The sequence below is a fragment of the Streptomyces sp. NPDC006207 genome (genome assembly GCF_040613835.1).
GTDB lineage: Bacteria > Actinomycetota > Actinomycetes > Streptomycetales > Streptomycetaceae > Actinacidiphila.
Genome location: NZ_JBEXSX010000025.1, coordinates 1 through 113,719, shown reverse-complemented (window position 1 = coordinate 113,719; position 113,719 = coordinate 1). Strand labels below are relative to the sequence as shown.

The window sequence follows — 113,719 nt, the reverse complement described above, 5'->3', positions numbered from 1 at the left end:
GCGGCGCCCCGGCAGACGCCCGCAGACCCCCTCCCGCCCGCTTTTCACCGTATCGAGTCGAATTCCCCCTCACGCGCGGCGTGGTGGTGCGACAACCCAGCCGGTCCGGGCAACCATTGACCATTCGTCAGATAATCGGTTTTCGGGCTGGAGCGACGTGACTCGACGACCCCGCCGGGTGCGCCTGGCGATCTCCGCGACGCTGGCGTGGAGCGCCGTGCTCGGCGGCGCCGGCGGGGCCGCCGCCGCGGTCGCCGGGGACGGGCTGCGCTACGGCGCGACCACCCGGCTCGCCTCGGGCGTGGACTACCGGACGTTCACCTACCGGGGAGCCCACGGCACGGCCCGCGGACACCTGCTGACGGTGGACCTGCGCACGCCGGGCGTCACGGTGGACCTGCTGCACCCCGGTGTCGTCGCCGGACGCGGCACGGTCTCGGGGCTCGCCGACGCCGCGGGCGCGGTGGGCGGCATCAACGCCGACTTCTTCAACATGAGCGAGGCCCAGCACGCCGGGGTGCCCGCGACCGGTGCCGCGGTCGGCCCGGCGGTCGCTGCGGGACGGGCCCTGAAGTCGGCGGTGCCGCCGGCCCAGCGCTTCGGCCCCAAGCTGCCGCCCGGCGCGACCACCGAGGACGTCCTCGCGGTCGGCACGGACCGGATCGCCCGGCTCGACCGGCTCCGGCTGTCCGGCTCGGTCAGCTTCGAGGAGGGCACGGTGCCGCTCGCCGGCCTGAACCAGTACGCGCTCCCGGTCGGCGGCGTCGGCCTGTACACCTCGGACTGGGGCAGCGCCTCCCGGCTCCGCGCCGGCTGCGGCGACGACACCAGGCGCGCGGCGCCCTGCAGCAACGACACCTACGAGGTCATGGTCAGCCAGGGCGAGGTGGTGGGCGTCGGCGAGGGCCCGGGAGAGGGCGAGATCCCGCCCGGCGCGGTGGTCCTCGTCGGCCGCGAGGCGGGGGCGGAGGCGCTGCGCCTGCTGGAGCCCGGCGACGCGGTCGACGTGCAGCAGCGACTGGTGGCCTCCGCGTACGGCGGCGGGTACAGCTTCGCCGTCGGGGGCTACCCGATCCTGCGCGACGGCTACCCCGTGGACGGCCTGGAGAACGGCGTCACGGCGACCCGCACCGCGGCGGGCTTCGGCGACGACGGGCACGTGATGTACCTCCTGGCGCTGGACGGGAAGGCCGAGTCGGGCGCCGGCCTCACGGTCCGCGAACTCGCCTCCCTGATGTCCGGCATCGGCGCCCAGGCCGCCGTCAACCTCGACGGCGGCGGCTCCTCCACCCTCGTCACCCGCGCCCCCGGCGCGTCCCGCGTCAAAGTCCGCAACCACCCGGCGGGCGGCACGGAACGCCTCGTCGCCAACGGCATCGGCGTCTTCACCACCGGCGGCCCACAGCGCCGCGGCCGGACCCTGGACCCGGCCCGACTCGGCATCGAGGAGTTCCCGCATGTGCAGGGGCCCCCGCCGGTCGAGGCCGTGGTGGACGTGCAGCCCTGGGGGTGAGGACCGCCGGACCGCCTGCCCTTCAGCCCCCCAGGCCCGGCGCGCCCCAGAGGGGGAACCAGCGGCCCAGGTCCTCCTCGAGGCGGAGGTCGTTCCCGAGCAGGGCCTTGACCTGGAGCTCCAGGGGGTTGTCGCGCTTCTCCCCCGGAAGCGGGACGAACGGGTAGAACGAGCCTCGTTTGTAGAGGTAGACCAGCGCCAGCGACCGCCCGGCGTCATCGCGGAAGGTGGCCAGGGAGCAGAGCAGCTGGGGGCCGAAGCCGTGCCCCTCCAGGGCCGAGTTGACCGCGTGGAGGTCGCCGACCAGGGCCGGCAGGTCCTCGGCCGGACGCCGGACGACCAGCCATGTGTACCCGTACGCGTCGCGGACGGACTCCACCGGCACGGCGCCCTGGCCGGTGTCCATGTCGAGGAGCGCCCGCACGTCCTGCTGGACCTCGGCGAACGCGCCGCCCTCCACGGCGGCGAAGCACACCGAGCCCACGCCGGTGGGCCGGAAGCCGGCTGCGGCCTCCAGGGTCACGGCCGCCGAGGGGAGCCCGAACAGCTGGTCCAGGTCGGGTCTGACGGGCTTGCTGCGGCCGAGCAGCGCGTCCAGGAACCCCATCAGCGCCGTCCCAGCTCGACGGAGATCCGGCCGAGCTGCGCCAGCCGCTGCTCCAGCGTGGGATGCGTGGACAGCAGCTGGGCCAGGCTCTGGCCGCCGGCGAGGGCGGGGACGAAGTAGAAGGCGTTGAAGGGCTCGGCCTTGCGCAGGTCCTCGGTGGGGATGCGGGCCATCTGCCCGGAGACCTTGGTCAGCGCCGAGGCCAGGACGGAGGGCCGCCCGGTGAGCAGCGCGGCGGAGCGGTCGGCGGACAGCTCGCGGTAGCGGGACAGCATCCGGGTCAGCAGGAAGCTGACGCAGTACACGAGCGCGCTGACCAGCGGGATCAGGATGACCACGATCGCGGTGCCCGGGTCGCGGCTGTTGCGGCCGAGGCCGCCCCACAGTCCGATGCGGGTGACCACCCCGGCGAGCACGCCCAGGAAGGAGGCGATCGTCATGACCGCCACGTCCCGGTGGGCGACGTGGGAGAGTTCGTGGGCGATGACGCCCTCCAGCTCCTCGGGCTCCAGCCGGCGCAGCAGGCCGGTGGTGGCGCACACCAGGGCCGCCTTCTCGTTGCGTCCGGTGGCGAACGCGTTGGGGACGTCGCTGTCGGCGATCGCGACGCGGGGTTTGGGCATGTCGGCCAGGGCGCAGATCCGGTCGACGACGCCGTGCAGTTCGGGGGCCTGCTCGGGCGTGACCTCGCGGGCGCCCATGCTGAAGGCGGCGATCCGGTCGCTGAACCAGAACTGGGCGATGAACAGCCCGCCCGCGACGATCAGGATCAGTGGCCAGGCACCGCGCAGCAGGGCCAGCAGGACGCCCACGAACACGACGTACAGCAGCCCGATCATGAACATGGTGACCACCATGCGGGTGGTCAGCCCCCGGTCGGGGGCGAAGCGGGTCCTGTCCATGGCCCCTCCCGTTCCTCCGGGCCGCCGGCCGCGGCTTCGTGCTCCGCTGTCGATTGTGCCTCCGCCGGCACGTGAACGGCGGGGGCGCAGGCGCGGCCGGCCCGGAGTGATCAGCCTGCCGGGTCGAGCGTGAGCTTGCCGTAAGTACGGCGGGCCCGCAGGTCCTCGTGGGCGCGGGTGACCTCGGAGAGCGGGTACCTGCCGCCCTCCTGCGGCTTCAGCCGTCCGTCGGCCGTCATGGCCAGCAGGTCGGCCATCGGCTCGCGGTACATGCCGGGGCGCCCCAGGCAGTGCATCAGCCAGAAGCCGACGACGGCCCGGGAGCGGCCCATGAGCTGCGCGGCCTGCACCGGGGTCGGGGGGACGCGGGAGGCGAGTCCGTACGTCACCAGGCGGCCGAAGGGGGCGAGTGCGGCCAGCGAGGCGTCGAAGACCGGGCCGCCGGTCATCTCCAGCACGATGTCGACCTTCTTGCCGCCGTTGGCCTCGACGAGCCGCTCCTTCAGCCCCGCGGCGTCCGTGGCGTCCGCCTCGATCGCGACGTCCGCGCCGAGCTCCAGCGCGAGGTCGCGCTTGTCCTTGGAGGAGGCGGTGGCGATGACCCGTCCCGCACCGAACTCCTTGGCGAGCTGCACGGCGAGCGAGCCGGTGCCGCCCGCGGCGGCGTGCACGACCACCGACTCGCCCGCGGCCATGCGGGCCGAGGTGCGCAGCAGGTGCCAGGCGGTGAGGCCCTGGACGACCAGGGCGAGGGCCTGGCCGTCGGTGACGCCCTCGGGCACGTCGTGGGCGAGGTACTCCTCGACGACGGCCTTCTCGGCGTAGCCGCCGTTGTCGGTCAGGGCGACCACGCGGCGGCCGCCGGCGGTGCGGCCGACCACCTCGGCGCCGGGCACGAGGGGCAGGGTGGCCTTGGAGAGGTAGGAGTTCTCCACCAAGTGCGTGTCGGCGTAGTTGACCCCCGCCGAGGAGACCTCGACCAGCAGTTGCCCCGGCCCCGGCACGGGATCGGGCAGCTCGACCTGCCGCAGCACCTCCGGCCCGCCGAATTCGGTGATCTGGATCGCGCGCACCGCGACTCCCTCCGCGTACGTACCAACGTCGTCCGGGGTCACGATAGCCCGTAACACCGACCAGTCGGTATGTGACTTTCCCCGGAGCACCGGAAGAATGTGGGGCACCCGAGCACCGCACGTGTCCTCCGTCCCTCGTCCGCCCCGCAGGGAGAGCCCATGCTCAGGCGCAGCAAGCTGTTCGGCCGCAAGACGCGGATCACCTTCGCCCTCCCCGTCGACCACCCGCCCGGCACCGTCAGCGTGGTCGGCGACTTCAACGGCTGGGAGCCCGGCCGGCACACCCTCGTCCCCCGCCGCGACGGCACCCGCACGGTGTCGGTGATCCTCCCGGCGGGCGTGCACCGCTTCCGCTACCTCGCCACCGATGCGATCTGGTTCGACGACGAGTCGGCCGACCGCGTGGACGACCAAGGCAGCCTCCTGGAGCTGTAGGCCGTCCCGCGCGCCGGGGCGCCGTCCGGCCCCGCCCCGTACCACGGGGCGGCCGGACGCGCCGCCGGATGAGCGGTACGGGTCACCGCACCGTATGGTCGTGCGTAGGTACGGCCGGGGCTGCGCCGGGGAGCACCTCACGGCAGCGGGCGACCGCGGCGACCGGAAGGGCACGAACGGCATGTGGCGGCGCCTCCCAGTACGTCAGATCGTCGGTGTGGCACCGCTGTTGCTGGTGGCCCTGATCGTCCTGCGGCAGTGGCCGATGGTGGACGCCGGTACCGACCGGCTGGGTTCCGCCGACGCCGAGTGGCTGCTGGCGGCCGGGGCCGCGACGCTGCTCGCCTGGGTGTGCTCGGCGGCCGCCCAGCAGGGCGCCGTGCTGGAGCAACTGCCCACGGGACGCCTGCTGGCCACCCAGTTCGCCGCGTCCGCGGCCAACCACATCCTCCCGGCGGGGGTCGGCGGCAACGCCGTCAACCTGCGCTTCCTGCTGCGCTGCGGCCTCTCCCCCAGTCGTTCCGCGGCCGCGCTGACCGTGCGGGCGCTGGCGGCCTGCGTGGTGCGGATCGGGCTGCTGGTGGTCCTGCTCGCGGCCTTCCCGCACGCCCTCGACCTGCGCAAGGTCGTGCCCGGGCGGCCCGGTCCGACCGTCGCCCTCATGGCCGGCGCGGCGCTCTGCCTGGTCCTGGTGGTCCTGCTGTCGGTGCGCCACGTCCGCCGCACCGTCCGCTCGTTCCTCGGCACGGTCGCCACCGACGTCCGCGCGGTGCACGGCCGTTCCGCGCGGGTGGCGGCGCTGTGGGCGGGTTCCCTGGCCTTCCCGGTGATGCACGCCGCGGTGCTGGTCGCGGTCGTACGGTCGCTGCACGCGCCGGTGCCGGCCGCGCACGTCGCGGTGGCGTACCTGGCGGGCAGCGCGGCGGCGGCCCTGCTGCCGACCCCGGGCGGAATCGGCTCGCTGGACGTGGCCCTGGTGCTGGCGCTGGTCACCGCGGGGGCCACCGGCGTGGCGGCGACCTCCGCGGTGCTGGCGTACCGCATCGTCACCGTATGGTTGCCCCTGCTCCCCGGTGTGCTGGTGCTGGCCGCGCTGGTCCGCCGGCGGGTGCTGTGAACCGTCCGGGGAGGGAAGTCCAGTGCGCGTCCTGATCGGTCTCGTCGGGGCGCTGGTCGTCGCCGGGACCTTCTCTTCGGTGCTGCGCACGCTGGTGATCCCGCGGCCGACCCGGTCCAGCTTCACGCGCCTGGTGCACGCGGCGGTCCACCTGCCCTTCCAGTTCGTCGCGGACCGCTGCCGGACGCCCGAGGCCAAGGACCGTGTCCTCGTCCCGGTGGCCGCGGTGTCCATCCTCGCCAACCTGATCGGCTGGCTGGTCGCCTTCTGGGCGGGGTACGCCATGCTGCAGGCGGCGGTCAGCGACCTCGCCCCGATCAACGCGCTGCGGGAGGCGGGGTCGTCGCTGTTCACGCTGGGCTTCGCCAGCAGCCACCACGTCGACCTCACGGTGATCGACTTCATCGCCGCCGCGACCGGCCCGATCACCATCGGCCTCCAGATCGGCTACCTGCCGACCCTGTACGCCGCCTACTCGCGCCGCGAGGCGGAGGTGACCCTGCTGCAGGCCCGGGCAGGCAACCCGCCGTGGGGGCCGGAGATCCTCGCCCGCTACGCCCAGATCGGGCTCACCGACAGCCTCACCGAGCTGTTCCGCAACTGGGAGCGGTGGGCGGCGGAAGTGAGCGAGAGCCACACCAGTTACACGGTGCTCAGCCGGTTCCGCTCGCCGCAGCCCGACCGCAGCTGGCTGATCGCGCTGCTCGCCGTCATGGACGCCGCCGCCATGCAACTCGCCCTCAACCCCGGGCGCCCGCAGGCCGAGGCCCGGCTCGCCCTGCGGGCCGGCTTCGTCTGCCTGCGCGACATCGCCGCGATCTGGCGGATCCCGTACGACGCCGACCCCTCGCCCAACGCGACCATCAGGCTGCCGTACGAGGAGTTCGCCGCGGCGGTCGCCCACGCCGCGGCCAACGGCTACCCGCTGGAGCGCACCCCCGAGGAGGCGTGGCCGCACTTCCGCGGCTGGCGGGTCAACTACGAGGAACTGGCCTACCGTTTCGCCTACCTCTTCGACGCGGTCCCCGCCCCCTGGTCCGGCCCCCGCCGCACCATGGAGGAGACCGTCACCCCGGTCACGCCGGTCGACCGCAAGCCGGCCGCCCGGGAGTAGCGGCGGCCCGGCCCCCGGCGGGCGCGGCAGGGGCGTTACGGTGACCACCGTGCCCATCAGCCCCGGCCCGACGGCCGACACCCGCCCCGCGCGGCCCGCCGACCTGCCGCACCTCCTGCGGTGGGAACGCGACTACATGCGTGCCGTGGAACCCGCCGCCGAGGCGGCCTGGACCGAGGCGATCGACCTCAACCTCGGCCTGTGGGTGGAGTGCCTGGACCGCACCCTCGTGCTGGAGGCCGGCGGCGGGCCGGGCGGCTCGATGATGTGGATGCCGGCGGGCGACGGCAAGGCCCTGCTGGTCGGCCTGCACGTGGTGCCCGCCCTGCGGCGCCGCGGCTTCGGCCGCCTCCTCCTCGACGCGTTCGCCGCGCAGGCCCGCGCGGCCGGCCACGGGACGCTGACGCTCGGCGTCCACCGCGTCAACCCGGCCCTCCACCTCTACGAGGGCGCGGGCTACCACCGCACGGGCGAGGACGGCGACTACCTCCTGCTGGAACGCCCCTCGGCGCCCTGACCGGCCCCCGGACCCCTCACGCCGCCGGCACCGGCTGGGGCGGCACCGGGCCGACGTAGCGGGCGGCCGGACGGATGATCTTGCTGTCCTCGGCCTGCTCCAGGACGTTGGCGCACCAGCCCACGACACGGGCGCAGGCGAAGGTGGGGGTGAACATCTCGCGCGGCAGGCCGCACAGCTCCATGACGACGCCGGCGTAGAACTCGACGTTGGTGTGGAGTTCACGGCCGGGCTTGAGCTCGGCGAGGATCGCCTCGACCCGCGCCTCGACCTGGACGGCGAGGTCGACGAGCGGGCCGCCGAAGGACCGGGCGATCTCCTTGAGCATCCGGGAACGGGGGTCCTCGGTGCGGTAGACGGGGTGGCCGAACCCCATGATGCGGTCGCCCGCCAGGACGCGTTCACGGATCCACGGGTCGATGCGGTCCGGGGTGCCGATGGCGTCCAGGGTGTCCAGGGCCCGGCTCGGGGCGCCGCCGTGCAGCGGGCCGGACAGCGCGCCGACGGCGCCGGTGAGGCAGGCGGCGAGGTCGGCGCCGGTCGAGGCGATGACGCGGGCGGTGAAGGTGGACGCGTTGAAGCCGTGGTCCACGGTGGAGATCAGGTACCGCTCGGCGGCCCGGGCGCGGGCCGGGTCGGGCTCCTCGCCGGTGAGCATGTACAGGTAGTTGGCCGCGAACGGCAGGTCGTCGCGCGGTTCCACCGGCTCCAGGCCCTGACCGAGCCGGTACAGGGCGGTCAGCAGCGTGGGCACGACGGCGGTCGCGGTGAGCGCGTCGGACAGCCGACGCTCCGGGTCGATGTCGTACAGCGGGCGGAACCCCTCGGCCGCCCCCAGCAGGGACAGCGCCGAGCGCAGCCCGGCGAGCGGGCCGCTCAGCGCTCCGGAACGGGCGACGGCCGGCAGCGCGTCGCGGACGGCGGCGGGCAGTCGGCGCAGCGGGGCGACGCGCCGGGCGAAGGCGGCGCGCCCGGCGGCGTCGGGCAGCGTGCCGAGCAGCATCAGGTGCCAGACGTCCTCGAAGGTGCGGCTCTGCGCCAGGTCGACGGCCGAGTACTGGCGGTAGTGGTAGAAGCCCTCGGTGCCGCGGACGTCGCCGAGCGCGGTCTCGGTGACGACGACTCCCTTCAGGCCGCGGGGTACGTCGGGGGTGACGGGCATGACGGTCACGGTGGTCCTCCGGTGCTGCTTCGACGGCTCGGCATTGACTCGACCATCCATCATTGATTCAATCTCCGTCAATATTGATTGAATCAATGTGTGGTGAGATGGAGTCATGACGACGGAGGAACGGCTGAGCACTCGCGAGGCGGCCGGGCGGCTCGGGGTCAAGCCGGAGACGGTGTACGCCTACGTCAGCCGCGGCCTGCTGAGCAGCCGGCGCGCCCCCGGCGGGCGCGGCAGCACCTTCGACCCCGAGGAGGTCGACGCCCTCGTGCGTCGCAACCGGCGCGCGGCGCAGCCGCCCCCCGAGGACGACGGCATGGGCCCCGTGCGCACCGCGATCACCCTCATCGACGGGGACCGCTACTACTTCCGCGGGGTCGACGCGACGGCCCTGGCCGAGCGGTACGGCTACGAGGAGGTGGCGGAATGGCTGTGGACCGGCGTCCTGCGTTCCGGGGTGCGTTTCACCGCGCCGCCGCAGGCGCTGCAGGCCGCCCGGCGGGCGGTCGGGGTGCTGCCCGGGCACAGCGGCCCGATGGACCGCCTGCGGGCGACCACCGTCGCGGCGGCCGTGGCGGACCCGCTCCGGTTCGACCTCTCCCCCGAAGCCGTGCTCGGCGCCGCCCGCGGCCTCATCCCCACGCTGGTCCGGGCTCTGCCCTCGGCCGGGACCCCGCACCAGGGAGAGGGCCGGCTGGCCTGGCGGCTGTGGTCCCGGCTGTCCGATCACCCGGCCGACGACGCGTCACTGCGTGCGCTGGACGCGGCGCTCGTCCTGCTCATCGACCACGACCTGGCCGCCTCGACACTCGCCGTGCGCGTGGCCGCCTCCGCCCGCGCGCATCCGTACGCCGTGGTCTCGGCCGGCCTCGGGGCCCTCGACGGCCCGCTGCACGGGGCCGCGAGCGGCCTCGCCCACCGCATGCTCGCCGAGGTCCTCGACCGCGGCAGCGCGGCGGCCGTCGTCGCCGACCACCTGCGCGCGGGCCGCCGTGTGCCGGGGCTCGGCCACCGCCTCTACCGGGCCGAGGACCCGCGCGCGGTCATGCTCCTGCGGCTGCTCGAGGACGTCCCGTACGCGGAGCGCGCGCTGACCGCCGCCCGCGAGGTGGCCGCCACGACGGCCCGTCACACCCCCGTCCACCCCAACGTCGACCTCGCCCTGGCAGTGCTCTCCGTCTCCGCCGGTATGGTCCCCGAAGCCGGCGAGACGGTCTTCGCGGTCGCCCGGACGGCGGGCTGGATCGCCCATGCCCTGGAGGAGTACGAGGAACCCCCACTGCGCATGCGCCCGAGCGGGCACTACGTGGGCCCGCGCCCTCCGCAGCCGCTGCCCTGAGGCCCGCCGCGGGGGTCCGTCAGCCGAGTTGCGTGGGCATCGGCACCTCGACGGCGTCGGTGGGCAAACCGGTGGCCGGCGTCCAGTCCGGCGTCGGCGGCGTGCGCGGCACCGGCGATCCGGAGCCCTCGGGGTTCTGCTCGATCGTCGTTCCGGACCCGTGCCCCCGGCCGGCCGTCCCGCCCTGGGTGGGGCGCGGCGGCGCGGCCGTCCGCCCGGGCCGGGGCGCTGAGCGCGCAGGGGAGGCGGATGCCGAGGCCGGGGCCGACGGCTCGGGCGGTGCGGAGGACGTGGCGCCCTCCCCCGGGCATCCGGCCACCGCCAGCGCCGTGAACAGCCCCGCCCCGGCCGCCAGTCCCCACCGGCCCGTTCCGTCGCTCACCGATCCACCCGCCGCACCGCTCACCGGCCCCATGACGGACGCAATCCACCGGCTCGGCGCGCGGGCGGGGCGGGCGGGCCCGCCACGTCGCAGGCGTTCAGGGCGAGTCCGGGAGGCGCACCTCGTACGCCAGGGCGTCGCCGGCCGCCGGGACGCGTTCCACCGCCGCCGCGCGGGCCGCGGCGCGGACGTCGTCCTCGGTCAGGGCGAGGAGCGACAGCTGCGGGGCCGGGCCGGTGACGACGAGCCGGGCGACCTCCGCCCGCATCGACAGCCGCGCCTCGGACTTGGCCTTGCGGACCGCGGTGATCGCGTCGCGGGCGGTGGCCAGGACGCGCGGGTCGCCGTCGCCGGCGAGCGCCCGCAGGGCGTCCGCGTCGGGCCATTCGGCGCGGTGGACCGAGCCCTCGCGCCACCACGACCAGACCTCCTCGGTGACGAACGGCAGGAAGGGCGCGAACAGCCGCAGCAGGACCGACAGGGCGGTGGACAGCGTCGCGAGGGCGGAGGTGTCGCCGTCGTACGCGCGGCCCTTGACCAGTTCGACGTAGTCGTCGCAGAAGTCCCAGAAGAAGGACTCCACGCGTTCCAGGGCGCGGGCGTGGTCGAAGTCCTCCAGGGCGTCGGTGGCGGCGCGGACGGTCGACGCGAGGGCCGCGAGGAGGGCGCGGTCCAGCGGCGCGGCGACCGCCGGTGCGGCGCCGTCCACGACCGCGCCGGAGGTGACCGCGCCGGAGGTGACCGCGCCGGAGGTGACCGCGCCGGAGGTGACAACGAAGCGGCCGACGTTGAGGACCTTGGTGGCCAGGCGGCGGCCGATCTTCATCTGCCCGGTGTCGAAGGCGGTGTCCGTGCCCGGCCGGGCGGCGGCCGCCCAGTAGCGGACGGCGTCGGAGCCGTGCTGCTCCAGCAGGTCGCCCGGGGTGACCGCCTTGCCCCGGGACTTGGACATCTTCTTGCGGTCCGGGTCGAGGATCCAGCCGGAGATCGCGGCGTGCCGCCACGGCAGCACGCCCTGCTCGGCGTGGGCGCGGACGATGCTGCCGAACAGCCAGGTGCGGATGATCTCGTGGGCCTGCGGCCGCAGGTCCATCGGGAAGACCTTGGCGAACAGTTCGTCGTCGGTGCCCCATCCGGCGGCGATCTGCGGGGTGAGCGACGACGTCGCCCAGGTGTCCATGACGTCCGGGTCGCCGGTGAACCCGCCGGGCGCGCCGCGCTGCTCCTCGCGGTAGCCGTCGGGGACGTCGGTGCCGGGGTCGACGGGCAGCGCCGACTCGTCGGGGACCAGCGGCCTGCCGTGGACGGGCTCGCCGGCCTCGTCGAGCGGGTACCAGACGGGGACGGGGACGCCGAAGTACCGCTGGCGGCTGATCAGCCAGTCGCCGTTGAGCCCTTCGACCCAGCTCTCGTAGCGGACGCGCATGTGCTCCGGGTGCCAGCGCAGTTCGCGGCCCCGCTCCAGCAGCCGGTCGCGCAGGGCCTCGTCGCGGCCGCCGTTGCGCAGGTACCACTGGCGGGTGGTGACGATCTCCAGCGGCCGGTCGCCCTTCTCGTAGAACTTGACGGCGTGGACGACCGGTTCGGGCTCGCCCTCCAGGTCGCCGCGCTCGCGCAGCATCCCCACCAGCCGCTCGCGGCCGGTGTGCGCGGTGGCGCCGGCCAGCTCTCCGTACGCCTCACGGGCCTGCGCCGTCCGCAGGGCGGCCGGCGGCGCGGGCAGGAAGCGTCCGTCGCGGCCGAGGACCGGGCGGGTGGGCAGCCGCAGTTCGCGCCACCAGGTGACGTCGGTGGTGTCGCCGAAGGTGCAGATCATGGCGATGCCGGTGCCCTTGTCCGGGTCGGCGAGCCGGTGGGCGTGGACGGGGACCTCGACGCCGAAGACCGGGGTCGTGACGCTCGTGCCGATCAGCTCCCGGTAACGCTCGTCGTCGGGGTGCGCGACCAGGGCGACGCAGGCGGGGAGGAGTTCCGGCCGGGTGGTGGCGACGACGACCCGGCCGCCGCCGGGGCGGTGGAAGGCCAGCCGGTGGTAGGCGCCGGGCCGTTCGCGGTCCTCCAGCTCCGCCTGGGCGACGGCGGTGCGGAAGGTGGTGTCCCACAGGGTGGGTGCCTCGGCCGTGTAGGCCTCGCCGCGCGCCAGGTTGCGCAGGAAGGCGCGCTGGGAGGCGGCGCGCGAACGGGCGCCGACGGTCTGGTACGTGAGCGTCCAGTCAACCGACAGGCCCAGGCGGCGCCAGAGTTGCTCGAAGGCCTTCTCGTCCTCGGCGGTGAGGGCCTCGCACAGTTCGATGAAGTTCCGCCGCGAGACGGACTGCTGGTGACTGCCGGGGCGCTCGGGCGGGGTGAAGCCGGGGTCGTACGGGAGCGAGGGGTCGCAGCGGACCCCGTGGTGGTTCTGGACCCGGCGCTCGGTGGGCAGGCCGTTGTCGTCCCAGCCCATGGGGTAGAAGACGGTCTGCCCGCGCATGCGCCGGTAGCGGGCGACGGTGTCGGTGTGGGTGTACGAGAAGACGTGGCCGATGTGGAGCGATCCGCTGGCCGTGGGCGGCGGGGTGTCGATGGAGAAGATCTCCTCGCGCGGCCGCGACCGGTCGAAGCGGTGTACGCCCGACTCGTCCCAGCGCCGCGACCATTTCGCTTCGAGCCCGTCGAGGGAGGGCTTGCCGGGGACGTCGTGGTGACGGGACGGGAGGTTCATGCCGTCCCATGGTAGGCAAGCGGGCCCCCGCGGCCGACCGATTTACCCGCCCGATCGTTCGTGTCACCGATGATTCGGTAACGGACCTTTTTGCTAGGCTCGGACCATGGGTCCCACGTTTTCCGCGCCCGACTTCACCGGGCTGCTGCAGTACGCCAGCCACGCCATGACGAACCGGCTGGCGGCGGCGCTGGCCGAGGTCGGGCTCACCCCCCGCGGGTACTGCGTGCTGCTGCACGCGCTGCCCGGGGAGCTGACGCAGGCTCAACTGGCCGAGGTCTCCCAGCAGGACAAGACCACGATGGTGGTCACCATGGACGAGCTGGAGCGGGCCGGCCTCGCCGAGCGGCACCCCTCCCCCACGGACCGCCGGGCCCGCATCATCACCGTCACCGCGGCGGGCCGGGAGCTCGTCGACCTCGGCAGGGAGATCACCGCCCGCGTCCACGGCGACCTGCTGGCGGCCCTTCCCCAGGACGAACGGGCGGTCTTCGCCTCCGCGCTGCAGCGGCTGGTGGACGGCCATCTCGCCGCGGGCGCGGATTCCCCGCGTCCGGTACGGCGCGCGCGGCAGTCCCGCAAGTAGGCTCGGAACGTGAGCGACAAGGCGGCTTTCGAGCGGGGCACGGACGGTCCCAAGGTGATCGTGGCGGGACTGGACGGATCGGAGTCGTCGTGGCGCGCCGCGGCGTACGCGGCGGGGCTGGCGCGGCGCCAGAGGGCGCTGCTGGCGATCGTGTACGTGCAGCCGGTCCTGGCGGCGGGGGCCGCCTTCGGCGCGCCGGTCGCGGAGGCGACCGCCGAGATCGCCGACGAGCTCAAGGCGGAGATAGAGAAGGCCGCTTCCCGTTTCCAGTCGGTGTCCAGTCTGCGCTGGGAGTTCCACACCTTCACGGGCGACCCGTTCAGCGGGCTGTCCCAGGCCTCCGACGAGCTCAAGGCCGACGCGGTCGTGGTCGGCGCCTCCGAGAAGGCCGGGCACCGGATCGTGGGCTCGGTGGCGGTGCGGCTGGTCAAGGCGGGCCGCTGGCCGGTGACGGTCGTCCCGTAGGCCCTCGCCCGCCTTGTGCGGTCAGGCCCCGTCGGCGACGTGGATGACGACCTTGCCGCGCCGGTGCTCGTGCTCCAGCGCCTCGTAGGCGGCGCGGGTCTCGGCGAGCGGCACCACGCGGTCGACCCGCGGGGTGAGCTTGCCGCCGTCGATGAGCCGGGAGACCGCCTCCAGGCCCGTCCGGTCCGGCTCGACGACGAAGAAGACGCCACGGGCGCCGTGCGCGCGGGCGCTCTCCTCGTCCGGCGGGGACACGATGCTCACCAGCAGCCCGCCGGGGCGCAGCACCGACCAGGAGCGGTCCTGCGTGGCGCCGCCGACGGCGTCGAAGACGACGTCCACGTCCGCCACCTCGTCCTCGAAGCGGCTGCCGGCGTAGTCGACGACCCGCTCCGCGCCCAGTCCGGCGACGAATCCCGCGTCGCGCGCGGCGGCGGTCGCCGTGACCCGCGCGCCGAGCGCGGCGGCGATCTGGACGGCGAAGGAGCCGACGCCTCCCGCCGCGCCGTGGACCAGCACGTGCCGGCCCGGGGTGACCCCTGCGTGCCGGGCGAGCGCCTGCCAGACGGTGAGCGCGGCGAGCGGGACCGAGGCGGCCGTGTCGTGGTCGAGACGCCGGGGCTTGGCGGCCAGGATGCCCGCGGGGAGGGTGACGAACTCGGCCGCGGCACCGTCGTGGACGAAGGGGATCAGTGCGTAGACGGCGTCCCCGACCCTCGGGGTGATCACCCCGGGGCCCACCCCGGCGACCACGCCGGAGACCTCGTGCGAGGGGATCGTGGGGGTGCGGTCGCGGCCCGAGCCGTCGAAGCTGTCGGTCCAGGTCGCGTCCCAGCCGAGCTCCCCGGCCGTCACGGAGGCCGCCCGCACCGCCACCAGCGCCTCACCCGCGTCCGGCTCGGGCCGGGGCACGGTCTCGTAGCGGAGCTGTTCGGGCCCGCCGCGCCGATGCGCCCGTACGGCGTGCATCGTCGTCACCATCGGCCGCTCCCGTGGGTCGCCCCCGCGTCTGACCGGCGGGGGCGACGGACGTCCCCGCTCCCTCCAGCATCCGGCCCCGCCCGGCTCCCGGCATCCCGTTCCGTGGGGCGACGGGGGGACGCGCCGGGAGGGCGGCGTTCGGAATAGCGCAGCGCTGCCCTCGGTTACGGTCAGTGGGTCCCGACCGACGGCACCCGGAAGCAGGTAAGGGAAGCATGAGCACTGTTGAGCTCACCAAGGACAACTTCGACGAGGTCGTGGGCAACAACGACTTCGTCCTGATCGACTTCTGGGCGTCCTGGTGCGGCCCGTGCCGGATGTTCGCCCCCGTCTACGAGTCGGCCGCGGAGAAGAACACCGACCTCGTGTTCGGCAAGGTCGACACGGAGGCGCAGCCCGAGCTGGCCGCCGCGTTCCAGATCCAGTCCATCCCGACGCTGATGATCATCCGCGACAAGGTGGCCATCTTCTCCCAGCCCGGCGCGCTGCCCGCACCCGCGTTCGAGGACCTGATCAAGCAGGCACGTGACCTGGACATGGACGAGGTCCGCAAGTCCATCGCCGAACAGGGCGCGGACCAGGAGGCCCCGAAGGCCTGACATCTGACGAGGCGTCAGCTATGGTACGGCCGTATGGGGTGCACCATGGCGGAGCTCGTCGAGGGCCAGTGGGGCGATCGGCGCCCCGGGCTGCTGTACGGGGAGCGCAGGCTCAGCCGCCATGACGTGGCGGCCGCTTCCGCCGCCCGCGCCGCGCTCCTGGCCGACCTGCTGCCGCACGGCGCCGAGCCGCACGTCGGGGTGCTCCTGGGCAACGTCCCGGAGTTCCCGCTGTGGCTCGGCGCCGCGGCGTGTGCGGGGGCCGCCGTGGTGGGGGTCAACCCGACCCGGCGCGGTGCGGAACTGGCCCGGGACATCACACACACCGAGTGCGCGCTGCTGGTCACCGAGCGCGCGCACCTGCCCTTGCTGCGCGGTCTCGCGCTCCCCCTCCCCCGGGAGCGGATCCTGGTCGTGGACGACCCGGCGTACGCGGCGCTGCTGCGCCGGTACGAGGACGCCGGTCCGCCGCGCGGCGGCCGGATACGCCCCGGTTCCCGGCTCCTGCTCTACTTCACCTCCGGCTCGACCGGCGCCCCCAAGGCCGTGGTCGTCTCCCAGGGCAGGCTCGCCGACGCGGGAGCCTCCCTCAGCGGCTCCCTGGGCCTCGGACCGGACGACGTCCACTACCTGTGCATGCCGCTCTTCCACGGCAACGCCGTGATGGCCGGCTGGGCACCCGCCCTCGCGGGCGGCGGCGCGGTCGCGCTGCGCCGGTCCTTCTCCGCCTCCCGCTTCCTGCCGGACGTACGCGCCTACGGGGCCACGTACTTCACCTACGTCGGGCGGGCCGTGCAGTACCTGCTCGCCACCCCCGAGCGCCCCGACGACCGCGACCACCGCCTGCGCCGGGGCTTCGGCACCGAGGCCGGGGCGGTCGACGCGGCCCGGTTCGCGGAGCGCTTCGGCGTGCCCCTCACCGAGGGGTACGGCTCCTCCGAAGGCGGAGCCGCCATCCAGCGCTCCCCCGGCACGCCGCCCGGCGCGGTCGGGCGCGCCGCTCCCGGAGCCGACCTCGCCGTGGTGGACCCGGCGACCGGCGCCGAGCGGCCCCGCGCGGTCCTCGACGCGGCGGGGCGGCTGCTCAACGGCGACGAGGCGATCGGCGAGCTCGTCAACCGCGGGTCCTCCCGCTTCGAGGGGTACTGGCGCAACCCCGAGGCGGTCGCCGCGCGCACCCGCGACGGCTGGTACTGGACCGGCGACCTCTTCTTCCGGGACACCGAGGGCTGGTTCCACTTCGCGGGCCGCGCCGACGACCGGCTGCGCGTGGACGGCGAGAACCTCGCCGCCGCCGTCGTGGAGAACGTCCTGGCCCGCTTCCCCGCCGCCGCGGCCGTCGCCGTGTACGCCGTCCCCGACCCCGTCTCGGGCGACCAGGTGATGGCGGCCCTGGCCCTCCGCGAGGGCGCCGCCTTCGACCCCGGCGCCTTCGCCGCGTTCCTGGCGGCGCAGGCGGACCTCAGCACGAAGTCGGCCCCCCGCTTCGTACGGGTCGTGCCGCGCATGCCGGTCACCGCCACCAACAAGGTGCGGCGCGCCGCCCTGCGCCGTGAGGGCTTCCGCTGTCCCGACCCCGTGTGGTGGTCCCCGCCCGGCGAGGGACCCTGCGGCGCGGCGTACCGCCGCTTCACCGCCGCGGACCTCGCCTCGCTGCTGGAGCGCTACCGCACCCAGGACCGCGCCGGGCTCCTGGACCGCTGAGCCCACCGCCCGGACCCGCACCCTCGGGCAGCCGTTTCATGCCGGTCCGTCCGGGAACACGCACCCCATGCGCCACGACCAGCTCCGGCCGCCGCGCCGGGCACTGCGCACGGGAACGGGCCCTACGTGACCGCCGGCCGGAGTACGGAGAACGCCCGGGACGTGCGGGACGCCCGGGCGACGGTGCGGGCGCTGCTGGCGGCGCACGGCGAGACGTACGCCATGGAGGCGGGCATCCGGTTGCGCGACACCCCGCAACCGCTCTACCAGTTGCTCGTCCTCGCGATGCTGCTCGGTGCCCGCATCCGCACGCGGACGGCGATCGCAGCGGCCCGCGCCCTGTTCGCGGCGGGGCTGCGCAACCCCGCCGCGACGGCCGGCGCGACCTGGCAGCGGAGACGGGACGTGCTGGACGAGAGCGGCTACCGCCGGTACGACGAGCGGACCGCGACCCGGCTCGGCGACGCGGCGCAGTTGCTGCTGGACCGGTACGGCGGCGACCTGCGCAAGGCCCGCGCGGCGGCCGACGGGGACGCGGAGCGGCTGTGCCGGCTGCTGCGGGAGGTACCCGGCATCGGCCCGGTCGGGGCGGGCTTCTTCCTGCGGGAGGTGCAGGCGGTGTGGCCGGAATTCGCCCCCGCCTTCGACGGGAAGGTGCTCCAGGGTGCGCAGCGGCTGGAGCTCCCCGGCACGGCCGGCGAGCTGGCGGAGCTGGTCCCGGAGGGCGAGGAGGCCGTCCTGGCCGCGGCGCTGGTGCGCGCCGCGGTGGACCGGAAGATCGTCGGGGAAGTCCTGACATCCACGCTCTGACCTGCACAGACGCGCTTTGGAGATGCGGGCCGCCAGGTCGCGGTCCACGCTTGATTCGGACCGGACGGCAGGGGCCGCCCTCGACTCGGGTGTCATCTGCCGTCCCTCGGCCGTTCGTCCGGGGCGCTCTTGAGCGGCCCGCACCGAAGGGCTTAGGTGGTACGGACACCGCCCGGCCGTGGCCGGGCGGGACACGGAAAGCCGCCTTCGACGGGAGGTCCCGGCCATGCCCGGCACCAGCCAGCGGATGGAGACATCCGAACCGATCACCGAGACAGCAGCGGAGGAACACATCCAGGGCATCTGTTTCAAGACCGGCCCGCCGCGCCGCATAGGCGTGGAACTGGAATGGTTCCTCCACGACCCGCACGACCCGGCCCGCCCGGTGGGCCGCGCACGGCTCGGCGCCGCCGTCGCCGCACTGCACGACCTGTACCTCCGCTCCCGGCTCACGACCGAGCCCGGCGGCCAGCTGGAGCTGAGCTCGCTGCCCGCCCCCTCACTCACCGCGTGCGTCAACGCCGCGGCCGCCGACCTCCACTCCGTACGCCACCGGCTCCGCCGGGAGGGCCTGGCCCTGGCGGGCCACGGCCACGACCCCTGGCGCCGGCCCCGCAGGCTGCTGGACGAGCCCCGGTACGCGGCGATGGAGACGTACTTCGACCGCTCAGGACCCGCGGGCCGGTCCATGATGTGCTCCACGGCCTCCGTCCAGGTCTGCCTGGACTCGGGTACGGAGGAGCCGGGCCCCTTCGGACTCGGCAGACGCTGGCTGCTGGCGCACCTGCTGGGCGCGGTCCTGGTCGCGGCGTTCGCCAACTCGCCGCTCAGCGCGGGCCGTCCGACCGGCTGGCGGTCCACGCGGCAGGCGGTGTGGGCCGCCCTGGACCCGGGGCGCACCCTCGCCCCGCCTACCGGGGCCGACCCGCGGACGGCCTGGACCGCCTACGCCCTGGACGCCCCGGTGCTGTGCATCCGCGGCGACCAGGCACCCTGGGCGGTGCCCGACGGGCTCACCTTCCGCGACTGGATCCGTGACGGGTCGTACCGGCCTCCCACCGCCGCCGACCTGGACTACCACCTGTCGACGCTGTTCCCGCCGGTGCGGCCACGCGGCTACCTCGAACTGCGCATGATCGACGCGCAGTCGGGGCGGGACGGCTGGATCGTGCCGCTGGCCGTGGCCGTGGCGCTCTTCGACGACGCCGCCGCCTCCGAGGTCGCCTACCGGGCGGTGAAGCCGCTCGCCGACGCGGCGGGCCGGGACCCGGCGCCGCGCAACCCGCTGTGGCGGCGCGCCGCCCGGCACGGCCTGGCCGACCCCGAACTCCACGCCACCGCCATGACCTGCTTCGCCGCCGCCCGTGAGGCCCTGCCCCGGCTCGGCGCGGACCAGGCCGTGCAGCAGGCGGTGGACGACTTCACCGAGCGCTACGTCCAGCGTGGCCGCTGTCCCGCCGACGACATGCTCGACGCCTTCCTACGCAAGGAGAGCCGCACGTGACCGCACCCGCGCTCGACCCCGAGACCCTGCGCCGGCGGGCGCTGGACGCCCTGACCACCGCGCGCGACCGCACCCGGGCGCTCACCACCTGCGTCGACGACCACGAACTCGCCGCGCAGCACTCCCCGTTGATGTCGCCCCTGGTCTGGGACCTGGCCCACATCGGCAACCAGGAGGAGCAGTGGCTGCTGCGGAACGTCGGCGGCCGTGAGGCCCTGCGCCCCGACATCGACCCGATCTACGACGCCTTCGAGCACCCGCGCTCGGAACGGCCCACGCTGCCGCTGCTGCCGCCCGCGGAGGCGCACGCGTACGCGGCCGAGGTCCGCGGGCGCGTGCTGGACATCCTGGAGCGGGCACCGCTGCACGGCACGCCGCTGACCGACGCGGCCTTCGCCTTCGGCATGATCGCCCAGCACGAACAGCAGCACGACGAGACGATGCTGATCACCCATCAGCTGCGCCGCGGCCCGGCGGCACTGACCGCGCCCCCGCCGCCGCCCGCACCCGCGGACGCGGCGTTCCTGCCGGCCGAGGTTCTGGTCCCCGGCGGTCCGTTCACCATGGGCACCTCGGCCGAGCCGTGGGCGCTGGACAACGAACGTCCCTCGCACGTGCGCGAGGTGGCGCCGTTCTTCATCGACACCGTGCCGGTGAGCAACGGCGCGTACCTCGCCTTCATCGAGGACGGCGGCTATGGGGACGAGCGCTGGTGGACCCCGGCGGGCTGGGCGCACGTCCGCGAGCACGGGCTGTCCGCCCCGTTGTTCTGGCACCGGGAGGGCGGTACGTGGCTGCGCCGCCGCTTCGGGGTGACCGAGCCGGTGCCGCGCGAGGAGCCCGTGCTGCACGTGTGCTGGTACGAGGCCGACGCGTACGCCCGCTGGGCAGGACGCCGGCTGCCCACCGAGACGGAGTGGGAGAAGGCGGCCCGGCACGACCCGGGGAGCGGCCGCTCCCGCCGCTACCCGTGGGGCGACGCCGACCCCGGCCCGGAGCACGCCAACCTCGGGCAGCGGCACCTGCGGCCGGCCCCGGTGGGCAGCTACCCGGCCGGCGCCTCGCCGCTGGGCGTACGGCAGCTGGTCGGCGACGTGTGGGAGTGGACGGCGAGCGACTTCCTGCCCTACCCGGGCTTCGCCCCGTTCCCGTACAAGGAGTACTCGGAGGTCTTCTTCGGCCCCGACCACAAGGTGCTGCGCGGCGGTTCCTTCGCCGTGGACCAGGTGGCCTGCCGGGGCACGTTCCGCAACTGGGACTACCCGATCCGGCGGCAGATCTTCTCCGGTTTCCGCACCGCCCGCGACGCCCGCCCGGAGCAGGTGTGAGCGCCGCCCCGAACAGACGGGGGCGCGGCTGATGTGCCGGCACCTGGCGTACGTCGGGCCGCCCGTCGCGCTCCGCGAACTCGTCATCGACCCGCCGCACTCGCTGTACCGCCAGTCGTGGGCGCCACGCCGGCAGAAGTACGGCACGGTCAACGCCGACGGCTTCGGGCTCGGCTGGTACGCGGACGGGGATCCGCTGCCCGCGCGCTACCGGCGCTCCGGGCCGGTGTGGGACGACCCGTCCTTCGCCGACGTGTGCCGGGTGACGCGCTCCGGAGCGCTGCTCGGCGCGGTCCGCGACATCACGGAGGGCTCGGTGGCCGACGAGTCCGCCGCCGCGCCGTACACGGCGGGCCGCTGGCTGTTCAGCCACAACGGCGCGCTGCGCGGCTGGCCGCACTCGGTCGCCGAGGCGGCCCGCACGCTGCCCCCCGAGGAGCTGCTGACCTTGGAGGCGCGCTGCGACTCCGCCCTGGCCTGGGCGCTGACCCTGCACCGGCTGCGCGCCGGCGCCGCGGCGGACGAGGCGCTCGCCGACACCGTCGGCCGGCTGGCCGCACTGACCCCCGACTCACGGCTCAACTTCCTGCTGACCGACGGCCGGGCGATCGCCGGTACCGCCTGGGGCGACACGCTCTGGTACCTGGACACGCCCGGCCGCTCCCTCGTCGTGGCCTCCGAGCCGTACGACGACAGTCCGCGCTGGACCGAGGTCCCCGACCGCCACCTGCTGTACGGCGATCCCACCGAGGTCCTGCTGATCCCGCTCAAGGAGCCGCACCTGTGAGCCCGTTCACCCTCACCCGCACCCTGCCCGCCGACGCCACCGCGGCCGCGCTGCGCGCCGACGTGGCGTACGGGCTGACCCGCAGCCCCAAGCAGCTCCCGCCCAAGTGGTTCTACGACGCCCGCGGCAGCGAGCTGTTCGAGAAGATCACCCGGCTGCCCGAGTACTACCCGACCCGCGCCGAACGCGAGATCCTGCACGCGAGGGCGCCGGAGATCGCCAAGGCGACCGGCGCCCGCACCCTCGTCGAGCTGGGCTCCGGCTCCTCGGAGAAGACCCGGCTGCTCATCGGCGCGCTGGGCGCACCGCTGACGTACGTGCCGATCGACGTCAGCGAGTCCGCGCTCAGGGGGGCCGGCGACGCCTTGCTCGCCGACCACCGGGAGCTGACCGTGCACGCGCTCGTCGCCGACTTCCAGCACGGCCTGACCCTCCCCGGGACTCCCGGGCCGCGGCTGGTCGCCTTCCTCGGCGGCACGATCGGCAACCTGCTGCCGCAGGAGCGGGCCCGTTTCCTCTCCTCGGTCCGGGCCCTGCTCTCCCAGGGCGACGCGCTGCTGCTCGGCACCGACCTGGTCAAGGACGAGGCGACGCTGGTGGCGGCGTACGACGACGCGCAGGGGGTCACGGCCGCCTTCAACAAGAACGTCCTGTCGGTCATCGACCGCGAGCTCGGCGCGGACTTCCACCCCGACGACTTCGACCACCTCGCCGTGTGGGACCGCGAGCAGGAGTGGATCGAGATGCGTCTGCGGGCGCGCGCGGACGTGACCGTGAAGGTCCCCGCGCTCGACCTGTCCGTGGACTTCGCCCGCGGCGAGGAGATGCGCACCGAGGTCTCCGCCAAGTTCCGCGAGGAGGGCGTGCGGGCCGAGCTGGCCGCCGCCGGTCTCGCCCTGCGGCACTGGTGGACGGACGCCGAGGGGCGGTTCGCGCTGTCGCTGGCGTTCCCCGCCTGATCCGCGCGGGTCCGCGGTGGCCGGTCCCGGAACGGGGCCGGCCACCGCGTTCGTCCCCGGTCCGTCCGGGTCCGTCCGAGCCGGCCGTCCGGGATATCTTCACGAGTAAAACATCTGCTAAGCTTTCTCGTATGCCCGGTTTCCCCCTCCCCGTCCGCGGCGCCTTCCGGCTCCGCTCCGTCCAGGACCTCTGGCACCGCCGGGCCCTCAGCGTCGTCGTCGCCGTGGGCCTGGTCGAGGTGACGCTGCTGGCCCTGGGGCGGCTGGACCTGGTGCTGTACGCCGCCGGCGGCGGACTGTGCGCCCTGTACGCGCACGGGCTGCCCTTCGCCGCCCGGGCCCGGACGCTCGCCCTGGTCGTCCTGGGCATGGCCGCCGGGGCCGGGGTGGCGCTGGCCACCGCCGCGCTGACCGAGTCGACGCCGGTCCGGGTGGCGGTGGCCGCCCTGCTCGCGGCGGTGCACAAGGTGGTGTGCGACGCGACACGGATCGGGCCGCCCGGGAACGTGATCTTCACCTTCGTGGCGGCGAGCGCGGCCTTCGTCCCGCAGGCCCTCGGGCAGGTGCCCGCACACACCGGGCTGGTGCTGCTCGGCGGGGCCGTCGCCTGGCTGGTGTGCATGGCCCCGGTGCTCGTGCGGCCGCACGCCCCCGAGCGCACCGCCGTCGCGCGGGCCCTGGAGGTCCGGGCCCGCGCGCTGACCGACGGGGGCACCCCCGGCAGCCGGCACGAGGCCACCCTCGCGGTGCACACGGCCTGGCACACCCTGCGGGCGGCCCGGACCACCGTCCATCTGGTGGGCCTGGAGCGGCTGCTGGCACGCGCCGAGGCCGCCGAGCCGGCCGACGCGGACCGGCTCACCGAGTGGGCCCGCACCCTGCGCCGTACCCGTACCCTGCCGGACCCCGGCCCCGCCGCGCGCACCCCCGCCCCTTCCGTCGGCACCCGGACCGGCCGGGCGGGGCGGCCCCACCGCCCCGGCCTGCGGCACCTGCTCCCCCTCGGGCTGCGCGTCCTCCTGGGCAGCGCCCTGGCGGGGTGGGGATCGATGGCCCTGGGCGTGGACCGGCCGTACTGGGCCGTGGTGACCGGCGCGGCCGTCTTCGCGGCCAACACCACCCTGTCGTGGCACCGCGCGCTGCAGCGGGTGCTCGGCAACCTCCTGGGCGTGCTGCTGTTCACCGTCCTGGTGCCGTTCACGGCCACCGGGGCCGTGACCCTCATCGTGACCGCGCTGGCCTGCAATGTCGCGGCCGAGGCGACCATCGCGCGCAACTACTGGATCGCCAGCGCCTTCGTGACGCCCATGGCCATGATCATGACCGAGTTCGCGGGCGCGCAGCCGGCCGGCCGGCTGGTGGCCGACCGCTGGCTGGACACCCTCGTCGGCGCCGCCGCCGGGCTGCTCGCCTGCTTCGCCGTGCCGAACCGCCGGGCGGGCCACCGGGTGGGCGCCGCGCTGCGGCGCCTGGAGCACGAGCTCGCCGCGCCCGTCGCCCGCGAGGCCCGGCTCGTGGCCGCCCTCCTGGAGCTGCGCGAGGCCGCCGACACCGCCTCCGGCGAGTGGTGGAGCCGGGCCCTGCCCGAGCGCCGGATCGCCGCCGCGGAGGACCGCGGCCACCTGATGCTGGCAGGTCGGCGCGGGGACGGCCGGTCCGTCACCGTGCCGTGACGACGCGTACGATCATGCGCACGCCGCCGGAGCCGCCGGCGTACGGAGGAAGGACAACCCGCGTGGAGGACGCCGTCGCGACGGTGCTGCGCCAGTGGCAGGACGTCTACCCGGACCTGGACTTCGGGCCGGTCGCCGTGATCGGCAGGCTGAACCGCTGCGCCGCACTGCTGCAGCAGGTCACCGAGACGCCCCTGGGTCGCGAAGGCCTCACCCGCCCCGAGTACGACATCCTCATCGCCCTGCGCCGCGTCGGCGGCGAGCTGACGCCGGGCCGGCTGGCCCGGGAGACCTTCGCCTCGGGCGCCGCGGTCACCAAGCGGATCAAGCTGTTGGAGGAGCGCGCCCTGGTCGCCCGCCGCCCGGACAGTCGCGACCGCCGGGTCTCCCACCTGCGGCTGACCGAGGAGGGCCGCACGCTCGTCGACCGCGTCCTGCCCGAGCAGCTCGCCTACGAGACGGGGCTGCTGTCCGGGCTCCCGGAGGGCCGCCGCGAGGAGCTGGCGGGCATCCTCGGCGAGCTCCTGCTGCTACTCGAAGGCCGCTTGGGAGCGCTTTCCGGGTGAAGCGGGCGGCCCGCGGACCCACGGCACCGGCACTTCAGCGAGCGCACATCTGCGCGCTCCGTCAAGGACACGCCAAGGCAAGGCCGCGACGGGACAGATAAGGGTGTCCCCGTCCCCCTGACCAGGGAATCGCGCCATGACCGCTTCGTACGAACTCGCTCCCGTCGTCGACACCCCGACCGACCGCCCCCGCTATTCGGTGAGCCTCGCCCAGGACGAGGCGGAGGTGCGGGCCGCACAGCGTCTGCGGCACCAGGTGTTCGCCGGGGAGATGGGGGCCGTGCTGGACACGCCCGAGCCGGGCCTGGACGTCGACGCCCTCGACGCCTTCTGCGACCACCTGCTGGTGAAGGACGACCGCACCGGCGAGGTCGTCGGCACCTACCGGCTGCTCACCCCCGCCAACGCCCGACGCGCGGGCCGCACCTACTCCGAGTCCGAGTTCGACCTGACCCGGCTCGCGCCGATCCAGCACGACATGGTCGAGGTGGGCCGCTCGTGCGTGCACGCCGACCACCGTGACGGGGCCGTCGTCGCGCTGATGTGGGGCGGCATCACCCGCTACATGGCGACCACCGGCCACAACTGGGTCGCCGGCTGCTGCTCGGTGCCGCTCACCGACGGCGGCGCGCTGGCCGCGGGCGTGTGGGACCGGGTCTCCGCCAAGAACATGGCCCCCGAGGAGTACCTGGTCTCCCCGCGCCGCCCCTGGGACCCGGCGGGCATCGTCCGCCCGGCCCGTACCACGCTGCCCGCGCTGCTCCGTGGCTACCTGCGGCTGGGCGCCTGGGTGTGCGGCGAGCCCGCCTACGACCCGGACTTCGGCGTCGCCGACCTGTTCATCCTGCTCTCGCTGGAGCGCACCGACGAGCGCTACCTGCGCCACTTCGGCGCCATCGGCTCGCTCGGATCGGTCTGAGATGGCCGCGGCGTGGTGGTCGCCGGTCGCCCCCTGCTCCCCGCAGGCGTGCGTGACCGGTGACGGTCAGGTGGTGGGCCGGGTCCGGCGGCTGCTGCGGTACGCCGCCGCGCTGGTGGTGCTGCTCACCGGCGTCGTGCTCTCGGTGCCGGTCGGCGCGCTGTGCGGCCCGGCGGGACGCGAGCGGCTGATCCGGCGCTGGACCCGCTCGGTGGCGGCGGCCTTCGGCGTCCGGGTGCGGCTGCCCGAGCCGGCGCCGCGGGAGCCGGGCCGCGGCCTGCTGGTGGTCTCCAACCACGTGTCGTGGCTGGACATCCTGCTGATCGCCGCGGTCTTCCCGGGCCGCAACGTCGCCAAGCGGGAGATCCGCGACTGGCCGGTGATCGGGCGGCTGTGCGTGCGCGGCCGCACGATCTTCATCGACCGGGAACGGATCCGCGCGCTGCCGGACACGGTGGCGGAGGTCGCGGCGGCGCTGCGCTCGGGCGCGACGGTGGTGGCCTTCCCGGAGGGCAGCACCTGGTGCGGCCGTGAGGAAGGCCGGTACCGCCGGGCGCTGTTCCAGGCCGCGCTGGACGCCGGCGCCGACGTGCAGCCGCTGCTCATCCGCTACCGGCACGCCGACGGGAGGCCCAGCACCGAGGCGGCGTTCCTCGGCGAGGACACCCTGATGGACTCGGTGCGCCGGGTGGTGGCGGCCCGCGGACTCACCGCGGAGGTGACGGCGTTCCCCCGCATCGCGGCCGGCTCGCTCCCGGACCGGCGTGCGCTCGCGGCCGCCGCCCGCCACGCCTTGGTCGCCCCCGCGCCGAGCGCGGCCGTACCGGTCCAGGCCGGTCCCCGCCAGCGCGGGACGGACGTCCGGATCGGGTCGCCCGCCCGCCGGCCGGGCGACCGGGTCGTGGGGCTTCCCGGCTGACGCCCCGTCACCGGACCGCGCCCGCCGGCAGCCGCCCACGGCGCGCCGCCGGGCGCGGTCCGGCCGCACTGGGCCCTCTTGTGACCACCCTCTCGAGTTCACAACAATGTCCATGCCAAAACCGAAAGAACTTCGGTCTCGAGAGGACCCCCCACATGAAACGACCTCTCAGAGGAGTCTTCGCGGCTGCCCTTGCGGCCCTCGCCGCGATCGCGTCCCTCGGGCTGTCCGCAGCCCCCGCCTCGGCGGCCGGCCGGCACGCCGCGGCCGCACCGGACGCCAGGGCCGCCGTCACCGTCGACTTCGCCGGGACGGTGTCGCTCAGCAACTGCTCCGGGTCGCTCATCCGCTTCCCGGGCTCCGCTTCCACCGACCCCGCCCTGGTGCTCTCCAACGGGCACTGCCTGACCAGCGGCTTCCTCGACGCCGGCGAGGTGCTGGTCAACCAGACGTCGACACGCACCTTCGGCCTGCTCAACTCCTCCGGCCGCTCGGTCGCCACGCTGCGCGCCACCAAGCTGGCGTACGCGACCATGACCGACACCGACATCTCGGTGTACCAGCTGAACCGCACCTACGCGCAGATCCAGTCCTCCTACGGGATCTCCGCGCTGGAGGTCTCCGGTACGCACCCGGTTCAGGGCACGGCCATCAAGGTCGTCTCCGGCTACTGGAAGACCATCTACAGCTGCAGCATCGACGGCTTCGTCCACCTCCTCAAGGAGGGCGACTGGACCTGGAAGGACTCGGTCCGCTACACCTCCTCGTGCAACACCATCGGCGGCACCTCGGGGTCGCCCGTCATCGACACCACGACCGGCAAGGTCGTCGCCATCAACAACACGGGGAACGAGGACGGCGGCCGCTGCACCCTCAACAACCCCTGCGAGGTGGCCGAGAACGGCACCGTCACCGTCCGCCAGGGCATCAACTACGCCGAGCAGACCTACGGGATCGGCACGTGCGTGACCACGGGCAACCGGTTCGACCTGACCCTGCCGGGATGCCTGCTCCCCAAGCCGTGACCGCGGTTCAGCGCCGGTACATCGCGTCGATCTCGGCGGCGTAGGCCTCCTCGACCGCCCGGCGCCTGAGCTTGCGGGAGGGGGTGACCAGCCCCCGCTCCTCCGTGAACGAGGCGGCCAGCACGCGGAACGAACGGATCGACTCCGCCTTCGACACCCGCGTGTTGGCCGCCGACACCGCCCGCCGCACCTCGGTCTCCAGCTCCGGGTCGCGAACCAGCTCCTGCAACCCGGCTTCGGCCTTGCCGCGCAGCCTCAGCCACTGGGTCGTCGCCTCGGTGTCCAGGGTCACCAGGGCCGTCACGTAGGGCCGGTCGTTGCCGATGACCAGGCAGTGCTCGACCAGCGGATGCTCGCGGACGCGTTCCTCCAGGACGGCAGGGGAGAGGTTCTTGCCGCTGGTGGTGACGATGATCTCCTTCTTGCGGCCGGTGATCGTCAGGTAGCCGTGCTCGTCGAGGAAGCCGATGTCGCCGGTGTGCAGCCAGCCGTCGCGCAGGGCCTGCGCCGTGGCCCCGGGGTCGCCGAGGTATCCGGAGAAGACGGCCGGGCCGCGCAGCAGGATCTCGCCCTCGTCCGAGATCCGCACGTCCGTGCCGGGCACGGGGAGGCCGACCGTGCCGTAGCGCACCCGCCCGGGCGGGTTGGCGGTGGCGGCCGAGGTGGACTCGGTGAGTCCGTAGCCCTCGTACACCGTGACCCCCGCGCCCTCCAGGAACAGCCCGAGCCGCCGCCCCATGGTGGAGCCGCCGCTCACCGCGTTGCGGACCCGACCGCCCAGCGCCTCGCGGACCTTGGCGTACACCATCCGGTCGTAGACGCGGTGCAGCACGCGCAGCGCCGCGCTCGGTCCCGGGCCGGTGCCCAGCGCACGGCGCTCGCGGGCCTCGGCGAAGCGCACGGCCACGTCGACGGCCTTGTCGAACACACCCAGGTGGCCGGCCTCCTCCGCCTTGTCGCGCGCGGCGTTGAAGACCTTCTCGAAGACGTACGGCACGGCGAGCACGAACGTCGGCCGGAACAGCGCCAGGTCGGGCAGGAGCTCGGCGGCCGTCATCTCCGGCTGGTGCCCCAGGCGCACCCTCGCCCGCACCGCCGCCACCTGGATCATGCGGCCGAAGACGTGGGCCAGCGGCAGGAAGAGCAGCACGGACGGCTGCGCGGAGGTGCCGCTGTCGAAGACCGGCCGCCAGCCGGCGATGAGGTTGTCGGTCTGGCACATGAAGTTGCCGTGGGTCAGGACGCAGCCCCGCGGGCGTCCGGTGGTGCCCGAGGTGTAGATCACGGTGGCGACGGCGTCGGGCGTGACGGCGAGCCGGTGCCGGTGGACCACGTCGTCGGAGATCCGCTCCCCGTCGGCCGCCAGCTGCTTCACCGCCCCGGAGTCCAGCTGCCAGACGCGGGTCACGGCGGGCAGCCGGTCGATCACCGAGCCCAGCGTCATGGCGTGGTCCTCGTGCTCCAGGACGCAGCCGACGGCGCCGGTGTCGTGGAGGATCCAGCGCAGCTGCTCGGCCGAGGAGGTCGGGTAGACGGGCACCGGCTGCGCCCCGATGGTCCACAGCGCGAAGTCGAAGAGCGTCCACTCGTACCGGGTGCGCGACATGATCCCCACCCGGTCCCCGAACCGCACCCCGTGCGCGAGCAGCCCCTTGGCCAGGGCCGTCACCTCGTCGCGGAACTCGGCCGTGGTCACGTCCCGCCAGCGGCCGTCCTCCTTGCGGCCCAGCCGCACCTCGTCCGGGACCTGCGCCGCGGTCTCGAACACCACGTCGGCCAGGCCGCCGGCGAGGGTGGCCGGGACCAGCGCGGGCAGACTGAATTCGCGCACGCGGGCACCTCGTGGGGGGTTGGAGCGGGCGGAGAAGCGTAACGTAACGGATCTCTCACGCACTGTCGGCCCGCGGCCGGGTCGCTGTCCCGGTTCTTCACCAAACCTCCCCCGGCGAGAGATCATGGATGCAGGAGGTGACCTCCATGACCACCAGGATCCGACTCCACGGCGGCCCCGGGGACGGTCTCACCCTCGGCATCGCACTGGGAGCCGGGGGGCAGCCCCCCGATGGCATCCTGTACGACCCGCTGGCCATCAGCGTGCAGGACGCGGGGGCGCACCAGGCGTGGCCGGACAGCGCCGCGTACTACAAGCGCCTCGAGCACATGGCCGACGAGCCGTGGGACTACGCGTACGAGAGCGAGGCCACCGCCCCCCTGGAGTGACCCGCCGGCACACCGCGGACCGTCCCGGGGCCGCCCCCCGGCCGCCGGCTGCGGCCGCCGGGGACGCACGGGCGAAAGCCGCCGTTTTGGCCGGGCGCCCCGGCCTCCGTAGAGTTCCGCAGGACACCAGTGGGAACACACGATCCAGGGAACGACGGCGGGCATGACGGCGACCGAGAACGAGCAGAGCACGGCAACGGCCTGGGAGGGCGTCCCGGGCATCGACCCGGCGCGCCTGGAGCTGTGCCTCAGCGTGCTCAGGGAGCTCGACGAGCTGCCGATCGACCACCCCGACGCGGTCACCGTGCGCAAGGCCACGGCCGGCATCTACCGGATGGTGAAGCAGCGCCGCCGGCAGGACCGGCGGGCCGCCAAGACCGCCCACGACAAGATGGTCACCGAGTCCACCGCGACCGGCTCCGCCGAGCGGATCGACGACGAGACCCAGGGGCTGCTGCCCTCCTCGTCCACGACCGGTGCGATCGCGGGCATCCTGCGGCGGCCGCGCTCCTGCTACGTGTGCAAGGGGCGCTACGTCGAGGTCGACGCCTTCTACCACCAGCTGTGCCGGGAGTGCGCGGCCGCCAACCGTGCCCGGCGCGACGCGCGCACCGACCTGACCGGCCGCCGCGCGCTGCTCACCGGCGGCCGGGCCAAGATCGGCATGTACATCGCGCTGCGGCTGCTGCGCGACGGCGCCCACACCACCGTCACCACGCGCTTCCCCGCGGACGCCATCCGGCGCTTCAAGGCGATGCCGGACAGCGAGGAGTGGATCCACCGCCTCAAGATCGTGGGGATCGACCTCCGCGACCCGGCCCAGGTCGTCGCGCTCGCCGACTCGGTGGCCGCCGAGGGCCCCCTGGACATCCTGATCAACAACGCGGCGCAGACCGTGCGCCGCTCCCCCGCCGCCTACGCGGAACTGGTGGCCGCCGAGTCCGCCCCGCTCCCGGCCGGGGCGCTGCCCGCCTCGGAGGTCTTCGGGGCCTTCGGCAGCGGTGCCCAGCCCGCGCTGCCCGCCCCCCGTGCGGAGCTGTCGGCCCGGGCCCAGGAGGTCACGGACCTGGCGCTGGTGAGCGGTTCGGCCTCGCTCGCCCGGATCGAGGCCGGCACGGCGATCGACGCCGGCGGGCTGGTCCCCGACCTCGACGCGGCGAACAGCTGGAGCCGGGCCGTGGGCGAGGTCGACCCGGTCGAGATGCTCGAAGTGCAGCTGTGCAACGAGACCGCGCCGTTCATCCTGGTCAGCAGGTTGCGCCCGGCGATGGCGGCCGCCGCCGCCCGCCGCAAGTACGTCGTGAACGTCTCCGCGATGGAGGGCAAGTTCACCCGCGGCTACAAGGGCGCGGGCCATCCGCACACCAACATGGCGAAGGCCGCGCTCAACATGCTGACCCGCACCAGCGCGCGCGAGATGCTGGAGACCGACGGCATCCTGATGACCAGCGTCGACACCGGCTGGATCACCGACGAGCGGCCCCACCCGGACAAGATGCGCCTCGCCGAAGAGGGATTCCACGCCCCGCTGGACCTCATCGACGGCGCGGCCCGGGTGTACGACCCGATCGTCCGCGGCGAGCAGGGCGAGGACCTGCACGGGGTGTTCCTCAAGGACTACGCGCCGACCGAGTGGTGAGAGCCCCGGCACCGTCCCTCAGGGCCATGTGACGGCCCGTTGCGGGACAGGTGGGACAGGCGGGGCGGCCGGTCCGCGGCTACGATCGAACCGTGGCCGAGCGAGGTTTCGCGCCCACCGCGCCCAAGCTCGTGCTCGAGACCGACGGGGACACCCGGATCCTGGTCCCGGGTCGGGAGTACCACGTCGGTCGCGACCCCGACGGTGACGTCGTCCTCGACGACCCCCGGGTGTCGTGGCACCACGCGGTGATCCGGCCCGCGGGCGACAGCTGGATGCTGCACGACCTGGGCAGCACCAACGGCACCTTCGTCAACGGCCGGCAGGTCCGGCAGTGGGGCGTCGGCCCGGGTAGCGTCATCCGCTTCGGGCACGCCGAGCAGGGGCCGTGCGCCCGGCTGAGCAGCGCCGAGGCGCCCACCGGGGTCTACCGGGCGCCGCCGATGGCCTCCCCCGCGGCGACCGGCACCTTCCGCCGCCCGACGTCGGTGCGGTCGCTGCCCGACCGCACGATCCACATCGGGCGCGCCTCCGACAACGACCTGGTCGTCTCGGACCTGCTGGTCTCGCGGCACCACGCCGAACTGCGGTCGCTGCCGGACGGCGGCTACGAGATCGTCGACCTGCACAGCCACAACGGCACCTATCTGGACGGCCAGCGCGTCGAGCGGGCGGTCGTGCACCAGGGCGACATCATCGACGTCGGTCACGCGGTCTTCCGGCTGGTCGGCGACAAGCTGCAGCAGTTCACCGACACCGGCGAGGTCTCGCTCAACGTCCGCGACCTGTCGGTGCGGGTGGACGACGGCGGCAAGGTGCTGCTGGACGACATCAGCTTCCCCGTCGGCGAGAAGTGCCTGCTGGCGGTGGTCGGGCCGAGCGGCTCCGGCAAGTCGACGCTGCTGAACGCACTGACCGGCCTGCGCCCCGCGAACCACGGCACGGTGCTCTACGACGGGCGCGACCTGTACCGCGAGTACGCGGACCTGCGCCAGCGCATCGGCCTCGTCCCGCAGGACGACATCCTGCACCAGCAGCTCCCCGTCGGGCGCGCCCTGTCGTACGCCGCCGAACTCCGCTTCCCCGGCGACACCGCCAAGGAGGAGCGGCAGGCCCGGGTGGACGAGGTGATCGCCGAACTCGGCCTGGAGGCCCGGGTGAAGCAGCCGGTCCACACCCTCTCCGGCGGCCAGCGCAAGCGCGTGAGCGTCGCCCTGGAACTGCTGACCAAGCCCTCGCTGCTCTTCCTGGACGAACCGACCTCCGGCCTGGACCCGGGGATGGACCGTTCGGTGATGACGATGCTGCGCGAGCTCGCCGACGACGGCCGCACGGTCATCGTGGTGACGCACAGCGTGCTCAGCCTGGAGGTCTGCGACCGGTTGCTGGTGATGGCCCCCGGCGGGCGCATGGCCTACTACGGGCCGCCCAGCAAGACCCTCCCCTTCTTCGGCTTCCGGCAGTGGCCGGAAGCCTTCGAGGCCTTCGAAAACGAGGAGAACCGCGACTGGGCGGGCCAGTACGAGGCCTCCCCGCTCTACGACGAGTACGTCGCGGCGGCGCTGGAACCCGCAGGACCGCAGCCCCCGGCGGAGCTCGAACCCCTGGAGCCGCCCAAGCCGCAGGGCTGGGGCGGCCAGTTGTGGACGCTGGTGCGCCGCTACACGGCGTCGCTGGCCGCCGACCGCACCTTCCTGGCGATCATGGTGGCCCTGCCCTTCGTGATGGGCGGGATGGCGCGCGCCCTGGCCGGCGGTGCGCTGGGCCGGAACAACGCGCTCAACGTGCTGCTGATCCTGTGCGTCGGCTCGGTGCTCACCGGGGCCGCCAACGCGGTCCGCGAGCTCGTCAAGGAACGGGTCATCTACCAGCGGGAGCGGGCCGTGGGCCTGTCCCGCTCGGCCTACCTGGCGTCCAAGGTCGTGGTCCTCGGAGTGATCACCGTCGCGCAGGCGGTGGTCCTGACGATGGTCGCCCTCGTCGGCGTGCGTCTGAGACCCCAGGGCGGCAGCGGGGTCCTGTTGCCGCCGCTGCTGGAGATCACGCTGGCGGTGGCGCTGCTGGCGTTCACCTCGATGATGCTCGGGCTGCTGATCTCGGCCCTGGTGCGCAAGGAGGAGGTGACCATGCCGCTGCTGGTGCTGATCGCCATCGTGCAGGTCGTCTTCTGCGGTGCCCTGCTGCCCCTGCACGGGGTCCCGGGTCTGGAGCAGTTGTCCTGGCTGGTGCCCTCGCGCTGGGCGCTGGGGGCGATGGCCGCGACGCTGGACCTGCATGCCTTCACACCCAGCAACGTGACGTCGGACCCGCTCTTCCGGCCCGTGCCCTCGATGTGGCTGCTGGACATGGGCATGCTCGTGGTGCTGTCGGTGGCCTTCGGTCTCGTCGTGGTCAGGCTGCTGCGGCAGCACGAGCCGGCCGTCATGCGGAGGTAGGCCTGATGTACGAGCCGGAGTTCGTCCCCACCCATGTCGCCCCGGCGGGCGGACTGCCCACCTGGCGGGCGCCGGACGACTCCAGCCCCTCCGCGGGGCTGGACCCCCTGCTGCCGGTGCGGGTGACCGAGCACCGGGGCGACTGGGCGCGGATCGTGTGCTCCAACGGCTGGTCCGCGTGGGTGGACGGACGGCTGCTGATCACGGTGCCGCAGGGCCCTCCTGCGGCGGGCGGCTCCCCGGCGCGCACGGCGGACGCCCGTCCGCTGCTGGGCCGGCTGGTGGAGGCGCTCGGCTCGTACCGGACCTTGGTGCAGGACCTCGCGGCCGGGACGATCGACCTGGAGACCTTCGACCGGGGAACGAGCGGGATGCGGATCGGCGCCGTCGTGGACGGCGACGCCGTCTGGCTCTTCGACGCCGAGCACGACCGCTGGTGCTACTGCGACGGCGCCCGCATGGCGACCTACGCCGCCGCCGAACCGCCCGAGATGCGGCCCGGCGAACCCCCGCCCCCGGCGGAGCCGCCGCTGCGCGACGACGCGTCCCCGACCGAGACCCACCCGATCACCTGGACGGGCGAATCCTGAGGCGGATGCCAGGGCCGACGGCCGGTACTGCCCGGGCCACGCGCCGATGCCCAGGACACAGCCGTCGCCGCCGCGGCAACGGCCGGCTCGCCCCGGGCCAGGATGGAAGCGGCCCGGCCGGCTGCCACGCCCCACAGCGCGGCGATGCCGGCCGCGGCCCCCCACGCGACGGCGCCCGGATCGCCACCCGCAGAGCCCGAACCGGCCCCGGCCCGGCAGACCTGCCGCCGGACGGCCCGCAGCATGGCACGAACCCGTCGGATCACCCGGACGGGCAAACCTCCGCCTTGGACGGGGCCGCCGCCGGGGCAGGCGTCAGCGGGACGGGCCGGTGCCAGGATGCGGGCGGCCATGCTGCCGAGCAGGTGTGCCGCCACGCCCGGCAGCCCGGAATGCCAGCCGCGGCTCCGCACGCGACGGCGCCCGAACTGCCACCCGCAGCCCGGCCCCGGCCCGGCAGACGTGCCGCCGCGAGAACCCCGGCACGGACCCGTCCCCCACCCGGACGGACAACCCCGAGGGGCCGCCCGGCACGGCCTCAGGTCGCCTTGCGACCACGCGTTGACCGCGGTCGCGGTCCGCCGAGCAACCGGGCGCAGCCCGCCGCGACGGCCTCAGCGGGCCGGAGCGCCCGGGCGGGCGGTGCGGGCGCGGGCGAGCAGGTGGACGGCCATGCTGCCGAGCAGGCCTGCCGCCGCACCCCGCAGCGCGGCGATGCCGGCCGCGGCCCCCCCACGCGACGCTCAGCGGGCCGCAGCGTCCCGGCGGGCGGTGCGGCCGCGGGCCAGCAGGTGGACGGCCATGCTGCCGAGCAGGCCTGCGGCCACGCCCCACAGCGCGGCGATGCCGATCGCGGGGAGCAGGTTCGGGAGCAGCACGATGGAACCGCCGAGGCCGCCGGTGTCGGACGGGTCGCCGATGCCGAACAGCGACAGGCCGTAGTGCGCGTCGATCCGGGTGAGCACGCCGATCAGCAGCATGGCCGCCGCGGACGCCACCCCCAGGTGGACGGCGTTGCGCACGTGCCCCGTGCCGGGTCGCGCGCGCCAAGCGGTGGCCCAGCCCGCGCCCAGCATGGCGACGGCGGCGGCGACCACCAGCCACCAGGCCCTGCCGTCGTGCTCGGAGAGCGACGCGAGGTCGAGGGTGGCCTCCCCGTCCCCGCTGCGCAGCACGGCGGCCAGGGCCTCCGGCATCGGCACACCCAGCGCCCCCTGCACGCTGCCGTGCCATGAGGCGCCCATGCCGAGACCGAGGGCGAGCCATGCCACGTTCGGCAGGCCGAGGAAGACGACGGCGAAGCTGTCCGCGGGCTCCGCGCGCGTGGAGGCGGTGACCACCGCGACCACGGCGCCGCCGACCACGTAGGCGAGCAGGACGCCCACCATGGCGCGGGCGGCCGGCCGGACGACGGTGTGCACGGGCACCAGCCGGGAGGGCAGGGGCGCCCGCCGTGACACGGCGAAGGCCAGGAGGAGGACGACGGCCAGCCAGAGCAGCCCGGCGACGACCGTGACCGGGACGTCGGCGCGGAAACCGACGGTGGGGGTGATGCCCAACAGGTCGCCGAGGTCGTTGAGGAACTCCTCGCCCGTGGAGATGGTGAAGGTGTGGCGTGCGCCGAGGGCGATCAGCAGCGTGACGAGGGCCCACAGCACGCCCGTCCGGACGAAGAGCCACAGCAGCCGGTCCCCGGCCACCACCGCGTGCCGGCGCAGCGGCCGTACGACCACGTAGGCGGTGACGAGGGCTCCGGCCAGGGCGACGGACAGCGGGAAGACGGTCACCGCCGCGTCCGACCGGGCGATGGTGCCCGCGCCGCCCTCCAGGCCGACCCGGCCCCCGACGGCCATGACCACGGTGGCGGCGATGACGGGCAGGAAGGCGCCCTGCGGCAGCTCGGAGGCCCCCGCGAGCCACAGGCCCAGGGCCGCCACGACCACCATGACGGCGTACCCGGCCACGACCGCGGCGAGTGCGTGCAGCCAGCCGTGGGTGGGCCCCGGGGCCGGGTGCGGGGCGGAGGGCGGATGCCGGGTCACGGTGTCAGGCTAAGCAGCCCCGCGGCAGCCCGCCCGTCCGGAATGTCCCGGCTTGCGGCCCGGCCGGAGGGTGGACGGAGAATGCGGGGTGACCTCACCCCCGCCCCAGGAGCCACCCGGCACCCCCGGCCCCGGCCACGACCCGCCCGCGCACGCCCGCCGTCCGTGGTGGACGTCGAGCGCCGGGCTGTCGGCCCTGGCGGCGCTGGGGGCCGCGGCGCTCGTCCTGGCGGTCTTCCTGGTCACACGGGGCGGCGACGGAGGCACGGCGGCGCCCGGGCGCAGCCCGTCACCGACCCGGCCGCAGGTCGTGCTCCAGCCGGCGCGGGTGGCGGGCCTCGACTCCTTCACCGCGAGCACGGCCGAGGAGTCCCCGCCCCCGGACGCCCCGGCGCCCACCCTGACCCCGAAGCCCTCCGCCACGTACGGGGCGCCGAGCGTCTCCGGTGGTACGAGCGCCCTGTACGGCGGCACCAAGGGCGAGGCCGCCTGCGACGTCGCCGAGCAGACCGCATCCCTGACCGCGGACCCCGGCAAGGCGGCCGCCTTCGCCCGGGTGGCGGGCATCGACGCCGACGGGATCGGGCGGCACCTGAAGTCGCTCACCCCCGCGCTGCTGCGCGCCGACACCAGGGTCACCGGCCACGGCTTCGCGGACGGCTCCGCGACCTCCTTCCCGGCGGTGCTGGAGGCGGGCACGGCGGTGCTCGTCGACGACCGCGGCGTGCCCCGGGTGCGCTGCGCGGGCGGCAATCCGCTGTCGGCGCCGAAAGCGGTCGAGGGTGCCGGCCACTCCGGGAAAGCGTGGCCCGGCTTCCGGGAGTCGGAGGTGGTCGCGGTGCGCCCCGCCCCGCAGGCGCACCGGTCGTTCGTCCTGTACGACGCGGGACGCGACGAGCTGTTCCGCCGCCCGGTGGGCACGAGGGGCGCCGACGACACCTGGGTGCGCTGACCCGGGCCACCGGGCCCGTGGCCTACGCCACCGTGAACCTCGCCTTGAACACCGCCGTGAACGGCGGTGACACGTCGGGGACTTCTCGGACGGGGAGCGCTACCGGCAGGTGCCCCGCGAGCCGTGCACGTGGCCGGTTTCCGTCGGTCAGGAGTGCTCCTGCAGGCGCGGGCCGTACATGTCCAGCATCCTGGCCCGGGCCGAACCCAGCCGCTGGGCGATGGTCTGCGCGGCGGCCAGCACGATGGCCTGGCCCAGCACCGGGTTGTCCCGGCACAGGTCGCGGATCTCGGCCGCCCCGAACTCGTACGCCCCCACCGAGCCCAGCGCGTGGGCGCCGACCTGCCAGCGGTAGGGAGGGAACAGCCAGGACCAGCCGACGAGTTCGCCGGGCCCCAGGGTCTCGACGGAGACGGCACCTCGGCCGGGCACGTCCATGTCGATGGAGACGGCACCCGACTCGACCACCCAGAACCGGTCGGCGAATCTGCCCTCGTCGCAGATGCGCCAGCTCTGCGGGAAGCTGACCTTCCTGGCGTGCTCCAGGAAGGCTCGGCGATGGGCCGGCGGGAGTGAGTCCAGCATGGTCACCGTGCTGCTCATCGGCGCATCCTCCTGCTCCCTTCCACACCCCCTGACCTCAGGGTACGGTCACTCACCTGCCGTCGCAGGGAGGTGACCGGCCAACCAGTCACGCGCCAGGTGAGCCACCTCGTCGAGCGCTCCCGGCTCCTCGAACAGGTGGGTCGCGCCGGGCACCACGTGGAGCAGGCTGGGGCACTCGAGCGCCTCCTGTGCGCGCTGGTTCAGCTCCAGGACCGTGGTGTCCCGGCCGCCGACGATGAGCAGGGTGGGCGCCCTGACCTCGCCGAGCCGGGGCATGGCCAGATCGGGACGGCCGCCCCGGGACACCACCGAGGAGACGTACGGGGCGGCCCGGGGGTCGGCCGCGGCCCACAGCGCGGCGGCCGCGCCGGTACTGGCCCCGAAGTAGGCGAGCGGCAGGTTCTCCCCGCGGGCCCACGCGGTGACCTCGACCAGACGGCCGGCGAGCAGTTCGACGTCGAAGACGTTGGCCCGGTCCGCCTCCTCGGCGGAGGTGAGGAGGTCGAACAGCAGGGTGCCGAGGCCGGCCTGGTTGAGGGCGGCGGCCACGGCCCGGTTGCGCGGGCTGTGCCGGCTGCTGCCGGTGCCGTGGGCGAAGACCACCAGGGCCCGTGCGTCGGCGGGCATGGTCAGCGTCCCGGCGAGCCGCACCCCGGCCTCGCCACCCACGGCCAGGTCCACCTCGGTGGTCCGCGGTCCCCGGGCGGCGGCCTGTTTGAGCAGCCCGGACACCTCGTCGTCGGCGGTCTGGGAGAAGTCGTGGTACCACTCCCCCACCGCGAAGAAGGCGCTCGGCGCCGACAGGCACACCACGTCGTCGGCGGCGTGCCGCAGGGCGGGCAGCGACTGGGGCGAGGCCACGGGCACGGCGAGGACGACCCGGGCGGCGCCCTGGGAGCGGGCCACCTCGCAGGCGGCGAGGGCGGTGGCGCCGGTGGCGACGCCGTCGTCGACGAGGAGCACCGTACGGCCGGCCAGTGGCGTGCGCGGGCGCCCCTCGCGGAAGCGGTGCGCCTGCCGGGCCAGCTCGGCCTCCTCGCGGTGCTCGACGGTGTCGATGTCGGCGCGGGAGACGTGGCTCATGCGGACGATGTCGTCGCTGAGCACCTTGGCGCCGCCCTCGCCGATGGCGCCGAAGCCCAGCTCCCGGTGGTACGGGACGCCGAGCTTGCGGACGACGATCACGTCCAGGGGTGCGTGCAGGGCGCGGGCCACCTCGTAGGCGACGACCACGCCGCCGCGGGGCAGCCCGAGCACGATGGGGTTGTCGAATTCCAGATGCCGCAGCCGCTCGGCGAGCTGCCGTCCGGCATCCGCGCGGTCTGTGAAGTGCATGGTTCCACCCCCGCGAGCGGGGAGATGCGGGGCTTCTTACGACCTACCCTGAATGGGGAGCAGCAAGCAACCGGCAGGGACCGCGCGATGTCCGTGCTCGTGGGAACCTCGGGATGGCAGTACCGGGACTGGCGCGGCGTGCTGTACCCGCCCCAGGTGCCGCAGCGGCTGTGGCTGGAGGAGTACGCGCGCCGTTTCGGCACGGTCGAGAGCAACAACGCGTTCTACCGCCTGCCGTCCCGGGAGCTCTTCGCGAGCTGGCGCGAGCACACGCCCGAGGGCTTCGTGATGGCGGTCAAGGCCAGCCGCTACCTGACCCACATGAAGCGGCTGCGCGACCCGGAGGAGCCGGTGCGGCGGCTGCTGACGCACGCCGAGGGGCTCGGCGACCGGCTGGGGCCGGTGCTGCTGCAGCTCCCGCCGAACCTGAGGGCCGACGCCCGGGTCCTGGAGGCGTGCCTGCACTGCTTCCCCGAGGGCGTACGGGTGGCCGTCGAGCCGCGGCACGCCTCCTGGTGGACCCCCGAGATCCGGGCCCTGCTGAAGCGCCGCGGCGCCGCGCTGTGCTGGGCCGACCGGCGGGCACGCCCTGCGACGCCGTTGTGGCGCACCGCGGACTGGGGGTACGTGCGCTTCCATGAGGGCATCGCCCGGCCGTGGCCCCGCTACGGCTCCCGGGCGCTGACCACCTGGGCACACCGCATCGCGGACACCTGGCCGGAGGGCTCCGACGTGTTTGTGTACTTCAACAACGACCCCGGCGGGGCGGCCGTCCTGGACGCCGACGCCTTCCGTGAGGCGGTCCGCCAGGTGCGGCCGTCGTGATCCGGCGGCGGGTCGTCGTGACGGGCGACGTCCAGGGGGTGTACTTCCGGGACACCTGCCGAATGACGGCGGACGAGAGCGGGGTCGCCGGCTGGGTCCGCAACCGGCCGGACGGCACGGTCGAGGCGGTCTTCGAGGGTCCGCCGGAGGCGGTGGAACGGATGGTGGCCTGGTCGCACGAGGGCTCACCGCTGTCCATCGTGGACCGTGTGGAGGTCGTCGAGGAGGAGCCGGAGGGGCTCACCGGCTTCGAGATCCGTCCCACCCCCTGGCGCGGCTGAGGGCCCGCGCGAGGGCGGCGCGGCCGATGTGCGGGGCGGTCGTCACCGGCCCTCGCGTCGCAGGCCTTCGCGGTCGACCGGCGGCAGGTACTCGCGCACCAGGCTCCGCTCCCACCAGGCCCCGGTGGCCCGCAGGGTGCGCCGGTCGGTGAAGCGGTAGTGGTACAGGCGGGCCCGGACGTACGTGGGCGGGGCGTGCGGGAAGGGGTTGCTGCGCAGCAGGCGCAGCGTGCGGGGGTCGTTCTCCAGGAGCTTGCCGACGAACGGGATGAACCAGCTCCACGCGTAGGCCGGGGAGATCCCGGCGAACCACATCAGCCAGTCCAGCCGCAGGTGGTACGGGGCGAACTGGCGGGGCAGCCGGTGCCGGTCGGTGGGCTTGCCCTTGAAGCCGTACTCCTTCCACACCGTGCCGGGACCGGGTTCGGCCGCGTCGGTGCCCTCGACGACGACCTCCAGGCGCATCCGGTTGATGCTGCCGAAGGCGCCGTAGGAGTTGACCAGGTGCAGCCGGTTGAAGGAGACGTTCATCATCTGGCCGCGGGAGAGCAGGTTGCGGGCGGGCCAGTAGCTGAGGACGGCGACGAGGACGGTGGCGGCGATCACCAGGGCCGCGTACCAGGCGGGCGGGGGGACGGACGCCGCGGGTGGCGGCGCGGCCACGTACGAGCCGTCGAGCGCGGCGACGGCGAGGACGATGGTCAGCCAGTTCAGCCACGCGAAGTTGCCCGAGAGCACGAGCCACAGCTGGGTGGCGATGACGACGCAGGCGGCGATGCCCGCCACCGGTTGCGGGGTGAACAGGGCGACGGGCACGACCAGCTGGGCGAAGTGGTTGGCGGCGGTCTCGGCCCGGTGAACCCCGCGCGGCAGGTGGTGGAAGAACCAGCTGAGCGGGCCGGGCATGGGCTGCGTCTCGTGGTGGTAGTACAGGCAGGTCAGGTCGCGCCAGCAGGCGTCGCCCCGCATCTTGATCAGTCCAGCGCCGAACTCGACGCGGAAGAGCAGCCAGCGCATCAGCCACAGGATCAGCACGGGCGGCCCGGTCTCGTCGTTGCCGAGGAACACCGCCAGGAAGCCGGCCTCCAGCAGCAGGGACTCCCAGCCGAACGCGTACCACGTCTGGCCGACGTTGACGATCGACAGGTAGAGCAGCCACAGCGCCGCCCAGACCAGCAGGGCGGCCCACAGCGGCACGAGGTCCGTCACGCCCGCGACGACGGCCGCGGACAGCGCGACGCCGCCCCACGCGACGGCGGCGAAGAGGCGGTCGGAGTAGTGGAGGTGGAACAGGCTCGGCGCGTGGCGGAACGGCACGTGCCGCAGGAAGTCCGGCACGGGCAGCAGACCGTGCTCGCCGATGAGGGCGCGGAACTGGTTCGCGGCGGTGAGGAAGGCGACCAGGTAGAGCACGCCGAGGCCGCGCTGGACGACGACGCGGCTCAGCCAGTAGTCGGGTGCCGTGAACCACTCCATGGCCGCTTCTCCCGGCGGGCGGGCGGCGTGCTACTCGTGGTCGGCGACGAGGGAGAGCAGTCCGCCCTCCGGGTCGCGGATGCCCGCGACCCTGCCGTAGGCGCTGTCGAGGGGTTCGCCGGTCACCTCGCCGCCGAGGTCCTTGGCGCGCCGGACGGCCTCGTCGACGTCGGCGACGGTGAAGAAGACGTGCCACCGCGGCCGGACCTTGGGGTCGGCCGCGGCCTCGACGCCGCCGCCGCGGATGCCCGCGACGCTGTGCCCGTCGACGTAGAGGACGACGCGGTCGTTCTCCCACTCCACGACGTAGCGGGGCCCGCGCCGGTCCCAGTGGAAGACCTCGCCGTAGAACAGGGCCGCGGCGAAGGCGTCGCGGGTGCGCAGCTCGATCCAGGAGGGGGCGCCGTGCATCCGCAGCTTGCGGGCGGGGCCGTGCTCGCCCTCCCAGATGCCGAAGGAGGCGCCCATGGAGTCGGCCACCAGGGCCAGCCGCCCGGCGTCGAAGTCGAGCGGGCCCACGGCCACCGTGCCGCCGCGGTCGCGGATGTCGGAGGCGGTGGCGTCGGCGCTCTCCACCCCGAAGTACGTGGTCCAGGACACCGAGGTCTCCCAGTCCCGGGCGATGGCCCCGATGCCGGCGACCTCCGTGCCGTTCACCAGTGCGCGTTCGTACGGGCCCCAGCGGGACGGACCGGGTTCGAACTCCCAGCCGAGCAGTGGTCCGTAGAACGCCTTCGCCACGTCCAGGTCGCGTGCCATCAGGCTGACCCAGCACGGGGCGCCCGCCACACAGCAGATCTTCGCGGTGGACACGTACCGGCCTCCTTGTCCTGCCCCGTTCCCAGAATGGCGGCAGCGGGTCCGGGAGGCATCTTCGGCGGTCCGTCGTACGTACCGGTGGGCGGACGCCACATGCGCCGGATGGTGCGCTCCTGCTCCGGCTCAGTGGCCGAACAGGTGCATGCCCCGGCGGCGGGCGGACGCCGTGGGGGTCTTCGTGGTCGTGTCCGTGTCGTCGGCGGTCCCGGCGGTCCCGGTGGCGACGGTCGGGGCGGTCGGGGCGGTGGCGTCGGGCGCCGTCTCCGCGGCGCGGGCCCGGCGGCGCAGCCGGCGCAGCTCCGCGCGGCGGCTGCGCTCGCGTCCGGCGCCGGCCAGGGCGATGACCGAGGCCAGGCAGAACACCAGGGCGAGCGCGAGACCGGCGAGGAACGCGCCGAGGGTGTTGACGGTGGCGATGTCCGAGCCGAACAACGTCACGGTGTAGTCGGGTCCTCCGCCGAGGTTCTCCGCGATCAGGAGTCCGGTGAAGGCGGCGGTGGCGCCCATGAGCACGAATCCCAGCAGCAGCATCGTGTCCTCCTCGAAGTCGGGCGTGGTAGGGGCCCTCGCGCTGCGCCTACCCCGGGTACGGTCACGGATGCGTACGGCCGCCCTTGCGCAGGAAGCGCCGCAGCCGGGTGAGCGGCCAGGCGTTGACGACGTCGTCCTCGGTGAGCCAGCCCCGCTGCGCCGTACCGACGCCGTAGCGCATGAAGTCCAGGTGGACGATGGCGTGCGCGTCGCTGTCGACGGCGAACTTCACGCCGTGCCGGCGGGCCCGCAGGATCAGTTCGTCGCCGAGGTCGAGCCGGTCGGGCTGGGCGTTGACCTCCAGCGCCGTGCCGGTGCGGGCGCAGGCCGCGAAGACCTCGTCGAGGTCGGCGTCGACGCCCGGGCGCCTACCCAGCAGCCGGGTGGTGGGGTGGCCGATGATGTTGACGTACGGGTTCTCGGCCGCGCGCACCAGGCGCCGGGTGAGGGTTTCGCGGTCCTGGTGGAAGTGGGAGTGGATCGAGGCCACGCACAGGTCGAAGCCGGCCAGGAACTCCTCCGGCCAGTCCACGCCCCCGTCGGGGCCGATGTTGAGTTCGGTGCCGTGCAGGACGCGCATGCCCTTGTGGGCGCGGTCCAGGCGGCGGGCCTCCTCGCGCTGGGCGAGGATCTTCTCGTCCGTCATGCGCTGCATGGACAGGTCGGGTGCGTGGTCGGTGACCGCGTAGTAGGCGTAGCCGCGCGCGGCCGCCGCTGCCACCATCTCCTCCAGGCCGGCGAGGCCGTCGGTGAGGTCGGTGTGGGTGTGCAGGTCACCGCGGACGGCGCGCAGCGCGAGCGGCTCGGGGAGCTCCCCGGCGAGCCCGGCCTGGATCTCGCCCCGGTCCTCGCGCAGGGTGGGCGGTATCCAGGGCAGCCCGAGCCGGGCGTAGACCTCCTCCTCGGTGCGGGAGACGACGCGCTCGCCGGTCGCGGTGTCGAAGAGCCCGTACTCGGAGAGCTTGAGGCCGTGGTGGACGGCCATCTCGCGGGTGCGGATGTTGTGGGCCTTGGAGCCGGTGAAGTACTGCAGCGCCGCGCCCCAGGAGTCGGGCGGCACGACCCGCAGGTCGACCTGGAGGCCCTTGGTAGTCCGGATCGAGGTCTTCTTCGCGCCCCGCACGATGACCTCGGCGGTGCCCGCCATCCGGGTGAACGCCTCCATGAAGGGCCCGGACCGCTCGGCGGCGACGAGCACGTCGACGTCGCCGACGGTTTCCCGCATGCGGCGCAGCGAGCCGGCGTACGTGCAGCGCTCGCAATCGGGGAGCGCGGAGAGCTCGGCGACGACCTCCTCGGCGACCGCGGTGGCGACGTCCAGCGGGACCCGGCCGGCCGAGGACCGCATCAGGCCGATGCCGTGCAGGATGGCCTCCTCGGTGCGGGCGCCGAAGCCGGGCAGATCGCGCAGGCGTTCGGCGTGGATGGCGTCGGCGAGTTCCTGCACCGAGGCGATGTGCAGCTCCTGGTAGAGCATCATGGCCCGCTTGGGGCCGAGCATCGGGATCGCGGTCATCTCCCGTACGCCGGCGGGGATGCGGGCGCGCAGCTCCTCGACGGCGGGGACGGTGCCGGTGCGCAGGTACGCGGTGACCTTCTCGGCCACGGACTTCCCCACGTCGGGTATCTTCCGCAGTCCCTTGTCGTCGAGCCGGGAGACGTCCTCGTGGTGGCCGCCGATGGCGCGGGCGGCCTTCTCGTAGGCGCGCGCCTTGTACGCGTCGCCGCCGGTGATCCGGATGAGGTCGGCGTACTCGCGGAGCAGGGCTTCGACCTCGGCGTTGGCCCTGGCCATGTGGAGCCCCTTCCCGTGGCACGCCGCCGGCTAACGCCCGGGACCGTCCTTCCCCTCGCGGCCCGCGGGGCGATGAGGCACCGTGGAGGGGCGGCGGAACCGCCCGTTCCCACTGATCAGGGAGGACCCATGACCGACCACACGTACCGGGTGACCGAGATCGTCGGCTCGTCCGGCGAGGGCCTGGACGCCGCCATCCGCAACGGGCTGAGCCGTGCCTCGGAGACCCTGCGCAACCTCGACTGGTTCGAGGTGACGCAGATCCGCGGTCATTTCGCGGACGGGCAGGTCGGGCACTTCCAGGTCGGGTTGAAGGTCGGCTTCAGGCTCGAGGGGAGCGACTGAGCGACTGTCGTACCCGTCGGGCAGCATGGGCCCCACCGGTGCAAAGCACCGGGCGGGCCCATTCGACGGAGGCACACCATGGTCGCGTTCCAGCTGACGATCGACTGCGCGGATCCCGGGGCGCAGGCGCGCTTCTGGGCGGACGCGCTGCGCTACCGGATGGAGGACGCCCCGGACGGCTTCCCCACCTGGCGGGAGTACTGGCTCTCCGTCGGCGTGCCGGAGGAGGAGCTCGGCGACGGGGAGTGCTGCGACTCCATCGTGGACCCGGAGGGTGACGGGCCCCGGATCTGGTTCCAGCAGGTGCCCGAGGGCAAGGTGGTCAAGAACCGGCTGCACCTCGACGTCAAGGTGGGCGGCCGGCGGGCCGAGGTGCCCCTGGAGACCCGCAGGGAGCGGGTCGAGGCCGAGGTCGGCCGGCTGGTGGCGGCGGGGGCCTCCCGACTGCGCGTGCTCGCCCAACCGGGCGTGGACCACTACGGGGTGGTGATGCAGGACCCGGAGGGGAACGAGTTCTGCGTGGCGTAGCCGGTGCCCGGCCCGCCGGACCGCCTTGCCTGCCCCAAATGGCGCATTTAGGCTCGAACCGACGGGGTGCCACAGCGGTGTCGACCGCCGCGACGAGCACCGAATCCCGCAGGGAATGAGGGCAGTGGCATGCCTGCGACCAAGAAGATCCTGGTCATCGTGACCAACGTCGACGAGTACGAGAAGGTCGGCATGCGCACCGGGCTGTGGCTCGGGGAACTGACACACTTCTGGGACGTGGTCGAGCAGGACGGCTACTCCATGGACATCGCCAGTCCGGCCGGCGGCAAGGTCCCCCTCGACCCGGAGAGCCTCTCCCACGAGGTGCTGGGGGAGCTCGGCACCGGCAGGCACTACGCCGACCGCGCGTACATGGACCTCCTCGAGGACACGTTGCCGATCACCGACGTGAACCTCGAGGACTACGACGCCATTTACCTCACCGGCGGCCACGGCGTGATGTTCGACTTCCCGCAGAGCCGGGAACTGGAGGCCCTGATGGCCAGGTTCTACGAGTCGGGCCGGATCGTGTCCACAGTCTGCCACGGCGCGACGGGGCTGCTCAACGTGACGCTGAGCAGCGGAGAACCGCTGGTCCGGGGCAGGCGGGTGACCGGGTTCTCGTGGCCCGAGGAGGAACTCGCCCACCGGGCCGAGGCGGTGCCCTACAGCCTCCAGGAGGAGCTGACGAAGCTCGGCGCCGACTACTCCACGGCCAGGCGGCCGTTCGACGCCTACGTCGTCGAGGACGGGCGGCTGATCACCGGTCAGAACCCCGGCAGCGCCCGCGCGGTCGCGGAGGCGGTCGTCCGACAGCTGGAAGACGCTCAGCGTTAGGCACGCGCCGGGGCGGCGATCCGTAGGAAGGGGACGAGCGCCGCGGCCGCGACGACGGCGAGGACCGCGAACACCAGCCGGGGGCCGCCGAGTTCGGCCAGTACGCCGGCCAGGGTGGCGCCGAGCGGCATGGCGCCCCAGCTGAACAGTCTGCTGACGGCGCTGTAGCGGCCCATCATGTGCTCCGGCACGATGTCCTGGGCGATCGTGCGGGCGTTGACCGCCCACAGGGTGCCGCCCATGCCGCCGAGGAAGGCGCCGGCGGCCACCGGCCAGAAGGCGGTGGTCAGCGCGGGCAGCGCCATCATCGCGGCGGTGCCGGCGATGTCGGCGGACATCGCGCCGCGGCGGCCCAGCAGCCGGTTGACCCGGCCGACGGTGAGCGCGCCGGTCAGCCCGCCCACGCCGAGGGCGCTCAGCAGCAGCCCGTACCGCCCGGCGTCCAGGCCCATCGTGTGGGTCGCGTGCAGGGGCATCAGCGCCAGCCACGCGCCCCAGCAGGAGCACAGGACGGTGAGGACCAGCGAGAGGGTGCGCAGCAGGTCGTGCCGCCACACGTGGCACAGGCCCTCGGCGATCTGCGTGCGGACGGCGGCGGGGGCGCGGTCCGCCACCGCGCCCGTGCCGCGTGCCCCGGCCACCCGCCCGGCGAGCAGGAACAGGGCGAGGGAGGCGAGCGCGTACGCGACCCAGGTCGCGCCGAGCGCGAACCCGGTGCCCACGGCGATCAGCACCCCGCCGACCAGGGGGCCGCAGAACTCGTTGCACACGGTCTCGGCGCCGGTGATCCACGCGTTGGCGCGTTCACGCCCGGCCGGGGGCACCACGGACGGTACGAGCGCCGCCTCCGCCGTCAGCGCCACCACCTCCGCGACGCCGAGGACGGCACCGGCCGCGCAGAGCACCCCGATGCCGAGCCCGCCGCCGGCCGCCGCCGCGAGGAGGCAGGCCACGGCCGCCATCCGCACGCCGCCCGCGGCCCACAGCAGCCCCCGGCGGTCCCGGCGGTCCACCAGGACGCCCACGGGGAGGGCGACCAGCAGCCAGGGCAGGGTGAGCATCAGGGATACCGCCGTGACCTGCAGCGGCGAGCCGGAGGCCCGCGCCGCGAGCAGGGGCAGCGCCATCTTGGTCACCCCGTCGGCGAGATTGGTGACCGCGGTGAAGCCGACCAGCACGGCCGTGTTGCGGGTGCCCCGGAGGACCGTCGGCGGCGCGGTCGCGGAGTCGGCCGCCGGGGCGGTGCCTTCCTTCACCGGCGTGACGCGGGCGCGGTCCCCCATGTGAACTCCCCCTACACTAACCGGCTATCGGCTCCGCCGGTGATTCTAACCGCCGTTCACGATAGCCGGTAGACTTCGGCGACAGGAGGTGCCCCGTGCTCGAACCCCCGCCCGCCGCCGTCCTGGTGGAGGCCTTCGCCAACACCGTCGACCTCGACATCGGCACGGACGACCTGGCCGCGCCGGACCGGTTGTCCGCCTTCCTCGCCTCCCGCGGCCTGCTCGACGACGGCACGCCGGTCACGCCCGGCGAGCACGACCGCGCCCTGCGCCTGCGGGCCGGCATCCGCGAGGTGCTGGGCGCCAACGTCGGCGACACCCCCGACCCCGGGGCCGTCGCGGCCGCCGACGAGGTGCTGCGGGGGCTGCCCGTCCACGTCGCGGTCGGCGGGGACCGGCCCGTACTGTCCCCCGCGCCGGGGCTGCCGCCCGTGGAAGGGGCGCTCGCCCGCATCGCCCTGGCCTGGAGCGCGCTGGTGACCACCGGCGACGCGGCGCGCCTCAAGCGCTGCGCCGAGCACACCTGCGGCTGGGTCTTCTGGGACGTCTCCAAGAACCGCAGCCGCCGCTGGTGCTCGATGCGCGTGTGCGGCAACCGCAACAAGGCACGGGCGTACGCGGCCCGGCAGCGGTAGCCGCCCCGCGAGGACCCGGAGCCGGGGGCGCCCGGGCACGGCCCGGCGATCCGGTCCGCCCCCTGTGCCGCCGCGCGGGGGCATGATCCCGGTTGCGGGTCGTTGACGGGCGAAACAGCATGAAAGGGAGACCGATCTGGAGGTGGACCGGTGTCCTCACATGTTTCGGCGAACACCGCGGCGGAATCCGGCGTACTGCCGGAGCGCGGCCCGGACCCCGTCCCGGTCACCTTGCACGTCAACGGGGAACGGCGGGCGGTGGACATCGAGCCCCGGGTGAGCCTGCTCGACGCGCTCCGCGAGCACCTCCGGCTGACCGGCGCCAAGAAGGGCTGTGACCAGGGCACCTGTGGGGCCTGCACGGTGTTCGTGGACGGGCGGCGCGTACTGGGCTGCCTGACGCTCGCCATCGCGTGCGAGGGCCACGAGGTCACCACGATCGAGGGCCTCGCGCGGGAGGGTCGGCTCGACCCGATGCAGGAGGCGTTCATCGCGCAGGACGCCTTCCAGTGCGGCTACTGCACCCCGGGGCAGATCATGTCGGCGGTGGCGCTGCTGCGGGAGGGGCACGCCTCGGACGACGCCGAGATCAAGGAGTGGATGAGCGGCAACATCTGCCGCTGCGCCGCGTACCCCAACATCCGTGCGGCGATCCGCGCGGTGCGCGATGCGGGACCGGACACCGATCCCGGAACCGGCAGCGGAGCGTGACACCGTGCGGCCCATCAGCTACACCCGCGCCACCGGCACGGCGGACGCCATCGCGGCCGTCACCGCCGACCCGCAGAGCCACTTCCTGGCCGGCGGCACCACGGAGGTCGACCTGCTGCGGCAGAACGTGCTCACGCCGCGACGGCTCGTCGACATCAACGACCTCCCCCTGACCGGCGTGGAGGGCATGCCCGACGGCTCGCTGCGGATCGGCGCGCTGGCCCGGATGAGCCAGGTCGCGCAGGCGCCCGTCGTACGGGAGCGCTTCCCGCTCGTCGCCCAGGCGCTGGAGCTCGGCGCCTCGGCGCAGTTGCGCAACATGGCCTCCATGGGCGGCAACATGATGCAGCGCGTGCGGTGCGGCTACTTCCGTGACTCCGCGTCACCCTGCAACAAGCGCGTACCCGGCAGCGGTTGCTCGGCGATCGAGGGGACGAGCCGCGGGCACGCCGTCCTCGGCACGAGCGCGCACTGCATCGCAGCCCACCCCTCGGACGTGGCCGTGGCCCTGGCGGCGCTGGGCGCGAGGATCCGGACCCAGGGGCCCGGCGGCGAACGCTCCTACTCCTTCGACGAGTTCTTCCTGCTGCCCGGCGACACCCCGGACCGGGAGCACCCGCTGGAGCACGGCGAGCTGATCACCGTGATCGAGGTGCCCTCGGTGCCGATCGCCCGTCGTTCCACCTACCTGAAGGTCAGGGACCGCGAGTCGTACGAGTTCGCCCTGGTCTCGGTGGCGGCCGCGCTGGCGCTGGCGGACGGGCTGGTGCTGGACGTCCGCCTCGCGCTCGGCGGGGTGGGCACCCGGCCCTGGCGGGCCGGACGCGCCGAGGAGTTCCTGCTCGGGGCCCCGGCGATCCCGGAGAACTTCCACGAGGCCGCGCGGGTCGAACTGGCCGCGGCACGGCCCACGGCGATGAACGCGTTCAAGGTCGAACTCGCCTGCCGGGCCGTGGTCCGCGCGCTCGGGACCCTCACCGGGAGCCCGTCATGAGCCCGGCCGTCGGGCAGCCCATGGACCGTGTCGACGGCCGCCCCAAGGTCACCGGCTCTGCACGGTACTCGGCGGAGGTCCCGCTCCCCGGCATGGCGTACGCCGCGCTCGTCGGGGCCCACATCGCCTGCGGGCGGATCACCTCGATCGACGCGGGCGAGGCCGAGGCCGCAGAGGGCGTCCTCGCCGTCCTCACCCACGAGAACACCCCGCCCATCGCGGCGCAGCCGCCGCTGATCCCCTCCCTGGCGGGGACGGCGGCGCCCGGCCAGACCTTCTTCCCCCTGCAGGACGACGTCGTCCACTACGCGGGCCAGCACATCGCCGTCGTCGTCGCCGACACGCACGAACGGGCCCAGCACGCGGCGAGCCTGCTGCACGTGCGGTACGCGGAGGAGCCCTCCGTCACCACCCTCGACCAGGGCCGGGACCGGGCCCACGTGCCCGAGGCGATCTTCGGCGGCTTCATACCGGGCCGCATGAGCCGGGGCGACCTGCGCAAGGGCATCGACGAGGCCGACGTACGGCTCGACGTCACCTTCACCTACGCCGCCAACAACCACAACCCCCTCGAGCCGCCGGCGACCACCGCGTCCTGGGAGGGCAACGAACTCACCCTCTGGGACGCGACGCAGGGCATCACCTCCACCCAGCAGACGGTCGCCGCGCTGCTCGGCCTGCCGGTCTCCCGGGTGCGGGTCATCGGGCACTACACGGGCGGCAGCTTCGGCGGCAAGGCCATGATCTGGCACCATCCGGCCCTCGCCGCGATCGCCGCCCGGCAGGTGGGCCGCCCGGTGAAACTGGCACTGACCCGCGAGCAGATGTTCACCTCGATGGGACACCGCGAGGAGCAGGAGCAGACGATCACGCTCGCGGCGGCCGGGGACGGGCGGCTCACCGCGCTGCGCCACCACAAGCTCTCCCCCACCTCGCACTTCGACGAGTGGGCCGAACCCTCCCTGGGCGTCGCCTCGCAGATCTACGGGTGCCCCCACTACGAGGGCGAGTACCGGCTGTTCCGCGCGAACACCATGACGCCGACCTTCATGCGCGCGCCGGGCGAGGCCTCGGGCATGTTCGCCATGGAGTGCGCGATGGACGAGCTCGCCGAGCGCCTCGGGATGGACCCGCTGGAACTGCGGCTGCGCAACATCACGGCGACCGACCCCGGCACGGGCGACCCGTGGTCGAGCTGGGGGCTGGAGGAGTGCTACCGCCGCGGCGCGGAGCGTTTCGGCTGGGCGGACCGCGATCCGCGACCGCGCTCCCGGAGTGAAGGGCACTGGCTGATCGGCACGGGCATGGCCAGCGCCGGCTACCCCGTCGCCCAGCCCGTCACCCCGCAGCGCGCCCGCGCCCGCCTCTACGCCGACGGGACCGCCCTGGTGCAGGCGGCCACCCCCGACTTCGGCACCGGCGTGGCCACGGCCATGACGCAGGTCGCCGCCGACGCCCTCGGCCTGCCGGCCGGGCGGTGCCGCTTCGAGAACGGCGACACCGCCTTCCCCCAGATCGCCGCGGCCGTCGGCTCGGCCGGGGCGGGCATGATCAGCGCGGCCGTCCACACCGCGGCCACCACCCTGCGCGACGCGCTCGTCGCGCGGGCGGTCGCGGACGCGGAGTCGCCGCTGCACGGCGCGGCCCCCGAGGCCGTCGAGGTCCAGGACGGCCGCATGGTGCTCCGGGACGACCCCGGCACCGGTGAGACCTACGCCGATATGATGCACCGGCAGTTCCTCCCCGACATGGAGGCCCTGGGCTCCTGGACCCCCGACGCCGGCGCGAACGGGCACGCCCTGATGACCTTCGGCGCCCAGTTCGCCGAGGTCGCCGTCGACGCCGACCTGGGCCTCGTCCGGGTCCGCCGCATGGTCGGCGCCTTCGCCCCCGGGCGGGTCCTCAACCCCAAGACCGCCCGCAGCCAGCTCACCGGCGGCATGATCTGGGGACTGGGCCAGGCCCTCCTCGAGGCCAACCACATGGAGGCCCGCACCGGCCGCTGGGCGGCGTCGAGCCTCGGCGACTACCTGGTCGCCGTCAACGCGGACGTGCCGGACGTCGACGTCGAGCTCGTCGAGGTCGAGGACACCGTCGTCAACCCCCTCGGCGTCAAAGGCGTCGGCGAGATCGGCCAGGTCGGCGCCGGCGCCGCCATCGCCAACGCCGTCCACCACGCCACGGGCCGCCGCGTCCGCAAGTTGCCGATCACCATCGAGGACCTGCTCTAGCCCCCGCCGGGCCCCGGGCACCACGCCCACGGGCGGCAGGTGGCGGGGCCGAGCCCCCACGCGCGGCCTCGCACCGCGCCGACCCCGCCGCCCGCGGCCGAAGCCCTGGTCCTGGGACGGACGTTGCCCGAAGGTGGGAGTACGCAACGGCGAACCGGCGAGACGCGCCCTGCATGACCGTCCCGCTCCGCCGGCCTCCTTGAGCAACGGGCAGCCGCACGGGGTGTCCGCGTACCGGAGCCGGACTGGCGACGCTGATGGCCCGCGACGGGGCGTGAGGACCCCTCAGGGACCGGCGTCGCGGCGGCGGATGCGGCGGCGGCGGATGTGGCGGGCGGTCAGGGCGGCGGCGAGGAGGGCCACGGCGATCAGGGCGTAGAGCGGAAGCGGGTGAGCCAGGCGTAGAGGGGGCCGAGGCGGGCGCCGGCGGCGTAGGCGAGGGAGGCCCACACGCCGACCCAGAGGATCGCACCGAGGGTGTTGCAGAGCAGGAAGCGCCACCAGGGCATGCCGGCGGTGCCGGCGATGATGCCGTTGGTCTGGCGCAGGACGTCGACGAACCGGGCGAGGAGGACGACGAGGTCGCCGCGGCGGGCGAAGAACTCCTCGCCGCGCACGAAGCGTTCCGGGGTGAGCAGGACGTAGCGGCCCCAGCGGTGGACGAAGGCGCGGCCGCCGATGCGGCCGATGAGGTAGCCGAGGCAGTCGCCCGCGACGGCCGCGGCGACGGCGACCACGACGACGCCGGCGATGTCCATCCGGCCGGTGCCCGCGTAGGCGGCCGCGACGACGAGGACGGTCTGCCCGGGTACGGGGATGCCGCAGTTGTCGAGCAGGACGAGGACGCCGACCGCCAGGTAGCCCCAGTCGTCGAGGAGCGGGGCGAGGTGCGCGAGGGGGCCGGGCAGCGGCGGCGGGACGGTGGCCGGGGCCATGCGCTCACCCCGCGGTCGTGTCGCCGGGGCGTTCGGGGAGCGTGAGGTTGTCGCCGGTGGCCGGGTCGAAGACCTGGGCCTGTGCGGTGTCCAGCCACAGCCGCAGGCGTTCGCCCTCGCGGGCCCGGGTCCTGGCGGAGAGCCGGGCGACGACCTCGGGGCCGCCGGCGCCGGTGTCGGCGAGCCCGGAGTCGGCAGCGAGCTCCGCCAGTTGCTCCGCGGCGGCCGCGGCGGCCGCGCCGCCCTCCTGGGCGACGTGGACGTAGACGTCGGAGCCGAGGGACTCGCGGACGTCGACGGTGACGGTGACCGTGGCGCCGCCACGGCCGGGGTCGACGAGCGCGGCGTCCTCGAAGTGCTCGGGCCGGAAGCCCGCGATGACCTCGCGCGGTGCGTCGTGGCGTGCCAGGGCGGTGCGGAGGCGGTCGTCGAGCGGCAGGTCGCCGAGGGGGGTGCGCAACCGGTCCTCCTCCACGGCGGCGGGCAGGAAGTTCATCGCGGGCGAGCCGATGAACCCGGCGACGAAGAGGTTGCGCGGCCGGTCGTACAGTTCCTGCGGCGAGCCGGTCTGCTGGACGACGCCGCCGCGCATCACGACGACACGGTCGCCGAGGGTCATGGCCTCGGTCTGGTCGTGCGTGACGTACACCGTGGTGGTGCCCAGGCGCCGCTGCAGCCGGGCGATCTGGGTGCGCATCTGGACCCGCAGCTTGGCGTCGAGGTTGGAGAGCGGCTCGTCCATCAGGAAGGCCTTGGGCTCGCGGACAATGGCCCGGCCCATGGCGACGCGCTGGCGCTGCCCGCCGGAGAGGTTGGCGGGCTTGCGGTCGAGGTGGCCGGTGAGGTCCAGGACCCGGGCGGCCTCCTCGACCTTCTCCTTGATGACGGCCTTGTCCACGCCGGCCAGCCGCAGGGCGAAGCCCATGTTCTGGCGGACGGTCATGTGGGGGTAGAGGGCGTAGCTCTGGAAGACCATGGCGATGTCGCGGTCCTTGGGGGCCTTGTCGTTGACGACCTGCCCGCCGATGCGCAGGGTGCCCTCGGTGATGTCCTCCAGCCCGGCGATCATGTTGAGGGTGGTGGACTTGCCGCAGCCTGACGGCCCCACGAGGATCACGAACTCGCCGTCCCCGATGGCGAGGCTGACGTCGCGGACGGCGACCGCGCCGTCGGGGTAGCGCTTGGTGACGCCGTCGAGGGTGATCTCGGCCATGTGCGGTCCTTCAGCCCTTCACTGCGCCGGAGGTGAGTCCGGCCACGATGCGCCGCTGGAACAGCAGCACGAAGACGACGATCGGGACGGTGATGACCACGGCGGCCGCGGCGATCGAGCCGGTGGGCTGCTGGAACTGGGAGCTGCCGGTGAAGAACGCGATCGCCGCCGGCACGGTGCGGGCGGTGGTGGTGGAGGTGAGGGAGATCGCGAACAGGAAGTCGTTCCAGCAGAAGATGAAGACCAGGATCGCCGTGGTGAACACCCCAGGCGCCGCGAGCGGTGCGATGACCAGCCGGAAGGCCTGGGCCGGGGTCGCCCCGTCGACCTTGGCCGCCTTCTCCAGGTCCCAGGGGATCTCGCGGAAGAACGCCGACAGCGTGTAGATCGCCAGCGGCAGCGAGAAGGTCATGTACGGGATGATCAGCCCGGCCCACGTGTCGAACAGTCCGAGGAAGCGCTCGATGTTGAACAGCGGCGACACCAGGGAGATCGGCGGGAACATCGCGATCAGCAGCGAGGTCCCGATCAGCAGCCCTTTGCCGGGGAAGCGCAGCCGGGCCACAGCGTAGGCGGCCATGGTGCCCAGCGTGACGGCGACGACGGTGGAGATCAGGGCGATCCCGATGGAGTTGACCAGCGCGCGGGTGAACTCGGAGGTCGCGAAGATGCCCCGGTAGTTCTCCAGCGTCCACGTACGGGGGACGAAGCTGCCGTCGGAGAGGGTGGCGGGGGCCTTGAAGGACAGGGCGACGATCCACCACACCGGGAACAGCGCGTACAGCACCACGACGGTGTTGACGACGCTCCAGCGGGCGATCCGCCGCCGCTGCGCCGGGCTCGTGCTCATCGTCCGCTGTCCTCCGATCCGGGGGCGGCCGTGCCGAACAGCCGGATGAAGGCGAAGGCGATGACCGCCACGCACACGAAGATCAGCACCGAGATCGCCGAGCCGATGCCGAGGTTCAGCGCCGTGAAGAGGTTGTCGTAGCCGAGGATCGACACCGAGCCCGTGCCGTTGGAGCCCTGCGTGAGCACGTAGATGTTGTCGAAGATCCGGAACGCGTCGAGGGTGCGGAACAGCAGCGCCACCAGGATGGCGGGCTTCATCAGCGGCAGCGTGACCAGCCGGAAGCGCTGCCAGCGGCCGGCGCCGTCGACCATGGCCGCGCGCAGGGTCTCCTCGGGCACCAGGGCCAGCCCGGCGAGCAGCAGCAGCGCCATGAAGGGCGTGGTCTTCCAGACCTCGGCCAGGATGATCAGTCCGATGGCCTTCCAGTGGTCGGTCAGCGGGGCCTGTCCCGCCGCGTCGACGAGGTAGCCGATGCCGGGGGTCCAGGCGTACTGCCAGGAGAAGGCGGCGACGACGGTCACGATGCCGTACGGCAGCAGGATCGCGGTGCGCACCGCGGAGCGGCCGAGGACCGCCCGGTGCATGACGACGGCCAGGCCCATGCCGAGGGCCAGTTCCACCGCGACGGACACCACCGTGATCAGGCAGGTCACCCAGAAGGCCTCCCACCAGAACCCGGAGCTCAGGACCGCGGCGTAGTTGTCCAGGCCCACGAAACGGGCCAGCTGGGGGAAGCGCAGGTCGTAGCGGTGCAGGGACAGGTAGACGGCGTAGAACACGGGGTAGGCCGTCACGACGAGCATGACGACCACGGCGGGGGCGCAGAGCAGCCAGCCCAGCCGCCGCTCCTGGCGGGCGCCCTCCGAGAGCCGCGTCACGGGACCAGCCCCTTGGACTGCAGGGCGTCCTCGATCTGCCCCCGCAGGTCCCGGACGGACTCGGCCGGCCGGATGGCGGCGGGTGGTGACAGGGTGTGGGCCACCGCGATGGACACGTTCTGGTAGGCGGGGGTCTGCGGCCGCAGGGCGGCGTTCTCCAGCTCGGCGAGGATGTCCTGCGCGAAGGGGTAGCTGCGTTTGATCCGGGGATCGTCGTAGAGGCCGCGCAGGGTCGGCGGCAGGCCGCCCCGCAGCGCGGCGGTCCGCTGGTTGTCGCGGTCGCGCAGGCACAGCGCCGCCTCGAAGGCGAGGGCGGGCCGGCGGCTGTAGGCGCCGACGGCGAGGTCGATCCCGCCGATGGTGACCCGCGCGGGACGGCCGGCGTCGACCCGCGGGTAGCGGGCCCACCGGAAGTGCCGGAACAGCTCGGGGTTGTCGGCCTTCATCGCCGGATACACGAAGGGGTAGTTCAGCTGGAAGGCGGCGGTGCCGGACTCCATGGCCAGCCTGTTCTGGTCCTCCGTCTGGTTGGGCAGCGACGGGTCGGCGGCGGGCGAGACCGCCAGGTCGCGCATGATGCCCGCGGCCCGCACCGCGGGCGCGCCGAGCGAGGGCGCGGTCGCGTCGGCGTTGAGGATCGACCCGCCGGCGCTGGCTACGAGCGTGTTGAACCAGACGGTGAGCCCCTCGTACTGGGCGCCCTGGACCTCGATCCGGTGGGGCTTGCCGGCCTTCGCCAGGGCGCGGGCCGCATCGAGCATCCCGGCCCAGGTCGTGGGCGGCTCCGGCACGAGGTCCGACCGGTACCACAGCAGCTGGACGTTGGTGTTGTACGGGACGGCGTAGAGGCGGCCCTTCCACGTGGCCGTCCGCAGCGGCGCGGCGAGGGTGTCCCGGACGGCCTCGGCGCGCCGGTCGCCCGTCCACGGGCGGATCCAGCCGGCCTCGGCGAATTCCGGGGCCCAGGTGACGTCCAGGCCGAGGACGTCGAGCGCGGGGTCGTGTGCGGCCAGCCGGCGTACGAGTTGCTGCCGCTGGCCGTCCGCCGTCCGGGGGAGCTTGTTGTAGCGGATGACGTAGCGTCCGCCGGAGGCACGGCTGCAGCGGTCGGCGGCCTGCTGGAGCGCCCCGGAGTCGTCGGGGAAGTTGTACCAGTCGAGCGTCGCCCGTCCGGACGTCCGCGACGCGCCGCCGCACGCGACCGCGGCGGCCGCGAGGACGACCACCGCGGCAAGGGCCCCGGAGCGCCGTACCGCGCACGCCATAGGCACCTCGCTCCCCTGCTCGGACACACTCGGCCCGGACCATGAAGCCCCCGCCGCGGCCGCCGACGGTGCCTCAGGGGCGTGTCGGGGCCGGGTATTCACGCGGTCGGCGCAACCCGTGCCGCCGACCGGTGCCGGCGTCCCGCGCGTGGGGAGACTGGCAGGGTGCCCGGCGTCCTCCCCGCCCCGCTCTCCGACCTCCTGCGGCGCAACAACGACCCGATCGTCGTGCAGACGGTGCGCTCCACCGTGGCCGCGGTGCTGTCGTACGCCGTGGCCGTCTGGCTGCTGCCCAACCCCGCGCCGCTGACGGCTCCGCTGACGGCCCTGCTCGTGGTGCAGGTGACGCTCTACACGACGGTGACCACGGGCGTCCGACGGGTGGTCAGCGTGGTGGCGGGCGTCCTCATCGCGGTCGGCTTCGCGGAGCTGATCGGGCTGACCTGGTGGAGCCTCGGGCTGATCATCCTGGCGTCGCTGGTGATCGGTCACTTCATCCGCGTGGACGAGTTCGTGGCCGAGGTGGCGATCAGCGCGATGCTCATCCTGGCCGTCCCCGCCCCCTCCGGCGAGGCGCTGGACCGCATCCTGGAGACCCTGGTCGGGGCGGTCGTCGGGGTGCTGCTGAACGTCGTCGTGCCGCCCCCCGCCTTCGTGGAGCCGGCCGGTGACGCGGTGCGGGAGCTGGCCGAGCACATGCGGGCGCTGATGCTCCGTATGGGGCGGGAGGTGCGCGACGGCGCCACCGCCGGGCAGGCCCGCTCCTGGCTGATGGACGCACGCCGGCTGGACAACGAGATCGCACGGTTCGACGCCTCGCTGCGCAGGGCGGAGGAGGGGACCCGGCTCAACCCGCGGGTGAAACCGGCGGAGGGCGCGATGGCCCGGCTCCTCCTGCGCAGCGGGCTGGACACCCTGGAGGTGTCGACCGTGCTGCTGCGGACGCTGTGCCGCTCGCTGACGGAGCTGGACCGCGAGCGCGGCGCGCGGGAGCCGCTGTTCACCGGCGAGCTCGCCTCCGGCATCGACGAGTTGTTCGCCGACATGGCCGACGCCGTCGACAGCTACGGCCGGCTGATCGCCGCCCAGGTCACGGAGGGCGCGGACCAGGCGGAGGCCCGGCTGGAGGACGCGCTGCGGCGCGGCCGGGAGGAACGGGACCGGATCGCGGCGCTGCTGCGGGCGGAGACGGAACGGCGCTGGGAGAGCTGGGACCTGTACGGGGCGCTGCTGGCCAACATCGACCGGCTGCTGGACGAGCTGGACCTGGAGAAGCGCTCGCTGTGGCTGTCGGAGCAGCTCGTCGCCGCCGCGCCGCACTCGACGACGCTGCCCGGCCGGATGCGCCGTCAGGCCCGCTCCGCCGCCGCCCGGCTGCGCCTGAGGTCCCCCGGTGGGACCGGTTCCGGGCGGGAAGGACGGTGATCATGCCTCATGCTGGTGGGATGGACCTGCTGAACGTGTGCGTCGCCGGGGCGACCGGCTGGACCGGGGAGGCGGTCGCGCGCGCCGTCCTGGACTCCGGGGACCTGCGGCTGCGGACGGCGGTGGCTCGGTCGGCGGCCGGCGCGGACCTCGGGGCGGTGTGGGGCGGTCCGGAACTCGGGGTGCCCGTCTTCAGCACGGTCGACGACGCTCTGGACGGCGTGGACGTGCTGATCGACTACACCTCGCACACCGCGGTCGGGCGTCATGTGCGCACCGCCGTGGTCCGCGGGGTCAACGTCGTGGTCGGCTCGTCGGGCCTGTCCGGCGCGGACTACGAGGAGATCGCCGCGCTGGCCGAGGAGCACGGTGTCGGCGTGGTGGCCTCGGGGAACTTCTCGCTGACCGCGGCCATGGCGCAGGCCTGCGCCCGGCTGGCCGCCCGTCACCTGCCGCACTGGGAGATCCTCGACTACGCCTCCGCGACCAAGCCCGACGCCCCCAGCGGCACCGCACGCGAACTCGCCGAACAACTGGGCGCCGTACGGCGGCCCGAGTACGCCGTCGACCCGGGACGCACGGCGGGACACCCCGAGGCCCGCGGCGCGTCGATCGCGGGCACGCAGGTCCACTCACTGCGGTTGCCGGGCTACACCCTCGCCGTGGAGGCACAGTTCGGGCTGCCCGACGAGCGCCTGGTGATCCGTCACGAGGCGGGCACCTCCCCCGCCCCCTACGTCGCGGGGACCCTGCTCGCCGCTCGCGCGGCCGCGACACGCCGGGGTCTGGTACGCGGTCTCGACACGCTGTTGCTCAGCGGGGACTGACGTTCCGTACCTCGTGGCACTGCGTCACTTCCTTGGCCACGCTGTCGCCCGGACGCTCCGCTCGACGGGCGGCCGTTGACCGCGCGACGTACGACTGGATCGCAGGGGCGGCGGCGACCGCCGTCCGCCACCCGTCCGAAGGAAGGACACTCATGCGAACCAGTCTGATGCGCCGCACCGCTCTCGGCGTCGCGACCGGACTTCTTGCCACCGGCCTCTTGGCCGCCTCGACCGGCAGCGCCGTCGCCACGGCGGCCAGCGACGACGGCGGGAACGGCTCCTACAGCAAGGGCAGCGACGACTACGGCGACGACGACAACGGCTACGGCGACAACGGCGGGGACAACGGGAACAACGGCTACGGCGACAGCGACAGTGGCCGCGGCGGAGGCGGCGGCAACGGCCGCGGCGGCGGGGGCGGAGGCGGAGGCGGGGACAACGGCGACGACGACGGCGGCTACGGCGACAACGGCCGCGGCGGCAGCGGTGGCGGGGGCGGCGGTGGCGGAGGCCGGGGCAACGGCGACGACGACGGCGGCTACGGCGACAACGGCCGCGGCGGCAGCGGTGGCGGAGGCCGGGGCAACGGCGACGACGACGGCGGCTACGGCGACAACGGCCGCGGCGGGGGCGGGGGCGGGGGCGGCCGTTCCGACTGGAACGACAACGGCGCCAGCGGTCGCGGCGGCGACAACGGCGACGACGACGATGACGACAACGGCAACGACAACGGCGGGGGCAAGGGCGGAAAGGGAGGCGGTAAGGGCGGCAACGGGAACAACAGCGACAACGGAGACAACGCGACCTACAAGGACAAGGACGACAACAACGGGAAGGGCAGCAGCAAGGGCAGCAAGGGCAAGAGCGGAAAGGACAACAAGGGCAAGAAGGGCAACAAGGGTGGAAAGGGCCACGACAAGGGCCACCACAAGAAGTACAAGAAGCACCACAAGAAGCAGTGCAACAAGCACGGCTACCGGTTCAGCTTCAGCTACAAGTACAGCGTGAGCTATGGCTATGGCGTTGGGTTCGGCAACGGCGTCCACGCCCTCGGTCTCGGCAAGGGCCACAACGACTTCGACTACGGGTTCGGTGACAAGTCCGGCCGCGGCTACGGCGGCCTGTACAGCTCGGGTTCGCTGAACGTGCTCATCTGACGCGGGGCTGCCGCCGGGTACGACGAGGGCCGGGAGGAACGTTGTGTTCCTCCCGGCCCCGCGTACGTGCGCTTTGCGTCAGCCGAGGTCGGACGCGTTGATGTAGCCGCTCTTGACCAGCAGCTTCTCGTAGTTGAGCTTGTCGACGCCGACCGGGGAGATCAGGTACGACGGCACGACCTTGTTGCCGTTGTCGTACGTCGAGTTGTCGTTGATCTCAGGCCGCCTGCCGCTGAGGATGTCCTGGGCCATCTGGACCGCGCGGGCCGCGAGCTTGCGGGTGTCCTTGTAGACCGTCATGGACTGCTCGCCCTTGATGATCTCCTTCACCGAGTCGACCTCGGCGTCCTGGCCGGTGATGACCGGCATCGGCTTGGCCGTGGTGCCGTAGCCGGCGGCCTTCAGCGCCTGGATGACGCCGCGGGCGATGCCGTCGTTGGGGGCGAGGACGGCGTCCACGGTGGAGCTGCCCTTGTAGTGGTTCTTCAGCCGGGTCGCCATCGTCTCGGTGGCGATCGCCGCGTCCCAGTGGAACGTCGCCACCTGGCTCAGGCGGGTCTGGTCGCTCTTCACGACCAGCTGGCCCTTGTCGATGTAGTCCTGGAGGACGTCCATCGCGCCCTTGAAGAAGAACGAGGCGTTGTTGTCGTCGGGGTCGCCGGCGAAGACCTCGAGGTTGTAGGGCCCGTTGCCGGACTTCAACCCGAGCTTCTGCTCGATGTACTTGCCCTGGATCGTGCCGACCTGGGTGTTGTTGAAGCTCGCGTAGTAGTCGACGTTGCTGGAGCCCAGCAGGAGGCGGTCGTAGGCGATGACCTTGACACCCGCCCTCGACGCCTTCTGGAGGGCGTCGCCGAGCTCGAATCCGTCGACCGCTCCGATGATCAGGAGCTTGTCGCCCCGGTCGATCATCGCCTCGACCTGGTCGACCTGCGTGTTGACCTTGTCGTCGGCGTACTGCAGGTCGGTCTTGTACCCCTGGGCCTTGAACAGCTTGGACATGTTGTCGCCGTCGGCGATCCAGCGGGTCTGCTTCTTGGTGGGAAGGGCGATGCCCACCGTGACTTCGCCGCCCTGCCCGCCCGAATCGCCGCCGCAGCCGGTGGCCGCTGCCGTCAGGGAGAAGGTGAGGACCACCAGGGACACGGTACGCAGCCTGGCAGTTCTGCCAGCGTGCATGGGACTCAGTTCCTTTCGGGCCGAACAAAAGTGTGCTCTCATCGCCCACCCCCGAGAGCGACAGTGTCCGGGCCCGTCACGGAGATCCGTGGCAGCCCAGCGATCCGCCGGAGCCCGGTGAACTGCTGATGCGTCAGGCCCGAGGAATGCTGTGGGAGGACGACGGCAGCACGCCACGCTCCCGGTCCCGGCGAGGCCCGTGACCACCGGACCCCACCTGGACGGATACCTCGAAGTTGGATCCGGACAATAGCACAGCCACTCGTACGGACGTTCAGCCGACCGGCACCGCGTTCGGGCTCGCCTGGGTTCCGCTCCCGGGGACCGGCTCGGAGGCGTCGGCGCCCAGCGCGACGATCCTGTTGTCGGCGTCGACGTGCACCACCCGCGGCCGCAGCGCGCGGGCCTCCGCGTCGTCGACCTGCGCGTAGCTGATCAGGATGACCAGGTCGCCGGGGTGCACCAGGTGCGCGGCGGCACCGTTGATGCCGATCACCCCGGAGCCGCGGCGGCCCTCGATGACGTAGGTCTCCAGTCGGGCGCCGTTGGTGATGTCCACGATGTGGACCAGCTCGCCGGGCAACAGGTCGGCGGCGTCCATCAGATCGGCGTCTACGGTGACGGAGCCGACGTAGTGCAGGTCGGCCTCGGTCACGGTGGCACGGTGGACCTTGGACTTGAACATGGTGCGCAGCACGGCTCACACTCCTGATGCGGACGGTCGCGTCCCGGTCGGGGTACGCGCCTGATAAGGCCATGGTAGTCGGCGCGAACCACCGGCCCCGAGGTACCCGTTCGCGTCAGTGACTGCCGCTTCCGCCCCACCTCTAGGCACGTGGACCAATAGCCGGATATCTTCCCTGCCTGCCGCCTCGCCGCGGCGTGGCACAGGCTCGGGGAAGGGGCGCCGTGCGCGAGTTCAGCCTTCCGCCCCGGGCGGAGCAACTGCGGTCGGGGGGACTCGCCGACTCGGTGTACGACGCGGCCGACAGGCGCCCGGACTCGGCCGTCCTGGCCCGGCGCGAGGGGCACGAGGGCGATCGCTGGCAGGAGGTCGGCGCCGCGGCCTTCCGCGACGAGGTGGCCGAACTGGCCCGCGGTCTGGTGGCGGACGGTGTCCGCTTCGGCGAGCCGGTGGCGGTGATGGCCCGCACCCGGTACGAGTGGACGCTGTTCTCCTACGCGCTGTGGTCGGTGGGCGCCCGGATCGTCCCCGTCTATCCCACCTCCTCGGCCGAGCAGGTCCGCTGGATCCTCGCCGACTCCGGGGCGGTCGCGGTCGTCGTCGAGCACGAGGACCACGCCATGACGGTGGGCGCCGTCTGCGACACGCTGCCCGCGCTGCGCCGGATCTGGCAGCTGGACGCGGGGTGCGTCCCGTGGCTGGCGGCGCTGGGCCGGCAGGTCCACCCGGTGATGCTCGACCAGTTGCGCTGGGCGGTCGAGCCGCAGTCGGTGGCGGTGATCGCCTACACCTCGGGCACCACGGGGCCGCCCAGGGGCTGCCTGATCACCCACGCCAACCTCGCCGCCGAGTGCGACACGCTGCTGGCCGGGTACGGCTCGATCTTCGCCCCGCCGGGGGTGCGGCCGTCGGTGCTGGCGTTCCTGCCCATGTCGCACATCTACGGGCTGATGGTGACCACCTGCGCGGTGCGCGGGGGCGTGCTGCTCGGTCACCAGCCCGACCTGACGCCGGGCGAACTCCTCCCGGCGTTCCGTTCCTTCCGGCCGACCATCCTGCTCGCCGTCCCGTACGTCTACGAGAAGATCATCCAGGGCGCGCGGAACACCGCCGCCCGCGGCGACAAGGCCCATGTCTTCGACCGGGCGGCGGACGTGGCGGTGCGCTACGCCGAGGCCGTGGAGCGGCACGCGCTGGGCTCGGGTCCGGGGCCGGGACCGCTGCTGCGGGCGGCGCACTCGGCGTTCGACCGGATGGTCTACGGGCGGATCCGGGACGTGCTGGGCGGGCGCGTGCACTACACCGTCTCGGGCGGGTCCCCGCTCAGCCGGGAACTGGCGCTGCTGTTCGCGGGTGCCGGGCTCACCATCTACGACGGGTACGGGCTGACCGAGACCACGGCCGCGGTGACCGCGCAGCCGCTGGGGAAGGTGCGCTTCGGCACCGTGGGCCGGCCGCTGCCGGGCAGCGCGGTGCGGATCGCACCGGACGGCGAGGTGCTGGTGCGGGGGACGACGGTCTTCGCCGGCTACCACGCCGACCCGGTCGCGAACCACGAGGTGTGGCGCCGCGGCGGCTGGATGGCCACCGGCGACATGGGCTCGCTCGACCCGGACGGGTACCTGACGATCACCGGGCGGAAGAAGGACATCATCATCACCAGCGGCGGCAAGAGCGTGGCGCCGCTGGTGCTGGAGGAGCGGCTGCGCGCGCACCCGCTGGTCTCGCAGTGCATCGTGGTCGGCGACAACAGGCCCTTCGTCGCGGCGTTGATCACCCTGGACCGGGAGGCCGTCCAGCTGCGGACCGCGATGGCCGAGCCGGACGTGCACGCCGAGGTCCAGCGCGCGGTGTCGATGGCCAACGCGGCGGTCTCGCGGGCCGAGTCGATCCGGGCGTTCCGCATCCTGCCGCACGAGTTCTCGGTGGAGAACGGGATGCTGACGCCCTCGCTGAAGCTCCGCAGGAACACGATCGTCAGCGAGTACGCGGCGCAGATCGAGTCGATCTACGCCTCTCCGGCCCCCTGACCGGCTCCGCCGGCGCCGCCCCCGTCGAGCAGCCGGCACAGCCGGTCGAGGAACGTCCGCTGGGCGGAGAGGATCTTCCCGTGGGCGGCCGGGCCGAGCGGGAACCACGCGGCCCGGTCGACCTCGGGGAACTCCCGGACCCGGCCCGAGCCCCGGGGCCACTCCATGGAGAAGGTCCCGGGCACCACGAGGCCGGTGTCGAAGTCGCCCTCCAGCGCCCAGACGGTCACGACCTTCCCGTTGGGCTGCAGGTTCTCGCCGAGCGGCAGCAGCTCGCCCGGCGGCACGGGCAGGCCCAGTTCCTCCAGGAACTCGCGCCGGGCGGCCGCCTCGGCGGTCTCGTCGGGCTCGTACTCGCCCTTGGGGATGGTCCAGGCCCCGGCGTCCTTGGAGGACCAGAACGGGCCGCCCATGTGGGCCAGCAGCACATCGGGCGCGCCGCGCGAGGTGCCGCGGAAGAGCAGGATCCCCGCGCTGCGCTTGACCGCCTTGTCCGTCATCCGACCAGTGTGGCCGGTCAGCCGCGGGCCAGCCACAGGTCGGGGCCGAAGACCTCGTAGTGCACGTCCGCGGCGGGCACGCCGCGTTCGATGAGCTGGCTGCGCACGGCGCGCATGAAGGGCAGCGGGCCGCACAGGTAGGCCCGCAGGCCGTCCGGCAGGTCGACGCCTGACAGGTCGACCCGGCCGGTGCGGTCGCCGGGGACGGCGTCGGTGCCCGGGGCCTCGTACCAGAAGTGGGCGCTGCCCCCGGGGAGCTTCTCGGTCAGGGCGCGGTGGTCGGCGGCGTGGGCGTGGTGCCGCGGCGTGCGGTCGCCGTGGACGACGGTCACGGGGGCGCCGTAGCCGTCGCCGGCGAGCCGGTGCAGCATGGCGAGCATCGGGGTGCAGCCGATGCCGGCCGAGGCGAGCAGCAGGGGCCCGCCGTCGTCGTGGAGGACGATGTCGCCGTAGGGGGCCGACAGCTCGACCAGGGCGCCCTCACCCACGTGGTCGTGGAGGTGGCCTGAGACTTCGCCGGCCGGGTCCCCGGCGACGCCGCGCTCGCGCTTGACGGTGATCTGCCGGGTGGTGTCGCCGGGGGCGCCGGAGAGGCTGTACTGCCGGATCTGCCGGGCGCCGTCGGGGAGTTCGACGCGCACCGAAACGTACTGGCCGGGGCCGAAGTCGGGCAGCGGCAGGCCGTCCGCGGGACGGAGCCGGAGGGAGACGACGTCCTCGGTCTCCTGCACCTTCCCGGCGACCTCCCAGGGGCGCCAGGTGTCCCCGGCGAGGACGCCGTGCTCGGCGTACAGCCGCTGCTCGATGGCGATGAGGGCGTTCGCCATCAGCCAGTAGACCTCGTCCCAGGCGGCGGCGACCTCCTCGGTGACGGCGTCGCCCAGCACTTCGGCGATGGCGGCGAAGAGGTGCTCCTGCACGACGTGGTACTGGCCCGGGGTGATGCCGAGCGACGCGTGCTTGTGGGCGATGCGGGAGAGCATCGCGTCGGGGCGCTGTCCGGGGTGCTCGACCAGGACGGTGGCGAAGTGCGCGATGGCTCCGGCGAGCGCCTCGCGCTGCGTGCCGGCCGCCTGGTTGCCGCGGTTGAACAGGTCCCTCAGCAACTCGGGGTGGGCGGCGAAGAGCCGGTCGTAGAAGAGCGCGGTGATCTCGGAGATCGCGCCGCCGACGGCGGGCAGGGTGGCGCGGACGGTCGCTGCGGACTTCTCGCTGAGCATGGACGGGCTCCCTAATTGGTATCTGATACTCGCATTAAAGGACGTACGAAGGCCCACCCTCGGCGGGCGGTCGGTTCGGACGGGCCGGGTCAGCCCCGCGGACCGGGCGGGCCGGAGCCGACCAGCCCCACCAGGACGGGTCCGGTGGGCGCGGCGGTCAGATCCGCGACGGTGAGCGGGTCCAGGGAGGCGTAGAAGGCCTCCTGCGCCCGGCGCAGCGCGCCACGCAGCCGGCAGGCACCGGCGAGCGGACAGGGCGTCTCGCCCTCGCAGTCCACGACGTCGCCGACACCCTCCAGCTCCCGCACCAGGCGGCCGACCGAGGCCGTCCGCCCGGCGGCGGTGAGCTCCAGGCCACCGCCGCGCCCCCGGCGGGTCTCGACGACCCCAAGGTGCTGCAGCCGGGCCACCACCTTGGCCAGGTGCGAGTACGGGACCCGCATCGCCTCGGCCACGTCCCGGGCGGTGGACGGCTCGTCCTTGACGGACAGGGCCATCACCGCGCGGAGCGCGAGGTCGGTGGACTTCGTCAGGCGCATACCTTGAGGCTAGATAATGCGCATCAGGGATTCAAGTTAAGAGGGGGGCGTGCGGCCCACGTCACACGTACTCCGTGGCGGCGTCCAGGAGCCAGTCGGCGAGGTACCCGGCGAAGGAGGAGCGGACCAGCACCCAGAAGCCCGCCCGCACCTCCTCCCTGGCCACCAGCACCACCTGGGCGCGGGCCAGCGCGGTCTGCGCGCAGCGGCCGGGGGTGAACGCCCGCGGGTGCAGGTCGAGCGAGCAGCCGTGGGCCAGCAGGTCGCGGGCGCGGGGGCCGGAGACCAGCAAGGTGGTGCGCTGGGCGGAGACGTCGGTGACGGAGACGTGCGCCTCGCCCGCGGCCTTGCGCAGACGGGCCTCCAAGTCCTCCTGGGCGCCGGGCGGCCCGACGACCAGCCACTGGTCGGGGCCGAGCCACAGGACCGCCAGGTCCCCGGTGCGGACGGCCGTGCAGGGCTCCAGGGGCAGCGGTGCGCCCAGGGCGAGCCCGGCGGCCTCGGCGGCCGGGCCCCCGGGGTCCAGGCGCAGGTCGATCTGCGTGAGGAAGGGCAGTTCGGCCAGGCGCAGGGCGCCTCCCGAGGCGCGGGTCGCGGCGGCGAGCCGGCCGGCCGCGGCCGACAGCGGACTGAGCCGGGCGACGGTGTCAGCCATCACGGCGGGCCCCCTCGGGGTCGTAGAGGACGGGGGAGGCGACGGTCACGGGCACCAGACGGTCGCCGACGGGCGCGTACAGCCGCTCCCCCACCCGCTCCCGGCCGCCCTTGACCAGGGCGAGCGCGAAGGTGCGGCCGAGGGCGGCACTGCGGTAGCTGGAACTGACGTGGCCGAGCGCCGGGACGGGCGGTCCGGGCGGCACCGGGTCCGCGACGAGGTGGGTGCCCTCCGGAAGCAGCAGGCCCGGGTCCTCGGGCAGCAGGCCGACGAGGTGCTTGCGGTCGGGGCGTGCGGTGTCGGTGCGGGCGTGCGACCGCTTGCCGATGAAGTCGCGCTTCTTCTTCGACACGACCCAGCCCATGCCGAGGTCCTGCGGGGTGACCGTGCCGTCGGTGTCCTGGCCGACGATCGGATAGCCCTTCTCGGCGCGCAGCACGTGCATCGTCTCGGTGCCGTACGGGGTGGCGCCCGCGGCCCGCACCGCCTCCCACAGGGCCGTCGCCCGCCAGGGCCATACGTTGATCTCGTACGCGAGCTCCCCGGAGAAGCTGATCCTGCACACCCTCGCCGGCAGCCCCGCCACCGTCGCGTCGCGCCAGGCCATGAAGGGGAAGTCGGCGTTGTCCACGGCCAGTCCGGGGGCGAGCGCGCCCAGCACCTCGCGCGAGCGCGGGCCCACGAGGGCGACGGTGGCCCACTGCTCGGTCACCGAGGTGCAATGGGCGCGCAGTTCCGGCCACTCGGTCTGCAGCCACTCCTCCATCCAGTCCAGGACGGCCGCGGCGTTGCCCGTGGTCGTCGTGACCAGGAAGCGGTCCTCCGCGAGCCGGATGACCGTGCCGTCGTCGAAGACCATGCCGTCCTGGCGGCACATGACGCCGTAGCGGATCATGCCCGTGCGCAGGGTGGACATCAGGTTGGTGTAGAGCCGGTCCAGGAGCTCCGCCGCGTCCGGGCCCTGGACGTCGATCTTGCCGAGGGTCGAGGCGTCCATGAAGGCCACGTCCTCGCGGGCGGCCCGGCACTCGCGAAGGACGGCCGCCGCCATGTCCTCGCCGGGGCGCGGGTAGTACCGGGGGCGTTTCCACTGCCCCACGTCCTCGAAGACCGCGCCTCCGGCGAGGTGGAGGTCGTGCAGCGCGGTCACCCGGACCGGGTCGTGGAGCGCCCCCCGGTCGCGGCCCGCGATCGCGGCGAAGGACACCGGCGCGTACGGGGGACGGTACGTCGTCGTGCCGAGCGCGGACACCTCCACGCCGAGCAGGCCCGCGACGACGCCCGAGGCCAGGACGCCGGAGGTCTTCCCCTGGTCGTTCGCGGTGCCCGCGGTGGTGTACCGCTTGGTGTGCTCCACCGAGCGCATCCCCGTACCGGCCGCGCGCGCCAGGTCGGCCACGGTGACGTCGCGCTGCAGGTCGACGAAGCGCGGGCCGGGGGCCGGGACGGGGACGTCGAAGAGGGCGGTCGGCGGGCGCCCGGGTCCCGGCTCCGCCGGCGGGACGAGGGGCCGCGCCGGCGTGAAGCCCTCGGCCGCGAGCGCCCGGGCGGCGGCCGCCACGCCCTCCGCGGGTGTGGCGGCGAACTCCACTGCCTGGTGCGTCGATCCGGGCACCGGGATGAAGGTGCCGAGGGCCCCGTCGTACCGCAGGGCACCGCCCGCCTGGCTGTAGAGGTGGCCCACGGGGTTCCAGCCGCCCGAGACCAGCAGCAGGTCGGCCTCGATCCGCCGGTCGCCCACCAGGACGGCCGTCAGCCGGTCCGACCCCTCGGTGCCGGTGACGTACGCGCCGTCGCGCGCGTCGACCACCGCCGCGATCTCCACGCCGGCGGCGGCCAGGTCGCGCACGACGTCGCCGGTGCTGTCGTTGGTGGTGAACACGACGGCCCGGCGCCCGGGTACGACGCCGTAGCGGCGGACGTAGGCGCGGGCCGCGCCGGCCAGCATGACGCCGGGACGGTCGTTGTCGGGGAAGGCCAGCGAACGCTCGTGCGCGCCGGTGGCGAGGACGACCCGGCGGGCGCGGACGCGGTGGACGCGTTCGCGGGACACGCGGGCGGGGGCGGCGGCGCCGAGGTGGTTCGTGCGCCGCTCGACGGCGAGGACGTGGTTGTCGTCGTAGTGGCCGAAAACCGTCGTACGGCGCAGGACGCGCATCCCGGGTTCGGCGGCGAGGAGGGCCTCGGTCTCCGCGGCCCAGTCCAGGTGCCGTCCGCTGCCGAGCAGGCTGCCGCCCGGTTCCGGCTGGTCGTCGGCGAGGATCACCCGCGCCCCGCTGCCGGCCGCCGCGGCCGCCGCCGCGAGCCCGGTGGGGCCCGCGCCGACGACCAGCAGGTCGCAGTGGGCGTGGACGGCGTCGTAGCGGGCCGGGTCGGGCTCGGTGGCGAGCCGGCCCCGACCGGGCAGGCCGGTCGCCACGAGGCCGTCGTACAGCTCGACGGTCGTCGCGGGCAGCATCGGTTCGGGGAACGGGAACTCGATCTGCACCAGGGCGTTGGGCTCCTCCACCCCGGCGGAGAAGATGCCGCGCGGACGCCCCAGCCTGATGCCGGTACCGGTGGCGACGACCCCGTGGGCGAGCAGCGCGGAGGCGAGGGTGTCCCCGCGGTAGCCGGTGTACGTGGTGCCGTCGAAGGTGAACGTCAGGGGCGTGGCGCGGTCGATCCGCCCGCCCTCGGCGAGCCGGAAGGGCTGTGCCGGGTCACGCGCGGGCCGCAGGGAGGGGGCCGGGGCGGCCGGCGCGCGGGACGGCGTCGGGCCGGCGGGCGGGGACGCGGCCTCGCCGAGGTCCGGTGCCGGGCCGAGGTCCGGGGCGGACGCGCCGGTGACGAAGCGGTTCGTCGCCGTGTCGCGCACCGCGTCGAACCAGCGGCGGCAGCCCGCGGTGTGCATCCAGCGTTCGGCGAAGGGACCCTTGGGGTTGTCGCGGAAGAAGAGGTGGCGGGCCCACTCCTCGTCCGTCAGGGCCGCCGGGTCGCGCGGGTAGGCGAGGTGCGCCTGACCGCCGTAGTGGAACTCGGCCTCGTCGCGGGGCCCGCACCAGGGGCAGGGGATGAGCAGCATCGATCGGGCTCCTCAGTGGGCGACCGCGGCCGCGCCGTGCTCGTCGACGAGCGCGCCGGTGGTGAATCGTTCGAGCGAGAAGGGCGCGGCCAGGGCGTGCGGGCTGTCGTGGGCGATGGTGTCCGCGTAGACCCAGCCCACGCCGGGGGTGGCCTTGAAACCGCCGGTGCCCCAGCCGCAGTTGAGGTAGAGGCCATGGACCGGGGTGAGGCCGACGATCGGCGAGGCGTCCGGGCTGACGTCGACGATGCCGCCCCAGGTGCGCAGCAGGTGGGCGCGGGCGAAGACCGGGAAGAGTTCCAGCGCGGCGGCCATCTGCCGCTCGATGACGTGGAACGCGCCGCGCTGGGTGTAGGAGTTGTAGGCGTCGATGCCCGCGCCCATGACCAGTTCGCCCTTGTGGGCCTGGCTGACGTACACGTGCACCGCGTTGGACATGACGACCGTGGGGTGCACGGGCTCCAGGAGTTCGCTCACCAGCGCCTGCAGCGGGTGGCTCTGCAGCGGCAGGTCGAAACCGGCCATCCGCGCCAGCACCGAGGTGTGGCCGGCCGCGCAGAGCGCCACCTTGCCCGCGGCGATGGGCCCGAGGTTCGTCCGTACGCCGGTGACCCGTCCGTCGTGGACGTCGATGCCGGTCACCTCGCAGTTCTGCACGAGATCGATGCCGGCCGCGTCGGCCGAGCGGGCCAGGCCCCAGGCCACGTGGTCGTGCTTGGCGATCCCCGCGCGGGGCTGGTAGGTCCCGCCCATCACCGGATACCGCACGTCCGGCGAGGTGTTGACGATCGGGCAGACCTCCTCCACCTGCGCGGGGTCGAGCCACTGGGCGTCGACTCCGTTCAGCCGGTTGGCCTCGACCCGGCGGACGCCGTCGCGTACGTCCTGGAGGCTGTGGGCGAGGTTGAGGACCCCGCGCTGGGAGAACAGGATCGGGTAGTCCAGTTCCTCCTCCAGGCCCTCCCACAGCTTCAGGGCGTGCTCGTAGATGCCCGCGCTCTCGTCCCAGAGGTAGTTGGAGCGGATGATCGTGGTGTTGCGGGCCATGTTGCCGCCCGCGAGCCAGCCCTTCTCCAGCACGGCCACGTCGGTGATGCCGTGGTTGCGCGCCAGGTAGTGCGCGGTGGCCAGGCCGTGCCCGCCGCCGCCGACGACGACCACGTCGTAGGAGCGCTTGGGTTCGGGCGTGCGCCAGAGGAACTCCGGGTGCTTGGGGAGGTCGGCACCCGGGGTGCGCGGGGTCATCGGGCGTCGTCTCCGTCCTGCGGCAGGTGCGGGTAGAGCGGGTGCGCGGCGGCGAGCGCCTCGGTGCGGGCCCGCAGCGCGGGCAGGTCGGGCGCGGGGCCCATTGCGAGCGCGACGACGTCGGCGACCTCGGCGAAGTCGTCCTCGGTGAAACCGCGGGTGGCCAGGGCGGGCGTGCCGATGCGCAGCCCCGAGGTGACCATGGGCGGGCGCGGGTCGAAAGGGACGGCGTTGCGGTTGACGGTGACGCCGATCGAGTGCAGCAGGTCCTCGGCCTGACGGCCGTCGAGGGCGCAGGCACGCAGGTCGACGAGGACGAGGTGCACGTCGGTGCCTCCGGTGAGCACCGACACGCCCGCCCGCGCGGCGTCGTCCCGTGTCAGGCGCTCGGCCAGGATGCGGGCACCGGCCAGGGTGCGGGCCTGGCGTTCCCTGAACTCCTCCCCCGCGGCGACCTTGAAGGAGACCGCCTTCGCGGCGATCACGTGCTCCAGGGGGCCGCCCTGCATACCGGGGAAGACCGCCGAGTTCAGCTTCTTGGCGAGGTCCGCGTCGTCGGTCAGGATCACTCCCCCGCGCGGGCCGCCGAGCGTCTTGTGGGTGGTCGTGGTGGTGACGTGGGCGTACGGGACGGGGTTCGGGTGGAGCCCTGCGGCGACCAGGCCCGCGAAGTGCGCCATGTCGACCAGGAGCAGCGCCCCGACCTCGTCGGCGATGCGGCGGAAGGCGGCGAAGTCCAGCTGCCGGGGGTACGCCGACCAGCCCGCGATGATCATCTTCGGGCGGTGTTCCTTGGCGAGCCGCTCGACCTCGTCCATGTCGACCCGGTGGTCGGTCGCGGAGACGTGGTACGGGACGACGTCGAGCATCTTCCCGGAGTAGTTGAGCCGCATCCCGTGCGTGAGGTGGCCGCCGTGCGCGAGGTCCAGCCCGAGCACGGTGTCGCCGGGCCGCAGCAGGGCGAAGAGCACGGCGGTGTTGGCCTGCGCCCCGGAGTGCGGCTGGACGTTGGCGTACGCGGCGCCGAAGAGGGCCTTGACGCGCTCGACGGCGAGCCGCTCGGTGACGTCGACGTGCTCGCAGCCGCCGTAGTAGCGGCGGCCGGGGTAGCCCTCGGCGTACTTGTTGGTCAGCACCGAGCCCTGGGCCTCCATGACGGCGGCGGGCGCGAGGTTCTCCGAGGCGATCATCTCCAGGGTGGACCGCTGACGGGCCAGTTCGGCGCGCAGCGCGGCGTGCACCTCGGGGTCGAGTTCGGACAGGCGGGCGGTCAGCGGGTTCATGCGCGGGGCTTCCTCTCAGCGGCGGCGTCGGAGGTCTCGCGGTGGTGCCGTCCGTGGGGTGTCAGCCGCGGAGGCGGGACATGGCCGGGTCGAACAGCGGCTCCGCGGCGACCCGCGCCGCCACGCGCCGGTCGAAGTAGGCGATGTCGAGGGCGCGTCCCGGCACGGCGAGCTCCGCCGGCAGCCAGGCGTAGGCGATGCCCTTGCCGACCGTGTAGCCGTAGGCGGCGCTGGTGACGTACCCGACGGGCCGGTCGCCGTCGTACACCGGCTCCTTGCCCATCACGACGGCGCCCGGGTCGTCGACGGTCAGGCAGGTGAGCCTGCGCCGCACCTGGTCCCGGCGCCGGGCGAGCGCGGCCTTGCCGGTGAAGTCGTCCTTGTCCTCCCTGACGGCGAAGGCGAGGCCGGCCTCGTACGGGTCGTGCTCGAAGGTCATGTCGGTGCCGAAGGAGCGGTAGCCCTTCTCCAGACGCAGGCTGTTGAAGGCCCCGCGCCCGGCGGGGATGCCGCCCAGCGGCCGGGCGGCGGCCAGCAGGGTGTCCCAGAGCTTCAGGCCCAGGTCCGCCGTGGTGTACAGCTCCCAGCCCAGTTCGCCGACGTAGGACAGCCGCATCGCCGTGACGGGCACGGCCCCCACGTGCGCCCGTTTGGCGCGGAAGTACTTCAGTCCGGCGTCGGAGAAGTCGGCGTCGGCGAGCGGCTGCAGGACCTCCCGGGCGAGCGGCCCCCACAGGCCGATGCAGCAGGTGCCCGCGGTGATGTCGCGGACCGCCACGGTGCCGTCGGCGGGGAGGTGCCGGGTGAGCCAGTCCAGGTCCAGGTTGCCGTTGACGCCGACCTGGAAGAGGTCGCGGCCGAGCCGGGCCACCGTGATGTCGCTGCGGATGCCTCCGTCGTGGTCCAGGAGCAGGGTGTAGGTCACCGACCCGACCGACTTGTCGACGTTGCCGGTGGTGAGCCGCTGCAGGAAGGCGGCGGCGCCGCGTCCGGTGACCTCCAGGCGCTTGAGCGCGGTCATGTCGTACAGGGCGACGGTCTCCCGGGTGACCTGGGCCTCGGCACCGACGACCGGCGACCAGTAGCGGGCCGCCCAGTCGCCCGGGACGGGGAGGGAACGGCCCGCCACCAGGCCGGCGTTGCTCTCGTACCACTGCGGCCGCTCCCAGCCGTTCGCCTCCAGGAAGAAGGCCCCGAGCTCCTCCTGGCGGGGGTGGAAGGGGCTGGTGCGGATCGGGCGCGGGGCGCCCGTGGGCTGGAGCGGGTGGATGATGTCGTAGACCTCGACGAAGTTGCGGCAGTCGCGGGCGAGCACGTAGTCGGGGGCGAGCTGGTGCGGCTCGAAGCGGTTGACGTCGCATTCGTGGAGGTCGAAGGACGAGCAGTGGCCGTCCACCAGCCATTCGGCCATCGCCCGGCCGACGCCGGCCGAGTGCGTGACCCAGACGGCCTCGGCGACCCAGAACCCCTTCACCTGCGGCGACTCGCCGAGCAGCGGCATGCCGTCGGTGGTGAAGGAGAACAGGCCGTTGATGCCCTCCTCGACCTTGGCGTCACGGGTGGCGGGCAGCAGGGACCGGGTCTCGGTCCAGGCGTCGGCGAAGTCGTCCTCGGTGAACTCCAGGACGGACGGCATCCCGTCCGCGGCGTCGAACGAGGCGATGTCGTCGACGGGGACCGGCATGGGGCGGTGGCCGTAGGAGCCGATGCCGATGCGGTCGTGGTGGTCGCGGTAGTAGAGGTCGGCGTCCTGGTGGCGCAGGATCGGGCGGACGGCCTCGGCGGCCTGGCCCGCCAGGGCGGGGACCGGGCCGGTCCAGGCGAGCTGGTGGGCGAGCGGGGTGAGCGGAAGCTCCATGCCCGCCATCCGGGCCACCTGGGGGCCCCAGATGCCGGCGCAGCAGACGACGACGTCGGCCGCGAGCTCGCCGCCGCGGTCGGTGACGACCCCGGTGACGCGGCCGTCGTCCTGGGTGACGGCGAGGACTTCGTGACGTTCGAGGAAGCGGACGCCGCGCGCGGCGGCACGCCGGGTCTGCGCCTCGACCGCGAGGACGGCCTTGGCGAGGCCGTCGGTGGGGACGAACAGTCCGCCCAGGACGCGTGAGCGGTCCAGCAGCGGGTGCAGCGCGGCGCATTCGTCGGGTCCGACGACCCGGGCCTCGACGCCCCACGAGGTCACCCAGCCGTGCCGCCGGTGCAGTTCGGCCAGGCGCTCGGGGGTGGTGGCCACCTCCAGACCGCCGACCTGGAGGAAGCAGGGCTGTCCGTCGACGTCGAGGGAGCGGAGCTTGTCGACGGTGTAGCGGGCGAGTTCGGTCATGGTCTTGGAGGGGTTGGTCTGGAAGACCAGGCCCGGGGCGTGGGACGAGGAGCCCCCGGTGGCGGGGAGCGGCCCCTGGTCGACGACCGTGACGTCGGTCCAGCCGGCGGAGGACAGTTCGTCGGCCAGCGCCGCCCCCACGACACCCGCTCCGATGATGACCACGCGGGGTCCCGTCATCGCCAAACCTCCCAGTTGCTGTCAGCGCAACATGATTCAGGTTGCGCAACTCAATGTGCCGGGCGCCGGAGAGGGTGTCAAGAGGCCCGCCAGGGGCGGGAGAAGGCCGCCCGCAGGCGTCTGGAGCGGCCCCGGGAGGGCCTGGTGACGGCCCGGGGAACGACGGTGCCCGGCGGGCTGTCGGAACAGCCCGCCGGGCACGGGAACGGCGCGTTGCGGCGCGGTGCGCCCCGGTGGCGCGGCGCAGGGTTACTTGACCCAGGCGTCCACCTTGCCGGGGTTCGCCTTCACCCACTTCTCGGCGGCGGCTTCGGGGCTCATCTTGTCGACGGCGATGTACTTGGCGACGAGGTTCTGGTCCTCGTTCGTCCAGCTGAAGTTCTTCACCAGGTCGTAGGCCGGGCTGCCGGAGCCGGCGAACTTCTTGCTGACGATCTTGTCCAGGTCGTAGACGGGGTAGTCGCAGGCGACCTTCTCCGCGTCGGCGTCGCAGCCGGCCTCGTACGGCGGCAGCTCGACCTTGGCGAGCGGGACCTCCGACAGGAACCACTGCGGCTCGTAGAAGTAGCCCAGCAGCCACTGCTGCTTGGCCTCGGCCTGCCGGAAGGCCTGGATCAGCGCGGTCTCGCTGCCCGCGTACACCACCTTGAAGTCCAGCTTGAGGTTCTTCACCAGGGCGGCGTCGTTGGTGACGTACGACGGGTCGCCGTCCAGGAGCTGGCCCTTGCCGCCGGACTCGGAGGTGCGGAACTTGTCGGCGTACTTGTCGAGGTTCTTCCAGTCCGTGATGTCCGGGTGCTCCTTCGCCAGCCACGGCGGCACGTACCAGCCGATCACGCCCTTGTTCCCGGTCGGGCCCGCCTCGACGGCGGTCTTCTGCTGCTCGACGTACTTCTTCTTCAGGTCGTCGTGGCCCCAGTTCTCCAGGATCGCGTCGACCTCGCCGGTGCCGAAGCCCTGCCAGGCGATCTCCTCCTTGAGGTCCTTCTTCTTGACCGTGCAGCCCAGCTTCTCCTCGGCGACGTACGCCACGACCGCCGCGTCCGCCTCGTAGCCGACCCACGGGTTGACCGCCAGGTTGAAGGTGCCGCACTTGCCGGAGGATCCCCCGGAACCGGCCTCCGACCCGCCGACCTTGGCGCCGCCGCAGCCGGTGAGGACGAGCCCCAGTGCCGCGGCCCCGGCCGCCCCGGCACGCCATCGCGCCGACCGGCCGGCCGCCGTCAGGTGTGTTGCCATGTGTCTACCGCCTCCTGCCCTAGCGCCCGCCGGGCACCCTCGTGGTGCGCCCGGCCGCGGCCTGAGTGATCCGGTCGAACATCACGCCGAGCAAGACGATGGCGAGTCCCGCCGCCAGCCCCTTGCCGTACAGCTCGCCCTGCGAGAAGCCGGCCACGACGTCGTAGCCGAGGGCGCCCGCACCGACCAGGCCGCCCACCACGACCATCGACAGCACGTAGATCAGGCCCTGGTTGGTCGCGAGCACCAGGGCGCCGCGCGACATCGGCAGCTGGACCTTGGTGACGAGCTGCCAGGTACTGGACCCGGCCGCCGCCGCGGCCTCCACGGTCGTCCCCGGTACGCCCCGGACGCCGTCGGCGACGATCTTCACCGTCACGGGCGCGGCGTACACGACGGCGGCGACGATCGCGGTGAAGCGGCTCGCGCCGAACAGCGCGAGGAACGGAACGAGGTAGACGAAGGGCGGCATGGTCTGCGCCGCGTCCAGGCCGGGCCGGACGATCCGGTCGGCGAGCGCGCTGCGGCCCATCCACACGCCCACCGTGACCCCGAGCAGCATCACCAGCAGCGTCGCCACGACGGTCGAGGCGAGCGTGGTCATCGCGTCCTGCCACACCCCGGTGCCCACCAGCAGCCCCACGCACACCGCGGCGGTGCCGCCGGCGCCGAGGCCGCCGAGGACCGTTCCCAGGGCCACCAGCACGAGGCCGGTGAGCCACCACGGCGAGTCGGTGAGCAAGGTCTGGAAGGGGTTGAGGAGCGCGTTGGTGAGCACGTCGCGGACGGCGCCCGTGACCCCGGACAGGTGCTCCTGCGCCCAGGTGGTCACGGTGTCGGCGGCACTCGCCAGGGAGCGCCCCGCTCCGCCCTGGCCGGGGAACTCCGCGGCCCAGACGTAGGTGTGGGACAGCCAGGCGGCGACCGCCGCGGCGACGGCGCCCGCGGCGAGCAGCGGCCCGCGCCAGAGCCGCAGGCGGCCGCCGGAGCCCTGCCCGCGCTCCGTCCTGACGGCGGCCGCGGTGGTGACCCGGTCCAGGACGATGGCCATGACGACGATGGCGAGGCCGGCGTTGAAGGCCGTGCCGACGTCGAGCGAACTGCAGGGCCTGGACGACGGTCTTGCCGAGGCCGGGGGCGTCGATGAGGGCCGCGATGGTCACCATGGACAGGGCCGCCATGATGCTCTGGTTGACGCCCATCACCACGGTGCGCCGCGACATCGGCAGCAGCACCTTGGTGAGGGTCTGCACCCTGGTCGAACCGAGCGACTCCGCCGCCTCCACCGTGGTCGCGGGCACCGAGCGGATGGCGTGCGCGGTGATGCGGACGGCGGGCGGCGCCGCGTAGATCAGGGTGGCGATGGTGGCGGAGGCCGGCCCGATGAGGAAGAAGAGGGTGAGCGGCGCCAGGTAGACGAAGGTCGGCATCGTCTGCATGAAGTCCAGCACGGGGGTCAGGACGCGGTTCACCCGCGGCGACAGCCCGGCCCACACGCCCAGCGGGATGCCGAACAGCAGCGCCACCAGCACCGCCGACACGGTGAGCGCCAGGGTGTCCATGCTCTCCTGCCACAGGCCCTGCAGCCCGAAGAAGGTGAAGCCCGCGACGGCCAGCAGCGCCACGCGCCAGTTGCCCAGCGCCCAGGAGACGTAGCCGGCGATCGTGACCACGCCGAGCCAGCCGATCTGCGGCACCGGGCGGCCGTCGGGCGGCTGCGAGATCAGCGTCTGGACGAAGGTCACCAGGGTGTCGATGACCAGCCGGATCTCGTTGAAGAAGTAGAGGAAGAGCGGGTTGCTGTTGCGGTCCGCGCCGATGGTGTCGTTGACGTCGTTGAACCAGCGGTGCAGCGAGGTCAGGTCGGCCGCCGCGAGGGCGAGCGTCTGCCGGCCGCGCAGGAGCGCGAAGAGCACCAGCCACAGCACGACGATGCCCGCCACGACGGCCCGGCGGCGCAGCCGGACGGGCGCGAGCCGTTCGCGTGCCCCGGAGGCGGCGACCGCCATCACGCCCCGCCTTCCCGGCCCGCGACGACGGCGAGGATCTCCTCGTCGCCGACGACGCCGAGCAGCCGTCCGTCCTCGACGACCCTGACCGGCTTCTCGGCGGCGAGCACGGCCCGTGTCGCCTCGCGGACGACCGTGCCGGGGCCGAGTTCGGGGCCGTCGAGGGCGTCGTCGGGCCGCGGGTCGCGCATGATCCAGCGGAGCGTCAGCACGTCGGCCCGCGGCACGTCCTTGACGAACTCGCGCACGTAGTCGTCGGCGGGGGCGCCGACCAGTTCGTCGCCCGTGCCGCACTGCACCGTCCGGCCGTCGCGCATGATCAGGATGCGGTCGCCGAGCTTGAGGGCCTCGGACAGGTCGTGGGTGATGAACACCATCGTCTTGCCGACCTCGTGGTGGAGGCGGATGACCTCGTTCTGCATGTCGCGGCGGATCAGCGGGTCGAGCGCGGAGAAGGGCTCGTCGAAGAAGAGGATGCCGGGGTCCCCCGCCAGTGCCCGGGCCAGGCCGACGCGCTGCTGCATGCCGCCGGAGAGCTGGTCGGGGTAGGAGTTCTCGTAGCCCGCCAGGCCCACCAGTTCGACGACCTCCAGGGCCCGCTTGACGCGCTCGGTCCGGCCCATGCCGCGGATCTCCAGGCCGTACGCGACGTTGTCGACGACCCTGCGGTGCGGCAGCAGGCCGAAGTGCTGGAAGACCATGGAGAACCTGTTGCGGCGCAGTTCGCGCAGCCGTTTGGCGTCGGCGGCGCGGATGTCCTCGCCCTCCAGGACGACCTGGCCGGCGGTGGGTTCGACGAGCCGGGTCAGACAGCGCACCAGGGTCGACTTGCCGGAGCCGGACAGGCCCATCACGACGAAGACCTCGCCGGGCGCGACGTCGAAGTGGACGTCGCGCACGGCCGCGGTGCAACCCGTGCGCTCCATCAGCTCACGGCGGCCGAGCCCGCGCAGCTCCTGCGATTCCGGCACCCTGTCGGCCTTCGGCCCGAACACCTTCCACAGCCCCCGCACGGAGATGACCGCGTTCCGGTCCTGGTCCTGGTCCTCGTCGTGGGACGCGCCGCGCCGCTGCGGCACATCGGTCGGTGCTGGGGTCACGGTCGGCCTCTCCTGGGCGTTCAGCCGCGGAACCAGTGCTGCGGCCTGGGTCGGATGTTCTGCCAGATGTGCTTGGGCTCGCGGTACTCGTCCAGGCCGGTCGGTCCCAGCTCCCGGCCCACGCCCGAGTGGCCGAAGCCGCCCCATTCCGCCTGCGGTACGTAGGGGTGGTAGTCGTTGATCCACACGGTGCCGTGGCGCAGCCGGCGGGCGACCCGCTGGGCGCGGCCGGCGTCCCCCGTCCAGACGGCGCCGGCGAGGCCGTACTCGGTGTCGTTGGCGATGCGGACGGCATCGTCCTCGTCGGTGAAGCGCTCGACGGTCAGCACGGGTCCGAAGGACTCCTCGTGGACGACGCGCATGCCCTGGTCGCAGTCGTCGAGGACGGTCGGCGGGTAGTAGAAGCCGTCCTGGAGCGCCGGGTCCGTGGGGCGGGCGCCGCCGAGGCGCAGCACGGCGCCCTCGGCGATCCCGGCGGCGACGTACGCCTCGACCTTGTCGCGGTGGGCGGCGGAGATCAGCGGGCCGGTCTCGGCCGCGGGGTCGAAGGGGCCGCCCAGGCGGATCGCGCCGGCGCGCCGTACGACCTCGTCGACGAAGGCGTCGTGGACCGTGTCCTGCACGATCAGCCGGGCCCCGGCGGAGCAGACCTGGCCGGAGTGCAGGAAGACGGCCGTGAGCGCGAAGTCCACGGCCGTCTCGAAGTCGGCGTCGGCGAAGACCACATTGGGGTTCTTGCCGCCGAGCTCGAGGGCGACCCTCTTCACCGTGGCGGCGGCCGCGGCCATGACCCGCTTGCCGGTCTCGAGACCGCCGGTGAAGGAGACCATGTCGACGCCGGGGTGCTCGGCGAGCGGGGCGCCGGCCCCGGGCCCGGCGCCGAGGACCAGGTTTCCGGCTCCGGGCGGGAGTCCGGCCTCCTCCAGGGCCCGCATGAGGAGCACGGAGGTGGAGGGGGTCAGTTCGCTGGGCTTGAGGACGAACGTGTTGCCCGCGACGAGCGCGGGCGCGACCTTCCAGGAGGCCTGCAGCAGCGGGTAGTTCCAGGGGGTGATCAGGGCGCAGACGCCGACCGGCTCGTACTCGACACGGCTGACGGCGTCGTCGCGGCCGGTGTCGACGACCCGTCCGGCGGAGGTCCCCGCGATGCCGCCGTAGTGGCGCAGGCAGGCGACGACGTCGGCGACGTCGTACTCGCTCTCCACGAGCCGCTTGCCGGTGTCGAGGGATTCGGCGCGGGCGAATTCCTTGGCGTCCCGTTCGACGATGCCCGCGGTGCGGAGCAGGAGGGCGCCGCGTTCGCGCTCCGGGGTGCGCGGCCAGGGGCCGTGGTCGAAGGCGGCGCGGGCGGCGGCGACCGCGGCCTCCGCGTCGGCGCCGGTCGCCTCGGAGACCGTCGCGACGAGCACTCCGTCGGCGGGGCAGCGGATCTCCCGGCGGCCTCCGGCCACCGCCTCGCGCCACTCTCCGTCCAGGTACAGGTCTGCCACGCGCGGAGTCCTCGCTTCGTTGCACATAGCGCATCGAATTGCTTGTGGTGGAACACCCTGTCCGAACGGCCACCGGCCGTCAAGGGGTGGCACGGGGTGTACGGCACATCTTGATCCGGTGAACGCGGCACCGGACACGATCAGTTGGCGGTGGCCTCGCGGTGCCGGTAGAACTGCGCCTTCGAGGGCGGCAGCGGTTCACGGCCGAGGATCAGATCCGCGGCCTTCTCGGCGATCATCATCACGGGGGCGTAGATGTTGCCGTTGGTCACGTAGGGCATCACGGAGGCGTCGACCACGCGGAGTCCCTCCACGCCGTGCACCCGCATGCTCGCCGGGTCGACCACGGCCATCGCGTCGGTGCCCAGCCGGCACGTGCAGGACGGGTGGAGGGCGGTCTCGCCCTCCTTGGCGACCCACGCCAGGATCTCCTCGTCGGTCTCGACCCCGGGGCCGGGCGAGACCTCGCCGCCGTTGAAGGGGGCGAGCGCGGGCCGGCCGAGGATGTCGCGGGCGACGCGCACCGCCTCGACCCACTCGCGACGGTCCTGTTCGGTGGACAGGTAGTTGAAGCGCAGCGCGGGCTTCTCGCGCGGGTCCCTGCTCCTGATCTTCACCGAGCCGCGGGCGTCGGAGTACATCGGCCCCACGTGCACCTGGTAGCCGTGGCCGCCGGCCGGGGCCGAGCCGTCGTAGCGCACCGCGATGGGCAGGAAGTGGAACATCAGGTTGGGGTAGTCCACGTCCTCGTTGCTGCGCGCGAAGCCGCCGGCCTCGAAGTGGTTGGTGGCGGCGGGACCCTTGCGGAAGAGCCACTGCAGACCGATGAAGGGGTAGCGCCACTTGGCCAGGTAAGGCTGCATGGAGACCGGCTGCGTGCAGGCGTACTGGACGTAGACCTCCAGGTGGTCCTGGAGGTTCTCGCCGACGCCGGGCAGGTCGTGCACGACGTCGATGCCGAGCGCGGCCAGTTCCCCGGCGTTGCCGACGCCCGACAGCTGCAGCAGCTGGGGCGAGTTGACGGCCCCGCCGCAGAGGACGACCTCGCGGGCGCGCACCTGTTCGCGGCTGCCCCTGCGGCGTTCGTACTCCACGCCCACGGCGCGCTTGCCCTCGAAGAGCACCCGGGTGACCAGGGTCCGGGTCCGCACCGTCAGGTTGGGGCGCCTGCGCACCGGGTCGAGGTAGGCCCGGGCGGCGGAGAGCCGGCGGCCGCGGTGGACGTTGCGGTCGAAGGGCGCGAAGCCCTCCTGGCGGTAGCCGTTGACGTCGTCGGTGAGCGGATACCCCGCCTCCTGGACCGCCTCGAGGAAGGCGGGGAACAGCGGGCTGGAGGCGGGCCCGCGCTCCAGGACGAGCGGACCGTCGTGGCCGCGGAACTCGTCGTCGGGGCCGGCCGCGAGGCAGTTCTCCATGCGCTGGAAGTACGGCAGGCAGTGGGCGTAGTCCCAGTGCTCCATGCCGGGGCCCTCGGCCCAGCGTTCGTAGTCCATGGGGTTGCCGCGCTGGAAGATCATGCCGTTGATGCTGCTGGAGCCGCCGAGCACCTTGCCCCGGGCGTGGTAGATCCGCCGTCCGCCCATGTGGGGCTCGGGCTCGGACTCGTAGCCCCAGTCGTAGAAGCGGCTGCCGATGGGGAAGGTGAGCGCCGCCGGCATGTGGATGAAGACGTCCCACGGGTAGTCGGGGCGGCCGGCCTCCAGCACCAGGACACGGTTGGCCGGATCGGCGGACAGCCGGTTCGCGAGGGCGCAACCGGCGGAGCCCCCACCGACGATGACGAAGTCGTACTGCACGGGAGCCATGTCAGCCTCGTCTCACTCGTCTCGCTTGAATCGCTCGTCTCGATCGCGCGGTCGACAGGTCGACTGGCGCAGCATGCTAGTACGGTGCCGCTATGCGCACCAGGTTGCGAGCCGCGCAACTTGACACCGGAGTTTCGGTCGCGTTTCCCGTCCGGACTCCGCCGGGGAACCCCGACGCTGTTGTTTACCGCGCGTATAGTTTCGCTGTGGGCAACTTCAGTGCAGATACCGAAACAACCGCTGCGCAGCCGGGCGGCGTCCAGTCCGTGGACCGGGCCATCAGCGTGCTGGAGATCCTGGCGCAGCGCGGCGAGGCCGGCGTGAGCGAGGTCGCCGCCGAGATCGAGGTCCACAAGTCGACGGCGTTCCGGCTGCTCGGCGCGCTGGAGGCACGCGGGCTGGTGGAGCAGGCGGGCGAGCGCGGCAAGTACCGGCTCGGCTTCGGCATCGTGCGGCTGGCCGGCGCGGTGACCGGCCGCATCGACATCACCCAGCAGGGCCGGCCGGTCTGCGAACGGCTCGCCGAGGAGATCGGCGAGACCGTCAACATCGCCGTGATGGAGAAGCACTTCGCGATCAACCTGTACCAGGTGCGCGGACCGGCGGCCGTGACCGCGCACAACTGGGTCGGCCAGCTCACGCCGTTGCACGCGACCTCCAGCGGCAAGATCCTGCTCGCCCACCTCTCCGCCGCGCAGCGCGCGGAACTCCTCACGGACGCGGGCCTGGAGAAACTGACCCCGCACACCCTCACCTCGCGGACGAAGCTGGAGAAGAACCTCGCCGAGGCCAGGGAGCGCGGGTACGCCTGGACGCTGGAGGAACTGGAGATCGGCCTGCACGCGATGGCCGCCCCCGTCCGCTCGCGCGACGGCGAGGTCATCGCCGCCGTCAGCGCCTCCGGCCCCTCGTACCGCTTCACCCAGGAGCGCATGCACGAGCTCGCGCCGCTGCTGGTCGCCGGGGCGGCCGAGATCAGCCACCGCATGGGCTACCTGGGCTGAGCCGTGCCGAGGCGCTCGTGGACCCAGTCGTGGAAGCCGGCGATGTGGTGCTCGCTGGGGACCAGCACCCCGCCCTTGGCGTAGAGCCGGGATCCCATCGCGGGCTGGCAGCGCTCGCAGGCCTCGAAGTCCTGGCGGTTGACCCGGTCGAAGAGCTCCACCGAGCGGCCGACGTCCCTGCCCGCGGTGACGACCTCCTCCAGGTAGAGCCAGTCGCACTCGACGACCGTGCGGTCGGCCGCGACCGGGTACATGCGGTGGAAGATCACGTGGTCCGGCACCAGGTTGACGAAGACCTGCGGCTTGATGGTGATCGCGTAGTAGCGCCGGTCCTGGGCCGCGGAGACCCCCGGTATACGGTCCAGTCCCGGCGAGCCGTCCACCGTGAAGCCCTCGATGTCCGCGCCGAACTCGGCACCGTGGCCGACGTAGTACTGCGCGGCGTAACCGCCGGCGAACTCCGGCAGCACCTCGGTCAGTTCGGGGTGGATCGTGGCGCAGTGGTAGCACTCCATGAAGTTCTCGACGATGAGCTTCCAGTTGGCCCTGACGTCGTACACGATCCGCCGGCCGACCCTCAGGTCCTCGATGCCGTAGCGCTCCAGGGACTCCACGTCCCCGAGCCGGGTGACCACCTCGCCGACCACCTGCTCCTCGAAGGAGGGCGGGTCCTCGGCCAGGCAGACCCAGACGTACCCCAGCCATTCGCGGACGTGGACGGGGACGAGCCCGTACTCGGTACGGCCGACGTCGGGCATCTTGGTGAGGTTGGGGGCCGCCACGAGCCTGCCGTCCAGGTCGTACGTCCAGGCGTGGTACGGGCATTGGAACGCCCGCCTGACCTCGCCGCCCTCCTCGGTGAGCAGCCGGGCGCCGCGGTGCCGGCACACGTTGTAGAAGGCGCGCACCGCGTGGTCCCGGGACCGGGTGACCAGGATGCTCTCGCGGCCGACGTCCACGGTCCTGAAGGCGCCCGGCCTGCCGAGCTCGGAGGAGCGAGCCACGCAGAACCACATCGTCTCGAAGATGCGCTCCTGCTCCTGGGCGAAGATCCCGGGGTCCGTGTAGTAGGAGCCGGGGAGGGTGGCGATCAGGCTGTCCGGCAGACCGGTCGGGGTCACGGGCACTCCTTGCGGGACGTTGTGTAATGAGCAACGGAGTGTGCACTGCGCAACTGCAGCATGTGGTGCCGCTCCGGCGCTGTCAAGACGCGACGACGGCCAGCTGCTTGCGCCAACGGGTGAACGACCGGGGCCGGTTCATGCCCAGTACGGCGACCGGAACCCCGCCCCTGCGGTAGACCGCGAGGACGTCCCGTTCCTCCGCGACGCCCTCCTCGACCGTGACGGTGTCGGCCCCCGCGGCGCGGCCCGCGAACTGGATGCGCACGCCGTACTGGTCGGACCAGAAGTACGGCGGGCGGGGGGCCCGTTGCCCGCCCGCGCCGCCGGACAGCAGCGCGGCAACGGCGGTGGCCGGACGCTCCAGGGCACCCGTCCAGTGCTCCACGCGGTGGTGCGCGCCGGCGGCCGGGTCGTACCAGGCGGCGCAGTCGCCGACGGCGACGACGCCCGGCAGGCCCGTGCGGCCGTCGGCGCCACACAGGACACCGTCGCCGAGCTCGATCCCGCACCCGGCGAGCCAGTCCGTGCACGGGCGCGCCCCGATGCCGACGACCACGGTGTCCGCGGGCAGCCTGCGGCCGTCGGCCAGGACCACGGCCACCACCCGCCCCTCGCCGTCCGCCTCGGTCCCGCGCACCCCCGTGCCGCACAACAGCCGTACACCGTGGTCGGCGTGGAGGCCCGACACGACGCCGCCCATCGTCTCGCCGAGCGGACCCGACAGCGGGGTGGGCGCCGCCTCGACGACGGTGACGTCCAGGCCGAGGGCGTACGCGGTCGAGGCGACCTCGGCCCCGATGAAGCCGCCGCCGATGACGACGAGCCGCCCGCCGCGCGCCAGATCGGCCCGCAGTGCGCGGGCGTCGTCCAGGGTGCGCAGGGTGTGCACACCGGACCGGCCCGCCGCGCCGGGCAGGGTACGGGCAGCGGCCCCGGTGGCGATGACGACTCCGTCGGCGGTGACGGCGCTGCCGTCCGCGAGCCCGACGACCCGCGTGCCCGGGTCGAGCGTCACGGCCCGGGCGCCCAGCAGCCATTCGGCCCCGAGGTCCTCGCCGTCCGCCTCCAGGACCAGGGCCGCCTCGTCGGCCTGTCCGACGAGGAACTCCTTGGACAGCGGCGGCCGGTCGTACGGCCGGTGCGGTTCGTCGCCCACGACCACCAGCCGGCCGTCGTACCCCTGGGCGCGCAGTGCCCGCGCCGCCGACAGCCCCGCCAGCGAGGCGCCGACCACGAGGACCGCTCTCATCCGGCTCCCCCGGCGAGCCGGCCGGCCGCGCACGAGGGCGGGCCGGGGGCGGCCGCCGACAGCCGTACGTGGATCACGCCGTCCTCGACCACGACCTCGTGCGTCCGCACGGGCCGCCGGGCCGGGGGCGCGTCCACCGCACCCGTGCGCAGGTCGAACTTCGAGGCGTGCAGCGGGCACTCGACCTCGCACCCCTCCAGCCAGCCGTCCGCGAGCGACGCGTCCTGGTGGGTGCAGGTGTCGTCGACGGCGTAGAGCTCGCCCTCCTCGGTGTGGAACACCGCGACGGGCGGGTCGGTCTCGAGCCGGAAAGCCTCGCCACGCGGGAGGTCCGCGAGCCGGCACACGGGAATCATCATGACACCTCGGTGCGTATGGCGGAACTGATTGCGGTTGACGCAACATCAGTGTGGGGGTGCCCCCCACCCCTGTCAAGGCATCGTCCGGACACCCGGAATCCGCATCTGACGGGGGCTCATCCGCAGCTCCGCGGGGGAGGCCGGCGGCGGATCGTCGCGATTCGGTCACGGGGGTTGTCCGGGTTCAGCTGAATGACATAATCCGTTCCTCTTCTGTGTGACAACGGCCGGAATACGGCCCGGAGGAAGTGACCCGCGGCATGAACGTGACCGTCTCGGCCCAGCAGCCCCGCGTGCTGGTCGTGGAGGACGAGGCGAGCATCGCCTCGATGCTCGCGATGGCGCTGCAGTTCCTGGGCTTCGACGTGGTCACGGCCGGGACCGGCGAGGAGGCGGTGAGCACGGCCGCCGATCGCGCCGCCGACGTGATCCTGCTCGACGTCGGACTGCCCGACCTCGACGGCTTCGAGGTGTGCCGCAGGCTCCGCGCCGCCCGGGTCGACGCGCCCGTCCTCTTCCTCACGGCCCGGGACGCCGTGGAGGACAAGATCAGGGGCCTGGCCCTGGGCGGCGACGACTACGTCACCAAGCCCTTCGACATCAACGAGGTCGCGGCCCGCGTGAACGCCCTGCTGCGCCGGGGCCGGGCCCCCGAGCCTGCCGGGCGCCGGCTGCGCGCGGGCTGGGTCGAACTGGACGCGGACACCCACGAGGTGTGGCGGCACGGCCGGCCGGTCCAGGTCTCGGCGACCGAGTTCGCGCTGCTCCGCTTCCTGCTGGAGAACCCGGACCGGGTGGTGTCCAAGGGGCAGATCCTCGACGCCGTGTGGAGCTGCGACTTCCAGGGCGAGTCCGGGATCGTGGAGACCTACATCTACTACCTGCGCCGGAAGCTCGGCGACACCGACCAGTCGCTCATCCGCACCGTGCGGGGGGCGGGCTACCTGGTGAGGGCGGCGCCGGCCGGCGATACGGCTTCGCGCTGACGGTGCCCGCGCGCGGCGCTATGTTGGCCTTCGGAGGAAAGCCGACGAGAAGAGGGCACGATCCCGAACGAAGCCGCCGCCCAGGAGCCTGAAGCGCCGCTCGACCAGCCGGGAGCGGAGCGGCTGCGCCTGCTCCGGTCCTCGGGCGACGACCAGGGCGAGCGCGAGGCGCTGCGACTGGGACTGCAGCAGGCCGTGGCGGCGCTGAACGGCTTGGGCGGACTGGTCCACCTGCGCGGGCAGGCGGCCCGGGGCGGAGTGCCCCTGCGCCTGGCCGCCAGCACCGGTCTGCCCAGGAACCTGACCCGTGCCTGGCTCTTCCTCCCCCCGCAGGACGCCACCGCGCCGGGCCGCGCGACGACCGGGGGCGAACCGGTGTGGCTGCCCACGACGGAGACGACCCCCGGCCCGCTGCCCGGCGGGTCCGGGCTCGCCGCCGTACCGCTCCCCGGCCCCGAGGGCCCGCTCGGCGCGCTCTCGGTGGTGACCGCGGACGCCGTACCGCCGGCTCCCGGCGCGTGGGAGCTGCTGCGGGGGATCGCCGCGTGGGTGTCGGAGCGGCTGGGCCGTACGGCGGCCGTCGGGTCGCGCGAACGCTGGCGCCTGGCGGAGGGCGGCTCGGGTTCCCGGCCCCGGGAGACCCCGTCCGACGTGGGCATCGGCACCTGGGAGTGGAACGTCCGCACCGGCGAGGCCTACCTCGACGAGACCGCGCGCTCCGTCTTCGGGATGTCCCCGCAGATGTACGACGGTCGCCTGGAGACCTGGGTGGAGCTGGTCCACCCCGAGGACCTGCCCTGGGTGATCGCCGACGCCGAGGAGGCCGCCCGGGCCCGCGGCGGCTTCGCCTGGGAGTACCGGGTCCGCCGGCCCGACGGGACCTTCCGCTGGGTGCAGGCCCGCGGCCGCAGCGTGCTCGGTGCGGACGGCAAGGCCGTCCGGCTCGCCGGTGTGCTGTGGGACAGCACGGAGACCCGGATCGCGATGGACGCCGCCGGCCGGGCCCTGCGTCACATGAGCGACGGCTTCCTGGCGGTCGACGACGACGGCCGCATCGCCTTCGCCAACCCCCAGGCCGAGCGGCTGCTGGGGGCGCGGCGGCCCCTGGTCGGCGCGGTGCTGTGGCACCTGCCCGGCGTCCACGACTCGGAGCTCGAGGCCCACTGCCGCCGGGCGGCCGAGGGCGACGCGACCGTCAGCGCGGACATCGAGTGGGGCGGCGGCACGCGCCGCTACCACCTGCGCGTCATGCCCGTACCCGACGGCCTGACCCTCTACCTCACCGACGTCACCGAGCACCGGCTCGCGGAGGAGGCCCGCGCCGACGCCGCCCGCACCGCCGCCGACCGCGCGGCGCACATCGGCCGGCTGACCACCGCGCTCGCCGAGGCCGTCACCGTCAAGGACGTCGTCGCCGCGGTCGCCGACCGCGTGCTGCCGCTGTTCGACGCCACCGGGCTGATCATCAAGACGCTGGAGGGCGACCTGCTGCGCGTGGCCGGCTTCGTCGGCTACCCCCCGGGCCTGATGGAGCGGCTCAGCCGGACCCGGCTCGCCGAGGGCAGCCCCAGCACCGACGCCATCCGCGAGCGCGTGCCCCGCTACATCACCTCCGCCAAGGAGTTCCACGAGGCGTACCCGGCCCGGGTCCACCTCCAGGAGTGGTCCCAGAAGCACGCCTGGGCCTTCCTGCCGCTGATCGTCTCCGGGAAGGCCGTCGGCTCCTGCGTCGTCTCCTTCTCCGAGCCGCGCCCGTTCAGCGAGGAGGAGCGCACCCTGCTGACCGCGCTCAGCGGGCTGGTCGCCCAGGCCCTGGAGCGGGCCCGGCTGTACGACGCCGAGCACGGACGGGCCCAGGAGCTGCAGCGCGGCCTGCTGCCGCGCGTCCTGCCCGAACTGCCGGCGGTCAGCGCCGCGGCGCGCTACCTGCCCGCCGTCGAGGGGACGACGGTCGGCGGGGACTGGTACGACGTCATCCCGCTCTCCGCCGACCGGGTCGCACTGGTCATCGGGGACGTGATGGGGCACGGCATCTCCGAGGCCGTGACCATGGGGCGGCTGCGAACCGCGGTGCACACCCTCGCCGGTCTCGAACTGCCCCCCGACGAGCTGCTCGCGCACCTCAACGAGCTGGTCAGCGACCTCGGGGACGACTTCTACGCGACCTGCCTGTACGCCGTGTACGACCCCACGAACCGCACCTGCGCGTTCTCCCGGGCCGGGCACCCGCCGCCCGCGCTGGTGCTGCCCGACGGCACCGTCCACTTCGCCGGGCACTCGCCGGACCCACCACTGGGCGCCGCCACGCCGCCGTTCGCGACCGTGGAGCTCGAGATCCCCGAGGGCAGTCTGCTGGTGCTCTACAGCGACGGCCTCGTCGAATCCTCCCGCCGGGACATCGACACGGGCATGGCCGGGCTGGCGAAGGCCCTCACCGGCGCACCGGCCGCGGCGCCCGTGCGGCCGGCGGACGGCCGCCGGGGCGAGGTGGAACGCCTGGGAAGGCTCTGCGACGAGGTCGCCGCCGCCCTCGACCCCCACCAGGAGCACGCCGGGGACGACGCGGCCCTCCTCATCGCCCGCACGCACGCCCTGTCGCCCGGCGACGTCGCCTCCTGGTCCCTGCCCGAGGACCCGCTCGCCGCGGGCCAGGCACGCGAGCACATCCGCCGCCGGCTGGACGGCTGGGGACTGGGCGAACTGGTCATGACGACCGAGCTGATCGCCAGCGAACTGGTCGGCAACGTGGTCCGGCACGCCCGGGGCCCCATCGGCCTGCGGCTGATCCGCAGCCGCACCCTCGTCTGCGAGGTCTCGGACCGCAGTCTCAGCACCCCCCGGATCCGGCACGCCGGCGACACCGACGAGGGCGGCCGCGGGCTGCAGCTGGTCGCCGCGCTGTGCCAGCGCTGGGGCACCCGCTACGTCCCCGGCGGCAAGTGCATCTGGACCGAGCAGGCGATCCCCTGACCGTCGTGAGAGCGGGCGATCCCCAGCGCGGACTCTGATCCCGCTTTGATGTGACTTTGATGCTCCGGTGCTTGGCTTGCGCGCATGACCACCCACGCACCGGTGTCCACGGGCCTGGATTCCTGTCTTGACCTGGGATTCACCGACTCCGGCGGAGGCGAGCCCTCGCTGCGGCGGGAGCTGTTCGCCGCCCTGATAGAAGTCGTCTCCGGCTCGGGAGAGTGGAGCGAGCAGACCGCCGCGCGGATCCGCGGCGAGGGGCTCGCCTGGGCCGCTCGGGGCGAGCCGGTGAGCGCGCTGCGGGTCGCCGTCCAGGAGACGACGGAGTACATCCTGGTCTCCGGCGGGCACGCTGCGGCCGGGGCCGACGGCTCGCGCGGCGAGTTCGCCCGGCGCCTGACGGACGCGGGGCGCCGTGTGGCCCGGGAGCTGAACCGGGGCTACTTCGCCCAGTCCGGGCGGGAGGCCCCCGCCTCGGTCCCGGAGCCACCGCGGCCCGGGCCGTCCTACGCCCCGCCCGCCTACGCCGTGATGGCGCTGCGCGCGCCCGGCCTCCCCCTCGGCGACGTCGAGGCGGTGGCCCGCGGCCACGGCGGCCCCGAGACGGCCGTGCTGCCCTCGGCGCGCGGGCTGTACGTGCTCACCCCCGCGCCACGCCACCAGGAGTCCGTCGACCTGGCGGACCGCATCCACCGCGACCTCGCCGGGACGGCCCGGCTCGCGGTGCACTGGAAGCCCTACAACGAGGTGACGGCGGGTCAGCTGCTGGTGGACGACATCTGCGCGGTGGTGGACGCGCTGGGCTTTGGACCCGGCGTCTACGAGCTGGACGACGTCCTGGTGGAGTACGCGGCAGCGCAGACGCCCGACATCGCCCAGCGGCTGGTCGGCATGGTGCAGCCGGTGCTGGACGACCAGGTGCTGCGGGAGACGCTGAGCGCGGTGATCTCCGCCGACGGCGACCCGGACCTGGCGTGCGAGCTGCTCACGCTGCGCCGCAAGTTCTTCGACCGCCGACTGCACCGGGTCGAGGAGCTGACCGGCCGGCGCCTCGACGGCCCGCGCGACCTCCAGGTCCTCAGGACGGCCGTCGCGGTCGCCGCGATCATGCGCCAGTGAGCGTCGGCAACCGCACCCGGAACCACGCACCCGACTCCGAGGCCTCCACCCGCACCGACCCCGCGTGCGCCGCGGCGATCGCGGCCACGATGCTCAGGCCCAGTCCGCTGCCGGGGGCGGGGTGGTCGTCCCGGCGGGCGGGGCGGGGGGTGCCGCCGCCGGCGCGGAAGAACCGCTCGAAGATCCGCTCGCGCAGTTCCTCGGGTATCCCGGGCCCGCCGTCGATGACGTCGACGATCTGCTCGTCGCCCTCGCGGCCGACCCGCACCTCGGCGAGGACGTCGTGGGCGGTGTGCGCGACCACGTTGGCCAGCAGGTTGGTGACCACCTGACGGAGCCGGTCGGGGTCACCGGTCACCATGTGGGGCCCGGGTTCCACGACGAGGGTCACCGGGCGGTCGGGGTCGACGACGCGGGCGTCGGCCACCGCGTCGGCGCAGAGTTCGGCCAGGTCCACGGGGCGGCACTCGAGGGGGCGGCCCTGGTCGAGGCGGGCCAGCAGCAGCAGCTCGTCCACGAGGGCGGACATCCTGCGGGTCTCGTTCTGCACCCGGCGCATGGCGTCGTCCAGACGGGCCGGGTCGTCGAGGGCACCGAAGCGCACCAGCTGCGCGTAGCCGCCGATCGCGGTGAGCGGGGTGCGCAGCTCGTGGCTGGCGGCGCCGACGAAGTCGCGCAGCTGCTCCTCGGCCTTGCGGCGGCGGTTGAACTCCTCGTCGACCCGGCCGAGCATCGCGTTGACGGCGTCGGCCAGCGCCTCCACCTCCGCCGTCGACACCGGGGCGGCGACCCGCTGCGAGAGTGCGCCCTCGGCGGCGAACCGGCGGGCGGTGGCGGTGATCTCCTTCAGCGGCGAGATGGTGCGGCGGCTGAAGTACAGGGCGCCGAGCACGACTCCGGCGACCAGCGGCACACCGGAGACGGCCTCGATGACCACGAGGTTGTGCACCGTGGCCGCGTCGTCCGCGGTGGACTCCGCGATCACCAGGTAGCCGCCGTCGGGGAGCTTCTCGACGACCGCCCGCATCGGGGCCGGGCCGACCGTGCCCGCCCGGCCGGCGGTCGCCATGCGGTCCAAGTCGGCGCTGGACAGCCGGATGACGGCCCGCTCCACCATCGCACCGGACTCGCGCTGGACAACCCTGCCGATGGCGTCGGTGAGCAGCACCACGGCCGTCGCCCCGGCGGGCTTGAGGTCAGAGCTGGTCTCCAGTTCGTCGAGCCGGTCCTGGCGTATGGAGGCCAGCTGCTGGTCCAGCCGGTTCCGCAGGCCGTCGGCGAGGGCGTGCGCGGCGTAGACGTCCGCGGCCGCGACGCCGACCGTGGTGATCGCCAGGAAGCCGAGCGCGAGGCGCCAGTACAGCGAGCGGGGCCACCAGCGCAACCGGCGCCGCCTGCCGGGTGTCTCCACGTGCCCACCCCTCGTCCGGTTCCGGCGGCTGCCGGGATCCGGCCGCTTTCCGAGCAGATACTAGGACAGACCCCGGGGACACCCGTTCGACCGATCGAGCTGAGGAGACCGCACCATGCGCATCGCCGTCCTGGACGACTATCAGAAGGCGGCGCACCGGTTCGCCGACTGGGACGCGCTGGGAGCCGAGGTGGTCTTCCTCCACGACCACGTCTCCGGTACGGCCGAACTGGCCGAGGCGCTGGACGGCTTCGACGTGGTGGTCGCCATGCGCGAGCGCACCCCCTTCACCGAGGAGCGCTTCGCGGCGCTGCCGGCGCTGCGGCTGCTGGTGACCACCGGGATGGCGAACGCCTCCGTCGACCTGGACGCCGCCCGCCGGCACGGGGTGACGGTGTGCGGCACGGAGAGCGTCGCGCACGCCACGGCCGAGCTGACCTGGGGGCTCGTCCTGTCGCTGGTCCGGCACCTCCCCGAGGAGACGGCCGGGATGCGGCGCGGTGAGTGGCAGCACACGATCGGCGGCGACCTGCACGGCCGGACGCTGGGCGTGGTGGGGCTGGGCCGGCTGGGCGCGCGGGTCGCCTCCATCGGCACCGCCTTCGGGATGCGCGTCCTGGCGTGGAGCGCCAACCTCGACCCGGAGCACGCCGCCGCGTGCGGCGCGCGGGCGGTCGGCAAGCGTGAGCTGTTCTCGCAGTCCGACGTCGTCACCGTGCACTACAAGCTCAGCGCGCGCAGTACCGGGCTGGTCGGCGCCGAGGAGCTGGGCTGGATGAAGCCCACGGCGCTGCTGGTCAACACCTCGCGCGGTCCGCTCGTCGACACCCCGGCGCTGGTCGCCGCGCTGCGCGAGCACCGGATCGCCGGTGCGGCCCTGGACGTGTACGACACCGAGCCGCTGCCCGCCGGGGACGTCCTGCGGAGCCTGCCGGGCGCGCTGCTCACCCCGCACCTGGGCTACGTCACGGAGGCGACGTACGAGGTCTTCTACCAGCAGGCGGTCGAGGACATCGCGGCCTTCCGGGACGGCGCGCCGCTGCGCGTGCTCACCGCCTGAGCGGCGGGCGCGCTTTCCGGCCGAACCGGCGTCCCGGCACCCGCGGGGCGCCGGTCCGCGTTTTCCGGGGGCGGTGGTGGGCAGAAGCTCCGTGTACAACCGTTCACCGAATTTCCCGGAACGTCGGAGCACAGGGAAGGACCGGAATGCTGTTCCTGGTGGCCGCACTGGCCCTGTTCGGGCTGCTGCTCGGACCGGTCGCGCATCTGCCGCTGCACGTGACCCTCGTCGCCGCCGCCGGCATCGTCGGGTGGCTCGCGCTGTACGCGGCACGCCGGCGCGTCGCGCACCGAAGGGAGAGGTGAGCGATGCCCGGGACACCCGTGAGCACACGCCGCGCCCACGCGGACGGCGCGGCGGTGGCGTCGTTCGTCCTCGGACTGGTGGGCCTGCTGGTCTTCAGCGTGGTCCTCGGCCCCGCCGCCCTGGTGCTGGGCTCGATGGCACTGTTCCAGGGGACCGCCCGCCGCGGGCGGGCCGTGCTGGGGCTCGTACTGGGGGCGGCCGACCTGGTCGTGCTCGCGGTGGTGACCGCGAGCGACCACGCCTACGTGTGGTCGCTCTGACCGCGGTGGCCGCCGCACCCGTGGGTGCGGCGGCCATGGGGGCTCAGTGGCCGCGGGCGATCCACTCGTCCAGATGCGGGGCCTCGGCGCCAATGGTGGTGCTGTCGCCGTGGCCGGTGCGGACGACCGTCTCCGGCGGCAGGGTCAGCAGCCGCTCGCGGATGGAGTCGATGATGGTGGGAAAGTCCGAGAAGGACCGCCCCGTGGCGCCCGGGCCGCCCTGGAAGAGGGTGTCGCCGGTGAAGACCGTGCCGAGGGCCGGCGCGTACAGGCAGACGGCGCCCGGCGCGTGGCCCGGGGTGTGCAGCACCGTGAGCTCGATGCCGGCCACCGCGATGATCTGACCGTCCGTCAGCTCTTCGTCCGGGGAGCGCTCCGGGTGGGTCTGCTTCCACAGCGGCAGGTCGTCGCCGTGCAGCAGGATCTTCGCGCCGGTGCGGGCGGCGAGCGCGGGCGCGGCGTCGACGTGGTCGTTGTGGGCGTGGGTGCTCACGATCGCGACCAGGCGGCGGCCGCCCAGCGCCGCGGCGATGGCGTCGGCGTCGTGGGCGGCGTCGACGACGATCGCCTCGGTGTCGTCGCCGACGATCCAGACGTTGTTGTCGACGTCCCAGGTGCCGCCGTCCAGCGAGAAGGTGCCCGAGGTGACGAGGTGGTCGATGCGGGCGGTCGTCACAGGACCACCACCGAGCGCAGCACGTCGCCGTGGTGCATCCGCTCGAAGGCCTTCTCCACCTCGTCCAGGGCGATGGTCTCGGTGACGAAGGTGTCCAGGTCCAGCCGGCCCTGCAGGTGGAGGTCGATGAGCATGGGGAAGTCGCGGGAGGGCAGGCAGTCGCCGTACCAGGAGGACTTCAGGGCCCCGCCGCGGCCGAAGACGTCCAGCAGCGGGAGTTCCAGCTTCATCTCGGGGGTGGGCACGCCGACCAGGACGACGGTGCCGGCCAGGTCGCGGGCGTAGAAGGCCTGCTTGTACGTCTCGGGGCGGCCGACCGCCTCGATGACGACGTCGGCGCCGAAGCCGCCGGTCAGCTCGCGAACCGCCTCGACGGGGTCGGTCTCCTTGGAGTTGACGGTGTGCGTGGCGCCCAGCTTCTTCGCCGTCTCCAGCTTCCGCGCGTCGATGTCGACCGCGATGATCTTCGCGGCACCGGCCAGCCGGGCGCCGGCGATCGCCGCGTCGCCCACGCCGCCGCAGCCGATGACGGCGACGGAGTCGCCGCGGCCCACGTTGCCGGTGTTGATGGCCGCGCCGATGCCCGCCATGACACCGCAGCCCAGCAGCCCGGCGACGGCCGGGGAGACGGCCGGGTCGACCTTGGTGCACTGCCCGGCGTGGACGAGGGTCTTCTCGGCGAAGGCCCCGATGCCGAGGGCCGGGGAGAGCTCGGTGCCGTCCAGCAGGGTCATCTTCTGCTTGGCGTTGTGGGTGTTGAAGCAGTACCAGGGGCGGCCGCGCAGACAGGCACGGCACTGGCCGCACACGGCACGCCAGTTGAGGACGACGAAGTCACCGGGAGCGACGTCGGTGACGCCCTCGCCGACCGACTCCACGATGCCCGCCGCCTCGTGGCCGAGCAGGAACGGGAAGTCGTCGTTGATCCCGCCCTCGCGGTAGTGCAGGTCGGTGTGGCAGACCCCGCAGGCCTGGATCCGTACCAGCGCCTCCCCGGGCCCCGGGTCGGGCACGACGATCGTTTCCAGGCTGACGGGGGAACCCTTCTCCCGGGCGACGACGGCACGGACCTGGTGAGCCATGGGGCACTCCTCGGCTGGTACGGAACCCTGAGACGGGCGTTTCTCATTACGGCACATTCTGCACGTGCCGCAACACAAGCATCGACGACGGCCGACAGAGCGGTCAAGGACCGCGCAGCCGGGCCGGCCGGCGCGCTTCATTCTTACCAAGGATCTTGCCCGGCGGCCCCGTTCGGCGGGGCACGGCGTCCGGTGTCTTCCCCTCACTGGGCGTTGAACAGCATCCGCGGATTGCGGTCCCCCGCCGCGCGGGAGGCGGGCAGCAGCGAGAGTGCCACCGCCGCCGCGACGCACACGCCGACGATCAGGGCCAGCACCGCTCCCGGCGGGGACTGGGCAATCCCCGCGCCGACGCCGCTGGAGCCGGCCTGCAGGTCGATCAGCCAGTCGGAGGCGAACACCCCCGCGGTGACCCCCGCCGCGGCGGCGGCCAGGACCACCAGGCCGACGCCGGTCACGACGGTCGCCACGGTCTGCTGGGGCGTCAGGCCCACGGCGCGGTAGGCGCGCATGTCGCGGGCGTGGTCGCGGATGCCGCTGCCGACGGCGGTGGACAGTTCGGCCAGGGCGATCAGCGCGAGGACGCTGACCAGTCCGATGATCACGCCGCGCACCGGGGAGAGTTCGGCGCCGGGGCCGGTGACCTCGCGCACTTCCAGGGCGCCGTGCGACGCGTCGGTGAGGGCGCCGCGCACCGCCGCGCGGTCGGCGCCGGGACGCAGCACCAGGCTGTAGTACGAGGGCCCGATGGAGGCGTCCTGGGCCCGCAGCACGTCGAGCGGGGCGGAGATCACCCGTCCGCCGTGCCCGGTCTCGATGCTGCGGCCGACGATGTGCAGGATGTGCGGCGTGCCGCCGACGGTGACCCGGACCCACTGGCCGACCTCGATGTGCAGCGCGTCGAGCAGGCCCTGCCCGGCGAGTGCCTCGTCGGGTCCTGCGGGGCGCCGGCCCTCCGCGACGGCGAAGGGGTACGGGTCGGCGGTGGTGCCGATCCCCCGCAGGGTGACGGACTGCGACTGGCCGGGGGCGAGCGCGGGGAGGTCGACGCCCGGGTGCGCCGCGGTGATCTCCGGTCGTGCGGCGAGCAGCTGCCGGACGGCTCCGTCGGTGAGGCCGTTGGGGCGGGCGGTGAGCGCGCCGGCCTGGCCGAGCAGTTCGGGGTGGTGCTCGAAGCGGTCGAGGGTGGCCCAGGTCCCCAGCGCCACGGTGATCATCAGGACCGGCAGGGCGAGCCGGGCCACGGCGGCCGCCGAGCGCGCGGGCCGGTGCAGTACGCCGCGGCAGCCGAGCACCAGGGCGGGCGGGGTCCCCAGGCGCAGCGCGGCCCGGGCCGCGCCGGACATCCTGCGGCGTCCCGGAACGGCCCCCCGCGCGGCGGGGATCGGCGGCACGCGGCCGGCCCGCCAGGCGGCGAGCACCGTGGCCAGGGCGATGACCAGCACGGTCGCCGCGGCCGTACCGGGGAGCGCCCAGGTGTGCTGCGGCAGTCCCTGCCACAGCCCCATGGCGTCCCCCATCGGCCCGGGGATGCCCGGCGCGAGCGTCTCCGCGGCGATCGATCCGAGCACCACACCGGCGGTGGCGAGCACCGCGTGCTGCACGAGGAACATCCGGACCACCTGGGCCGGGGTGAAGCCGACCGCCTTCAGGACGGAGATGTCACGGACGTACGCCAGGACGCGGGTGGCGATGCCCCCGGTCACCGCGATCGCGGCGGCCAGCAGCGCGGCCAGCCCGAACAGGCCGAGCAGCAGCCCGAGAAGGTGGTTGTCGCCCTCGGCGTCGGCGCGGGCCTCCCGCCAGGTGGCGACGCTCGTGACGCGGTCCGGTCCGACGGCGGAGACGGCCCGCTGGATGACGAAGGCGGTGTCCGCCGGGTCCTTCAGCCGCAGCCCCACGGTCTGCCCCGCCCGCGCCTGGCCGGTGGCGAGGCCGCTCACCAGCGTGGGCGACGCCCACGCGACACCGGGGTTGTCTCCCGGGGAGTAGAGCGGCTCGGCGGTCCCGGCGACGCCGACCACGCGGACGGTGCTCCGCCGTCCGTCACGGGTCACGCTGATCTCGTCGCCCGGCTCGGCCCACAGCGCCGACGCCACCGACCGTTCCAGCACGACGCCGTCGCCGTCGTCGCCGTCCAGCCAGCTCCCGCGGTCCATGAGCGGCCGGCCCACCGACGGCGGGCTCGTGCCCGCGGCCCGCAGGTCGAGGGCGGCCTTCTCCCGGCCGTGCTGCGCGGTGACGGTGAGGGTGCGGAAGGGTCCGGAGACCGCGGTGACCCCGTCGATCCGCGACAGGGCGCCGGTGTCGGCGCGGCCGTCCGTGCGCAGCCAGACGTGGGCGCCCTCGGTGGCGGTGAACATCCGCTGCCAGGGGTTGGCCGCGTACACCAGCAGCGCGACGGAGAGCAGCAGCGCCACGGTGATGCCCGCGGTGGCCAGGACGATGGACAGGGCCTGGCCGCGGTGGGTGCGCAGATCGGCGAGGGCCCAGCGGGCGGTGGCGCGCACGGCGGTCAGCCCTGCAGCTTCACGACGTCGGCGGCGGCACGGGAGGGACGCGAGGCGTACGGCGGGACGTCGAGGGTGATGTCGTCGACCACTTCGCCGTCGAAGAGGCTGATCACCCGGTCCGCGGCACTGGCCACCTTGGCGTCGTGCGTGACGAGCAGGATGGTCTGGCCACGTTCGTGGCAGCGGGTCAGCAGCCGCAGCACCTCCCGGGTGCCCTTGCTGTCGAGGCTGCCGGTGGGCTCGTCGGCCAGCAGCAGGGCCGGGCGGTTGACCAGGGCCCGGGCGAGGGCGACCCGTTGCTGCTCACCGCCGGACAGGTCGGCGGGGGTGCTGTCCTCCTTGCCCGTCAGGCCGAGGTCGGCCAGCAACTCCTGCCGCGCGGCGCGCACCTGGCGGGGCGAGCGGCCGGCGAGCAGGGCGGGCAGTTCGATGTTGTCCGCGACGGTGAGGGTGGAGACGAGGTTGAAGAACTGGAAGACGATGCCGACGCCGCGCCGGCGCAGTACCGCCCAGCGTGCCTCGCTGAGCTGGTCGACCCGCTGCCCGTCCAGCCATATCCGCCCCCGGTCGGGGCGTTCCAGGCCGCCGAGCAGATGCAGCAGGGTGGACTTGCCGGCGCCGGAGGGGCCGGTGACGGCGACGAACTCGCCCGGCCGCACCTCCAGGTCGACCCCGCGCACGGCCCTGACCTCGCCGCCGTCCACACGGTGCGTCTTGACCAGGCCCTCGACCCGGAGCATGTGCGGCGCCGCGGGAGGCGGCTCGGCCCTTCTCATTCCAGCTCCTCCTGGCAGCGCTCCAGCCAGTCGAGGTCCGCCTGCAGATGCAGCGTCGCGCCCTCGATCAGCAGCTGCGCGATGGTGTTGTCCCGGTCCTCCCCCGCGGCGAGCCGGGACATGGCCCGCATGAGGTTGAGGTAGTGGCGGCGCTGCTTGTTGATCAGGGAGACCTGGTCGGCCAGGCCGGTGGCCGGGGCGAGGGCGAGCTTCATGAAGAACTCGTCGCGCACCCGCGGCTCGCTGGACGGCTCGTCGAACCAGGCGGCGACCGCCTCCTGCCCGGCGTCGGTGAGTTCGTAGATCCGCTTGTTGGGCCGACCGGACTGGGTGACGTCCTCGCCCCGGATCAGTCCCGACTTCTCCAGGCGCGCCAGCGTCACGTAGATCTGGCCGATGTTCGGCTGAGGATAGGCCGCACCGAAAAGCTTCTCAAGTGCCGTTTTGAGCTCGTAACCATGGGCGGGCCCCTTGGCGAGGAGTGCCATGAGCGGAAGGCGCACGCTCGACCTGCCTCCTCCCCGGCTACCTGCTTGTTAGGGGCCGCTCACCAGCCCGATCATCGGTGAGCAGGCCATCCTGCCGCAATGGCTAGTATCGCGCATGTCCAACAGGTATACATGTCTCTTCGGACGACGACGCCGTCGCCGGAAGCGGGACCTGGAGGATCGTATGCGCTGGGCGCGGGCCGCGGGCAGGACCCTGCTCGCCGCTGCCCTGCTGCTGACGGGATACGCCTCCGAGGGCGCCCGCGCCGCCGACGGACCGCCCGGCACGACGGGCCGGGGCCCGGTGACCCTCGCGACCGGTCGCGATCTGACCGGCTACCTCCAGCACGTGCTGGACGGCTGGAACCGTGGCCACCCCCTGGAGAAGGCGACCCTCGTCGAACTGCCCGAGGCGGCCGACGAGGTGCGCGCGCAGATGGCAGACAGCCTGCGCTCCGGCAGCGACCGCTTCGACGTGCTCAACATCGACGTGGCGTGGACCTCCGAGTTCGCGGGCGCCGGATGGATCGCGCCGGTCGACCCGCGCGGCCTGCCGCTGGACCGGCTGCTGCCCTCGGTGGTGGACACCGCCACCTTCCGCGAGCGGCTGTACGCGGTCCCGTACGTCACCAACGCCGGGCTGCTCTACTACCGCAAGGACATCCTCGACCGGGAGCACCTGGATCCGCCGCGCACCTGGGCGGAGTTGGAGCGGCAGGCGCGCACGCTCGCCCCGAAGTACGGGATCGGCGGCTACGCCGGGCAGTTCCTGCCGTACGAGGGCCTGACCGTCAACGTCACGGAGGCGGTGCAGTCGGCCGGGGGCGGCATCCTCGGCGGCGACGGCAGCCGGGTCACCGTGGACTCCGCCGCGGCCCGCGAGGGGCTGGGCTTCCTGGTGCGCGGGGTGCGCGAGGGCTGGATCCCAGGCGAGGCACTGCGGTTCAAGGAGGAGGAGTCCCGGCAGGCCTTCGAGGACGGCCGGCTGCTCTTCCTGCGCAACTGGCCGTACGTGTACGACCTCGCCTCCGCGCCCGGCTCCAAGGTCGCGGGGCGCTTCGGCGCGGTGCCGCTGCCCGGGCCGGACGGGCCGGGCGCCAGTGTGCTGGGCGGGTCCAACCTCGCGGTCAACGCGCACTCGCGGCATCCGCGGACGGCCACCGACCTCATGGCGTACATGACGGGTGAGTCCGTGCAGCGCCAGGTCCTGACGGAAGGCTCGCTGCCGCCGGTGTGGGCCGATCTGTACCAGGACCCCGGGCTGGTGCGCCGGTATCCCTACCTGCCGGTGCTGGAGCAGAGCGTACGGACGGCCAAGCCGCGCCCGAAGAGCGCCCGCTACGAGCAGGTGAGCCTGGCGGTGGCGGCGGTGAGCCGGGACGCACTGGCGCTGCACACCACGCCGGAGCAGGCCGTCGCACGGCTGGACCGCGAGCTGCGGGAGATCGTGCGGGACCGCTGATCCCGCGGCGCCTTCGATGGATGTCACCACCCACCTCATACATACTTGTTAAGTAACTGCGGGGGCCTCCGCGACACCCTCTCGGTCCTCGACTGCGGATCTTACCCACGCAAATCACCCCAGTAAGCGCCGTCTATCGGCAGCTCCGTTGACACCTTCCTGACACTGCTACTTAACATGCATGCATAACGAGCCACCCCGCGCGGCGTGCAGTGTCGTGTCCGTCCGCGCGCCCGCAGTCAGGATGGTGACGGGTGTTCACAGCCCCTCTGGAGGACGGTTCCTCCACCGCCGCCGCCCCCTCCCCGGCACTCACCGCCGTACGCCCCTGGTGGCGCGACGCGGTGGTCTACCAGGTCTACGTGCGCAGTTTCCTGGACAGCACCGGTGACGGTGTCGGGGACCTGGCCGGCGTCCGAGCCGGTCTGCCCTACCTGCGCAAGCTGGGCGTCGACGGGATCTGGCTGAGCCCCTTCTACCCCTCGCCGCAGCACGACCACGGCTACGACGTGGCCGACTACACGGGCGTCGACCCGCTCTACGGCGACCTCGCCGAGTTCGACCGCCTCGTGGCCGACGCGCACCGGCTGGGTCTGCGCACCGTCGTCGACGTCGTCCCCAACCACTGCTCCTCCGCCCACCCGTGGTTCCGCCAGGCACTGACGGAGGGACCGGGCGGCCCCGCCCGGTCGCTGTTCCACTTCGCCGACGGACGCGGCGAGCACGGCGAACTGCCGCCCAACAACTGGCGGGCGATGTTCGGCGGTCCCGCCTGGTCCCGGGTGACCGAGCCGGACGGCCGGCCCGGCCAGTGGTACCTGCACCTGTTCACCCCGGAGCAGCCCGACCTCAACTGGCGTGACCCGCGCGTCGGGGAGCACTTCGAGCACGTGCTGCGCTTCTGGCTGGACCGGGGGGTCGACGGCTTCCGCATCGACGTGGCGGCGGGCCTGTTCAAGCACCCCTCGCTCCCCGACTCCCCCGACCCCGCGGCGGACGAGCGGTCCCGCGACTCCGTCAACCCGCTGGCCTGGAACCGTCCCGAGGTGCACGGGGTCTGGCGGCGGTGGCGCGCGATCTGCGAGGAGTACACCGCCCGCGACGGACGCGAACGCCTGCTGGTCGGCGAGGTCTCCGTCCCCACCCCGGCCGAACAGGCCCGCTACGTCCGCCCCGACGAACTCCATCAGGCCTTCTTCTTCCACCTGCTGAGCGCCCCCTGGAACGCGCAGGCGTTCCGCACGGCCATCGCCGAGGCGCTGCGCGACATCGCCGGGACCGGGTCCACCGTCACCTGGGTGCTCAACAACCACGACCAGGTCAGGACCGTCACCCGGTACGCGGGCGGCCCCACCGGGCACTTCGGCGCCGCCCGGGCGCGCGCCGCCGCGCTGCTGATGCTGGCGCTGCCGGGTGCCGCGTACGTCTACCAGGGCGAGGAACTGGGGCTGCCCGAGGTCGTCGACCTGCCGGACGAGGTCCTCACCGACCCGATCTTCCGCCGCACCGGCAGCCGCCGCTTCGTCCGGGACGGCTGCCGGGTGCCGCTGCCCTGGTCGGGCCACGCCTCGCCGTTCGGCTTCACCGCCGAGGGCAGCGCGGCCCGGCCGTGGCTGCCGCAGCCCGACTGGTTCGCCGAGCACAGCGCCGACCGCGCGCTGCTGGACACCGGTTCCTTCTGGCACCTGTACCGGGAGGCGCTCGGCCTGCGGGCCCGGCTGCCCCAGCTCGGCGAGGGGACGCTGCGCTGGCTGGAGGCACCGCCCGGCGTGCTCGCCTTCGTCCGCGGCGAGGGCCTGGTCTGCGCCGTGAACTTCGGCGACGAGCCGGTCCCCGCCCCCGTACCGGGACAGCCGCTGCTGTCCAGCGCCCCCTGCCCGCCGGGGGTCCTCCCCGCCAACGCCGCCGCCTGGTGGGTCCACGACCCGGCGCGCACCTGACCGTTCCGCACCACTCCACCGAAGAAGGGACACCACCCCGATGAAGCGCACCCTCGTCGCGGCCACCGCCATATGCGGTCTGGCCCTCGCGACCACCGCCTGCGGCGGTGACACCAAGGCCTCCTCCGACTCCGGCCCGGCGGCCGGCGCCCAGAAGCTCAAGGGCCAGACCGTCACCGTCGCGGCCGTCTGGACCGGCGTCGAGCAGCAGAACTTCCAGAAGGTCCTGGACGGCTTCACCGCGAAGACCGGGGCGAAGGTGGCGTACGTCTCCACCGGCGACAACTTCGCGACCGTCCTGGGCAGCAAGGTCGAGGGCGGTGACTCGCCCGACGTCGCGATGGTGCCGCAGCCCGGCGTGCTCAAGGAGTTCGCGGGCAAGGGCTGGCTCCAGCCGCTGTCGCCGGAGGTGAAGGGCGCCGCGGAGAAGAACTACGCCAAGATCTGGCAGACGTTCGGCACGGTCGACGGCACCTACTACGGCCTGTACTTCAAGACCTCCGACAAGTCGACGGTCTGGTACAGCCCGCAGGCGCTGGAGACGGCCGGCGTGCAGCCGCCCAAGACCTTCGCGGAGATGCTGGACGCCGCCCGCGCCGTCTCCGACTCGGGCCTGCCCGCCTTCGCCGTCGGCGGCTCGGACGGCTGGACGCTCACCGACTGGTTCGAGAACCTCTACCTCTCCCAGGCCGGCCCGGAGAACTACGACAAGCTGACCCGGCACGAGATCCCGTGGAGCGACCCCACCGTCGTCAAGGCGCTCACCACCTTGTCCCAGCTGTTCGGCGAGGACGACCTGCTCGCGGGCGGCCGCAAGGGCGCCCTGGCCACCAGCTTCCCGGACTCCGTCGCGCACGTCTTCGGCAAGAGCCCCAAGGCCGGCCTGGTCTACGAGGGCGACTTCGTCGGCGGTGTCATCTCGGGTGACCTGGGCGGCAAGGTCGGCGAGGACGCCAAGTTCTTCCCCTTCCCCTCGGTCGACGGCGGCCCGGCACCGGTGGTCGGCGGCGGCGAGGCCGCCGTGGCGCTGAAGTCCGGCAAGAACGCCAAGGCCGCCATGGAGCTGATCGCCTACCTGGCCACCCCCGAGGCCGCGCAGATCTGGGCCAAGGCGGGCGGCTTCCTCTCCCCCAACACCAAGCTGGACCCCGCCTCCTACGCGGACGACACCCTGCGCACGGCCGCCAAGTCCCTGGTCGACGCCGGTGACACGGTGCGCTTCGACATGTCCGACCAGACCCCGCCCGCCTTCGGCGGCACGCCCGGCAAGGGCGAGTGGAAGATCCTGCAGGACTTCCTGCGCGACCCGTCGGACCCGAAGGCCACCGCGGCGAAGCTCGAGGCCGCGGCCGCCAAGGCGTACAAGGGCTGAGGCCGGATCATGTCCGCCCTCACCCGCAAGGTGCCGCCCGCCCCGGCGGGCGGCACCGCCCCGGCCTCCGTCCGGCGGCGTTCACGCCGGGCCCGCATCACGGCGATCGTCTTCGCGCTCCCGGCGCTCGCCCTGCTCGGCGCCCTCGTCGGCTACCCCATCCTCTTCTCGGTCGGCCGCAGCCTGTTCGACGCGAGCGGCGACCGCTTCGTGGGACTCGCCAACTACCAGGAGATGTTCAGCGACCCGGCCACCCTCAAGGCCGTCCGCAACACCGCGATCTGGGTCGTGGCCGCGCCGGCGCTGCTCACCGGCGTCGGCCTGGTCCTGGCCGTGCTCACCGAGAAGATCCGCTGGGCCACCGCCTTCAAGCTGCTGATCTTCATGCCGATGGCGGTCTCCTTCCTCGCCGCGGGCATCACCTTCCGCCTGGTGTACGACCAGGACCCGCAGCGCGGCGTCATGAACGCGGTCGCCGTCGCCGTCCACGACACCTTCAACGACTCCTCCGCCTACCCCGGCGCCCGGCCCCGCGGCACGGACGTGCTGAAGGAGTCGGGCGACGGCGGTTACCAGGCGGTCGCGCGGGTGGAGCCGGGCAAGGACGTCACGCTGGGCCTGGTCGGCCTGCCGCCCGCGTCCCTGCCGAAGCAGGCCCGCCCGGCCGCGCCCGCGCAGGTCTCCGACGACGCCGTCACCGGCGTGGTCTACCTGGACTTCGTCCCGGGCGGCGGGGGCACGCCCGGCGCCGTGGACCCCCGGGAGCGCGGCCTGCCGCACATGACGGTGGAACTGACCAAGGGTGATGCCGTGGTCGCCACCACGACCACCGGTGACGACGGTTCCTTCCGCTTCGCAGGAGCCGGGGACGGCCCGTACGGCGTCCGGCTGCCCGGGAAGAACTTCGCGGAACCGTACGCGGGCATCGACTGGCTCGGCCCGACACTGATCACCCCGGCGATCATCGGCGCCTATCTGTGGATCTGGACCGGCTTCTCCATGGTGCTGATCGGCGCCGGGCTGTCCGCGCTGCCGCGCGAGACGCTGGAGGCCGCCCGGATGGACGGCGCGGGCGAGTGGCAGATCTTCCGCAGGATCACGGTGCCGCTGCTCGCGCCGGTGCTGGGCGTGGTCTTCGTGACACTGGTGATCAACGTGATGAAGGTCTTCGACCTCGTGTACATCATCGCGCCGGGCCCGGTGCTGGAGGACGCCAACGTCCTGGCGCTGCAGATGTGGCTGGTCTCCTTCGGCGGCGGCAACAACCAGGGCCTGGGCAGCGCGATCGGCGTCGTCCTGCTGCTGCTGGTGCTGCCGGCCATGGCCCTCAACATCCGACGCTTCCGCAGGAGCAACCGATGACCGTGCAGACCGCCGCTCCGCACCCCGCTCCGCCCACCCCGCCCGGCGGGACGTCCGGCCGGACCCCCGGGCGTCCCTCCGTGGCGGGCCGGCTGGTCTCGGTGCTGCGCGGGGGGCTCGTCCAGGTCCTGCTGACGGTCGTGGCGCTGATCTGGCTCACCCCGACGGCCGGGCTGTTCGTCTCCTCGCTGCGCAACTCCGACGACAACGCCGGTTCCGGCTGGTGGACCACCCTGCTCCACCCCGGCTCGCTGAGCTTCGACAACTACTCCGCGATCCTCGGCGACAGCGGGATCACCCAGGCGCTCTGGAACACCGTGCTGATCTCGGTGCCCGCCACGGCCGCCGTGGTGGTCCTCGCCGCGCTGGCCGGATACGCCTTCGCCTGGCTGGAGTTCCCGGGGCGCGACTGGGTCTTCCTGGTGGTCGTCGGCATGCTCGTGGTACCCGTGCAGATCGGGCTGCTGCCGGTCGCCAGGCTGTTCCGGGAGGTCGGGCTGTTCGGCACGACCGCGGGCGTGGTCCTCTTCCACGTGGCGTACGGACTGCCGTTCGCGATCTTCCTGCTCCGCAACTACTTCGCGGAGATCCCGCGCGAGATGCTGGAGGCCGCCCGCATGGACGGCGGGACGGAGTGGACGATCTTCCGGAAGCTGGTGCTGCCGGTGGGCCGTCCGGCGATCGCGAGCCTGGCCGTCTTCCAGTTCCTGTGGGTCTGGAACGACATGCTGGTCGCGCTGATCTTCGCCGGCAGCGACGCGCAGCCTCTCACGGTCGCCCTGCAGTCGCAGATGCGGCAGTTCGGCTCCAACATCGACGTGCTGGCGCCGGGGGCCTTCCTGTCGCTGATCGTGCCGCTGGCGGTCTTCTTCGCCTTCCAGCGCCACTTCGTGGAGGGGGTCATGGCGGGATCGGTGAAGTAGGTGAAGCAGGTGAAGTAGCCGCCGGGCCGCCGCGGGAGCGGGTGCCGCGATACGTCGGAGGTCTTTCTTGTCAGTCGCCCTGATCCCCCTTGGGGTCGGGGCGGAGGACAGGACTCCTCCGACGTATCACCGCACCCGCGGTCGTCTTCTCCCCTCCCGCGAGGACTCGTCAGCCATGCCCCTGCAGCCGTGGTTCGCCGACGCCAAGCTCGGCATCTTCATCCACTACGGGATCTACGCGGTCGACGGCGTGCCCGAGTCCTGGGCCTTCTACAACGGCGAGGTCCCCCACGAGCGGTACATGCGCCAGCTCGACGGGTTCACCGCGGCGCGGTACGAGCCGCGCGCCTGGGCCGGGCTCTTCGCCCGCGCGGGCGCCCGCTACGCGGTGCTGACCGCCCGGCACCACGACGGGGTCGCCCTGTGGGACACCGCGCAGGGCGACCTGTCGGTCGTCCGGCGCACCCCGGCCGGGCGCGACCTGATCGCCCCGTACACGCAGGCGCTGCGCGAACACGGCCTGAAGGTCGGGCTCTACTACTCCCACTCGGACTGGAACCACCCGGACTACCCCAGCGTCGTCCACCCCGCCCCGCCCACCGACGACGTGGTGACCAGCCCCTTCGTCGCCCCGGCGGACGGCAAGGAGGACCCGGCCGCCTGGGAGCGCTACCTCGCCTACCGCAACGCCCAGGTCGGCGAGCTGGTCGACCGCTTCCGGCCCGACCTGCTGTGGTTCGACGGCGAGTGGGAGCGCAGCGAGGAGCAGTGGGGCCTGGACGCCCTGGCCGCGCGGATCCTCGCCGGGAACCCGGAGACGGTCCTGAACGCGCGCATGCTGAGCCACGGCGACTACGCCACACCCGAACAGGGCATCCCCGTCGAACCGCCGGCCGGGCCGTGGGAGCTGTGCCTGACCGTCAACGACTCCTGGGGCTTCCAGCACGCCGACCACCGCCACAAGTCGGTGCGCCAGCTGGTCCGCTACTTCACCGAGACGATCGGCGCCGGCGGCAACCTGCTGCTGGACGTCGGCCCCCGTGAGGACGGCACCATCACCCCGGAGCAGACGACCCGCCTGGAGGGCCTCGGCGACTGGATCCGCGGCCACGCCGACGCCGTGTACGGCACCGTCGCCGGCCTGCCGGCCGGGCACCACTACGGCCCCAGCACCCTGTCCGCCGACCGCCGCACCCTGTACCTGGTGTGCTTCGACGCCCCGCGCGAGACGGTCGCGCTGCGCGGCCTGCGCAACCGCGTCCGCCGTGTGTCGGTGGTGGGCACGGGCGCCGGGCTGGGCCACCACGTGACCGGCGGGCTCCACGACGTGCCCGGCGTCACCTGGATCGACGCGCCCTCCCCCGACGCCCTGGACCCGTACGCCACCGTCCTCGCCCTCGAACTCGACGGCGAACTGGACCTCTACCGCGGCACCGGTCGCGCCTAGCTCCGTGCCGCCCTCCCGTGAGGTGCCTTCCCGTCCCGGCTTCCGGAACCCTCCCGCGCTGCCCCACGAGGTGGTGGCCGAGACCCTGGAACGGGCCCTGCGCGACCGCGCGCACGAGGCCGAGGCGGCGAGCGTCCTGATCGGGAGCGCGCTGAACGACGACGACCGGCGGTTCGTCGAGCACTGGTGCGTCGAGGTCGGGACGCGGGCCCTGCCGGGAAGTCCCCTTCTCGGCCTGGCCGGTCTGTGCCTGGGGCACACCGCCAGACGGTTCGGACGCCTCGGCGACGCGGCCCTCGCGCTGACGGAGTCGCCGGCGGCGCGCGGAGGCGGATCCGTCGGACGTGGACGCCCGGGCCCTCGACGGCCGCGCCGACGTCAGGAACTTCCTGCGCCTTCGGTGATCGGGCCGCACCGGGACGTCCGGCGCGGGGCCCGGTTCCTAGATGGCCAATTCCAAGGGATGCCTGCGGGGGGTGTGGGGCGGGCGGCGGCCGAAGCCACCGCGAGACGGTCAGGCGGTGGGCTGCCGCCCCTGGTTGTCGAGGTGGCAGCGGGCGGTCAGTCGTCAGGGTCGACTTCGGGGTGCGTGAACCGCACGGGCTTGCCCAGCGACCGGGCGTAGGCGATTTCGGCTCGGGTGCTGTCTCCGATGTAGTCGCCGACCACGAGCACCTCATCGGCGAGCCGGATCTTCGCCCGGTGCAGATCGTCGAGTCGAACCTTCAGCGCCTCGGCCTCGGCAGGATCGGACCAAAGTTCGTGCGGCGACTTCATGTCGCAGCCTGGTTTGACGACGATCCTTCCGGCTGTGGTCTCCCGCAGATCGGCCTCGTCCATCTCGGTCATGAAGCGGGTGGAGCCGCAGATCACGACGATATGCGGGAGGCTCAACAGCTTCTTCGCGTCGGCGAGCTTCTCCTCGGGGGTGAGCAGTTGCGGGTATGACACCGGTTCCTCCTGGTGGTGCGGTCCAAGGGGTGCCTGCGAAGACGAGAACGAGGGTGTCCAAGATCGTTTCGTCGAACGACGTGGACACCCTCGCGACAGCACTCTATGCGACGGCCGACGACATGCCGAAGGAGCATCCTTCCTCAGGCGGAGCGTGCGAGCGCGTCGCGGTGGACGGCGTGGGCGAGGGGCGCACCGTGGGCGAGACGTTCGATCTCCTCGATCGCGGTGTCGGCGAGCCGGGCCAGCTCGCCGCCGAGCGATCCGGCGACGTGCGGGGTCAGCAGGACGTTCGGCAGATCGTAGAGCGGCGAGTCGGCGGGCAGCGGCTCGGGGTCGGTGACGTCGAGGACGGCGTGCAGCCGGCCGGAGACCAGTTCGGCGGTGAGCGCGGCGGTGTCGACCAGCGAGCCCCGCGAGGTGTTGATCAGCGTGGTCCCGTCCCGCAGCAGCGCCAGGCGCGCGGCGTCGAACAGGTGGCGGGTCTCGGGCAGTTCGGGGGCATGGACGGTGACCACGTCGCCGAGCAGGCACAGTTGGTCCAGCTCCACCGGCTCCGCACCGAGCGCGACCACCTCGCCGGGGTCGAGGTAGGGGTCGTGGACGAGCAGGCGCAGGTCGAAGGGGCGCAGCAGCTCGATGACCCGCCGCCCGATGCGGGAGGCACCGACGACCCCCACGGTACGACGGTAGTTGCCGATGCCGTGGCACACCTCGGAGGGCTCCGGCCGGCGGCGGGCCTCCCGGTAGGCCTGCGCCGAGGCCAGGACGCGCTTGTTGGCGAACAGCACGGCGGCGACGGTGTACTCGGCAACCGGCAGGGCGTTGGCCGCGGCGGCGGTGGAGACCTGGATGCCGCGCCGCCACACGGCGTCGGTGATGTGCTGCTTGACCGATCCGGCGGCGTGGACGACCGCGCGCAGCGCGGGCATGCGGGCCAGCGCCGCCTCGTCCAGCGGCGGGCAGCCCCAGCCGGTGAGCAGCACCTCGGCCTCGGCGAGCGGTTCCGCCACGGCGGGGTCCCCGAAGTCCTCGACGAGCAGGGCGGGGTCGACGCGGGCGACACGGCAGAGCCGTTCGAGCGCCGCGTCGCCGAGGACGGCCTCACGGGTCCCGGCGCTCATGGCCAGGACGGTACGGGGACGGTGGTGCGCGCGGGTCACGTGACGGCTCCCCCTGTGGAGACCTGCGGACAGGTGAGGGCGCCATCATTCGCACGGGACCCGGCGCCGTCAAGGGCGGACCGGGCCTCCCCGGCCCCGGCACGCGCACCGCCGCGGACGCCGCACACGGGGTACCGGACCGGGAGCCGGGCCGGCACCCCCGTCGGGGGTCAGCTGCCCGCGGCGAGCACCGTCTCGTAGCCCGGCAGGACGACGTCGCGGATGATCGCGTTCCGCTCGTCGAAGGGGAGGAACGCGCTCTTGAGCGCGTTGACGGTGACCTCGCGCAGGTCCTCCGCCGTCCAGCCCGCCTCGGTGACGAGCAGCTCCATCTCGCGGGTCATGGTGGTCGCCGAGACCAGCCGGTTGTCGGTGTTGAGGGTGACGCGGAAGCCGAGGTCGCGCAGGAGGGTGATGGGGTGCTCGGCGATGGAGGTGGCGGCGCCCGTCTGGAGGTTGGAGGTCGGGCAGACCTCCAGTGCGATGCGGCGGTCGCGTATCCAGCCCGCCAGGCGGCCGAGCTTGCCGTCCACGATGTCCTCGGCGAGGCGGACGCCGTGGCCGATCCGCAGCGCGCCGCAGACCTGCACCGCCTGGTGGATGCTGGGCAGGCCGTGGGCCTCGCCCGCGTGGATGGTGAAGGGCACGTTCTCGCGGCGCAGGTGCTCGAAGGCGGCGAGGTGGTCGGCGGGCGGGAAGCCGTCCTCGGCGCCCGCGATGTCAAAGCCGACGACGCCCGCGTCGCGGTACGCGACGGCGAGGTCGGCCACCTCGCGGCTGCGGTCGGTCATGCGCATCGCGCACAGCAGGGTCCCCACGCGGACCGGCGTGCCCGCGGCGGCGGCCTTCGCCATGCCGGCGGCCAGGCCCTGCTGGACGGTCTCGACGACCTCGGCCAGGGTCAGGCCCCGGTGCACCAGCAGCTCGGGCGCGTAGCGCACCTCGCCGTAGACGACGCCGTCGGCGGCGAGGTCCAGCACGTACTCCTCGGCGACGCGCAGCAGGCCCTCTCGGGTGCCCATCACGGCGATCGTGTGCTCGAAGGTGGCGATGTAGCGGACCAGGTCGCCGGAGTTGGCGGCGTCGTAGTACCAGGCGGCCAGCTCGCCGGGGTCGGTGGCGGGCAGGGTGTGGCCGATCTCCGCGGCCAGTTCGACCAGGGTGGCCGGGCGCAGGCCGCCGTCCAGGTGGTCGTGGAGGACGGCCTTGGGGAGCCGGCGGATCAGGTCGGTGTCGAGGGCGGTCACGCGGTGGGCTCCTGGTCGGTGGGGGCGGTGGCGGCGGGCTGGAGGAGGTCCCAGCGGTTCCCGTAGGGGTCCTGGAAGACGACGACCGAGCCGTACGCCTCGTGGCGGGCCTCCTCCAGGAAGGTCACCCCCGCGGCGCTCATCCGCGCGTGGTCGCCCGCGAAGTCCTCGGTGTGCAGGAAGAAGCCGACCCGTCCGCCGGTCTGGTCGCCGACCCGCGACAGCTCCGCGTCGTTCTTGGCGCGGGCGAGCAGCAGCCCGCTGCCCGCGGCGCCGCCGGGCGGGCGCACGACGACCCACCGGCTGCCGCCGGGGCGCGGCTCGTCCTCGACGAGCTCGAAGCCGAGGGCGCCGGTGTAGAAGGCGATGGCCTCGTCGTAGTCGCGGACGACGAGGGTGACCAGGGCGATACGGGACATGCGCGAACGTTATACGTAACACCACGACCCGGGCAAGGCGCCCCCTCCGGCTGGGAGGGGCGCCTGTCCCTGCCCGGGCGGGGCGGCGGCCGGCCGCCCCGCCCGGGCCCCGGGTGAGCCCGCCTCGGCCTGCCGGACGCGCAGGGCG

The 113,719-nt window shown here is 73.6% G+C and carries 99 protein-coding genes and 1 pseudogene; 51 read left to right on the top strand and 49 right to left on the bottom strand.

The genetic code is table 11. The features are described 5' to 3' along the window. The first annotated feature begins 157 nt into the window (after positions 1-157). Entirely contained in the window at positions 158-1,513 is a 1,356-nt protein-coding gene (locus ABZ312_RS21550) for a phosphodiester glycosidase family protein (RefSeq protein WP_500438503.1), read from the top strand. Between the two features lie 22 nt (positions 1,514-1,535). Here ABZ312_RS21550 and pspAB read toward each other — a convergent pair whose 3' ends face one another. The 3 genes from pspAB to ABZ312_RS21535 form a co-directional block, all read right to left on the bottom strand. Beyond that, complete coding sequence (gene pspAB, locus ABZ312_RS21545) at positions 1,536-2,120, bottom strand: PspA-associated protein PspAB (RefSeq protein WP_500323186.1); 585 nt, start codon at positions 2,118-2,120, stop codon at positions 1,536-1,538. Next, complete coding sequence (htpX, locus tag ABZ312_RS21540) at positions 2,120-3,022, bottom strand: zinc metalloprotease HtpX (protein ID WP_499515403.1); 903 nt, start codon at positions 3,020-3,022, stop codon at positions 2,120-2,122. The genes pspAB and htpX overlap by 1 nt, the downstream gene beginning before the upstream one ends. A 110-nt stretch (positions 3,023-3,132) precedes the next feature. Continuing rightward, a complete protein-coding gene (locus tag ABZ312_RS21535) occupies positions 3,133-4,095 on the bottom strand; it encodes a quinone oxidoreductase family protein (protein WP_500323185.1) in 963 nt (320 codons plus the stop codon). A gap of 159 nt (positions 4,096-4,254) precedes the next feature. On the opposite strand from ABZ312_RS21535, the gene ABZ312_RS21530 reads away from it, so the two are divergent. From ABZ312_RS21530 to ABZ312_RS21515, 4 genes are all read left to right on the top strand, one after another. Further along, entirely contained in the window at positions 4,255-4,530 is a 276-nt protein-coding gene (locus ABZ312_RS21530) for an isoamylase early set domain-containing protein (RefSeq protein WP_500360407.1), read from the top strand. A gap of 100 nt (positions 4,531-4,630) precedes the next feature. Next, the gene (locus ABZ312_RS21525; RefSeq protein WP_500323182.1) at positions 4,631-5,647 is read left to right on the top strand and encodes a lysylphosphatidylglycerol synthase transmembrane domain-containing protein; all 1,017 of its coding nucleotides are present in this window, start codon (positions 4,631-4,633) and stop codon (positions 5,645-5,647) included. Positions 5,648-5,669: 22 nt separating this feature from the next. Further along, positions 5,670-6,761, top strand: coding sequence for a hypothetical protein (locus ABZ312_RS21520; RefSeq protein ID WP_500323181.1), 1,092 nt, complete (start codon positions 5,670-5,672; stop codon positions 6,759-6,761). A 49-nt stretch (positions 6,762-6,810) separates the two neighbouring features. Beyond that, positions 6,811-7,278: a GNAT family N-acetyltransferase gene (locus tag ABZ312_RS21515; RefSeq protein WP_500438501.1), complete on the top strand. Its 468-nt coding sequence runs from the start codon at positions 6,811-6,813 to the stop codon at positions 7,276-7,278. Between the two features lie 16 nt (positions 7,279-7,294). Here ABZ312_RS21515 and ABZ312_RS21510 read toward each other — a convergent pair whose 3' ends face one another. After that, positions 7,295-8,440: a citrate synthase/methylcitrate synthase gene (locus ABZ312_RS21510; RefSeq protein WP_500323177.1), complete on the bottom strand. Its 1,146-nt coding sequence runs from the start codon at positions 8,438-8,440 to the stop codon at positions 7,295-7,297. Positions 8,441-8,555: 115 nt separating this feature from the next. Here ABZ312_RS21510 and ABZ312_RS21505 point away from each other — a divergent pair, with 115 nt between their 5' ends. After that, a complete protein-coding gene (locus ABZ312_RS21505; RefSeq protein WP_500438499.1) occupies positions 8,556-9,785 on the top strand; it encodes a citrate/2-methylcitrate synthase in 1,230 nt (409 codons plus the stop codon). A 19-nt stretch (positions 9,786-9,804) separates the two neighbouring features. Here the strand turns inward: ABZ312_RS21505 and ABZ312_RS21500 are convergent, their stop codons facing one another. Together ABZ312_RS21500 and valS are read right to left on the bottom strand one after the other, a co-directional pair. Then, positions 9,805-10,167 carry a hypothetical protein gene (locus tag ABZ312_RS21500; RefSeq protein ID WP_500323174.1) on the bottom strand — a complete coding sequence of 121 codons (363 nt, stop codon included), beginning with the start codon at positions 10,165-10,167 and terminating at the stop codon, positions 9,805-9,807. A 97-nt stretch (positions 10,168-10,264) separates the two neighbouring features. Beyond that, positions 10,265-12,868 (bottom strand): valine--tRNA ligase, encoded by a 2,604-nt coding sequence (gene valS, locus ABZ312_RS21495; RefSeq protein WP_500438497.1) that lies wholly within the window; start codon positions 12,866-12,868, stop codon positions 10,265-10,267. A 106-nt stretch (positions 12,869-12,974) separates the two neighbouring features. Between valS and ABZ312_RS21490 the strand changes: the two genes are divergently transcribed. Beyond that, complete coding sequence (locus ABZ312_RS21490; RefSeq protein ID WP_500360198.1) at positions 12,975-13,454, top strand: MarR family winged helix-turn-helix transcriptional regulator; 480 nt, start codon at positions 12,975-12,977, stop codon at positions 13,452-13,454. Between the two features lie 9 nt (positions 13,455-13,463). Continuing rightward, positions 13,464-13,919: a universal stress protein gene (locus tag ABZ312_RS21485; protein WP_500323170.1), complete on the top strand. Its 456-nt coding sequence runs from the start codon at positions 13,464-13,466 to the stop codon at positions 13,917-13,919. A 21-nt stretch (positions 13,920-13,940) separates the two neighbouring features. On the opposite strand, the gene ABZ312_RS21480 is transcribed toward ABZ312_RS21485, so the two are convergent. Further along, positions 13,941-14,900: an NADP-dependent oxidoreductase gene (locus tag ABZ312_RS21480; protein WP_500323169.1), complete on the bottom strand. Its 960-nt coding sequence runs from the start codon at positions 14,898-14,900 to the stop codon at positions 13,941-13,943. Positions 14,901-15,115: 215 nt separating this feature from the next. On the opposite strand from ABZ312_RS21480, the gene trxA reads away from it, so the two are divergent. From trxA to ABZ312_RS21420, 12 genes are all read left to right on the top strand, one after another. Further along, entirely contained in the window at positions 15,116-15,499 is a 384-nt protein-coding gene (trxA, locus tag ABZ312_RS21475) for a thioredoxin (RefSeq protein WP_499515391.1), read from the top strand. Between the two features lie 33 nt (positions 15,500-15,532). Next, positions 15,533-17,203 carry an AMP-binding protein gene (locus ABZ312_RS21470; protein WP_500360197.1) on the top strand — a complete coding sequence of 557 codons (1,671 nt, stop codon included), beginning with the start codon at positions 15,533-15,535 and terminating at the stop codon, positions 17,201-17,203. Between the two features lie 222 nt (positions 17,204-17,425). Continuing rightward, on the top strand, positions 17,426-18,013 hold the full coding sequence (locus ABZ312_RS21465; protein ID WP_500438508.1) for an endonuclease: 588 nt from the start codon (positions 17,426-17,428) through the stop codon (positions 18,011-18,013). A 226-nt stretch (positions 18,014-18,239) separates the two neighbouring features. Beyond that, entirely contained in the window at positions 18,240-19,517 is a 1,278-nt protein-coding gene (egtA, locus tag ABZ312_RS21460) for an ergothioneine biosynthesis glutamate--cysteine ligase EgtA (RefSeq protein ID WP_500360195.1), read from the top strand. Continuing rightward, positions 19,514-20,845, top strand: a complete 1,332-nt coding sequence (egtB, locus tag ABZ312_RS21455; RefSeq protein WP_500323164.1) for an ergothioneine biosynthesis protein EgtB — start codon at positions 19,514-19,516, stop codon at positions 20,843-20,845. The genes egtA and egtB overlap by 4 nt, the downstream gene beginning before the upstream one ends. 31 nt (positions 20,846-20,876) lie before the next feature. Next, positions 20,877-21,632 carry an ergothioneine biosynthesis protein EgtC gene (gene egtC, locus ABZ312_RS21450; protein ID WP_500323163.1) on the top strand — a complete coding sequence of 252 codons (756 nt, stop codon included), beginning with the start codon at positions 20,877-20,879 and terminating at the stop codon, positions 21,630-21,632. Then, positions 21,629-22,591, top strand: a complete 963-nt coding sequence (gene egtD / locus ABZ312_RS21445; protein WP_500360194.1) for an L-histidine N(alpha)-methyltransferase — start codon at positions 21,629-21,631, stop codon at positions 22,589-22,591. Before egtC ends, egtD begins: the two co-directional genes overlap by 4 nt. Positions 22,592-22,722: 131 nt before the next feature. Then, positions 22,723-24,264 (top strand): FUSC family protein, encoded by a 1,542-nt coding sequence (locus ABZ312_RS21440; protein ID WP_500438495.1) that lies wholly within the window; start codon positions 22,723-22,725, stop codon positions 24,262-24,264. Positions 24,265-24,278: 14 nt separating this feature from the next. After that, positions 24,279-24,830 (top strand): MarR family winged helix-turn-helix transcriptional regulator, encoded by a 552-nt coding sequence (locus ABZ312_RS21435; RefSeq protein WP_500323400.1) that lies wholly within the window; start codon positions 24,279-24,281, stop codon positions 24,828-24,830. A gap of 136 nt (positions 24,831-24,966) precedes the next feature. Beyond that, entirely contained in the window at positions 24,967-25,749 is a 783-nt protein-coding gene (locus tag ABZ312_RS21430) for a GNAT family N-acetyltransferase (protein WP_500323158.1), read from the top strand. A 1-nt stretch (position 25,750) separates the two neighbouring features. Further along, on the top strand, positions 25,751-26,668 hold the full coding sequence (locus ABZ312_RS21425; protein ID WP_500360203.1) for a lysophospholipid acyltransferase family protein: 918 nt from the start codon (positions 25,751-25,753) through the stop codon (positions 26,666-26,668). A 155-nt stretch (positions 26,669-26,823) separates the two neighbouring features. Beyond that, on the top strand, positions 26,824-27,693 hold the full coding sequence (locus tag ABZ312_RS21420; RefSeq protein WP_500360202.1) for a S1 family peptidase: 870 nt from the start codon (positions 26,824-26,826) through the stop codon (positions 27,691-27,693). 7 nt (positions 27,694-27,700) lie between these two features. Here ABZ312_RS21420 and ABZ312_RS21415 read toward each other — a convergent pair whose 3' ends face one another. Continuing rightward, positions 27,701-29,524 carry an AMP-dependent synthetase/ligase gene (locus ABZ312_RS21415; RefSeq protein WP_500438493.1) on the bottom strand — a complete coding sequence of 608 codons (1,824 nt, stop codon included), beginning with the start codon at positions 29,522-29,524 and terminating at the stop codon, positions 27,701-27,703. A gap of 146 nt (positions 29,525-29,670) precedes the next feature. Between ABZ312_RS21415 and ABZ312_RS21410 the strand changes: the two genes are divergently transcribed. The 4 genes from ABZ312_RS21410 (at position 29,671) to ABZ312_RS21395 (ending at position 34,577) form a co-directional block, all read left to right on the top strand. Further along, positions 29,671-29,913: a hypothetical protein gene (locus ABZ312_RS21410; RefSeq protein WP_499515380.1), complete on the top strand. Its 243-nt coding sequence runs from the start codon at positions 29,671-29,673 to the stop codon at positions 29,911-29,913. 163 nt (positions 29,914-30,076) lie between these two features. After that, entirely contained in the window at positions 30,077-31,552 is a 1,476-nt protein-coding gene (locus ABZ312_RS21405; RefSeq protein ID WP_500323153.1) for an SDR family NAD(P)-dependent oxidoreductase, read from the top strand. A 92-nt stretch (positions 31,553-31,644) separates the two neighbouring features. Next, positions 31,645-33,987, top strand: coding sequence for an FHA domain-containing protein (locus ABZ312_RS21400; RefSeq protein WP_500323151.1), 2,343 nt, complete (start codon positions 31,645-31,647; stop codon positions 33,985-33,987). A 5-nt stretch (positions 33,988-33,992) separates the two neighbouring features. Continuing rightward, positions 33,993-34,577 (top strand): hypothetical protein, encoded by a 585-nt coding sequence (locus ABZ312_RS21395; RefSeq protein ID WP_500323150.1) that lies wholly within the window; start codon positions 33,993-33,995, stop codon positions 34,575-34,577. Positions 34,578-35,320: 743 nt separating this feature from the next. Here the strand turns inward: ABZ312_RS21395 and ABZ312_RS21390 are convergent. Next, positions 35,321-36,619 (bottom strand): streptophobe family protein, encoded by a 1,299-nt coding sequence (locus ABZ312_RS21390; protein WP_500323148.1) that lies wholly within the window; start codon positions 36,617-36,619, stop codon positions 35,321-35,323. Between the two features lie 88 nt (positions 36,620-36,707). Here ABZ312_RS21390 and ABZ312_RS21385 point away from each other — a divergent pair, with 88 nt between their 5' ends. Further along, the gene (locus tag ABZ312_RS21385; RefSeq protein WP_500438491.1) at positions 36,708-37,571 is read left to right on the top strand and encodes a DUF6777 domain-containing protein; all 864 of its coding nucleotides are present in this window, start codon (positions 36,708-36,710) and stop codon (positions 37,569-37,571) included. 147 nt (positions 37,572-37,718) lie between these two features. On the opposite strand, the gene ABZ312_RS21380 is transcribed toward ABZ312_RS21385, so the two are convergent. Continuing rightward, a complete protein-coding gene (locus tag ABZ312_RS21380; protein ID WP_499515374.1) occupies positions 37,719-38,174 on the bottom strand; it encodes a Crp/Fnr family transcriptional regulator in 456 nt (151 codons plus the stop codon). Positions 38,175-38,222: 48 nt separating this feature from the next. Next, complete coding sequence (locus ABZ312_RS21375; protein ID WP_500323145.1) at positions 38,223-39,512, bottom strand: alpha/beta family hydrolase; 1,290 nt, start codon at positions 39,510-39,512, stop codon at positions 38,223-38,225. An 87-nt stretch (positions 39,513-39,599) separates the two neighbouring features. On the opposite strand from ABZ312_RS21375, the gene ABZ312_RS21370 reads away from it, so the two are divergent. Continuing rightward, positions 39,600-40,337, top strand: a complete 738-nt coding sequence (locus ABZ312_RS21370) for a DUF72 domain-containing protein (RefSeq protein ID WP_500323144.1) — start codon at positions 39,600-39,602, stop codon at positions 40,335-40,337. Next, on the top strand, positions 40,334-40,618 hold the full coding sequence (locus ABZ312_RS21365) for an acylphosphatase (protein WP_500323143.1): 285 nt from the start codon (positions 40,334-40,336) through the stop codon (positions 40,616-40,618). The genes ABZ312_RS21370 and ABZ312_RS21365 overlap by 4 nt, the downstream gene beginning before the upstream one ends. A gap of 42 nt (positions 40,619-40,660) precedes the next feature. On the opposite strand, the gene ABZ312_RS21360 is transcribed toward ABZ312_RS21365, so the two are convergent. The 4 genes from ABZ312_RS21360 to polX all read right to left on the bottom strand — a co-directional run bounded on the left by ABZ312_RS21360 (position 40,661) and on the right by polX (position 45,239). Beyond that, positions 40,661-42,094, bottom strand: a complete 1,434-nt coding sequence (locus ABZ312_RS21360; RefSeq protein WP_500323142.1) for a lipase maturation factor family protein — start codon at positions 42,092-42,094, stop codon at positions 40,661-40,663. A gap of 30 nt (positions 42,095-42,124) precedes the next feature. Continuing rightward, on the bottom strand, positions 42,125-42,907 hold the full coding sequence (locus ABZ312_RS21355) for a VOC family protein (RefSeq protein WP_499515369.1): 783 nt from the start codon (positions 42,905-42,907) through the stop codon (positions 42,125-42,127). Positions 42,908-43,036: 129 nt separating this feature from the next. Continuing rightward, positions 43,037-43,444 carry a hypothetical protein gene (locus ABZ312_RS21350; RefSeq protein WP_500323140.1) on the bottom strand — a complete coding sequence of 136 codons (408 nt, stop codon included), beginning with the start codon at positions 43,442-43,444 and terminating at the stop codon, positions 43,037-43,039. Between the two features lie 61 nt (positions 43,445-43,505). Next, on the bottom strand, positions 43,506-45,239 hold the full coding sequence (gene polX, locus ABZ312_RS21345) for a DNA polymerase/3'-5' exonuclease PolX (RefSeq protein ID WP_500323138.1): 1,734 nt from the start codon (positions 45,237-45,239) through the stop codon (positions 43,506-43,508). 129 nt (positions 45,240-45,368) lie between these two features. On the opposite strand from polX, the gene ABZ312_RS21340 reads away from it, so the two are divergent. From ABZ312_RS21340 to ABZ312_RS21330, 3 genes are all read left to right on the top strand, one after another. Then, positions 45,369-45,584 (top strand): dodecin, encoded by a 216-nt coding sequence (locus ABZ312_RS21340; RefSeq protein ID WP_500323137.1) that lies wholly within the window; start codon positions 45,369-45,371, stop codon positions 45,582-45,584. Between the two features lie 78 nt (positions 45,585-45,662). After that, positions 45,663-46,112: a VOC family protein gene (locus ABZ312_RS21335; protein WP_500323135.1), complete on the top strand. Its 450-nt coding sequence runs from the start codon at positions 45,663-45,665 to the stop codon at positions 46,110-46,112. Between the two features lie 129 nt (positions 46,113-46,241). Next, positions 46,242-46,949 (top strand): type 1 glutamine amidotransferase domain-containing protein, encoded by a 708-nt coding sequence (locus tag ABZ312_RS21330; protein ID WP_500323134.1) that lies wholly within the window; start codon positions 46,242-46,244, stop codon positions 46,947-46,949. Here ABZ312_RS21330 and ABZ312_RS21325 read toward each other — a convergent pair. After that, entirely contained in the window at positions 46,946-48,232 is a 1,287-nt protein-coding gene (locus ABZ312_RS21325; RefSeq protein WP_500323133.1) for an MFS transporter, read from the bottom strand. The two genes, ABZ312_RS21330 and ABZ312_RS21325, sit on opposite strands and share 4 nt — an antisense overlap. 95 nt (positions 48,233-48,327) lie before the next feature. On the opposite strand from ABZ312_RS21325, the gene ABZ312_RS21320 reads away from it, so the two are divergent. The 4 genes from ABZ312_RS21320 to ABZ312_RS21305 all read left to right on the top strand — a co-directional run bounded on the left by ABZ312_RS21320 (position 48,328) and on the right by ABZ312_RS21305 (position 52,803). Continuing rightward, positions 48,328-48,867 (top strand): CGNR zinc finger domain-containing protein, encoded by a 540-nt coding sequence (locus ABZ312_RS21320; RefSeq protein WP_500323132.1) that lies wholly within the window; start codon positions 48,328-48,330, stop codon positions 48,865-48,867. Between the two features lie 150 nt (positions 48,868-49,017). Next, positions 49,018-49,578 (top strand): (2Fe-2S)-binding protein, encoded by a 561-nt coding sequence (locus ABZ312_RS21315; protein WP_500438489.1) that lies wholly within the window; start codon positions 49,018-49,020, stop codon positions 49,576-49,578. A gap of 4 nt (positions 49,579-49,582) precedes the next feature. After that, on the top strand, positions 49,583-50,572 hold the full coding sequence (locus tag ABZ312_RS21310; protein WP_500323129.1) for an FAD binding domain-containing protein: 990 nt from the start codon (positions 49,583-49,585) through the stop codon (positions 50,570-50,572). Beyond that, entirely contained in the window at positions 50,569-52,803 is a 2,235-nt protein-coding gene (locus ABZ312_RS21305; protein WP_500438487.1) for a xanthine dehydrogenase family protein molybdopterin-binding subunit, read from the top strand. The genes ABZ312_RS21310 and ABZ312_RS21305 overlap by 4 nt, the downstream gene beginning before the upstream one ends. A gap of 368 nt (positions 52,804-53,171) precedes the next feature. Here the strand turns inward: ABZ312_RS21305 and ABZ312_RS21300 are convergent, their stop codons facing one another. The 5 genes from ABZ312_RS21300 to ABZ312_RS21280 are packed head-to-tail and all read right to left on the bottom strand — an operon-like array spanning position 53,172 to position 57,947. Beyond that, the gene (locus ABZ312_RS21300; protein ID WP_500438485.1) at positions 53,172-53,738 is read right to left on the bottom strand and encodes a DedA family protein; all 567 of its coding nucleotides are present in this window, start codon (positions 53,736-53,738) and stop codon (positions 53,172-53,174) included. 4 nt (positions 53,739-53,742) lie between these two features. Next, a complete protein-coding gene (locus tag ABZ312_RS21295; RefSeq protein ID WP_500323125.1) occupies positions 53,743-54,951 on the bottom strand; it encodes an ABC transporter ATP-binding protein in 1,209 nt (402 codons plus the stop codon). Positions 54,952-54,961: 10 nt separating this feature from the next. Further along, positions 54,962-55,801: a carbohydrate ABC transporter permease gene (locus ABZ312_RS21290; RefSeq protein ID WP_500323123.1), complete on the bottom strand. Its 840-nt coding sequence runs from the start codon at positions 55,799-55,801 to the stop codon at positions 54,962-54,964. Beyond that, positions 55,798-56,682, bottom strand: coding sequence for a carbohydrate ABC transporter permease (locus ABZ312_RS21285; RefSeq protein WP_500323122.1), 885 nt, complete (start codon positions 56,680-56,682; stop codon positions 55,798-55,800). The genes ABZ312_RS21290 and ABZ312_RS21285 overlap by 4 nt, the downstream gene beginning before the upstream one ends. Continuing rightward, the gene (locus ABZ312_RS21280) at positions 56,679-57,947 is read right to left on the bottom strand and encodes an ABC transporter substrate-binding protein (RefSeq protein ID WP_500438483.1); all 1,269 of its coding nucleotides are present in this window, start codon (positions 57,945-57,947) and stop codon (positions 56,679-56,681) included. Before ABZ312_RS21280 ends, ABZ312_RS21285 begins: the two co-directional genes overlap by 4 nt. 165 nt (positions 57,948-58,112) lie before the next feature. Here ABZ312_RS21280 and ABZ312_RS21275 point away from each other — a divergent pair, with 165 nt between their 5' ends. The 3 genes from ABZ312_RS21275 to ABZ312_RS21265 all read left to right on the top strand — a co-directional run bounded on the left by ABZ312_RS21275 (position 58,113) and on the right by ABZ312_RS21265 (position 61,356). Next, on the top strand, positions 58,113-59,372 hold the full coding sequence (locus ABZ312_RS21275; protein ID WP_500323120.1) for an FUSC family protein: 1,260 nt from the start codon (positions 58,113-58,115) through the stop codon (positions 59,370-59,372). Positions 59,373-59,392: 20 nt separating this feature from the next. Beyond that, the gene (dapB, locus tag ABZ312_RS21270) at positions 59,393-60,199 is read left to right on the top strand and encodes a 4-hydroxy-tetrahydrodipicolinate reductase (RefSeq protein WP_500323118.1); all 807 of its coding nucleotides are present in this window, start codon (positions 59,393-59,395) and stop codon (positions 60,197-60,199) included. 152 nt (positions 60,200-60,351) lie between these two features. Next, complete coding sequence (locus ABZ312_RS21265) at positions 60,352-61,356, top strand: hypothetical protein (RefSeq protein ID WP_500438481.1); 1,005 nt, start codon at positions 60,352-60,354, stop codon at positions 61,354-61,356. Positions 61,357-61,434: 78 nt separating this feature from the next. Here ABZ312_RS21265 and chvE read toward each other — a convergent pair whose 3' ends face one another. After that, positions 61,435-62,535: a multiple monosaccharide ABC transporter substrate-binding protein gene (chvE, locus tag ABZ312_RS21260; protein WP_500323116.1), complete on the bottom strand. Its 1,101-nt coding sequence runs from the start codon at positions 62,533-62,535 to the stop codon at positions 61,435-61,437. Positions 62,536-62,809: 274 nt separating this feature from the next. Continuing rightward, a complete protein-coding gene (gene panD / locus ABZ312_RS21255) occupies positions 62,810-63,232 on the bottom strand; it encodes an aspartate 1-decarboxylase (protein WP_499515347.1) in 423 nt (140 codons plus the stop codon). A 212-nt stretch (positions 63,233-63,444) separates the two neighbouring features. Here panD and ABZ312_RS21250 point away from each other — a divergent pair, with 212 nt between their 5' ends. Next, positions 63,445-65,250, top strand: a complete 1,806-nt coding sequence (locus ABZ312_RS21250) for an AMP-dependent synthetase/ligase (RefSeq protein WP_500357186.1) — start codon at positions 63,445-63,447, stop codon at positions 65,248-65,250. On the opposite strand, the gene ABZ312_RS21245 is transcribed toward ABZ312_RS21250, so the two are convergent. From ABZ312_RS21245 to betA, 13 genes and pseudogenes are all read right to left on the bottom strand, one after another. Continuing rightward, positions 65,229-65,750, bottom strand: a complete 522-nt coding sequence (locus ABZ312_RS21245; RefSeq protein WP_500438479.1) for an NUDIX hydrolase — start codon at positions 65,748-65,750, stop codon at positions 65,229-65,231. The genes ABZ312_RS21250 and ABZ312_RS21245 overlap by 22 nt on opposite strands. Positions 65,751-65,767: 17 nt before the next feature. Continuing rightward, positions 65,768-66,970, bottom strand: a complete 1,203-nt coding sequence (locus tag ABZ312_RS21240; protein WP_500323111.1) for a globin domain-containing protein — start codon at positions 66,968-66,970, stop codon at positions 65,768-65,770. A gap of 89 nt (positions 66,971-67,059) precedes the next feature. After that, positions 67,060-67,509, bottom strand: coding sequence for an RrF2 family transcriptional regulator (locus ABZ312_RS21235; RefSeq protein ID WP_500323110.1), 450 nt, complete (start codon positions 67,507-67,509; stop codon positions 67,060-67,062). A gap of 61 nt (positions 67,510-67,570) precedes the next feature. Further along, positions 67,571-68,164, bottom strand: a complete 594-nt coding sequence (locus tag ABZ312_RS21230) for a sarcosine oxidase subunit gamma (protein ID WP_500323108.1) — start codon at positions 68,162-68,164, stop codon at positions 67,571-67,573. Next, the gene (locus tag ABZ312_RS21225; protein WP_500438477.1) at positions 68,157-71,228 is read right to left on the bottom strand and encodes a sarcosine oxidase subunit delta; all 3,072 of its coding nucleotides are present in this window, start codon (positions 71,226-71,228) and stop codon (positions 68,157-68,159) included. The genes ABZ312_RS21230 and ABZ312_RS21225 overlap by 8 nt, the downstream gene beginning before the upstream one ends. Before the next feature lie 12 nt (positions 71,229-71,240). Further along, positions 71,241-72,473, bottom strand: coding sequence for a sarcosine oxidase subunit beta family protein (locus ABZ312_RS21220; protein WP_500438475.1), 1,233 nt, complete (start codon positions 72,471-72,473; stop codon positions 71,241-71,243). Beyond that, the gene (gene glyA / locus ABZ312_RS21215; RefSeq protein WP_500438473.1) at positions 72,470-73,756 is read right to left on the bottom strand and encodes a serine hydroxymethyltransferase; all 1,287 of its coding nucleotides are present in this window, start codon (positions 73,754-73,756) and stop codon (positions 72,470-72,472) included. The genes ABZ312_RS21220 and glyA overlap by 4 nt, the downstream gene beginning before the upstream one ends. A gap of 61 nt (positions 73,757-73,817) precedes the next feature. Then, the gene (locus ABZ312_RS21210) at positions 73,818-76,259 is read right to left on the bottom strand and encodes a GcvT family protein (RefSeq protein ID WP_500323101.1); all 2,442 of its coding nucleotides are present in this window, start codon (positions 76,257-76,259) and stop codon (positions 73,818-73,820) included. Positions 76,260-76,508: 249 nt separating this feature from the next. Further along, a complete protein-coding gene (locus ABZ312_RS21205) occupies positions 76,509-77,498 on the bottom strand; it encodes an ABC transporter substrate-binding protein (protein ID WP_500357198.1) in 990 nt (329 codons plus the stop codon). Positions 77,499-77,517: 19 nt separating this feature from the next. Further along, positions 77,518-79,507 (bottom strand): annotated as a pseudogene (locus ABZ312_RS21200) (ABC transporter permease). After that, entirely contained in the window at positions 79,507-80,607 is a 1,101-nt protein-coding gene (locus ABZ312_RS21195; RefSeq protein WP_500357202.1) for a quaternary amine ABC transporter ATP-binding protein, read from the bottom strand. The pseudogene ABZ312_RS21200 and the gene ABZ312_RS21195 overlap by 1 nt, the downstream one beginning before the upstream one ends. 20 nt (positions 80,608-80,627) lie before the next feature. Further along, positions 80,628-82,097 carry an aldehyde dehydrogenase family protein gene (locus ABZ312_RS21190; RefSeq protein WP_500323097.1) on the bottom strand — a complete coding sequence of 490 codons (1,470 nt, stop codon included), beginning with the start codon at positions 82,095-82,097 and terminating at the stop codon, positions 80,628-80,630. A 140-nt stretch (positions 82,098-82,237) separates the two neighbouring features. Further along, positions 82,238-83,902, bottom strand: a complete 1,665-nt coding sequence (betA, locus tag ABZ312_RS21185) for a choline dehydrogenase (protein ID WP_500438472.1) — start codon at positions 83,900-83,902, stop codon at positions 82,238-82,240. A gap of 206 nt (positions 83,903-84,108) precedes the next feature. Between betA and ABZ312_RS21180 the strand changes: the two genes are divergently transcribed. After that, a complete protein-coding gene (locus tag ABZ312_RS21180) occupies positions 84,109-84,906 on the top strand; it encodes an IclR family transcriptional regulator (protein ID WP_500323095.1) in 798 nt (265 codons plus the stop codon). Here ABZ312_RS21180 and ABZ312_RS21175 read toward each other — a convergent pair. The 3 genes from ABZ312_RS21175 to ABZ312_RS21165 form a co-directional block, all read right to left on the bottom strand. Beyond that, positions 84,894-86,027: an aromatic ring-hydroxylating oxygenase subunit alpha gene (locus ABZ312_RS21175; protein WP_500323094.1), complete on the bottom strand. Its 1,134-nt coding sequence runs from the start codon at positions 86,025-86,027 to the stop codon at positions 84,894-84,896. The genes ABZ312_RS21180 and ABZ312_RS21175 overlap by 13 nt on opposite strands. An 82-nt stretch (positions 86,028-86,109) precedes the next feature. Next, positions 86,110-87,279, bottom strand: a complete 1,170-nt coding sequence (locus tag ABZ312_RS21170) for an NAD(P)/FAD-dependent oxidoreductase (protein WP_500357204.1) — start codon at positions 87,277-87,279, stop codon at positions 86,110-86,112. Continuing rightward, positions 87,276-87,638 (bottom strand): bifunctional 3-phenylpropionate/cinnamic acid dioxygenase ferredoxin subunit, encoded by a 363-nt coding sequence (locus ABZ312_RS21165; RefSeq protein WP_499515329.1) that lies wholly within the window; start codon positions 87,636-87,638, stop codon positions 87,276-87,278. The genes ABZ312_RS21170 and ABZ312_RS21165 overlap by 4 nt, the downstream gene beginning before the upstream one ends. 260 nt (positions 87,639-87,898) lie before the next feature. Here ABZ312_RS21165 and ABZ312_RS21160 point away from each other — a divergent pair, with 260 nt between their 5' ends. The 3 genes from ABZ312_RS21160 (at position 87,899) to ABZ312_RS21150 (ending at position 92,713) form a co-directional block, all read left to right on the top strand. Then, positions 87,899-88,624 carry a response regulator transcription factor gene (locus ABZ312_RS21160; protein WP_499515328.1) on the top strand — a complete coding sequence of 242 codons (726 nt, stop codon included), beginning with the start codon at positions 87,899-87,901 and terminating at the stop codon, positions 88,622-88,624. Positions 88,625-88,819: 195 nt separating this feature from the next. Then, positions 88,820-91,594 carry a SpoIIE family protein phosphatase gene (locus ABZ312_RS21155; RefSeq protein ID WP_500323092.1) on the top strand — a complete coding sequence of 925 codons (2,775 nt, stop codon included), beginning with the start codon at positions 88,820-88,822 and terminating at the stop codon, positions 91,592-91,594. Between the two features lie 84 nt (positions 91,595-91,678). Further along, the gene (locus ABZ312_RS21150; protein WP_500323090.1) at positions 91,679-92,713 is read left to right on the top strand and encodes a helix-turn-helix domain-containing protein; all 1,035 of its coding nucleotides are present in this window, start codon (positions 91,679-91,681) and stop codon (positions 92,711-92,713) included. Here ABZ312_RS21150 and ABZ312_RS21145 read toward each other — a convergent pair. Further along, positions 92,700-94,124, bottom strand: a complete 1,425-nt coding sequence (locus tag ABZ312_RS21145) for a sensor histidine kinase (RefSeq protein ID WP_500438470.1) — start codon at positions 94,122-94,124, stop codon at positions 92,700-92,702. The two genes, ABZ312_RS21150 and ABZ312_RS21145, sit on opposite strands and share 14 nt — an antisense overlap. Before the next feature lie 115 nt (positions 94,125-94,239). Between ABZ312_RS21145 and ABZ312_RS21140 the strand changes: the two genes are divergently transcribed. From ABZ312_RS21140 to ABZ312_RS21130, 3 genes are all read left to right on the top strand, one after another. Then, complete coding sequence (locus ABZ312_RS21140) at positions 94,240-95,184, top strand: D-2-hydroxyacid dehydrogenase family protein (RefSeq protein WP_500323087.1); 945 nt, start codon at positions 94,240-94,242, stop codon at positions 95,182-95,184. 146 nt (positions 95,185-95,330) lie between these two features. Further along, complete coding sequence (locus tag ABZ312_RS21135; RefSeq protein WP_500323085.1) at positions 95,331-95,489, top strand: hypothetical protein; 159 nt, start codon at positions 95,331-95,333, stop codon at positions 95,487-95,489. 3 nt (positions 95,490-95,492) lie between these two features. Continuing rightward, entirely contained in the window at positions 95,493-95,750 is a 258-nt protein-coding gene (locus ABZ312_RS21130; protein ID WP_499515322.1) for a DUF4190 domain-containing protein, read from the top strand. 43 nt (positions 95,751-95,793) lie between these two features. Here the strand turns inward: ABZ312_RS21130 and ABZ312_RS21125 are convergent, their stop codons facing one another. The 5 genes from ABZ312_RS21125 to ABZ312_RS21105 form a co-directional block, all read right to left on the bottom strand. Continuing rightward, positions 95,794-96,426, bottom strand: a complete 633-nt coding sequence (locus tag ABZ312_RS21125) for an MBL fold metallo-hydrolase (RefSeq protein ID WP_500323084.1) — start codon at positions 96,424-96,426, stop codon at positions 95,794-95,796. Further along, entirely contained in the window at positions 96,423-97,508 is a 1,086-nt protein-coding gene (locus ABZ312_RS21120) for an S-(hydroxymethyl)mycothiol dehydrogenase (protein WP_500323083.1), read from the bottom strand. The genes ABZ312_RS21125 and ABZ312_RS21120 overlap by 4 nt, the downstream gene beginning before the upstream one ends. 203 nt (positions 97,509-97,711) lie before the next feature. Further along, positions 97,712-100,018 carry an ABC transporter permease gene (locus tag ABZ312_RS21115; RefSeq protein ID WP_500438469.1) on the bottom strand — a complete coding sequence of 769 codons (2,307 nt, stop codon included), beginning with the start codon at positions 100,016-100,018 and terminating at the stop codon, positions 97,712-97,714. Between the two features lie 5 nt (positions 100,019-100,023). Beyond that, on the bottom strand, positions 100,024-100,797 hold the full coding sequence (locus tag ABZ312_RS21110; protein ID WP_500323081.1) for an ABC transporter ATP-binding protein: 774 nt from the start codon (positions 100,795-100,797) through the stop codon (positions 100,024-100,026). Continuing rightward, on the bottom strand, positions 100,794-101,300 hold the full coding sequence (locus tag ABZ312_RS21105) for a PadR family transcriptional regulator (protein ID WP_500323080.1): 507 nt from the start codon (positions 101,298-101,300) through the stop codon (positions 100,794-100,796). Before ABZ312_RS21105 ends, ABZ312_RS21110 begins: the two co-directional genes overlap by 4 nt. A 169-nt stretch (positions 101,301-101,469) precedes the next feature. Between ABZ312_RS21105 and ABZ312_RS21100 the strand changes: the two genes are divergently transcribed. From ABZ312_RS21100 to ABZ312_RS21075, 6 genes are all read left to right on the top strand, one after another. After that, on the top strand, positions 101,470-102,747 hold the full coding sequence (locus ABZ312_RS21100; protein WP_500438468.1) for an ABC transporter substrate-binding protein: 1,278 nt from the start codon (positions 101,470-101,472) through the stop codon (positions 102,745-102,747). Positions 102,748-103,001: 254 nt separating this feature from the next. Beyond that, positions 103,002-104,687, top strand: coding sequence for a glycoside hydrolase family 13 protein (locus ABZ312_RS21095; RefSeq protein ID WP_500323078.1), 1,686 nt, complete (start codon positions 103,002-103,004; stop codon positions 104,685-104,687). Positions 104,688-104,727: 40 nt separating this feature from the next. Then, entirely contained in the window at positions 104,728-106,059 is a 1,332-nt protein-coding gene (locus tag ABZ312_RS21090; protein ID WP_500323077.1) for an ABC transporter substrate-binding protein, read from the top strand. Between the two features lie 9 nt (positions 106,060-106,068). Continuing rightward, positions 106,069-107,421 (top strand): carbohydrate ABC transporter permease, encoded by a 1,353-nt coding sequence (locus ABZ312_RS21085; protein ID WP_500323076.1) that lies wholly within the window; start codon positions 106,069-106,071, stop codon positions 107,419-107,421. Further along, the gene (locus tag ABZ312_RS21080) at positions 107,418-108,344 is read left to right on the top strand and encodes a carbohydrate ABC transporter permease (RefSeq protein ID WP_500323075.1); all 927 of its coding nucleotides are present in this window, start codon (positions 107,418-107,420) and stop codon (positions 108,342-108,344) included. Before ABZ312_RS21085 ends, ABZ312_RS21080 begins: the two co-directional genes overlap by 4 nt. Positions 108,345-108,519: 175 nt before the next feature. After that, on the top strand, positions 108,520-109,791 hold the full coding sequence (locus tag ABZ312_RS21075; RefSeq protein WP_500438466.1) for an alpha-L-fucosidase: 1,272 nt from the start codon (positions 108,520-108,522) through the stop codon (positions 109,789-109,791). 561 nt (positions 109,792-110,352) lie between these two features. Here the strand turns inward: ABZ312_RS21075 and ABZ312_RS21070 are convergent. The 4 genes from ABZ312_RS21070 to ABZ312_RS21055 all read right to left on the bottom strand — a co-directional run bounded on the left by ABZ312_RS21070 (position 110,353) and on the right by ABZ312_RS21055 (position 113,571). Then, positions 110,353-110,742 carry a hypothetical protein gene (locus ABZ312_RS21070; RefSeq protein WP_500360619.1) on the bottom strand — a complete coding sequence of 130 codons (390 nt, stop codon included), beginning with the start codon at positions 110,740-110,742 and terminating at the stop codon, positions 110,353-110,355. Positions 110,743-110,885: 143 nt separating this feature from the next. Beyond that, on the bottom strand, positions 110,886-111,866 hold the full coding sequence (locus ABZ312_RS21065; RefSeq protein WP_500438464.1) for a hydroxyacid dehydrogenase: 981 nt from the start codon (positions 111,864-111,866) through the stop codon (positions 110,886-110,888). A 209-nt stretch (positions 111,867-112,075) separates the two neighbouring features. Then, the gene (locus tag ABZ312_RS21060) at positions 112,076-113,152 is read right to left on the bottom strand and encodes an adenosine deaminase (RefSeq protein WP_499515308.1); all 1,077 of its coding nucleotides are present in this window, start codon (positions 113,150-113,152) and stop codon (positions 112,076-112,078) included. Beyond that, positions 113,149-113,571, bottom strand: coding sequence for a VOC family protein (locus ABZ312_RS21055; protein WP_500323069.1), 423 nt, complete (start codon positions 113,569-113,571; stop codon positions 113,149-113,151). Before ABZ312_RS21055 ends, ABZ312_RS21060 begins: the two co-directional genes overlap by 4 nt. Positions 113,572-113,719: the final 148 nt, after the last annotated feature.

What these genes read in the sequence shown, in the direction of transcription:
- pspAB (WP_500323186.1), bottom strand. Translation starts at nt 2,120, where the DNA reads ATGGGGTTCCTGGACGCGCTGCTCGGCCGCAGCAAGCCCGTCAGACCC.
- htpX (WP_499515403.1), bottom strand. Translation starts at nt 3,022, where the DNA reads ATGGACAGGACCCGCTTCGCCCCCGACCGGGGGCTGACCACCCGCATG.
- ABZ312_RS21530 (WP_500360407.1), top strand. Translation starts at nt 4,255, where the DNA reads ATGCTCAGGCGCAGCAAGCTGTTCGGCCGCAAGACGCGGATCACCTTC.
- ABZ312_RS21510 (WP_500323177.1), bottom strand. Translation starts at nt 8,440, where the DNA reads ATGCCCGTCACCCCCGACGTACCCCGCGGCCTGAAGGGAGTCGTCGTC.
- ABZ312_RS21505 (WP_500438499.1), top strand. Translation starts at nt 8,556, where the DNA reads ATGACGACGGAGGAACGGCTGAGCACTCGCGAGGCGGCCGGGCGGCTC.
- valS (WP_500438497.1), bottom strand. Translation starts at nt 12,868, where the DNA reads ATGAACCTCCCGTCCCGTCACCACGACGTCCCCGGCAAGCCCTCCCTC.
- ABZ312_RS21490 (WP_500360198.1), top strand. Translation starts at nt 12,975, where the DNA reads ATGGGTCCCACGTTTTCCGCGCCCGACTTCACCGGGCTGCTGCAGTAC.
- ABZ312_RS21480 (WP_500323169.1), bottom strand. Translation starts at nt 14,900, where the DNA reads ATGGTGACGACGATGCACGCCGTACGGGCGCATCGGCGCGGCGGGCCC.
- trxA (WP_499515391.1), top strand. Translation starts at nt 15,116, where the DNA reads ATGAGCACTGTTGAGCTCACCAAGGACAACTTCGACGAGGTCGTGGGC.
- ABZ312_RS21470 (WP_500360197.1), top strand. Translation starts at nt 15,533, where the DNA reads ATGGGGTGCACCATGGCGGAGCTCGTCGAGGGCCAGTGGGGCGATCGG.
- ABZ312_RS21465 (WP_500438508.1), top strand. Translation starts at nt 17,426, where the DNA reads ATGGAGGCGGGCATCCGGTTGCGCGACACCCCGCAACCGCTCTACCAG.
- egtA (WP_500360195.1), top strand. Translation starts at nt 18,240, where the DNA reads ATGCCCGGCACCAGCCAGCGGATGGAGACATCCGAACCGATCACCGAG.
- egtC (WP_500323163.1), top strand. Translation starts at nt 20,877, where the DNA reads ATGTGCCGGCACCTGGCGTACGTCGGGCCGCCCGTCGCGCTCCGCGAA.
- ABZ312_RS21440 (WP_500438495.1), top strand. Translation starts at nt 22,723, where the DNA reads ATGCCCGGTTTCCCCCTCCCCGTCCGCGGCGCCTTCCGGCTCCGCTCC.
- ABZ312_RS21435 (WP_500323400.1), top strand. Translation starts at nt 24,279, where the DNA reads ATGCGCACGCCGCCGGAGCCGCCGGCGTACGGAGGAAGGACAACCCGC.
- ABZ312_RS21430 (WP_500323158.1), top strand. Translation starts at nt 24,967, where the DNA reads ATGACCGCTTCGTACGAACTCGCTCCCGTCGTCGACACCCCGACCGAC.
- ABZ312_RS21425 (WP_500360203.1), top strand. Translation starts at nt 25,751, where the DNA reads ATGGCCGCGGCGTGGTGGTCGCCGGTCGCCCCCTGCTCCCCGCAGGCG.
- ABZ312_RS21420 (WP_500360202.1), top strand. Translation starts at nt 26,824, where the DNA reads ATGAAACGACCTCTCAGAGGAGTCTTCGCGGCTGCCCTTGCGGCCCTC.
- ABZ312_RS21410 (WP_499515380.1), top strand. Translation starts at nt 29,671, where the DNA reads ATGACCACCAGGATCCGACTCCACGGCGGCCCCGGGGACGGTCTCACC.
- ABZ312_RS21405 (WP_500323153.1), top strand. Translation starts at nt 30,077, where the DNA reads ATGACGGCGACCGAGAACGAGCAGAGCACGGCAACGGCCTGGGAGGGC.
- ABZ312_RS21395 (WP_500323150.1), top strand. Translation starts at nt 33,993, where the DNA reads ATGTACGAGCCGGAGTTCGTCCCCACCCATGTCGCCCCGGCGGGCGGA.
- ABZ312_RS21380 (WP_499515374.1), bottom strand. Translation starts at nt 38,174, where the DNA reads ATGAGCAGCACGGTGACCATGCTGGACTCACTCCCGCCGGCCCATCGC.
- ABZ312_RS21375 (WP_500323145.1), bottom strand. Translation starts at nt 39,512, where the DNA reads ATGCACTTCACAGACCGCGCGGATGCCGGACGGCAGCTCGCCGAGCGG.
- ABZ312_RS21370 (WP_500323144.1), top strand. Translation starts at nt 39,600, where the DNA reads ATGTCCGTGCTCGTGGGAACCTCGGGATGGCAGTACCGGGACTGGCGC.
- ABZ312_RS21360 (WP_500323142.1), bottom strand. Translation starts at nt 42,094, where the DNA reads ATGGAGTGGTTCACGGCACCCGACTACTGGCTGAGCCGCGTCGTCGTC.
- ABZ312_RS21350 (WP_500323140.1), bottom strand. Translation starts at nt 43,444, where the DNA reads ATGCTGCTGCTGGGATTCGTGCTCATGGGCGCCACCGCCGCCTTCACC.
- polX (WP_500323138.1), bottom strand. Translation starts at nt 45,239, where the DNA reads ATGGCCAGGGCCAACGCCGAGGTCGAAGCCCTGCTCCGCGAGTACGCC.
- ABZ312_RS21340 (WP_500323137.1), top strand. Translation starts at nt 45,369, where the DNA reads ATGACCGACCACACGTACCGGGTGACCGAGATCGTCGGCTCGTCCGGC.
- ABZ312_RS21335 (WP_500323135.1), top strand. Translation starts at nt 45,663, where the DNA reads ATGGTCGCGTTCCAGCTGACGATCGACTGCGCGGATCCCGGGGCGCAG.
- ABZ312_RS21330 (WP_500323134.1), top strand. Translation starts at nt 46,242, where the DNA reads ATGCCTGCGACCAAGAAGATCCTGGTCATCGTGACCAACGTCGACGAG.
- ABZ312_RS21325 (WP_500323133.1), bottom strand. Translation starts at nt 48,232, where the DNA reads ATGGGGGACCGCGCCCGCGTCACGCCGGTGAAGGAAGGCACCGCCCCG.
- ABZ312_RS21305 (WP_500438487.1), top strand. Translation starts at nt 50,569, where the DNA reads ATGAGCCCGGCCGTCGGGCAGCCCATGGACCGTGTCGACGGCCGCCCC.
- ABZ312_RS21300 (WP_500438485.1), bottom strand. Translation starts at nt 53,738, where the DNA reads ATGGCCCCGGCCACCGTCCCGCCGCCGCTGCCCGGCCCCCTCGCGCAC.
- ABZ312_RS21295 (WP_500323125.1), bottom strand. Translation starts at nt 54,951, where the DNA reads ATGGCCGAGATCACCCTCGACGGCGTCACCAAGCGCTACCCCGACGGC.
- ABZ312_RS21290 (WP_500323123.1), bottom strand. Translation starts at nt 55,801, where the DNA reads ATGAGCACGAGCCCGGCGCAGCGGCGGCGGATCGCCCGCTGGAGCGTC.
- ABZ312_RS21280 (WP_500438483.1), bottom strand. Translation starts at nt 57,947, where the DNA reads ATGGCGTGCGCGGTACGGCGCTCCGGGGCCCTTGCCGCGGTGGTCGTC.
- dapB (WP_500323118.1), top strand. Translation starts at nt 59,393, where the DNA reads ATGGACCTGCTGAACGTGTGCGTCGCCGGGGCGACCGGCTGGACCGGG.
- ABZ312_RS21265 (WP_500438481.1), top strand. Translation starts at nt 60,352, where the DNA reads ATGCGAACCAGTCTGATGCGCCGCACCGCTCTCGGCGTCGCGACCGGA.
- chvE (WP_500323116.1), bottom strand. Translation starts at nt 62,535, where the DNA reads ATGCACGCTGGCAGAACTGCCAGGCTGCGTACCGTGTCCCTGGTGGTC.
- ABZ312_RS21245 (WP_500438479.1), bottom strand. Translation starts at nt 65,750, where the DNA reads ATGACGGACAAGGCGGTCAAGCGCAGCGCGGGGATCCTGCTCTTCCGC.
- ABZ312_RS21240 (WP_500323111.1), bottom strand. Translation starts at nt 66,970, where the DNA reads ATGCTCAGCGAGAAGTCCGCAGCGACCGTCCGCGCCACCCTGCCCGCC.
- ABZ312_RS21235 (WP_500323110.1), bottom strand. Translation starts at nt 67,509, where the DNA reads ATGCGCCTGACGAAGTCCACCGACCTCGCGCTCCGCGCGGTGATGGCC.
- ABZ312_RS21230 (WP_500323108.1), bottom strand. Translation starts at nt 68,164, where the DNA reads ATGGCTGACACCGTCGCCCGGCTCAGTCCGCTGTCGGCCGCGGCCGGC.
- ABZ312_RS21225 (WP_500438477.1), bottom strand. Translation starts at nt 71,228, where the DNA reads ATGCTGCTCATCCCCTGCCCCTGGTGCGGGCCCCGCGACGAGGCCGAG.
- ABZ312_RS21220 (WP_500438475.1), bottom strand. Translation starts at nt 72,473, where the DNA reads ATGACCCCGCGCACCCCGGGTGCCGACCTCCCCAAGCACCCGGAGTTC.
- glyA (WP_500438473.1), bottom strand. Translation starts at nt 73,756, where the DNA reads ATGAACCCGCTGACCGCCCGCCTGTCCGAACTCGACCCCGAGGTGCAC.
- ABZ312_RS21210 (WP_500323101.1), bottom strand. Translation starts at nt 76,259, where the DNA reads ATGACGGGACCCCGCGTGGTCATCATCGGAGCGGGTGTCGTGGGGGCG.
- ABZ312_RS21205 (WP_500357198.1), bottom strand. Translation starts at nt 77,498, where the DNA reads ATGGCAACACACCTGACGGCGGCCGGCCGGTCGGCGCGATGGCGTGCC.
- betA (WP_500438472.1), bottom strand. Translation starts at nt 83,902, where the DNA reads ATGGCTCCCGTGCAGTACGACTTCGTCATCGTCGGTGGGGGCTCCGCC.
- ABZ312_RS21170 (WP_500357204.1), bottom strand. Translation starts at nt 87,279, where the DNA reads ATGAGAGCGGTCCTCGTGGTCGGCGCCTCGCTGGCGGGGCTGTCGGCG.
- ABZ312_RS21165 (WP_499515329.1), bottom strand. Translation starts at nt 87,638, where the DNA reads ATGATGATTCCCGTGTGCCGGCTCGCGGACCTCCCGCGTGGCGAGGCT.
- ABZ312_RS21160 (WP_499515328.1), top strand. Translation starts at nt 87,899, where the DNA reads ATGAACGTGACCGTCTCGGCCCAGCAGCCCCGCGTGCTGGTCGTGGAG.
- ABZ312_RS21150 (WP_500323090.1), top strand. Translation starts at nt 91,679, where the DNA reads ATGACCACCCACGCACCGGTGTCCACGGGCCTGGATTCCTGTCTTGAC.
- ABZ312_RS21140 (WP_500323087.1), top strand. Translation starts at nt 94,240, where the DNA reads ATGCGCATCGCCGTCCTGGACGACTATCAGAAGGCGGCGCACCGGTTC.
- ABZ312_RS21135 (WP_500323085.1), top strand. Translation starts at nt 95,331, where the DNA reads ATGCTGTTCCTGGTGGCCGCACTGGCCCTGTTCGGGCTGCTGCTCGGA.
- ABZ312_RS21130 (WP_499515322.1), top strand. Translation starts at nt 95,493, where the DNA reads ATGCCCGGGACACCCGTGAGCACACGCCGCGCCCACGCGGACGGCGCG.
- ABZ312_RS21120 (WP_500323083.1), bottom strand. Translation starts at nt 97,508, where the DNA reads ATGGCTCACCAGGTCCGTGCCGTCGTCGCCCGGGAGAAGGGTTCCCCC.
- ABZ312_RS21110 (WP_500323081.1), bottom strand. Translation starts at nt 100,797, where the DNA reads ATGAGAAGGGCCGAGCCGCCTCCCGCGGCGCCGCACATGCTCCGGGTC.
- ABZ312_RS21100 (WP_500438468.1), top strand. Translation starts at nt 101,470, where the DNA reads ATGCGCTGGGCGCGGGCCGCGGGCAGGACCCTGCTCGCCGCTGCCCTG.
- ABZ312_RS21090 (WP_500323077.1), top strand. Translation starts at nt 104,728, where the DNA reads ATGAAGCGCACCCTCGTCGCGGCCACCGCCATATGCGGTCTGGCCCTC.
- ABZ312_RS21085 (WP_500323076.1), top strand. Translation starts at nt 106,069, where the DNA reads ATGTCCGCCCTCACCCGCAAGGTGCCGCCCGCCCCGGCGGGCGGCACC.
- ABZ312_RS21080 (WP_500323075.1), top strand. Translation starts at nt 107,418, where the DNA reads ATGACCGTGCAGACCGCCGCTCCGCACCCCGCTCCGCCCACCCCGCCC.
- ABZ312_RS21075 (WP_500438466.1), top strand. Translation starts at nt 108,520, where the DNA reads ATGCCCCTGCAGCCGTGGTTCGCCGACGCCAAGCTCGGCATCTTCATC.
- ABZ312_RS21065 (WP_500438464.1), bottom strand. Translation starts at nt 111,866, where the DNA reads ATGAGCGCCGGGACCCGTGAGGCCGTCCTCGGCGACGCGGCGCTCGAA.
- ABZ312_RS21055 (WP_500323069.1), bottom strand. Translation starts at nt 113,571, where the DNA reads ATGTCCCGTATCGCCCTGGTCACCCTCGTCGTCCGCGACTACGACGAG.